Below are 112885 nucleotides of genomic sequence, written 5' to 3'. Positions count from 1 at the left end.
CCCCATCGAGCCCGAGCGCGTCGATCAGATGATTTCCGGCGTGGTGCGCAGGCTTGAGAGCCTTGGCGAGACCGACATCCAGTCGAAACAGATCGGCGAGATCGTCATGGAGACGCTCGCGCGGATCGACACGGTGGCCTATGTGCGCTTTGCGAGCGTCTATAAGAATTTCCAAGCTGCCGACGATTTCGACAAGTTCGTCAGCGAACTGCGCCCCGGGGCCATTCCGGAGAAATGAGCGACCGAGTGAGCCCCTGGACGTGATCATCGACAAGGTGAGGCAACCGACGTGAGCGACGACCTGCGCCACATGGCCCATGCCCTGCGCCTCGGGCGCCGGGGGATGGGCAAATGCTGGCCCAATCCCGCGGTTGGTTGCGTTCTCGTGAAGGATGGCCGCATCGTTGGCCGCGGCTGGACACAGCCCGGCGGGCGCCCGCATGCCGAGGTCGTGGCGCTGGCCGATGCCGGCCCCCTCGCCCGCGGTGCCACGGCCTATGTCACGCTTGAGCCCTGCGCGCATCATGGCAAAACCCCGCCTTGCGCCTCGGCGTTGATCGCCGCAGGCGTGGCGCGTGTCGTCGCGCCGCTGGCCGATAGCGACCCGCGCGTTGCCGGCGAAGGCTTCGAGATGCTGCGCCGTGCCGGGATCGAGGTGACCTCCGGCACCATGGCCGCCGAGGCCGCGCATGACCACGCCGGGTTCTTTCTGAAGACCGAACAGGGACGGCCATGGGTCACGTTGAAGCTGGCCAACAGCTTTGACGGGCGCATTGCCACCGCCACTGGCGAGAGCCGCTGGATCACCGGCCCGGAGGCGCGCCGCGCGGTGCACGGGCTGCGCGCCAGCCATGATGCTGTGATGGTCGGTGCAGGCACCGCCCGGGCCGATGATCCGGACCTGACGGTGCGCGGCTGGGGCGATGTGCAGCAGCCGGTGCGGGTGATCGCCTCGCGGCTGATCGACGTGCCGCTGATGAGCCGCCTTGCTTCGACCGCGCGCGACGTGCCTGTTTGGATCGTGCATGGCTCGGAGGCCGCGACGGAGACCCGCCGCGCTTGGGAAAGCTGCGGCGCGACGATGTTGCAAAGCCGTGTCGCCGCCGGGCGGCTGGAGCCCGGCGCGCTGCTGTCTGCGCTTGGCAACAAGGGGCTGACCCGGGTATTTTGCGAAGGCGGCGGACAGCTCGCCGCCTCGCTTCTGGCCGCCGATTTGGTGGACGAGCTTGTCGGTTTCACCGCGGGCCTCGCATTGGGGGCCGAGGGTCGCCCGGGCATCGGCGCGATGGGCGTCGACACGCTGGCCGAGGCGCCGCGCTTCCGCTTGGTGGAAACGCGGCCGCTGGGGCAGGATGTGATGCACCGCTGGCTGAGATAGCAAACCGGGGGCGCTGCCCCCCGGACCCCCGGCGTATTTTGAGAACAATGAAAGCAGGGCGCGGCGGGGCCGCCTGCGGTGTTCAGAGTCCCTTTGCCCGGTAGCTTTTCGCGACGCGGTCGATGGCGACGATGAACCCCGCGGTGCGCAGGTCCGTGACATCGTCGCGTCCGTGCCAGATCTCGCGCATCGACTGGTACGCCGTGCGCATCGTGTCGTCGAGGCCCGAGCGCACCAGTTCCAACTCGTCCGCGCCGCGCAGGTAGCGCGCCTTGAAGGCGGGGTCGAGGTTCCACGTATCGCCAAGCGCTGTGTCGAGCCTTTCCAGTTCGTCAACCACAAGCTGGTGCCGCGCCTCTTCCTGACGGCGCTGCATCCGGCCAAAGCGGATGTGGCTGAGGTTCTTCACCCACTCGAAATAAGAGACGGTGACACCGCCGGCATTGGCGAAAAGATCGGGAATGATCACCGTGCCCCGCGCCCGCAGGATGTCATCGGCGCCGGCGGTGATCGGGCCGTTGGCGGCCTCGATGATCAGCCGTGCCTTGATGTCATGGGCGTTGCCAAGGTTGATGACCCCTTCCAGCGCTGCGGGGATGAGGATGTCACAATCCTCGGTCAGCACAGCGGCCCCGTCGCGCGTATGAGTGGCGTCGGGAAAACCGGTCAGCCCGCCGTGGCGTTGCATCCAGTCCTTGACCGCGTCGACATCGATGCCGGCCTCGTTATAGAGCGCGCCGTCGCGCTCGATGATGCCGGTGACGATGGCGCCGTCTTCCTGCGACAGGAAGCGCGCCGCGTGCGAGCCGACGTTGCCCAGCCCCTGCACGATCACCCGCTTGCCCGACAGCCCGCCCGACAGGCCCGCCGCCGCCACATCCTCGGGGTGGCGGAAGAACTCGCGCAGGGCATATTGAACGCCGCGCCCGGTGGCCTCGACCCGCCCTGCGATGCCGCCTGCGTTGAGCGGCTTGCCGGTGACGCAGGCGCGGGAGTTGATATCGGTCGTGTTCATCCGCGCGTATTGGTCGGCGATCCACGCCATCTCGCGCTCGCCGGTGCCCATATCGGGCGCGGGCACATTCTGACTGGGGTGGATCAGATCGCGCTTGCACAGCTCGTAGGCGAAGCGGCGCGTGATGAGTTCCAACTCATGTTCTTCATACTGCGTCGGGTCGATGCACAGACCGCCCTTGGAGCCGCCGAAGGGCGCCTCGACCAGCGCGCATTTGTAGGTCATCAGCGCCGCCAGCGCCTCGACCTCGTCCTGATCGACCGCGATGGCGTAGCGGATGCCACCCTTGACCGGCTCCATATGTTCGGAGTGCACCGAGCGGTATCCGGTGAAGGTCTCGATCTTGCCACGCAGGCGGACCCCGAAGCGCACCGTATAGGTGGCGTTGCAAACGCGGATTTTTTCTTCCAGCCCCGGCGGCAGGTCCATCAGGGCCACGGCGCGGTTGAACATCAAATCCACGCTCTGGCGGAATGTCGGCTCGTTGGATGGTACGACGCTCATCGGTTCTCCTCCTGACCAAGGTCACCCGGCCGGACCGCGCCGCGGCGCGCGCCCTGCTATCTGGCGTGAGAACGGCCCCGCGGGACCGACACGCCTACTTCTATTTCTGACCTATTTCGCGGCGCCGCGAAACCAAACGTTTTTCCCCGGAAAAGCAATTGTTCCCAAGTGGGAACTGGATTGGCATGCATTTTCGCTTTGTCGATCAACCTATGGAATAGGTCTAATTTTTGCCTCAAGACTTGCCCCATTTTAGCCATCATGCAGGAGGAAATACGCTTCGAATGTGTGTGTGTACGAGTAAGGGGCTCTGTTCCAGCAGGGCCGACAAGAAGGTTATTACGCATGGAAAAGCAGATTGCTTTCCGCCGGGTGCGTACCGGGCGGTGCGGGACGTCCGTTGCCGCGCTGACGCGCAGCGCCGCAGGATTCCTCCGCGATGAACATGGAAGCATGGCCTATTTCGCGCTGGCCGTTTCCATGGTGATGATGGTCTTCGGCGGCATTGGCGTCGATATGGTCTACACCGAGCTCAACCGAACCAAAGTCCAGAACACCCTTGACCGCGCCGTGCTCGCCGCGGCTGACCTCGACCAGACGCTCGAGGCTGAGGACGTGGTGTCCGATTACATGACCAAGATGGGCCTCGGCGACGCGCTGGTGTCTTCGGACGTCGACGAGGGGCTGAACTACAAGACCGTCACCGCCGACGGCCATATGGAAATGCCTTCGAAGTTCCTCAGGCTTCTGGGCGTCTCGACGGTTCAGGCCTCGGGCCACGCACAGGCCACCGAGCGGTACAACAAGGTCGAAGTGTCGCTTGTCGTCGATATCTCGGGATCGATGGCAGACAACAACAAGATGGACAACCTGAAGGACGCGGCGGGCGATTTTGTCGACACGCTGCTCTCCGACGGCAGCGAGGACCTCGTGTCGATCTCGCTGATCCCCTACTCCGAACAGGTCAACGCGGGCCCCGATATCCTGAGACAGTTGCCGGTCAACTGGAAGCACGGCTATTCGCATTGCCTTGAGTTTCCAAATGAGGCGTTCAACAGCACCGGGATTGATCGCAGCATCTCCTACGACCAGATGCAGCACTTCCAGTGGAACTACCCGGGCTACAACGCGCTGAGCGACACCGTCTGCCCGCGCTACGACTACGAGCGGATCACCCCGTTCAGCCAAGACGCAACCGCGCTGAAGCGGCAGATCAACCAGCTGTCTCCGCGCGCTGGCACCTCTATTTTCCTTGGGATGAAATGGGGCGCTGCGCTGCTCGACCCGTCAAGCCGGGATCTCACCGCCGGCCTGATCGACGAGCGCGCTGTTGACCCGATCTTCTCGGACCGGCCCGTCGCCTATGACGACGAAGACGTGCTGAAGACCGTCGTGCTGATGACCGACGGCCAGCACGACCGGTCCTTCCGCATCCGAGACCGCTACTACAACTCGGAATCCGAATATGTACACTGGAACGAACACAACCTCTGGCACTACCTGTACCGGAACGTAAACTCCTATTATCGCGGCAACTACTACTATCAGAAATACAACGCATCCACCGGCGACCGGCTGCTTGAAAACATCTGTGACGCCGCCAAGGAACAGGGTGTGATCATCTGGTCCATCGGCTTTGAAGTGCAAGATCACGGTGCCGATGTGATGGAAAGCTGCGCCTCCTCGCCGTCGCATTTCTTCCGCGTGGAAGGGGTCGAGATCGCAGAGGCCTTCTCGACCATCGCCAGCACGCTCAACCAGTTGAGGCTGACCCAATGATCGGCTTCATGAAAAACGCGCTGCGGCGCTTTGGTGGGGATGAGACCGGCTCGATGGTCGTTCCCTTCGCGCTCTGGACCCCTTTCTTCGTCGGCCTTGCGATCGCCAGCATCGAACTGGGCACCGCGACGATGCGCCAGACCACGCTCGACCGGGCGCTGGACCAGGCCGTGCGGGAAGTGAGGATCGGCACCGGCGAGGTCTATTCCTCGGACGAGATCAAGCAGATGCTCTGCGCCCGCGCGCCGATCCTGCCCAACTGCATGAACACCGTGCAACTGGAAATGATCGGACTGGACATGCGCGACTGGGAAACCCCCTCGATGACGGCCGACTGTGTCGACACCACGCTGTCGGTGACGCCCATGCGCAACTTCGTAAACGGCATCCAGCACGAGACCATGCTGCTGCGCGCCTGCTATAAATACCGCCCGATCAGCCCCGCCGGCATGCTGGCCGGGCATATGAGCAAAGACGACGAAGGCTACACCGCACTGGTGGCCACCTCGGCCTTTGTTCACGAGCCGATGTGAGGAGACGCGCCATGATGCTCAAGCACCTGACATTCGCGCGGCTGTCGCGGCCGCTTGCTCGGTTTTCCCGTCGCGACGAAGGTTATGTGACGCTCGAGGCGATGATCATGCTGCCCGTGCTGCTGCTGATCTTTACCGGCTGCTGGGTGTTCTTCGATGCCTTTCGCCAGCAGGGCGTAAGCCAAAAGGCAAACTACGTGATAGGCGATATGTTCTCGCGTGAGACCGAGGAAATCGACAGCACCTACGTCGACAACAGCTACAACCTGCTCAAGGTTCTGACCCGCACCGGCGATGGCACCTACAGCGAAGAGGTCGTCTCGCAGGTCACGAGCGGGGACAGTTACCCCACCGACCTGCGGGTCTCCGTGGTGAGCTACAAATCGGCCAACGACCGGTACTCGGTCGAATGGTCCGAGGTGCGGGGCGATCCTCAGCCGCTCACCGATTCCGACGTGCGGAACTACAGCGCGCAATTGCCGGAGTTGGCCGACGGCGATCAGGTGATCGTGGTAGAGACGTGGGACGACTACTACCCGCTATTCCGCGTTGGCCTTGATGCGTTCACCATCCGCTCGTTCAGCTTCACGCAGCCGCGCTATGCGCCGCAGCTTCTGTTCGCCAGCGACCGGAACGGCAACAACGGGTGGGGCAACGGCGATCAAAGCGCGCCGGGCAACTCGGAGTGCAACAACAACGCCGAGAACGCCACCGATTGCGACAACTCGGATGGCCGGTACAACAACGAGCCGGGTTCCGGCTACGGCAGAGGGAATGGCCAAGGGAACGGCGCAGGAAATGGGCGAGGGAACGGCCCGGGCCGAGGCTGACCCCCGTCACGGAACGACAAAGGCCGCGGCACCCGCCGCGGCCTTTTTGCGTGTCTGATGTCGCGTTCGGCTTACGCCTCAGGCGGCAACTCACCTTCGCGGCGCATAATCAGAACCGCCAGAATATCAGCCATAGGTTTGGTGTCGCGCGCGGCCGTCACGCCGCCCACGGCAACCCGCTTGCCGGTGCGCCACCAAAGGCCCGGCAGCCATGCCCGCGGGCCCGGCTCCTTGAGGGTCAGCGCAAAGCCGTTCGACGGCTTCATGGCAAAGGCGCCGCGGTCGACCTTGGCGACATTCTCGATCCGCGCGATCACCGCGCCGGAACTGTCGGTAAGCGCTTCTTCGGTCAGCACCAGCTCGCGCGAGGTGGCGCGCCACATGATCTGCGCGACCCACAGCGCCCCGACGCCCAGCACGATCAGGAACACCAGCCAGATCACGGCGGCGGGCGGCTGCGTCACCGCGAGATAAAGCAAAAGCAGGCCAAGCCCGCCCAGCGTGCCAACCCCGATCACCCGCCGCGGCATGGTGGCCGAGGCGCGCGCAAGAATTTTGCCGTCTTGATTGTCTTCCATGGGGCCTCCCTGCCCGATTGCCTGTCCGACCCTGATCGCCGGCCTGTTCACCGAAGGTCCGCGCCCCCGGACGCGGACGCCCACGGGCGTCCTAGTCGCGCTGCGGATCGCGCGGGTAGACCCCGAGGATCTCGATGTTCTCGGTGAAGTAGTCCAATTCATCCAGCGCCCGCCGCACCGCCGGATCGTCGGGATGGCCCTCGATGTCGGCATAGAACTGGGTTGCGGTGAACGAGCCGCCGACCATGTAGCTTTCGAGCTTGGTCATGTTGACACCGTTGGTGGCGAAACCGCCCATCGCCTTGTAGAGCGCGGCGGGGATGTTGCGCACCTGAAAAACGAAGGTGGTGATCATCCCATGATCGCCCCGACGCTGATGATTCGCCTCCGGCGACATCACCAGAAAGCGCGTGGTGTTGTTGCTCTGGTCCTCGATGTGGCGGGCCAGAACGTCGAGCCCGTAGATCTCGCCCGCCAGTTCCGAGGCCAATGCGGCGATCTCCGGCTTACCCATCTCGGCCACCTGCCGCGCCGAACCCGCGGTGTCGGCGCCGGTCAGGCGCTTGATCCCGTGTTTGCTCAGAAACTCGCGGCATTGGCCGAGCAGCACCGTGTGGCTCATCGCCTTCTCGACCTTGTCGAGCGGCGTGCCGGGCATGGCCAGAAGATTGATATGCACCCGCACGAAGGCTTCGTCGATGATGTGCAACCCCGAATGCGGCAGCAGCTGGTGGATGTCCGCGACGCGGCCATAGGTCGAATTTTCCACCGGCAGCATCGCCAGCGACGCCTCACCGCTACGCACCGCCTCGATCGCATCCTCGAAGGTGCGGCACGGCACTGCCTCCATGTCCGGACGGGCGTCGCGGCAGGCCTGATGCGAATAGGCGCCAAGCTCTCCCTGGAAGGCAATGCGGTGGGTCATGTCAGTCTCGCGTCGTTTTAGAAACACTTGAGCCTTGTGGGCATTTGGTCGCGGCTACTATACCTTGCCAGAGGCCAAGGGAAGCCGTAGACCACTTTGCGACGGTTATCTTTCGACGCCCAGACTTGGGGAGGACACGCGAGACATGTTTGATACCATGACCTTGACGAAAGTAGTGGGCGGCGTCTGCGGCGCTTTCCTGATCTTTCTGCTGGGCGGCTGGGTTGGCGAAGGCCTGTACCACGTCGGCGGCAGTCACGGGGAGGAGGTCGCCTCCTATGTGATCGAGGTGGAAGAGAGCGGCGGCGGCGAGCCGGAAGAAGAAGTCGACTTCGAAACGCTGATGGCGTCTGCCGATGCAGGCCGGGGTGAGCGCGTCTTCGGCAAGTGCCGCGCCTGCCACAAGATCGACGGCAGCGACGCGACCGGCCCGCACCTCGACGGCGTGGTGGGCCGCGATATCGCCGCGGTGGATGGTTTCAGCTACTCCGGCGCGCTTGAGCAGGTGGGCGACGTCTGGAGCCCCGAGAACCTCTTTGCCTTCCTGGAGGACCCGCGCGGCGTGGCCTCGGGCACCACGATGTCCTTTGCCGGCCTGAACAGCGCCGAGGACCGGGTGAACCTGATCGCCTATCTGGACTCGCTGGGCGGCTGAGTTTGCGCCCACACAACGGATTGCAAAGGCCACGGCAACGCGCCGTGGCCTTTTTCTTTGCGTCGCAGGCTTCGTGATGGTTGGACATGTGCGCGTTTGGGGGCGCTGCCCCCGGCCGCGGCGCGGCCTCCCCCGGGATATTTTCGTCTAGACGAAGACGCGGTCGGCCCGGCAGCAAGCAGGCGCGCTCGCGACGAAATCGCGGGCGCTCACGCAATCTCCAGCAAGTTCGGCTTGAATGTGGTCACACCAGACCCTTAGCTTAGATCAAGTGGCAGATCGCATGCCGCACAGCACAGGGGAAACCACATGATCCGGACGACGCGCCCTGCCGCGGCCGCCACCCGCAGCCTCGATTCGACCGCCTTCCGCCCCCTTCTCGGCGCGCTCACCGCGCTGGGGATCGCGCTTGCCTCTCATTCGGGCTGGGCGCAGGAGGCCAGCCCTGAGCCGACCGAGGCCACCGCCAGCAGCGCCGCCGCCGAGCAGCAGATCATCACCTCCCACGGCTATTCCTATTTCGGCAATCTCGATTACCCGGCCGATTTCGACCATTTCGAGTTTGCCAACCCAGACGCCCCCAAGGGCGGCGAGATCGTGCTGGGGGCCTCGGGCACGTTCGACAGCATGAACCCCTATTCGCGCAAGGGCCGCGCCGGCGCGCTGACCACGCTGCAGTACGACAGCCTGATCGAGAGCGCCGAGGATTCGGTGGGCCAGTACTATGGCGTCTTGGCCGAAAGCCTCGAGTATCCTGAGGACAAATCTTGGGTGATCTTCCACATTCGTCCCGAGGCGACCTTCTGGGACGGCACGCCGGTCACTGGCGAGGACGTGGTCTATTCGCACAAACTCTTCATCACTCAGGGCCTGCCGTCCTACGCGCAGGCCGTTGGCGAGATGGTCACCGGCGCCGAAGCACTCGACGAGCGCACGGTGAAATTCACCTTCAACACCGAACTGACCAAACGTTCGCGGATCGAGACCGTGGGCGCCACTCCGGTGTTCAAGAAGGCGTGGTTCGAGGAAGACCCCGAGACCCGGCGCCTCGACGAGCCGCGCATGGAAGTGGCGGTCGGCTCGGGCCCCTACCAGCTCGACAGCTACGAGGTGAACCGCCGCATCGTCTACAAGCTGCGCGACGACTACTGGGGCAAGGATATTCCGTTCAACCGCGGGCGGCACAACTACGGCACCATCCGCGTTGAGTATTTCGCTGACCAGACCGCCTCTTTCGAAGCGTTCAAGGCCGGGGAATACACCTTCCGCGTGGAAAGCGACCCGCGGCTCTGGGCGACCTCCTACGACTTCCCCCGCATCCAGCAAGGCACGGTGAAGAAAGAGGAAATCGCCGACGGCAGTCCGCCCAACCCCACTGGCTTCGTGTTCAACCTTGGCCAGCCGCAGCTGCAGGACAAGCGCGTGCGTGAGGCCATCGCGCTCGCCTTCAACTTCGAATGGAGCAACGAGAGCCTGCGCTATGGGCTTTACAGCCCGCGCAGCTCTTTCGTCGAAGGCACCCCGGTGGAGGCCAAGGGCACGCCCGAAGGTGCCGAGCTGGAGTTCTTGGAGTCTCTGGGGGACGTGGTGCCCGACGATCTGCTGAGCGCCGACGTCTGGACCATGCACGAAAGCGAGGCCGGAGACCTGATCAGCCGCCGCACCCGCCGCGAAGCCACCCGCCTGCTGCAGGATGCAGGCTGGACCGTGGGCGAGGATGGCATCGCGCGCAACGAGGCCGGCGAGACGCTGGAGCTGGCGATGATCATCCCGTCGAACATCGAAAGTTCGGTTGAGGCGATGCACGAGACCTACGTGCAGAACCTGCGCGCCATCGGCGTCAACGCCAGCTACGAGAAAGTCGACCCGTCGCAGTACACACTGCGCCAGCGCGAGCGCGACTACGACATGATCTACTCGAGCCGCTATGGCGCCTTCCTGTCCACCGGCGGCGGGTTGAGCCAGATGTATGGCTCGCGCGAGGCCGAGTTCTCGCTGTTCAACCCCGCCGGGCTCGCCAGCCCGCTGGTCGACGCGATCATCGCCGCCAGCTTCGAAGCGGACACTCAAGAAGAGACCGACGTGGCGCTGATGGCGCTCGACCGCGCGCTGCGCTACGAGTTTTTCATCGTGCCCGACGGCTACATCGCAGACTACTGGGTCGCCTATTACGACATGTACGAACACCCCGAGACCATCCCGCCCTATGATCTGGGCTACCTCAGCCTGTGGTGGGTCGACCCCGACAAGGAACAGGCCCTTAAAGAGGCCGGCGTGCTGAACTGATATGGGCGCCTACATCCTTCGCAGACTGCTGCTCATCATCCCCACGCTGCTGGGGATCATGATCATCAACTTCGCGCTCGTGCAATTCGTGCCGGGCGGGCCGATCGAACAGATCATCGCCCAGATCGAGGGTCAGGGAGACGTCTTCGGCGGTTTCTCGGGCGGCAATGGCGGCGCGCCAGACACCGGCATGAACGACATGGGCGCCGGCATGGGCGGCGGCGGCTCCGAGAAATATGTCGGCGCGCGCGGCCTGCCGCCGGAATTCATCGAGAGCCTCGAGCGGGAGTTCGGCTTCGACAAGCCGCCGCTGCAGCGGTTCTTCGACATGATGTGGAATTACATGCGGCTCGACTTCGGCGAGAGCTACTTCCGCTCGATCTCGGTGATCGATCTGGTGCTGGAGAAGATGCCGGTGTCGATCTCGCTTGGCCTGTGGTCGACGATCATCGCCTATATCGTCTCGATCCCGCTTGGCATCCGCAAGGCGGTGAAGGATGGCTCGTCGTTCGACACATGGACCTCCGGCGTGATCATCGTCGCCTATGCCATTCCCGGCTTCCTGTTCGCGGTCCTGCTGCTGGTGCTGTTCGCCGGCGGATCGTTCTGGCAGATTTTCCCGCTGCGCGGGCTGACCTCGGACAACTGGGAGACGCTGAGCTGGCCGATGAAGATCGCCGACTACTTCTGGCACATCGCGCTGCCGGTGATCGCTTCGACGATCTCGGCCTTCGCCACGCTGACGCTGCTGACCAAGAACTCCTTCCTCGACGAGATCAAGAAGCATTACGTGATGACCGCCCGCGCCAAGGGTCTGACCGAGGGCCGGGTGCTCTACGGCCACGTCTTCCGCAACGCCATGCTGATCGTCATCGCGGGCTTCCCGGCGGTGTTCATCGGCGTCTTCTTCTCGGGCTCGCTGATCATCGAGACAATCTTCTCGCTCGACGGTCTGGGGCGGCTTGGCTTCGAGGCGGCGGTGGCACGCGACTACCCGGTGATCTTTGGCACCCTGTTCATCTTCGGCCTCATCGGCCTCGTCGTCGGGATCATCTCGGACATGATGTACGTTCTGGTCGATCCGCGTATCGACTTCGAAAAGCGGGAGGGCTGAGATGAGCTTTGAGCCCGATCCCCGCCTGCCTGACGCAAATGGCATCCGCCCGCAGCCGGAACCGGCCGCGCCGGTGGCGCCGCAGCCAAAGCCCGGCCGCTTTGCCCTGTCGCCACTGAACCAGCGGCGCTGGCGCAACTTCAAGCGCAACCGCCGCGCCTTCTGGTCGCTGTGGATCTTCATCGTGCTGTTCGGCTTGTCGCTGTTTGCCGAGTTCATCGCCAACGACAAGCCGATCCTCGTCAGCTACCGCGGCGAGCTTCGGATGCCGATCTTCAACTTCTATCCCGAGACCGCTTTCGGCGGCGACTTCCGTACCGAGGCCGCCTATCGCGACCCCGAGGTGCAGTGCCTCATTCGCACCGGCGGGCTGGAGACCTGTTTCGACGATCCCGAAGGGCTGATCGAGACGGTGGACGCGGGCGGAACGCCCGAGGGGGACTTCGCCAAGGGCTGGAGCATCTGGCCGCCGATCCCCTACACGTTCAACACCCCTGTCGACCGTCCCGGCGCCGCCCCCCTGCCCCCGAACGGGCAGAACCTGCTGGGCACCGACGACACCAAGCGCGACGTGCTGGCGCGGGTGATCTATGGCTTCCGCCTGTCGATCCTGTTCACGCTGGTGGTCACGGTGGTGTCATCAATCATCGGGGTCATCGCAGGGGCGCTGCAGGGCTTCTTTGGCGGCTGGCTCGATCTCATCTTCCAGCGGCTGATCGAGATATGGTCGGCAACGCCATCGCTTTACGTGATCATCATCCTCTTCGCCATTCTGGGCCGAAGTTTCTGGCTGCTGGTGTTCCTTACGGTGCTGTTTGGCTGGACCGCGCTGGTGGGCGTGGTGCGGGCCGAGTTCCTGCGCGCCCGCAACCTTGAGTACGTGCGCGCCGCAAAGGCACTCGGCGTCAGCAACTGGACGATCATGTTCCGCCACATGCTGCCCAACGCGATGGTGGCCACGCTGACCATGCTGCCGTTCATCGTCACTGGCACGATCAGCACGCTCGCCGGCCTCGACTTCCTCGGCTTCGGCCTGCCCTCCTCGGCGCCCTCACTGGGCGAGTTGACGCTGCAGGCCAAGCAGAACCTGCAGGCGCCGTGGCTCGCGTTTACCGCCTTCACCGTGTTTGCCCTGATGCTGTCGCTGCTGGTCTTCATCTTTGAAGGCGTGCGCGACGCGTTCGATCCTAGAAAGACCTTCTCATGAGCGACAACATCCTCGAGGTCCGCGATCTGAAGGTGAGCTTCACGCAGGACGGCAAGCGCAACCTTGCGGTCAAAGGCGTGAGCTTCGACATCCCGCGCGGCGAGACCGTGGCGCTGGTGGGCGAGTCAGGCTCGGGCAAGTCGGTCACCGCTCTCTCGACCGTCTCTCTGCTGGGCGACGCGGCGCAGGTCGAGGGCTCGGTGCGCTATAACGGCGACGAGATGATCGGCGCCGACCCCAAGCGCCTGCTGAGGGTGCGCGGCAACGACATCAGCTTCATCTTCCAAGAGCCGATGACCTCGCTCAACCCGCTGCACACGCTGGAAAAGCAGCTAGGTGAGAGCCTCGCGCTGCATCAGGGGCTGACCGGCGACAAGGCGCGTGCGCGCATTCTCGATCTGCTCAACAAGGTCGGTATCCGCGACCCTGAAAGCCGCCTTTCGGCCTATCCGCACCAGCTTTCGGGCGGGCAGCGGCAGCGCGTGATGATCGCCATGGCGCTGGCCAACGGTCCCGATCTGCTGATCGCCGACGAGCCGACCACGGCGCTTGACGTGACCATTCAGGCGCAGATCCTCGAACTGCTGGCCGACCTCAAGCAAGCCGAGCAGATGAGCCTTTTGTTCATCACCCATGACCTCAACATCGTACGCAAATTCGCCGACCAAGTCTGTGTGATGAAGGATGGCGAGATTGTCGAGCACGGCCGCACCGCCGAGCTTTTTGCCAATCCGCAGCACCCTTATACGCTGAAACTGATTTCCGCCGAAAGCACCGGCACCCCTCGGCCGGTCGAGACTGGTTCCAAAGAGGTGGCGCGGGCCGAGAACCTGAAAATCTGGTTTCCGATCCAGAAGGGTTTCCTGAAAAAGACGGTCGGCCACGTGAAGGCGGTCAACGATGCCTCTTTCGCGGTGCGCGCTGGCGAGACAGTTGGCATCGTCGGCGAGTCGGGGTCGGGCAAGACGACGCTGGCGCTGGCGATCATGCGGCTCATTCAGTCGCAGGGCGGCATCACCTTCGACGGACGCGACGTGCGCGATCTTTCAACCCGCCAACTGCGCAAGCTGCGCTCGGAGATGCAGATCGTCTTTCAGGACCCCTTCGGCTCACTCAGCCCGCGCATGACCTGCGAGCAGATCATCGCCGAAGGCTTGGGCGTGCACGGCTCGCCTGACGGGCGGCCCGCACAAGAGGTGGTGGCGGCGATCATGACCGAAGTGGGGCTCGACCCGGCCACCATGCACCGCTACCCGCATGAGTTCTCGGGCGGCCAGCGCCAGCGCATCGCCATTGCCCGTGCCATGGTGCTGCGACCCAAGCTGGTGGTGCTGGATGAGCCGACCTCGGCGCTGGACATGACGGTGCAGGTGCAGATCGTCGAACTGCTGCGCGAGCTGCAGCGCAAGTATGATCTCGCCTACCTGTTCATTAGCCACGACCTGAAGGTGGTGCGCGCGATGAGCCACAAGGTGATCGTGATGAAGCAGGGCGACGTGGTGGAAATGGGCGACGCGCAAGAGATCTTCACCGCGCCGAAGACCGAGTACACGCAAAAGCTGTTCAACGCCGCCTTCGAACTGGCAGGATAGCGCTACGTGAGCCGGGCGAGCGCCTGCCCATGGGCTGGCGCAGCGACCCAAGAGGTCCACGCTTTATCCCAGCCAAACCCGGACGACCTCATCCCTTTTCGCGATGTTGAAAAGCGCCAGCCCGACGGAACGGCGTCGTCCATCGGGCTTGAACCGATGGCACACTGATGAACGACGGCTCGACCGACGGCTTCGCCTTGATTCCGGGCTCGGCGGCCCTCTGCGCGAACTCAGATCGCCGAACTGTGTCCCGCCTTCGACAGCTCATAGGCATCGAAGCTGCGCGCCACCAAGCGTGTCAGCGGCCGGGCATCGGCGGGGATAAAGAGCCCGTCCTCAGTGATCTCGAGCAGCCCGTCGAAGCGCGCGTTGGCGTCGCGGTACATCTCGTCAAGCATCGCCTCGCTGGCGCCGTAGTTGCGGATCAGCTCCTCCGAGCGGATGCGGAACTCGCACATAAGCATCTCGATCATCCGCGAGCGCAGCTTGTCCTCACCCCGGAAGGTATGCCCGCGCGCGGTCGAGAACCGCCCCTCGCGGATCGCCGAGACATGTGTCGACGTGGCGGGCGCATTCTGCGCAAAGCCCTGCGGAAAGCGCGAGATCGACGAGGCCCCGACCCCGATCAGCACCTCGGAGGTGTCGTCGGTATAGCCTTGGAAATTGCGCCGCAGCTTGCCGGTCTTTCGCGCGATGGCGAGCCCGTCGTCGGGCACGGCGAAATGATCGATGCCGATCTCGTCGTAGCCATCCCAGGCAAAAAGCTGGCGCGCCGTTTCGAAAAGGTCCAGCCGCTCGCCCGGGGTCGGCAGCGCATCCGAGGGGATCATCTGCTGGCGCTTGGCCATCCACGGCACATGCGCATAGCCATAAAGCGCCACCCGGTCGGGGCCGAGCGACAGAAGCTTCTGCACCGACTCGGTGATCCGCGCCTTCGACTGGTGCGGCAGACCGTACAGGATGTCGGCGTTCAGGCTGGCGATCCCACGCGCGCGGATCATCTCGATCGCCTTGCGCGTCACGTCATAACCCTGCTCACGCCCGATGGTCTTCTGGATCTCTGCATCGAAATCCTGCACGCCGATCGACGCGCGGTTCATCCCGCCCGCCGCCAGAACATCGAGCCGCGCGCCATCGATCTCATTGGGGTCGATCTCGACCGAGAACTCGGCATTGGGCGCGAAGTCGGCCACGTCGGCGACCTTGTCGATCAGCGCCTTCATCAAGTCCGGGGTCAGCAGCGTCGGCGTTCCTCCGCCCCAGTGCAGGCGCGAAAGTTTCACGCCCCGCGGCAGCTGCCGTTTGAGCAGGTCGAGCTCCGCCTTCAGCGTTTCAACGTAGCTTTCCACTGGGCCGAGCGTGGCCGTGCCCTGCGTGCGGCAGGCGCAGAACCAACAGAGCCTGCGACAGAAAGGCACGTGCAGGTAGAGCGAGATCGTGCCATTTTCCGGCACGCTTCCGATCCACTCGGCAAATCGGTCCGGCGTCACATCCCCCGAAAAATGCGGGGCCGTCGGATAGCTGGTGTAACGGGGCACCTTGGCGTCGAAGAGGCCGAGTCGGGAGAGTTGTGTTCGCGTAATCATACGCGTACGCTTACAAAAAATTTCCGCGACAAGACTTTGACGCAGATCAAGATTTGGAAGTGCAATGCTGAACGAAAAGAGCCTCTCGGTTTCTCCGGACTGCAACGACTGTCCGATTCGCCATCGCGCGGTCTGCGCGCGATGCGAGACGGACGAGCTCGAACGGCTGGAAGAGATCAAATACTACCGGAAGTTCGAGGCCGGGCAGACGGTGATCTGGTCCGGCGACCGGATGGAATTTGTCGGCTCGGTTGTGTCGGGCATCGCCACGCTCACCCAGACCATGGAAGATGGGCGCACGCAGATGGTCGGCCTTTTGCTGCCGTCGGACTTTGTCGGACGTCCGGGGCGCGGCAGCGCTGCCTATGATGTGGTTGCCACCACCGATCTGGTGATGTGCTGCTTCCGCAAGACCCCGTTCGAAGAGATGATGACCCGCACGCCGCACATCGCACAGCGCCTGTTGGAGATGACGCTCGACGAGCTTGACGCCGCGCGTGAGTGGATGCTGGTGCTGGGCCGCAAAACCGCGCGCGAGAAGATCGCCTCGCTGCTATCGATCATCGCCCGCCGTGACGCCTCGATCAACATGCGTGACGTGGGCGACCGGCTGACCTTCGATCTGCCGCTCACCCGCGAGGCGATGGCCGACTACCTTGGCCTGACACTGGAAACGGTGAGCCGCCAGATCTCGGCTCTGAAGAAGGAAGGCGTGATCGAACTGCAGGGCAAGCGCCACGTAACGATCCCTGATATGGGGCGCCTGCTGGAAGAGGCCGGAGACGACGCGGACGGCGGCGTCTTCGCCTGACCGCCACAACCTTAGGTCCCTTCGAAAACCGGCGTGAAACCGCCCCACATCATCCGCTTGCCATCGAACGCCATGGACATCATCTCCTGCCAGCGCTCATCCGTCTCGAAGGATGCAAAGCAACGGTCGGCGGTGTCCTTGTCGGGCCAGAGCATCCAGCTGAACACCACCGCCTCGCCCGCCTCGCGCTTTACCGCCATTGGAAACGACGTGTGCTCGCCGTCCGGCACATCATCCTCCCAGCACTCACGCATTTCGGTGGCACCATACTCCTTGAAAAGCGTCCATGCCTTGCGGGCACTTTCCACATAGGCCGCCTTGTTTCCCTGCGGCACAGGCGTGAGAAAGCCGGAAACATACGTCATAAGACACCTCTTTGTTGCGTCTTTTGATCGTAGGCGCATAATTGAGTTGATATCAACATGAACGAAACGATGAGCCACAAGCTGCCGATCTCCGAGACGCTGGAGGTGCGTGACCGCTGCCTGTGCTTCCGCACGCAACGCGCGGCGCGTGCACTGGGGCGGCGGTTCGACGCGGCCCTGAAGCCGGTCGGGCTGACCAACGGGCAATTCTCGATCCTGATGTCGCTGAACCGGCCCGAGCCGCCCCGTATTTCCGACCTCGCCCCTTTCCTCGCCATGGACCGCACCACCCTCACCGCGGCACTGAAGGTGCTGGAGCGGCGCGGACTGGTGGTGTTCGACGTGGCGACCGGCGACAAGCGCAATAAGCTGCTGCGGCTGAGCGATGGGGGCCATGCGCTGCTCGCCCGCGCGTTGCCGCTCTGGCGGCAGGAGCATAACGCCATCGACGCCGCGCTTGGCGATCTCGATCTCGACGCACTCAAGGCGGCCCTGATGACTCTCGGCGAGGTCTGAGCCCGCGCCGGCCACGTGGCGGCACCGAAAAAAAGAAGAGCGGGCCCTCCCAGACCCGCTCTCCGGCGGCAGAGCCGCCCTTCCGATCCCTTACGCAGAAGCCTCTTCTCCTTGGCCTCAATGCGCGAGGAAGACCGGGACCTCAGCCAGTTCCAGCATGTTGCGTGTGGCGCCTCCGAGGATCGCCTCGCGGAAGCGGGAATGGCCATAAGCGCCCATCACCACCATATCGGCATCCACGTCCTGCACGTGGCGGTTCAGGATGTCCGAGATGCGCGGCATGGTCTTGGTCAGCACATCGATCTCGGCGGTCACGCCGTGGCGCGACAGATATTGCGACAGCATGCCGCCCGGGTCCGACCGGTTCGGACCATGTTGCGGCGGATCGATGACCACCACATGCACGGTGTCCGCCGACTGCAGGATCGGCATCGCCGCCCGCACCGAGCGCAGCGCCTCGGCGCTTTCGTTCCAGCCCAGCACGACGCGCTTGGGCTTGCTCGACGGATCGGCAGCCTGCGGCACCACCAGAACCGGTGCCTGCCCTTCAAAAAGCCCGCCTTCGACGATCGGCTCGAGTTCCACCCCGCGTTCCTTGCCGTAGGGTTTCGGCAGCACCACCATATCGGCAAAGCGCGCGCGTCCGGCCACATGGCGTCCGATATCGGCCAGTTGCGCCACGCCCTCTTCGATCGACCAGCGGATATCGAATTGGCTCATTCGTTTGCGTGCCGCTTTGGCAAGGTTTGCCGCGTCCTTCGAGGCCCGGTCCAGCGTTTCTTGCAGGATGATCGCATCGGCCCCGGCGTAGTAATACCCGGTCTGCGTGCGATCCACGCCAAAGGCCAGAACTTCGAGATGGGCGTCCCAGCACGACGCGACCGCGGCCGCGTGGTCGATCGTCGAATTCAGCAGCGCCTCATCCGTTACAACCGTAAGTATCGTTTTGTAGCCCATGTTCGTCTCCTTGGTATTGTCCGGAGAGCCGGATGGCGGCACTCTAAACCTGAGAGGCAATTCTCAGAATGACTTAAGGCAAGACTTCGCAGCCAAAGCCTTGATGCAGATCAAGGTTGGGCGGGGCCATTCACTTCACAACCCCGTCAGTCAAACCGCTCGCGCGGCCAACGAATCGTGCGAGCAGACGAAGGGACGAACGATGCTGAATTATATCAAGCTCATCGTGCTGGGGGTCGTCGCAGTATTTGCGCTGGTGGCCGCCAACTACGCACGAGACGTGGCTTACATGGTCAATGCGCTGACCATCTTCCTCATCGCGGCTGGTCTGTTCCTGTGGACCCTCCGCAATACCGACGAGCCGGTGCCCGCCAAGGTGCGGGAACTGAGCTATATGGATGATGTGGTGCGCGCTGGCGTGATTGCAACCGCCTTCTGGGGCGTAATCGGCTTTGCGGCAGGTGTCTTCATCGCCGCACAGCTGGCCTTTCCGGCGCTCAACTTCGAATGGGCGCAGGGCCATATGAACTTCGGGCGGCTGCGGCCGCTGCACACCTCGGCGGTGATTTTCGCCTTTGGCGGCAACGCGCTGATCTGCACATCGTTCTACGTCGTCCAGCGCACCTCGGCAGCCCGCCTCTGGGGCGGCAACCTCGCGTGGTGGGTGTTCTGGGGCTACCAGCTGTTCATCGTGCTCGCGGCCACCGGTTACATCCTCGGCGCCACCCAGTCGAAGGAATACGCCGAACCCGAATGGTACGTCGACTGGCTGCTGACCCTTGTCTGGGTCGCCTATCTGCTGGTTTTTGTCGGCACGATCATCAAGCGCAAAGAACCGCACATCTACGTGGCGAACTGGTTCTACCTGAGCTTCATCATCACCGTCGCCATGCTGCACATCGTCAACAACCTGAGCATCCCCGTGTCGATCTGGGGCTCCAAATCGGTGCAGGTGTTCTCGGGCGTGCAGGACGCGATGACGCAATGGTGGTACGGCCACAACGCCGTGGGCTTTTTCCTGACCGCCGGCTTCCTGGGGATGATGTACTACTTCGTGCCCAAGCAGGCCGAGCGCCCGGTGTTCAGCTATAAGCTGTCGATCGTGCACTTCTGGGCGCTGATCTTCATCTACATCTGGGCCGGGCCGCACCACCTGCATTACACCGCCCTGCCCGACTGGGCCTCGACCCTCGGCATGGTGTTCTCGATCATCCTGTGGATGCCCAGCTGGGGCGGCATGATCAACGGCCTGATGACGCTCTCGGGGGCTTGGGACAAGCTGCGCACCGACCCGATCATGCGCATGCTGGTGATCTCCATCGGCTTTTACGGCATGTCGACCTTCGAGGGCCCGATGATGTCGATCCGTGCGGTGAACTCGCTGTCGCACTACACCGACTGGACCATCGGCCACGTGCACTCCGGCGCTCTGGGCTGGAACGGCATGATCACCTTCGGCGCGCTCTATTTCCTGACGCCGAAACTGTGGAACCGTGAACGTCTCTACAGCCTCAGCCTTGTCAGCTGGCACTTCTGGCTCGCCACCATCGGCATCGTGCTCTACGCCGCGTCGATGTGGGTCACGGGCATCATGGAAGGCCTGATGTGGCGCGAGGTGGATGCCAATGGCTTCCTCGTCAACAGCTTCGCCGACACCGTGTCTGCCAAGTTCCCGATGTACGTGGTGCGTGCCCTTGGCGGCCTGCTCTACATCTCCGGCGCAATCATCATGTGCTACAACCTGTGGATGACCGTGAAACGGGCTCCGGCTGTCGAAGCCGAGACCGCCACGGCGCATGCCACTCCGGCCGAATAAGGAGGGCCGAAGATGAGCATTCTCGACAAACACGGGATCCTTGAGAAGAACGTAACCCTGCTGGCCATCTTCGCCTTTCTGGTGGTGACCATCGGCGGGCTGGTGCAGATCGTGCCGCTGTTCTATCTGGAAAACACCATCGAGGACGTAGAGGGCATGCGCCCCTACACCCCGCTGGAACTGGCCGGGCGCGACATCTACATCCGCGAGGGCTGCTATGTCTGCCACAGCCAGATGATCCGCCCGATGCGCGATGAGGTCGAACGCTATGGCCACTACAGCCTCGCCGCGGAATCGCAGTACGACCACCCGTTCCAATGGGGCTCGAAGCGGACTGGGCCCGACCTTGCCCGCGTCGGTGGTCGCTACTCTGATGAATGGCACGTGGATCACCTGACCGACCCGCAATCGGTGGTGCCGGAATCGGTGATGCCCAAGTACGGCTTCCTGTCGCACCGGCTGGTCGAGGGCGAGCACATGGGTGAGCTGATGGCGACCCACCGCATGGTCGGCGTGCCCTACTCCGACGAGATGATCGCCAGCGCCTCCGCCGACTTCCGCGTACAGCATGACCCATTCGGCGATATCGACGGGCTGATGGAGCGCTATGGCGAGACGGTGAACATCCGCAACTTTGACGGCGAACCGGGCATCTCGGAAATGGATGCGCTGGTGGCCTATCTGCAAATGCTCGGCACGCTGGTCGATTTCTCGACCTTCACGCCCGACGCAAGCCGGTAAGGGGGACACAATGGACACCTATTCCGCCCTGCGCCATTTCGCCGACAGCTGGGGCCTTCTGGCGATGTTCGTCTTCTTCGTTGGCATGCTGATCTGGCTCTTCCGGCCCGGCAGCAAGCACGCGCACGACAACGCCGCCAGCATCCCGCTGCGCAATGACGACGCTCCGGCCGCCGCGCGCGCGCACGAAGCACCCGCCCATAAGTGAGGAGGCGAGGATCATGAGCGACAAGAAAGACACCAACAGAGACGATCTCGACTACGAGACGACCGGCCATTCCTGGGACGGCATCGAAGAGTACAACAAGCCCCTGCCCAAGTGGTGGCTGATGATCTTCTACGCCACCATCGTCTGGGGCGTCGGCTATACCATCGCCTACCCGGCATGGCCCGGCGTCCGCTCGGCCACCGCTGGCCTGCTGGGCTACTCGACCCGCGGCGCCGTCGCCGAAGAGATCGAGGCGCAGGAAGCCAAGCTCGCGCCGATCAACGAGGAGCTTGCCTCGGTCGAGCTGACGGCGATCGCCGACGACCCGGAGCTTAGCAGCTATGCGCAGAACGCCGGGGCCGCCGTGTTCCGCACGTGGTGCGCGCAGTGCCACGGCTCGGGCGCGGCAGGCGCGGTGGGCTATCCCAACCTGCTTGACGACAACTGGCTCTGGGGCGGCTCCATCGAGGACATCCACTACACGGTGACCCACGGCATCCGGAACGAGGACGACCCCGACGCGCGCTACTCGGAAATGCCTGCCTTCGGGCGTGACGGGCTGCTTGATCGCGAACAGGTCTCGGCTGTGAGCAACTACGTCATGACCCTGTCGGGCGAAGAACCACAGAACGCCGAGCTTGTCTCCGAGGGCGAGACGTTGTTCCTCGACAATTGCGCGGCCTGTCATGGCGATGACGGCACTGGCGACCGCTTCCAAGGCGCGCCGAACCTGACCGACGCGATCTGGCTCTATGGCGGCGATTACGAAACCATCTACGAGACGGTCTACAACGCCCGCTTCGGCGTCATGCCGAACTGGAACGCGCGCCTGTCGGAAGCCGAAATCCGCGCGGTGTCCAGCTATGTTCACGGTCTCGGCGGCGGCGAAGCCTCCGAGTAATAACCCTCTACAAGAATACCTCCGGACCCGCAGGCCCGGAGGTTGAGCGCCGCACCCCGTCCTGTTCGCGCGTTTCCGGGGGGCGGCGCTTTATTTGTGCGATTTCTGCCGATTAGGCGTCGACGAGCGCGGATTAGCCTTCGCAATGTGTGACAACGCCCATTCCGCTCTTGGCACGCCGAAATTTTGCACCGATCATCCGCAGCAGACCAACACGAGCCTTTTTAGACTGCCGAGGCGCAATTTCCGTCTCGGGCAATACATCCTGCGCCATGCGCGACAATTCCGAAGACGGCGCCAAATTTTCCATGCGCGTCGCTATCATGAAAGTTTTTGAGTAAGTTCCTAGCATTTCATTTCTCCTGATCACCGTGCTCTTGCCCCTCTCATATTGACCAAAGGGCATTTTCAGGCGAGTCAGGAACAATTCAGACATGTAAGATTGATTGACATATGGATTGGACTGCCCTGCCCCCCTTGCCCGCCCTGCGGGCCTTTGCCGCCTACGCGGAAACCGGCTCTGTTCAGAAAGCCGGAGCCGCTCTCAACGTCAGCCATGCGGCGATCAGCCAGCAGATCCGCAATCTCGAATCGCATCTTGGGCTTGGGCTTCTTGATCGTTCGCGGCGCTCGATGACACTGACCGAGGAAGGTGCCCGACTGGCACAGGCGCTGAGCGATGGCTTTGGCCGCATCGCGCAGGAGCTTTCGTCGCTGACCGGCGCCGAGGCCGAGCGCCCGCTGATGATCACCACAACCCCGAGCTTTGCCGCCTCTTGGCTGATGCCGCGGCTGGCGCGTTTCCGCGAGGCGCACCCGGACATTAGCCTGATGATCGACCCTTCGGCCAAGGTCGCGCCGCTCGAGCCGGGCGGCGTCGATCTCGCGCTGCGCTACGGGTCGGGGCAATGGCCGGGGCTCGAGAGCGAACTCTTGGTGGAATCGCCCATCGCTCTGGTCGGCTCGCCACGGCTGGTCGGTGCCTGCGAGATCTCCGATCCGTCCGACCTTACCGAATATCACTGGTTGCAGGAACTGGGCACCAACGAAGCCAGCGAATGGTTCGCGCAATTCGGCATCGACCGTGACACCCGACGGGGGATCAGCTCGCTGCCCGGCAACCTGATGCTGGAAGCGGCGCGGCAGGGTCACGGCATCGCCATCACCGCCCGGGTTTTCGCGGACGACGACATCGCCGCCGGGCGGCTGCGGCTTTTGTTCGAGGACACCCGCAAGAAAGGCTATTATCTGGTGGTGCGCCCCGGAGTTCTTCGCCCCCCGCTGCGCCTCTTCGTCACTTGGCTGCGACGAGAAGCCGCGAAAGCTAAGTGAAAGATATGCATATTGATGCACATCAAGGTTCGGCAGCGGGCGCGGCGTCAGAACGGGCGGCACAGGCAGATTCGAACCGGAGTATGCACGGTGTCCGATACCCAACCAGGCGCGCCCTCTCTCTATGCGGCGCGCGAGCCGATCTTCCCCCGCCGCGTGCGCGGCCACTTCCGCAACCTCAAGTGGGTGCTGATGATCGTGCTGCTGGGCATCTACTACATCACGCCTTGGATCCGCTGGGACCGCGGGCCAGAGCTGCCGGATCAGGCGGTTCTGGTCGATATGGCCGGCCGCCGGTTCTTCTTCTTCTTCATCGAGATCTGGCCGCACGAGTTCTATTTCGTCGCGGGCCTGCTGATTATGGCCGGACTCGGCCTCTTTCTGTTCACTTCGGCCCTCGGTCGTGTCTGGTGCGGCTATGCCTGCCCGCAGACCGTCTGGACCGACCTCTTCATCCTCGTTGAGCGCTGGATCGAAGGCGACCGCAACGCCCGCCTGCGCCTGCACCGGCAAAAGAAATGGGACGTCCGCAAGGTTCGCCTGCGCGTGACCAAATGGGTGGCTTGGTTCCTCATCGCGCTGGCCACCGGCGGTGCCTGGGTGTTCTATTTCACCGACGCGCCGACGCTTCTGGTCGATCTGGTGACCGGAAACGCGCACCCGGTAGCCTACACCACCATGCTGCTGCTCACCGCCACCACCTTCGCTTTCGGCGGCTTCGCGCGCGAGCAGATCTGCATCTACGCCTGCCCGTGGCCGCGCATTCAGGCGGCGATGATGGACGAAGACACGCTCACCGTCGGCTACCGCGACTGGCGCGGCGAGCCGCGCGGCAAGCACCGCAAGGCCGAGGGCGCCGAAAACCTCGGCGATTGCATCGACTGCAACGCCTGCGTCAACGTCTGTCCCATGGGCATCGACATCCGCGATGGCCAGCAGCTCGCCTGCATAACGTGCGCGCTGTGCATTGATGCCTGCGACGACGTGATGGAAAAGATCGGCAAACCACGCGGTCTGATCGACTATCTCGCGCTCTCTGACGAAACCCGCGAGCGCGAGGGCAACACCCCGCGCCCGGTCTGGAAGCACATCTTCCGCCCGCGGGTCCTGCTCTATACCGCGCTGTGGTCGCTGGTCGGGGTCGGGCTGCTCATCGCGCTGGTGATGCGCCCTGAGATCGAACTCACCGTCGCGCCGGTGCGCAACCCCACCTTCGTGGTGCTCTCCGACGGGTCGATCCGCAACACCTACGACGTGCGGCTGCTCAACAAGCACGGCGAGGACCGGCCCTTCGAGGTCACGCTCAGCGACGATGCCAACCTCGTGCTCAGCCTTGAGGGCGAGGACGACGGCACCGTTGACGTGCCTGCCAATGAAACGCACCTTCAAAGGGTCTATGTGACCGCGCCCGCGGACACGCCCGAAGCACAGGCCGAGCGGACCCCGTTCCATATCTGGGTCGAGGACCTCACCACCGGCGACCGCGCCGGCAAGGAAACCATCTTCAACGGACGGGACAACTGATGACCGAAGCACAAGATAGCGGGCGCAAGCTCACCGGCTGGCACGTGCTGGCGATTTTCGGCGGCGCCTTTGGCGTGATCATCGCGGTGAACATCGCGCTGGCATGGAACGCCGTGGCCACCTTCCCCGGCCTCGAGGTGAAAAACTCCTACGTCGCCAGCCAGACCTTCGACGAACGCCGCGCCGAGCAAGAGGCGCTGGGATGGACCGCCGCCGCGCGCCACGGCGAGAACAACGTCACCGTGCAGTTCACCGGCGCGGATGGGCGCCCGGTGAAGCCCGCCGAGCTATCGGTGAAGATCGGACGCTCGACCCATGTGAAGGATGACCACAGCCCAGAGTTCTTCTTTGACGGGCGCCAGTTCGTTGCCGCCGACACGCTGGCCGAGGGCCATTGGAACCTCTGGGTCGAGGCCCGCGCCGAGGATGGCACGCTCTTCGAGCAGCGTTTGGAATTCTTCGTCAAGGACTGAGCCGATGACCGCCGCCCTGCGCCCGCAGGCCCCCGCCCCTGCCCCTGTCTCTGTCTCTGCGCCGGTCTCGGCCTGCCCCGCCTGCGCCGCGGCCCCCGCCGCCGAGACGCTGGCCGAGCGGGCGGCGCCCACGGAGGCGCGGCTGGCCCTGTCGCTGCCCACAATCCACTGCGCCGCATGCATGACAGCGGTGGAAGCGGCGCTCGAAGCCGTGCCCGGCGTACGCAGCGCCCGCGTCAACCTCAGCCAGAAGCGCGTGCGCATCGAGGCAGGCCCGGACCTCACCGCCGCCGACCTGATCCCGGTGGTCGTGGCAGCGGGCTACGAGGCGCATGAGCTGGACGCCGGTACGCTGGCAGCCACCGCCACAGACAAAGCCGGGCGCGATCTGCTGATGCGCCTCGCCGTGGCGGGCTTTGCCGCGATGAACGTGATGTTGCTGTCGATCGCCGTCTGGTCGGGCGCAGGGGGGCCGACGCGCGATCTCTTCCACTGGGTCTCGGCGGCCATCGTGCTGCCGACCATTGCCTTCTCGGCGCAGCCCTTCTTCCGCAACGCTTGGACCGCGCTGCGCGCCGGCCATCTGAACATGGACGTGCCGATCTCGTTGGCGATCCTGCTGGCCATCGCCACCTCGCTCTGGGAGACCATGCTCTCGGGCGAGCACGCCTATTTCGACGCCGCGATCGCGCTGACCTTCTTCCTGCTTACGGGCCGCTATCTCGATCACCGCACCCGCGCCATCGCCCGCTCCGCCGCCGAGGAGCTTTCGGCGCTGGAAGTGCCGCGCGCATGGCGCGTGACCGAGACCGGAGAGGAACAGGTCGCCGCCTCCGAACTGCATGTCGGCGACCTGATCCGCGTGCGCCCCGGCGGCCGCATGCCGGTAGACGGCGAGATCACCGAAGGCACCTCCGAACTCGACCGCGCTTTGCTCACCGGCGAGACGCGGCCGATCTACGCCGAACCCGGGCAGAGCGTCAGCGCCGGCGAGATCAACCTCACCGGGCCGCTGCTGATCCGCGCCAGCGCCGTGGGCCGCGATACCTCGCTGCACCGCATGGCCGATCTGGTGGCCGTGGCCGAGTCTGGCCGCGAGAACTACACCCCGCTTGCCGACAAGGCCGCGAAGCTCTACGCCCCCGGCGTGCATATCCTCTCGGCTCTCGCGTTCCTCGGCTGGCTGGCATGGTCGGGCGATCTGCGCGTGGCGCTCAACATCGCGGCGGCGGTGCTGATCATCACCTGCCCCTGCGCGCTTGGCCTCGCGGTGCCGGCGGTGACCACCGCGGCGTCGGGGCGCCTGTTCAAGCAGGGCCTGCTGATCAAGGACGGCACCGCTTTGGAGCGGCTGGCGGATGTGGACACGGTGGTTTTCGACAAAACCGGCACGCTGACCACCGGCACGCCGACGGTGAGCAATCTTGACGCGTTCACCCGCCACGACCTGTCGCTGGCCCGCGCCCTCGCCGAAGGCTCGGCGCATCCGCTGGCAATGGCGCTGACCACGTCATTGCATGCCGCCAACATCCCCGCCGCCGAGGTGACCGGGATCACCGAGGTCCCCGGTCATGGCACGCAAGGCACATGGCAGGGCCGCGCGATCCGTCTCGGCCGCGCCGCTTGGGCCGGCGGCGGCCAGAACGCCCTGACCGCCACATGGCTGCGCGTCGGCGACGGTCCGGCGCAGGCCTTCACCTTCGAAGACAGCCTGCGCGCCGGGGCCGAAGCGGCAGTGACCGAACTCAAGGCCAGCGGCAAGCAGGTGATCCTGATCTCCGGCGATGGCCCGGCGGCGGTGGAAGCGCTCGCCCGCCGGCTCGGCATCCCGCAGTGGATCGCCGAGGCGCTGCCGCAGGACAAGGCGGCGCGGATCAAGGCGCTGTCAAAGGCGGGCCAACACGTGCTGATGGTCGGCGACGGGCTCAACGACACAGCGGCGCTGGCCAGCGCGCATGTCTCGATCTCTCCGGCCTCGGCTCTGGATGCCGCGCGGGTCGCTTCGGACATCGTTCTGCTGGGCTCCACACTCGCGCCGATCCCCGGCGCGCTGGAGGTGGCAGGCAAGGCAACGCGGCGGATCCGCCAGAACTTCGCGATCGCCACGTGGTACAATGTCATCGCTGTGCCGCTGGCCATCGCCGGGCTCTGCTCGCCGCTGATCGCGGCACTGGCGATGTCGGCCTCCTCGATCACCGTGTCGCTCAATGCGCTGAGACTGAAAGCTTCCAGATGAACATTCTTGCCTACCTCATCCCGATCTCACTGATCCTTGGCGGGCTCGGTCTCGCCTTCTTCATCTTCACGGTGAAGACCCGGCAGTACGATGATCCCGAGGGAGACGCGCAGCGCATCCTGTCGGGCCAGTACGACGATCGGCCGAAGCAGGACTAGACCCTGCGCTTGGCGCGACACACCCGGTGTTTCGAGGGCCGCTGGCATTGGAATGCGTATTTTTTGAAGAGAAGAAGGCACGGGCGCATGTCCCTTCTTCTCTTCAAAAATACGCCCGGGGGTGAGGCGCGCAGCGCCGAGGGGGCGGCGCCCCCTCGATGCGCGAAAGATCAGCCGCGGACACTTTCATGCAGCAAACCTGCCGGGCCGCCGGTGCCAAGATCGCCGTAAGCGCGCATCTCGGTGCGGGTCAGTTCCCAGTCGGCGTTCGCATCAAACGCCATGATCGCATCGAACGCCCCATCGCCAAAAGCGGCGACGATTTCTGAGCGGGTCAACACGCCGTTGCCGTCCAGATCCATCTGGCTGAAATACAGCGCGCCGTCGGGATCGCGGTTCTCGGGCAGGACGTCTTCATAGACCTCGTAGTCGCCAGCGAAGGCGGGCGCTGCAAGGCTGAGCAGAAGCGCGGGGACGGTGAGAGCAGGCAAAAGTTTCATCAGATGTCTCCAATTGCATAGGGCATGCGCGACCAAAGGGCTTGAGTCTCAAACACCTCAAAGCATAGCACGGTTCCGCCCTAGCCGTGCAGCATCATCTCCGCGGCTTTCTCGGCGATCATGATCGTCGGCGCATTGGTGTTGCCCGACACGATCCGCGGCATCACGCTGGCATCCACTACCCGCAGCCCGGAAAGCCCACGGAAGCGCAGTTCCGCATCCAGCGGGGCGCTGTCTTCGGCGCCCATCCGCACCGTACCCACCGGGTGGAAGATCGTCGTGCCGACCTCTCCCGCCGCGCGCTGCAGTTCTTCTTCGGTCTGCAACTGCAGACCGGGCTTCAACTCCTCGGGGCGGTAGCGCGCCATGGGCTGCTGCGCCATGATCCGGCGCACCTGCCGGATGGCGTCTGCCGCGACGCGCCGGTCGCCTTCGGTCGACAGGTAGTTGGGCGCAATCACCGGCGCCTCCCGCGCCTCCCCCGAAGCCAACCGCACCGAACCGCGGCTCTCGGGCCGCAGGTTGCAGACGCTGGCAGTCATCGCCGGGAAATCGTGCAGCGGCTGCCCGAAGGCCTCGAGCGAGAGCGGTTGCACATGGTATTCGAGATCAGCCGATGCGAGGCCCTCGCGCGAGCGCGAAAATGCCCCGAGTTGCGAGGGCGCCATCGACATAGGGCCGCGCCGCCGCAGCACGTAATCGAGCCCGATCTTGCCCTTGCCGAAAAGCGTGCTGGCCAGCGTGTTCAGCGTCTTGGCACCGCTGAGCCGCCACGCACAGCGCAGTTGCAGGTGGTCCTGCAGATTGCTGCCCACCTCGGGCGCATCCAGCGCCACGTCGATCCCGTGCGCGCGCAGATGCTGCGCCGGTCCCACCCCCGAGACTTGCAGTAGATGCGGCGAATTCACCGCGCCCGCTGAAAGGATTACCTCGCCTTCGGGGCGCACCTGATGGGTCTGACCATCGCGCTGGTATTCCACACCGACAACCCGCGCGTCCTCGATGAGCAGCCGGGTGACATGGGCCTGCGTCTCGACCTTCAGGCGGTCGGTGCGGGTGGTACGCAGGAACGCCTTGGCGGTGTTCATCCGCCAGCCATTGCGCTGGTTCACCCGGAAATAGCCAACCCCTTCGTTGTCGCCGGTGTTGAAATCATCGGTCCGCGGAATGCCCTCGGCCTCGGCGGCCCGCATCCAATCGTCGAGAATGTCCCAATGCAGGCGCTGGTTCTCCACCCGCCACTCGCCGCCAGCGCCATGTGTCTCGCTGGCGCCGCCGACGTAATCCTCGGACTTGCGGAAATAGGGCAGCACATCGTCCCAGCCCCAGCCCATCAGCCCCATCTGCCGCCAGCCGTCGTAATCCGCCGCCTGTCCGCGCAGGTAGAGCATGCCGTTGATCGACGAGCAGCCGCCCAGCACCTTGCCGCGCGGGTAGAGCAGCGCGCGTCCGTTGAGGCCCTTCTCCTCGGCGGTGCGGTAGCACCAGTCGGTGCGGGGGTTGCCGATGCAGTAGAGATACCCCATCGGAATGTGGATCCAGTGATACGTGTCGCGCCCGCCGGCCTCCAGCAGCAGCACCCGGCGCCCGCCCTCGGCCAGCCGCTTGGCCAGCACGCATCCGGCGCTGCCCGCCCCGACAATCACATGATCGAACGCCATATTCCTCTCCTCCCCGCCTGCCTGCAGGACGGTAGGACAAGGAAGCAGGCGCCGGCAAGCGTCACGCCGACGCAGGCAGATGCCACCCGAGTGCGGCGCCCGCCGCGCGCGATCAGACCGGCAGCGCAGTGGTCTTGAACACGGTCCGCAAGGCAAAGCTCGACTGCATCTGCGCCACCCCCGGCAACCGGGTGAGGTACTGGCGGTGGATGCGGGCGAAATCCTCGGTGTCCTCGGCGACGACCTTGAGGATGTAGTCCGCCGTCCCCGCCATCAGGTGACATTCAAGCACCGCAGGCACCCGCGCCACCGCCTTCTCGAACGCTTCAAGCACTTCGTCGGCCTGCGCGCTGAGCCGGATCTCGACGAAGACCGTGCTCGCCAGCCCCATCTTGCGGGCGTTGAGCAGCGCGACGTAGTCCTTCACATAGCCCTCGGTTTCCAGCCGCTGCACCCGGCGGTGGCAGGCGGAGGCCGAAAGATTCACCTTCTCCGACAGTTCCGCATTGGACATGCGCCCCTGCTTTTGCAGAGCGCGCAGGATACGGCGGTCGATATCGTCGAGGGTCATGCTCGGGTCTTTCGAAAAAATCGCGGTCTGGTCGAAGATTCTCCCCCCAATAGCGATTTGGCCGCGGCAAATCAGCAAGGAAATTGCACCACAGGAGGCGCATGCTGACCGCAGGAGAGACCAATCGAATAGTCCAGGAGGAGGCGCTATCATGAAAATCGGTTGCCCGACAGAGATCAAACCGCAGGAATTCCGTGTCGGCCTCACGCCCAACGCCGCCCGCGAGGCCGTGGCGCATGGCCATGCGGTCATCATGCAGCAGGGCGCCGGGCTTGGCGCTGGCTTCACCGACGCGGATTATACCGCCGCCGGCGCCCGCATCGCCGCCACCGCCGAGGAGATCTGGTCCGAGGCCGAGATGATCGTGAAGGTGAAAGAGCCGCAGGCAGCGGAGCGCAAACAGCTGAGCCGCGGGCAGCTTCTGTTCACCTACCTGCACCTCGCGCCCGACCCTGAACAAACCCAGGATCTGCTGGCCTCGGGCGCCACCTGTATCGCCTACGAGACGGTGACCGACGCCCGCGGCGGGCTGCCGCTGCTGGCGCCGATGTCCGAAGTGGCCGGGCGCCTCGCGCCGCAGATGGGGGCATGGTCGCTGCAGAAGGCCAATGGCGGGCGCGGCGTGTTGATGGGCGGCGTTCCCGGCGTCGGCCCGGCCAATGTGCTGGTGCTGGGCGGCGGTGTGGTCGGCACCCATGCGGCGCGCATCGCCGCGGGCATGGGCGCGGATGTCACCGTGCTCGACCGCTCGCTGCCGCGCCTGCGCCAGCTCGACGAGACCTTCGGGGGCCTTTTCAAGAACCGCTACTCGACCGAGGGCGCAGTGGCCGACCTGCTGGCCGAGGCCGATATGGTGATCGGCGCGGTGCTGATCCCCGGCGCCGCGGCACCGAAGCTGGTGAGCCGCGCGCAACTGGGCATCATGAAACCCGGCGCGGTGCTGGTCGACGTGGCGATCGACCAAGGCGGCTGCTTCGAGACTTCGAAGGCCACCACCCACCAAGACCCGGTCTACACGGTGGATGGCATCCAGCATTACTGCGTCGCCAACATGCCCGGCGCGGTGCCGCGCAGTTCGACGCTGGCGCTCGGCAACGCCACGCTGCCCTTCATGCTGGCGCTGGCCGGCAAGGGCTGGCGCGTGGCCTGCGCCGAGGACCCGCATCTGGGCAACGGCCTCAACGTGCACGACGGCCAGATCACCAATGCCGCAGTGGCGCGCGCGCTGAACCTGCCGCTGCAAAGCCCGGAAAAGGCCATCGCCGCCTGATCGGGCAGATCTGAAAAAGCCAAGGGCGGGCCCATTGCGGTGCCCGCCCTTCTTCTCTTCGAAAATACGCCGGGGTGAATTGGCCGCCTGCGGCCAAGAGGGGCAGCGCCCCTGCCCCTTAAGCGCCCCTGCCCCCAGGCGTCCCGACCGTTTGCTCTTCAGAGCACCACAATCCCCGAATGCTTGGCCTTGTGCTCGGGCTCCACATGGATGGTCACCCGGCAGCCTTCGATGGCATCCTGCAGCGCATGTTCGATCCGGTCGCAGATGTCATGTGCTTCGACCACGCTCATCTCGCCCGGCACCACGAGGTGGAACTCTAGAAACATCGCCTGCCCGGCCCGGCGCGAGCGCAGGTCATGCGCCTCCACCGCGCCTTCGGCATTGGCCGAGATGATCGCGCGCATTTCCGACAGATCCTCTTCGGGCACCGCCTCGTCCATCAACCCGCCGACCGAGGCGCGGATCACCTGCCAGCCAGACCACAGGATGTTCACCGCCACCAGCGCCGCCAGCAGCGCGTCGAGCCACAGCCAGCCGGTCAGCGCCGCCGCCCCCACGCCAAGCGCCACGCCTGCCGAGGAAAAGACATCGGTCAGCAGGTGCTTTCCGTCGGCCACCAGCGCCGGTGATTTCAGCTTGCGCCCCTCACGCAGCAGCACCCAGCACCAGACCGCGTTGAACATGCCCGCCGACAGGTTGATCGCGAGGCCGAGCCCGACCTGCTGGATCGGCTCCGGCGCGAGCCACGCCCCCCATGCCTCGCGCAGGATCAGCACCGCGGCGACGACGATCAACACCCCCTCCAGCACGGCACTGAAATATTCCGCCTTGTGGTGCCCGAAAGGGTGATCGGCATCGGCGGGCTGCGCGGCGATATGCACTGCCATCAGCGCGGCCAGCGCGGTGGCGACGTTGACGATGCTCTCCAGCGCGTCCGAAAGCAGCGCCACGGACCCGGTGAGCCACCACGCAAAGGTCTTGATCGCCAGCACGAGAATACCGACGAATACGCTGCCAACGGCGATTTTCACGCTTCGGGTCATAACGAGTCTCCGGGGAAGGTCCGGGCGATGTACAAAGCCGGTCCAAGGCCCGCAACCCGGATATGGCGCCCGGCACCCGGATGCAGGGCGCGATGCATCCGGTGCCGTGGCTGCCGCCGGCCAATCCCGGATCAGTTCTTCAGCGCGTCGCGGATCTCGATGAGAATATCCAGCTCCGACGGCCCGGTCTTGACCTCTGGCGCAACCTCGTCGGGCTTCTCGGCAGCCGATTTAATGCGGTTGACCATCTTCACCAGCATGAAGACCACGAAGGCGATGATGAAGAAGTTGATGACCGCCATCAGGAAGCTGCCGATGGCAAAGACCGGCGCCCCGGCCTCCTGCGCCGCCGCGAGCGAGGCGTAGTCGCCGCCATCGAGCGCGTAGAACCAGCCAGTGAAATCGATACCGCCGGTGAACAACGCAATGATCGGGTTGAAGATATCGCCCACCAGCGACTTCACGATCGCGGTGAAGGCGGCACCGACGATAATGCCCACCGCCATGTCCATGACGTTGCCCTTGGCGATGAAGTCCTTGAATTCCTGAATCATGTACCGTGTCCCTCTGCCCCGTTCCATGCGGGTGATTTGAGCGTTCCGAAGCCAGAGGTTGCACAGATGTAGAAATGACGCCACGGAAAACGCGCCACCTGATGGGGGCGCGACGCACCGAAGCGCCCCTTGCTCTTCTTCTCTTTAAAAATACGCCGGGGGTGAGCCGCGCAGCGGCGAGGGGGCAGCGCCCCCTGCGCTCCTCAACGCTTGGCGATCCAGCAGCCCTGCGCCGCGAGCGGATCGCCTGCGTCCGGCTCCCGAATGGGGAACACTGCAGAATCTGGGGAGATCGCCCCCCAAGCCACTTACTCCGGCAGGGCGCCGGTCAGTACGTAGCGCAGGATCGACACCACTTCGACGGGCGTCCGCGCCACGGCCAGCGCTGCCGCGTCCACCTTCTTCAGCGCATGGTCATGCTCGGGCTGCTGCAGGATGATCAGCGACTTGCCCATCGCAGCGGCGTAGCCCGCGTCGAACGCCGCGTTCCACTGCTTGTATTTCTCGCCGAAGCGCACGACCACCACATCGGCGTCGGCAATCGCCTTGCGGGTGCGGATCGCGTTCACCTGCGCGCCCTTGCGGTCATGCCAGAACTTGCTGTCCTCGCCTCCAAGAATGGCCACGCCGCAGTCATCGCTGGCGGCGTGATCGGTGACCGGCGCGCTGAAGGTGAGGTCGAGCCCCTGCGCCCCCTCGATGATCTGCTCGCGCCAGTCGGTGTGGATTTCTCCCGAGAGATAGACGTTCAGGCCCATGCCGCTTTCCTTCCGTGTCCTTGGTTGCCGCGCAACCTATGCACTGCAGGACCTGAGACAACCGCAAAGCCGCCGCGGCGGGCTCAGAATTCGTGCCGGTAGGAGACGCCGAGCTTCTGCTCCTCGCCGAAGTCGTTGTCGATGTAAGAGCCGAAGAGCGCGACGGTGTCGTTCTCTCCAAGGTGGTAAGACAGGCCACCGCCCAGCGAGATGCCCTGAAAATCATCCGACCCGCGCGTGTAGATGCCCCCCGACAGGAAGGTCAGACGCTCGTTGAGCGGGCGCAGGGCAAAGAGGCCGAGGTAGCCGCTGTTGTTGCTGACTTCGACATTGAAGGTCTCCTGCAAGGCAACATCGGTCACCGCCACCTCGCCCTCGCTGTAGGTGTAGCCGAAGGGCGAGAACAGTTGCCACTTGCCGGTCTTCAGGCCCATGGCGGTCAGCGGCACGAAGCCCCCCAGCGAGTAGCGGGTCTGAACCGAACCATTGTCGAATTCGTTCTCTGCCGCCGAAAAGGTGAGGATGGCGAAGGAGAACAGATAGGAGGCCCCGATCGACCATTGGCCGCTTTCCGAGATGCGCGCGTTGATCTTGGTGACCGGGCCGAAAGCCAGCGAGCCAGAGACCGACAGTTCGTCAGAATAGGAGAGTCCCGCTTTGGTGGCGATCTTCGTGGGGTCCTCGGGGTTCTTTTCCTGCTGCGCCACGACCGGCGCCGCACAGATCAACGGGAGGAGGCAGGCGCAAAGCCCCGCGCGATATCGGCTGGTCGAAATATTCAAGGCACCATCCTTTTGAAATAGCTTCAAAAATATAGCGCCGACGGGGTCCGGCCGGCGGTCCGCGGCGACGCTCACAGGTCATAGTATACGCGCGAGATCCTGCGGCAAGCACCAGTTTGACGAGAGTTACTCCTAGCGCCGCGCCGCGTTTAGGTCCTGTGCATTGGGCCCTGTGCAAAAGCGAAACCGGCCGACGCAGAGGCGCCGGCCGGTCCAGCCGTGTTGTGATGAGGCGATGCCTCAGCCGTCGATGCGGATCTTGGCGTTGGTGGGATCGTAGGGGCTGTCCTCGGTCACCTCCGCATCCCAGAGCTTACCCTGCATCTTCACCTTCAGCTTGGTTCCGGCCACCGCCTGCTCGGGCTTCACGTAGCCCATGCCAATCGACTTGCCGAAGGCCACCGAATAGCCGCCCGAGGTCAGACGCCCGACGCGGGTTTCGCCGTCGAACAGCGCCTCGCGCCCCCACGGATCGGCATCTTCCGGCCCGTCGATGAGCACCGTGACGCATTTCGAGCGCACGCCGGTCGCTTCCATCGCGGCCTTGCCGGCGAAGTCTTTCGACAGGTCGATGAAGCGCGGCAGGTCTGCCTCCATCGGCGTCGCGTCGCGGCCCAGCTCGTGACCGTAGGCGCGGTAGCTCTTCTCCTGACGCAGCCAGTTCTGCGCGCGGGTGCCGACCGGCTTCAGGCCATGCTTCTCGCCTGCGGCCATCAGCTGATCCCACAGGTAGAGACCCATCTCCACCGGAACGTGCAGCTCCCAGCCCAGCTCGCCGGTGTAGGCGACGCGGATGGCGCGGACCGGGCACATGCCAAGCTCGATGTTGCGCATCGACAGCCACGGGAAGCGCTTGTTGCTGAGCACGGTTTCCGGCTCGGCATCGCGCACCAGTTCGTTCAGCAGATCGCGCGACTTGGGGCCGGCGACGGCATAGACCGCCCATTGCGTGGTCACGTCCTGAATGTGGAAGTAGCCCTGATCGAAGCCAAAGTCCTCGGCCGCCTTGAGCAGGAAGTCCTCATCGTAGGCGTGCAGCGCGCCGGCGCTGACGAGGTAGTATTCATCCTCGGCCAGACGCACGATGGTGTACTCGGTGCGGGTCGTGCCCTTGATCGACAGCGCGTAGGTCAGGTTGATCCGCCCCACCTTGGGCAGCTTGTTGCAGGTCAGGTGATCGAGGAAGGCGGTGGCGCCGGGTCCCTTGACCACGTGCTTGGCAAAGGCGCTGGCGTCGATGATGCCGACACCCTCGCGGATCGCCTTGGCCTCTTCCATCGCGTATTGCCACCAGCCGCCGCGGCGGAAGCTGCGGGCGTCATGGTCGAAACTGTCGTCGGCATCGAGCGGGCCGTAGTAGTTCGGACGCTCCCAGCCGTTGACGCAGCCGAACTGCGCGCCAAGCGCCTTCTGCCGCTCGTAAGCGGGTGCGGTGCGCAGCGGACGGGCGCGCGCGCGCTCCTCGTCGGGGTGGTGCAGGACGTAGACGTGCTCGTAGGCTTCCTCGTTCTTCGCCACGGCGTAATCGGTGGTCATCCAGTCCTGACCGTAACGCTTGGGATCGAGGCTGCCCATGTCGATCTCGGCCTCGCCCTCGGTCATCAGCTGGGCAAGGTAATAGCCCGCGCCGCCGGCGGCGGTGATGCCGAACGAGAAGCCTTCTGCCAGCCACATGTTGCGCAGGCCGGGCGCCGGGCCGATCAGCGGGTTGCCGTCGGGCGTGTAGCAGATCGGGCCGTTGAAATCGTCCTTCAGGCCCACCGTCTCGGAGGTCGGGATGCGGTGGATCATCGACATATACTCTTCCTCGATGCGCTCGAGGTCGAGCGGGAAGAGATCGGCACGGAAGCTGTCGGGCACGCCGTATTTGAAGCACGCCGGAGCGCCAAGTTCATACGGGCCGAGGATCCAGCCGCCGCGCTCTTCGCGCACGTACCACTTGGCATCGGCATCGCGCAGCACCGGGTGCTCGGGGTTGCCGGCGTTGCGATACTCCAGCAGCGCGGGGTCGGGCTCGGTGACGATGAACTGGTGCTCGACCGGGATCGCCGGGGTCTTGATGCCCAGCAGCTTGGCGGTGCGCTGCGCGTGGTTGCCGGTGGCGGTGACCACATGCTCGGCCTTGATCACCACGGTCTCGTCGGTGGAGATCAGGTTGCCGCCCTTCTCTGCGGTCTTGGTGACGGTCACCTCCCAGTGATCGCCCTTCCACTCGTAGCCGTCGACCTGCCACTTACGCTCGATCATCACGCCGCGCTGACGCGCGCCCTTGGCCATCGCCATGGTGACGTCGGCGGGGTTAATGTAGCCGTCGGTCGGGTGGTAGAGCGCGCCGAGCAGGTCGTCGGTGTTGACCAGCGGCCAGCGCTCCTTGATCTGCGCCGGGGTCATGAACTCATAGGGCACGCCGCAGGTGTCGGCGGTGGTGGCATAGAGCTCGTACTCGTCCATCCGCTCTTGGGTTTGGGCCATGCGCAGGTTGCCGACCACCGAGAAGCCGGCGTTCAGCCCGGTCTCTTCCTCGAGCGTCTTATAGAACTTGATCGAGTAGTCATGGATATGCGTGGTCGCATAGCTCATGTTGAAATAGGGCAGCAGGCCAGCGGCGTGCCAGGTCGAGCCCGAGGTCAGCTCGTCGCGCTCGAGCAGCATCACGTCGGACCAGCCCGCCTTGGCGAGATGGTAGGCAATCGAGGTTCCGACGGCACCGCCGCCAACCACAAGGGCTTTCACGTCTGTCTTCATTTATCCGCATCTCCCGCAGGCATTTGCCCGATCCATAGCGGGCGATGCTGCGGCGCCGAAGGATCGCCCCGACTTTCCATGGCTGGAAAGCGACATGCGACGTGCACTGTGACGTCGCCACCGGACCCGACGTTTCAGCGGCGGGGATATTTTCGTCAGAACCGCGGAACTTTTGCGTCATCCCCTCGGTTTAGGCCCTCGATACCCAGACCACCCGCGCGCCGTAGCGCCGTTCACAAATCGCCCGATTCCCGCGCACCTTGCGGGGACACGCGATTTCACGCGCATTTGCGTAAGGGGGGGGCTTTTTTGCTCGCCCGTCCGGCCTTATAAGACCCCGGCCTTCGCTCGTTGGGAGTCGAGGGCCAAAATGCGTATTTCTGGGGCGGGAACTTAATGTTTGGACTGGACAGACTCATGGGCGCCTTCTCGGCGGACATGGCCATCGACCTCGGCACGGCGAACACGCTGGTCTACGTGAAAGGTCGCGGGATCATTCTGTCCGAGCCGTCGGTTGTGGCCTATCACGTCAAGGACGGCGTCAAAAAGGTGCTGGCTGTCGGCGAGGATGCAAAGCTGATGCTGGGGCGTACCCCCGGCTCGATCGAAGCGATCCGGCCGATGCGCGAAGGCGTCATCGCTGACTTCGACACCGCCGAGGAGATGATCAAGCACTTCATTCGCAAGGTGCACAAGCGCTCGACCTTCTCGAAGCCAAAGATCATCGTCTGCGTGCCGCATGGCGCCACGCCGGTGGAAAAACGGGCGATCCGCCAGTCGGTGCTGAGCGCCGGCGCGCGCAAGGCAGGGCTGATCGCCGAGCCGATTGCCGCGGCCATCGGCGCCGGCATGCCGATCACCGATCCGACCGGCAACATGGTCGTCGATATCGGCGGCGGCACCACCGAGGTGGCCGTGCTGTCGCTGGGTGACATCGTTTACGCGCGCTCGATCCGCGTCGGCGGCGACCGCATGGACGAGGCGATCGTCAACTACCTGCGCCGCCAGCAGAACCTGCTTGTGGGGGACGCCACGGCCGAGCGTATCAAGACCTCGATCGGCACTGCGCGCATGCCCGATGACGGGCGCGGCAGCTCGATGCAGATCCGTGGCCGCGACCTGCTGAACGGCGTGCCGAAGGAGACCGAGATTTCTCAGGCTCAGGTGGCCGAGGCGCTGGCCGAGCCGGTGCAAGCGATCTGCGAGGCGGTGATGTCCGCGCTCGAAGCGACCCCGCCGGATCTGGCCGCCGACATCGTCGACCGCGGCGTCATGCTGACCGGCGGCGGCGCGCTGCTGGGCGATCTCGACCTCGCATTGCGCGAGCAGACCGGCCTTGCCGTCTCCATCGCCGAGGAAAGCCTCAACTGCGTGGCGCTCGGCACCGGAAAAGCGCTCGAGTACGAAAAACAGCTGCAGCACGCGATCGATTACGACAGCTGATCCCTTTCGGGATGGCCGCGACTGCGGCATAGTTCGGGGCGGGCGCAACTCAGCAGTGCGCCCGCCCCCACTGCCTATGAGGCACAGGTCCCCAAAACAGGTTCAGGGCACCCCCCGGCGCGGAAATCATGGCGAAGAACGGCAGCAATGGCGAAGACTACTCCGGCCCGCTGAAGCGGCTGCTTCTGGCGGTGCTCATCCTGGGCCTTGCCGGGCTGTTCATCCTGTGGCGGATCGACAGCCCGCGCGTGGAACGCTTTCGCGCGCAGGTGATCGACACGGTGATGCCGGGCTTTGACTGGGCGATGGCGCCGGTGACCGGCGCGGTGAAGATCCTCCGCGACTTTCAGTCCTACCAACGCATCCACGAACAGAACCAAGAGCTGCGCCGCGAGTTGCGCCAGATGACCGCGTGGAAAGAAGCCGCGCTGCAACTGGAGCAGGAGAACGCCAAGCTGCGCGATCTCAACAACGTGCAGCTTGATCCGCGGCTGACCTATATCACCGGTGTGGTGCTGGCCGACAGCGGCTCGCCGTTCCGCCAATCGGTGCTGATCAACGTCGGCAGCCGTGATGGTATCGTCGACGGCTGGGCAACGATGGATGGTATCGGGCTGGTCGGGCGGATCTCGGGGGTTGGCAACAACACCGCGCGGGTGATCCTGCTCACCGATGCCACCAGCCGCATCCCGGCGACCATCCAGCCCTCGGGCCAGCGCGCCATGGTGGTGGGTGACAACAGCGCCAACCCGCCAATCGACTTTCTGGAAAACCCCGATCTGGTGAAGCCCGGCGACCGCATCGTCACCTCGGGCGACGGCGAGGTCTTCCCGCCCGGCATCCTGATCGGACAGGTGGCACAGGACCCCGGTGGGCGGCTGCGCGTGCGCCTTGCCGCCGACTACGAGCGGCTGGAATTCCTGCGAGTGCTGCGCGATCACGGCGCGCGCCGGGTCAATGCCCCTTCGGGGCTGATCCTGCCGGAACACCCGCCGGAAAGCCGCGCCCCCGAGGCCGAAACCGACCCCACGGTGCCACCGCTGAGCAACGCTGATCCCGGCGAGGCGGAGGCCGGCAATGGCTGAGAGCAGCCGCCCCGCCAAAGTGTGGATGATGCGCGCCACCTTCGTGGCACTGGCCTTTGCGCTGATCTTCTACCACCTGCTGCCGCTTGATCTGATGCCCGCCAGCTACGCCGGGCCCGACGTTATGACCGCCCTGTGCTTTGCCTGGGCGCTGCGGCGGCCCGACTACGTGCCGGCGCTGCTGGTGGCAGCGGTGATGCTGCTGGCCGACCTGCTGTTCCAGCGCCCGCCGGGGCTCTGGGCGCTGCTGGTCCTGATGGCCACCGAGGTGCTGAAATCCCGCGACAGGCCGCGCCGCGAAACCACCTTCGTGCAGGAGTGGATCGCTGTGGCGGTGATCCTCGCGGTAATCACAATCCTCTACCGGCTGGCGCTCACCCTCTTGATCGTGCCCGAGGGAACGTCTTTTCTTGCGCTTATGCGCTACGCGACCACGGTGATCTGTTATCCTGTCGTCGCTCTGCTGTCGCAGGGGCTGTTCGGTGTCCGCCGTATGGCGCCGGGCGATTTCGACCACGCCGGGAGGCCAATGTGAAACGCACCCAGAAGGACAGCGCCGACAGCTGGCGCAAGATCTCGCGCCGCGCGCTGCTGCTGGGCGGCGCGCAGCTTGGCTTTGCCGGCATGCTTGGCCTGCGAATGCACCACATGCAGGTCGATCAGGCCGACGAGTTTCGCCTGCTGGCCGAAGAGAACCGGATCAACGTTCGCCTGATCCCCCCCAGCCGCGGGCGCATCTTCGACCGCACCGGCAAGGTGGTGGCCGAGAACACACCGACCTACCGCATCACCATCGTGCGCGAGGATGCCGGCGACGTCGACGACGTTATCGCCAAACTCTCGGCGCTGGTCGAACTGGACGAGGACGAACTCAACCGCGCACTGGCCGAGATGCGCCGCTCCCCGCCCTTCCTGCCGGTCACCGTCGCCGACCGGGTGAGCTGGGAGTCGATCAGCCGCGTCGCGGTCAACGCCCCCGCCCTGCCCGGCGTCACCCCCGAGGTCGGCCTGTCTCGGTTCTATCCCCAGCACGGCAACTTCGCGCATGTGGTCGGCTACGTCGGGCCGGTGTCCGAACGCGACCTCGCGCAATACGAGGACCCCGAACCGGTGCTGCACATCCCGCGGTTCCAGATCGGCAAAGTGGGCGTCGAGGCCAAATACGAAGAGCAGCTGCGCGGCAAGGCCGGCGCCAAGCGCGTCGAGGTCAACGCCGTGGGCCGGGTCATGCGCGAGCTTGACCGCCGCGAGGGCGACAGCGGCGCCGATATCCAGCTGACCATCGACGCCGACCTGCAGGACTATGTGCAGGCGCGGCTGGGGCATGAATCGGCCTCCTGCGTGATCATGGACGTGGAAAAGGGCGACCTGCTGGCCATCGCCTCCGCCCCCTCTTACGATCCCAACAAATTCGTCCGCGGCATCTCGGTCGGCGACTATGCGATCCTGCGCGAGAACGATCACCGCCCACTGGCGTCGAAGACCGTGCAGGACGCCTATCCGCCCGGTTCGACCTTCAAGATGATCACCGCGCTGGCGGCGCTGGAAGCCGGTGTGCTGTCGCCCGACGACACGGTCTGGTGCCCCGGCCACATGGAGGTCGGCTCGCGGCGCTTTCACTGCTGGAAACGCCGCGGCCACGGGCACCTGAACCTCGAACAGTCACTCCAGCAAAGCTGTGACGTGTTCTTCTACGACGTGGCGCTGAAGGTCGGCATCGACCGCATCGCCGACGTCGGGCGGCGGCTCGGCCTTGGCGCGTCGCCGGATGTGCCGATGTCGGCGGTGACCTCCGGGATCATGCCCGACAAGGACTGGAAACAACGCGAGCGCGGCAAGAGCTGGCTGATCGGTGACACGGTGAACGCCTCGATCGGACAGGGCTTCGTACTGACCTCGCCGCTGCAGCAGGCGATCATGACCGCCCGCATTGCCACCGGCCGCGAAATCCACCCGCGGCTGATCAAGACCATCGACGGTGTCGAGACCGAGCTGATCGGCGGGCAGGATCTGGATATCAATCCCAACCACCTGCGCTACGTGCGCAAGGGCATGTCGTCGGTGATGAACACCACCCGCGGCACCGGCTATCGCTCGCGCGTGGTTTCGGCGGGCTACGAGCTTGCGGGGAAATCCGGGACCAGTCAGGTGCGCAACCATGTGGTCAGCAACGACGAGGTGCCGTGGGAGCAGCGCGACCACGCGCTGTTTGTCGGCTACGGCCCGCTCGAGAGCCCGCGTATCGCGGTCTCCGTGGTCGTCGAGCATGGCGGCGGCGGGTCCTCGGCGGCGGCGCCCATCGTGCGCGACGTGGCGCTGCAGGCGCTCTATGGCGGCACCCCGCCGCTCGACGCCTACCCCTCCTCCGACCATGAAAAGATCAAAGAGTTGCAAGAGCGGCTCGACCGCGAGCGCCGCGAACGCGCCGAACAGGTCCGGGGGCGCGCGTGAGCTATCTCGAATACAACGTCAAGACCACGCCCAGCGGCTGGCGCAAGGTGCTCTACATCAACTGGCCGCTGGTGATCTTGCTGACCGCCGTGGCCTGCGTCGGCTTCCTGATGCTCTACTCGGTGGCCGGCGGACGGCTCGACACATGGGCCGAGCCGCAGATGAAGCGGTTTGGCCTCGGGCTGGCGGCGATGTTCGTCGTCGCGATGGTGCCGATCTGGCTGTGGCGCAACCTTTCGGTGCTGGCCTATCTTGGATCACTGGGCCTGCTGGTGGCGGTCGAGCTGTTCGGCACCGTGGGCATGGGGGCGCAGCGCTGGATCGACATCGGCTTCATGCGGCTGCAGCCCTCCGAGTTGATGAAGATCGCCATGGTGATGGTTCTGGCAGCGTATTACGACTGGCTGCCGCTGAAAAAGACCTCGCGCCCGCTCTGGGTGCTGATGCCGATCATCCTGATCCTGATCCCCACCGGGCTGACACTGATCCAGCCCGACCTCGGCACCGCGCTGCTGCTGATGATCGGCGGCGGGCTGATCATGTTCCTCGCGGGCGTGCACTGGGCCTATTTCGCCGTGGTGATCGCCGCAGGCGTCGGCGCGATCTACACCGTCTTCGAGTCGCGCGGCACCGAGTGGCAGCTGCTCAAGGACTACCAGTTCCGCCGCATCGACACCTTCCTCGATCCATCCACCGATCCGCTCGGGGCCGGCTATCACATTACGCAGGCCAAGATCGCCATGGGCTCTGGCGGCTGGACCGGGCGCGGCTTCATGCAGGGCACGCAATCGCGGCTGAACTTCCTGCCCGAAAAGCACACAGACTTCATCTTCAACACGCTGGCCGAGGAATTCGGCTTCGTCGGCGGCGTGTCGCTGCTGATCCTCTACGTGCTGATCTTGCTGTTCTGCATCTTCGCCGCGCTGCGCAACCGCGACCGGTTTTCCTCGCTGCTGACGCTGGGCATCGGGCTGACCTTCTTCCTTTACTTCGCGGTCAACATGTCGATGGTCATGGGCCTTGCCCCGGTGGTCGGCGTGCCGCTGCCAATGGTTAGCTACGGCGGTTCGGCCATGCTGGTGTTGATGATTGCCTTCGGACTGGTACAAAGCGCCTTCATCCACCGGCCCCGCTAAGAATTTTCAAGGACGTCCATGACCACCAACATCCTCTTCGCCGCCCCGGAAGACGCCTGGGACGCCTACCGCGTGCCGCTGACCGAGGCGCTGGACACCACCGGTGTCGAGTACCGCCTGTCGCGCGACATCCCCGCAGAAGAGGTCGAATACGTGGTCTATGCGCCTTCCTCGGGGCTGACCGACTTCACCCCCTTTCCGCGCCTCAAGGCCGTGCTCAGCCTCTGGGCCGGGGTCGAGAAGATCGTCGGCAACCCCAAGCTCACCGTGCCGCTGGCGCGTATGGTCGATGACGAGGGGCTGACGCAGGGCATGGTGGAATACGTCACCGGCCACGTGCTGCGTCACCACCTCGGGATGGACGCGCATATCGTGAACCCGGCGCATGATTGGGTGAACAAGGCGCCGCCGCTGGCGCGCGAACGGCCGGTTACCGTGCTCGGCCTTGGCATGCTGGGCCGCGCCTGTGCCGCGCAGCTGGCGCAGATCGGCTTTCCCGTCACCGGCTGGAGCCGCACCCCGCGCGAGATCGAAGGCATCCGCTGCCTGTCGGGCAGCGACGGGCTGAGCGCAGCGCTGGCGGATGCGCAGATCGTCGTCACGCTGCTGCCCTTCACGCCGCAGACCGAGAACACGCTGGGCGCCGCCGAGCTGGCGCAGCTGCCCAAGGGCGCCTGCATCGTCAACCCGGGCCGCGGTCAGCTGATCGACGACGCGGCGTTGATCGCCGCGCTGGACAGCGGGCAGGTCGGCCATGCCACGCTCGACGTCTTCCGCGTCGAGCCGTTGCCGCAGGACCACCCGTTCTGGGCCCACCCGAAGGTCACGGTCACGCCGCATATCGCCGCCGAAACCCGCGCCGACTCGGCGTCGCGGGTCATCGCCGAGAACGTGCGGCGCGGCGTCACGGGCGAGCCACTGCTGCATCTTGTGGACCGGAACGCGGGATACTGATAAGGCGCGGCGCATCTGAACTGGAGATGCTGCCGTCATGCCCCTGCCCGAGACCTTCGATCGCGCGCTGAAGATCGCCCCGTCCATCCTGTCCGCCGATTTCGCCAACTTCGGCGCCGAGATCCGCGCCGTCGAGGCGCAGGGCGCCGACTGGATCCACGTCGACGTGATGGACGGGCACTTCGTGCCCAACCTCACCTTTGGCCCGCCGCTGGTGAAAGCGATCCGCCCGCATATTTCGACCGTCATGGACGTGCACCTGATGATCGCCCCGGTCGATCCCTATATCGAGGCGTTCGCCGACGCCGGCGCCGACATCATCACCGCGCACCTCGAAGCGGGCGCGCACACCCACCGCACGCTGCAGGCGATCCGCGCCACCGGCGCCAAGGCCGGCCTCGCGCTGAACCCCGGCACCCCGGTCGAGGCCGCCGCGCCGCTGCTGGACATGTGCGATTTGGTCTGCCTGATGACCGTGAACCCCGGCTTCGGCGGGCAGAAGTTCATCCACAGCCAGGTTGCGCAGGTGCGCAAACTGCGCGAGATGATCGGTGATCGCGAGATCCACATCGAGATCGACGGCGGCGTCGATCCCACCACCGCGCCTCTGGTCGCCGAGGCGGGTGCCGACGTGCTGGTGGCGGGCTCCGCCGTCTTCCGCGGCGGATCGGTCGAAAACCCCGCGCCCTACGGCGAAAATATCCGCGCGATCAAAGCCAGCGTCACCGGCTGAGCCAGCTTCTGAAGCGCCCCGCGGGCGGCAGGCTACGGCCTGCCTCCGGCGGGGATATTTTCATCTAGACGAAGCAGGCACGCCGCATCTTCGTCTAGAGGCAAATATCCCGGGGGAGAGGCGCGCAGCGCATCGGGGGCAGAGCCCCCTCCCAAACGGCCAAACAAAAAGGGCGCCGCGATCCTGTCGCGGCGCCCTTCTTTATGACATGGCTCCGCGCTTCAGTGGCCGCCGAGGACGCCCGTGCGCACGTGGTAGTCCGCCGCCAGCGCGTAATCGGGATCGTCATCGCTGTCGACCACGAGGTGACCTGCCTTGGTCAGCAGACGGTGGCAGTCGCGCGAGAGGTGGCGCAACTGGATGCGCTTGCCCGCCGCTTCGTATTTGCCCGCAATCGCCTCGATCGCCTGCAGCGCCGATTGGTCGACGACGCGGCTGTCGGCGAAATCGATGATTACCGACTTGGGATCATCCTCGATTTCAAAGATCTCGGCAAAGCCGTCGGTCGACCCGAAGAACAGCGGGCCTTGGATCTGATAGACCTTTGCGCCCTCGGGTGTTGTGTAGCTCTTGGCGTGGATGCGGCGTGCGTTGTTCCACGCGTAGGCCAGCGCCGAGACGATGACACCGACGACCACCGCCACGGCGAGGTCTTCGAGCACCGTCACGACGGTCACCAGCACGATCACGAAGGCGTCCATCAGCGGCACCCGGAAGAGGATGCGCAGCGAGTTCCAGGCGAAGGTGCCGATCACCACCATGAACATCACCCCGACCAGCGCGGCCAGAGGAATGAGCTCAATCAGCGATGAGGCGAAGAGAATGAACGACAGCAGGAAAAGCGCCGCGACAATGCCGGCAATGCGGGTGCGCCCGCCGGAGTTCACGTTGATCATCGACTGGCCGATCATCGCGCAGCCGCCCATGCCGCCGAAAAAGCCGGTGACGAAGTTGGCGCAGCCCTGAGCGATGCACTCTTGACTGGCTCCGCCGCGCTGGCCGGTCATCTCGCCCACGAGGTTGAGCGTCAGCAGGCTCTCGATCAGGCCGATGGCGGCGAGGATCACCGCATAGGGCAGGATGATCTCCAGCGTCTCCCACGTGAGCGGCACCATCGGCAAGTGGAAGGCAGGCAACCCACCCTCGATCGAGGCCATGTCGCCGACCCGCGGCACGTCGAGGCCGAAGAAGATGACGATGGCAGCGGTCACAGCAATACCGGCCAGCGGCGCGGGGATGATCTTGGTCACCTTCGGCAGCAGCCAGATGATCGCCATGGTCAGCGCCACGAGACCGAGCATCGTCCAAAGCTGCACCCCCGAGAGCCATTCGCCGCCACCCGGGCCGTGGCCCGAAAGCTCGGCGCTGCCCGGCACCTTGAACTGGGTCAGCTGCGCCATGAAGATCACGATGGCCAGTCCGTTGACGAATCCCAGCATCACCGGGTGCGGCACGAGCCGGATGAACTTGCCCCAATGCATGGTGCCCGCGAAGATCTGCAGGATGCCCATCAGGACCACTGTGGCAAAGAGGTACTCGACGCCATGATCGGCCACCAGCGCGACCATGACCACCGCCAGCGCGCCCGTGGCGCCCGAGATCATCCCCGGACGGCCGCCGATCAGCGCGGTGATCAGACCGACGAGGAAGGCGGCGTAGAGGCCGACCAGCGGGTGCACACCGGCGACAAAAGCAAAGGCCACCGCCTCGGGCACCAGCGCCAGCGCCACGGTCAGGCCAGACAGGATGTCGGTGCGGATTTGTGCAGGGGTGAGCCGCGTCGTCGGCGAGAGGCTCAGGTCCGGTTTCTGAATGCGGCTGGCGTATCGCGCCAGGAGGGCTTTGGCCATGGGGAGCTATCCGTTCTAACTGTTGCGCGCGGCCTTGCGCATAAGCCACCTTGACGCTTTTCGCCACCCGCAGGCGCGGTTTTTCACAAGATCAAGGGCGCGTGATGCAGCCGCGCCAGCCGATCGCGTCCCGGCGCGCCTGCCAAACGAGCACTCGCGGCCCCGCTTGAGACCTTTCCCGCTCTTGGCCGCCCTTACCGGTTCACCACGCCTGCAACTCCCTCTCCCAAGCCCTCTTTTCTTCCGGCCCGGACCGGGGCAGGCTGCGCGCGAAAGGAGATCGCGCATGATGCAGACGATGATCGGAGTGATCGGCGGCTCGGGGGTGTATGACCTCGACGCGTTGCAAGACCGCGCGTGGGTCACCGTCGAGACGCCTTGGGGCGCGCCGTCGGATCGGGTGCTCACTGGCACTCTGGACGGCGTGAAGATGGCCTTTCTGCCCCGGCACGGGCGCGGCCACCGGCTGGCTCCCTCCACCGTGCCCTACCGCGCCAACATCGATGCGCTGAAGCGGCTGGGGGTCACCGATGTGATCTCGGTCTCCGCTTGCGGGTCATTCCGCGAAGAGATGGCGCCGGGCGATTTCGTCATCATCGACCAGTTCATCGACCGCACCTTCGCGCGCGAGAAGAGCTTCTTTGGAAGCGGCTGTGTGGCGCATGTGTCGCTGGCCCATCCGACCTGCGCGCGGCTCGGCGCCCATGCGCTCGCCGCGGCCATCGACGCGGGGATCACCGTGCACGACGGTGGCACCTATCTGGCGATGGAAGGCCCGCAGTTCTCGACGCTGGCGGAATCGCGCATGTACCGCGAACACTGGGGTGCCGACGTCATCGGCATGACCAATATGCCCGAGGCAAAGCTCGCCCGCGAGGCCGAGCTTTGCTACGCCTCCGTGGCGATGGTCACCGATTATGATTGCTGGCACGAAGAGCATGGCGCGGTGGAAGTCTCCGACATCGTCAAGGTTCTGCACGGCAACGCCGAGAAGGCGCGCGCGCTGGTCTCGCGCCTGCCCGCGCTGCTCGGGGCGACCCGAGCGCCCTGCCCGCATGGCTGCGACCGGGCGCTCGAACATGCGCTGATCACCGCGCCCGCCGCGCGCGACCCGCAGGTGCTGGCCAAGCTCGACGCGGTCGCCGGGAGAGTGCTGTGAGCCTCGATCTGTGGCTGACCTTCGTCGCGGCCTCCACCGCGCTGCTGCTCATCCCCGGCCCGACGGTGCTGCTGGTGCTGAGCTACGCGCTGTCGAAGGGCCGCTCGGTGGCGCTGGCCTCGGCGGCGGGCGTGGCGTTGGGAGACTTTACCGCCATGTCGCTGTCGCTGGTGGGACTGGGCGCATTGGTGCTGGCCTCGGCCACGCTGTTCACCGCGCTCAAATGGGTGGGCGCGCTGTACCTCATATGGCTCGGGGTGAAACTGCTGCGTTCGGCGCCGGGCACCGGGCTCACCCTGCCACGGACCAAGATCACTGCCCGTGGCGTTTTCCGCCACACCGCCGCGGTGACCGCGCTCAACCCCAAAAGCATCGCTTTTTTCATCGCCTTCGTGCCGCAGTTCGTCGACCCCGCCGCAGCGCTGCTGCCGCAGTTCGCGCTGCTGATCGGCACCTTTGTCACGCTTGCCGCGCTGAACGTGCTGGCCTATGCCCTCGCCGCGGACCGGCTGCGCCGGATGATCGACCGCCCCGCCGTGCTTGCATGGATCACCCGCGCCGGGGGCGCGGCGCTGATCGCCATGGGAGTGCTCACCGCAACGCTGCGCCGCGCCGCCTGAGCGCCCCGGCCCGACAGGACTCCACCGACCGATGAAACCACCCAAGAGCATCGCCGACTATATCCGCACCATCCCCGACTACCCGCATGAGGGCATCATGTTCCGCGACGTGACGCCGCTCTGCGCTGATCCGCAGGGGTTTCGTTTGGCGGTGGACCAGCTCGCGCTGCCGTTTACCGGCCAGAAATACGACAAGGTTCTAGGTCCCGAGGCGCGCGGCTTCCTGCTTGGCGGCGCGGTGGCGCACCAGCTCTCGGTCGGCTTCGCAGCGCTGCGCAAGGCGGGCAAGTTGCCGCCTCCCGTGATCGCACAGAGCTATGCGCTGGAATACGGCGAGGCGACGGTGGAGCTTTCCGAGCACGCGATCACGCCGGGCGAGCAGGTGCTTTTGGTGGATGATCTGATTGCCTCCGGCGGCACGGCCGAGGCGGCGGTGTCGCTGGTCGAGCGGCTTGGCGGCAATGTCACCGCCGCCGCCTTCATCGTCGATCTTCCCGACCTTGGCGGCCGCAAGCGGCTCGAGGCGATGGGCGTGACGGTGCACACGCTCTGCGCCTACGAAGGTCTCTGACCCGTCGCTGCACGCGTCCGGGGCCTTCTTCTCTTTCGAAATACGCCGGGGGTGAGCCGCGCAGCGGCGAGGGGGCAGCGCCCCCTCCCCTACGTGATCACGCCGCGTTGGAGTTCGCGGCCTTGCGCGGCGCATCCGAATTGCGATCGATGAAATCGAGCACCAGCGGGCGGATGTTGTTGCGCCAGCTGCGCCCGGCAAAGATGCCGTAGTGGCCCGCCCCCGCCTCGAGGTGCTGGCCCTTCTTCTCATCCGGCAGACCGGTGCACAGATCGAGCGCCGCAACGCATTGGCCCGGCGCCGAGATGTCATCGTTGGAGCCTTCGACGGTCATCACCGCCACGTCGGTGATCTTGCCCATGTCGACCTTATGGCCGTCTACGATGAAATTGTTCGACGCGATCTCGCCGTTCTTGAAGATGCGCTCGACGGTCGAGAGATAGAACTCGGCGGTCATGTCCATCACCGCCAGATACTCGTCGTAGAAGCGGTTGTGCGCGTCGTGGTCGGAAGCCTCGCCCCGGCTGACCTTCATGATCTGCTCGGTGAAGGCCTTGGAGTGGCGCTCGGCGTTCATCGACATGAAGGACGCCAGCTGCAGCAGCCCCGGATAGACCATCCGCCCGACGCCCGCGTATTTGTAGCCGACGCGCTGGATCATCGTCTCTTCGAGCTGGCCCATGGTGACCCGGTGGCCGAAATCCGTCACGTCGGTCGGGGTGGCGTTGGGATCGATCGGCCCGCCGATCAGCGTCAGCGTGCGCGGCTGCGCGGCAGGCTCGAGCTCGGCCAGATAGGCCGTGGCCGCCAGCGTCAGCGGTGCCGGCTGGCAGACCGCAATGACGTTGGTCTCGGGGCCCAGCTCGCGCATGAACTCCATCAGATAGAGCGTGTAGTCCTCGATATCGAACTTGCCCTCGCTGACCGGAATGTCGCGCGCGTTGTGCCAGTCGGTGACGTAGAGCTCGCAATCGGGCAGCAGCGAAACGGCGGTCGAGCGCAGCAGCGTCGCATAGTGGCCAGACATCGGCGCCACAAGCAGCACTTTGCGCTCTTTGGTCGGCCGGCCCTGCACTTCGAAATGCACCAGATTACCGAACGCGCGTTCGACCACCGTGCGCGGCTCGACCACGTGGTCGCGGCCGTCGGCGCAGGTCACCGTGCGAATGCCCCAGTCGGGTTTGACCACCATCCGCTCAAAGGTGCGCTCGGTCACTTCCCCCCAGGCCGCCATCCACCCGATCATCGGGTTCGGCAAGGCGGCGAACGCGGGGTAGGACGCCATCGTCCGTGCCGTCGCCCCGAGCCACTGGTTGGTGTTCCGGAAGGTCTCCATCAGATCGTAAGTCGCCATTTGACGCATAGTGCGTGTCTCCTGATGTGCGGTTCTGCCCGGCGCCCGGTCCCTGCGTGCCTCCCGTCACGCAGTTTCCGCTGATCCGATCTCGGATCAATTCGCCGCTTTGCCCCTCGCCGTACCGCCGTTATTCTGCAACAGGCCGAAAGTAGGGGGGATTCGACCTTATGACAACTACTCCGGGCACGGACATCACGTCAGACCGCGCACGACTCGAAGCCAATATTGAGAAGATCGAAGCCCTTTCTCAACGACTTCTGGAAGCAATTTCGCGACGTAAGCCGATCAATCCTGCGTTAAACGCGCCTGATCCGCTGCTCTATGGCAAGGCCGCACAGGCCTATTGGCAAGAGTGGATGCAGAACCCCGCGAAGGTTTTCGAGCAGCAGGTGGCCTACTGGGGCAAGGCCCTGTCACACTACCTCGAAGCGCACACAGCGCTGGCCGGCGGCCAGCTTACGCCACCCGAGGACACCGGGCCGAAGGACAAGCGGTTCTCGAATCCGCTGTGGGACAGCCACCCATATTTCAACTTCATCAAACAGCAGTATCTGATCAGCGCCGAAGCGATCCACCGCTCTGTAGATGAGATCGAGGATCTGGACCTCAAGGAAAAGCGGCGGTTGCGCTACTTCGCTCGGCAGATCGTCGACATGATGGCGCCAACCAACTTCTTCGCCACCAACCCCGACGCGCTGCAGAAGGCGCTGGAGACCGAGGGCGAAAGCCTTGTGCAGGGGATGGAGAACCTCGTCGCCGACCTCGAGGCGAACAACGGCGAGCTGGTGGTGCGCCTTGCGGATGAGAACGCCTTCAAACTGGGCGAGAACATCGCCACCGCCGAGGGCGAAGTGGTCTATCGCAACCGCATGATGGAGCTCATCCAGTACAAGCCCACCACCGAGAAGGTGCGCGAGACACCGATCGTGCTGTTCCCGCCGTGGATCAACAAATACTACATCCTCGACCTCAAACCGAAGAACAGCCTGATCCGCTACATCGTCGATCAGGGTTACACGCTCTACGTGGTCAGCTGGGTCAACGCCGATGAAAGCTACAGCGACATCGGCCTCGAGGATTACATCGAGGACGGCTATCTGACCGCGATCAACCTCGTGCGCGAGATGTGCGGCGTCGAGCAGGTCAACGCCGTGGGATATTGCATCGCCGGGACCACGCTGGCGCTGACCCTGTCGCTGCTCAAACAACGCGGTGAGAAGCCGGTGAAGTCCGCAACCTTCTTTACCACGCTCACCGATTTTTCCGATCAGGGCGAGTTCACCCCGTTCCTGCAGGATGATTTCGTCGACGGGATCGAGGCCGAGATCAACGCCAGCGGCATCTTGAAAAGCTTTATCATGTCGCGCACCTTCTCGTTCCTGCGCTCGACGGATCTCATCTACACGCCAGCCATCCGCAGCTACATGATGGGTGAGACGCCGCCGGCCTTCGATCTGCTCTACTGGAACGGTGACGGCGCGAACCTGCCGGGCAAGATGACCATCCAGTACCTGCGCGGCCTGTGTCAGCAGAACCTTTTCTCGAGGGGCGAGTTCGAGATGCTGGGCCATACGCTCGACATCAAGGACGTCGACGTGCCGCTGATGTCGATCGCCGCCGAGGGTGACCACATCGCCGCGTGGAAGGATTGCTATCGCGGCGTGCAGAAGATGGGCTCGCGCTCGAAAAGTTTCGTGCTGTCGCAGTCGGGCCATATCGCCGGCATCGTCAATCCGCCGGACAAGCAGAAGTACGGCCACTACCTGAACGCCGACCTGAAGCTCTCTGCCGAGGACTGGCAGGCCAGCGCCGACTTCCACCCCAAGGAGTCTTGGTGGCCGGTCTGGGAGGCGTGGCTGCGCAAGAGATCGGGGAAAATGGTGCCAGCGCGGACACCCGGCGATTCGTCCCACGCGCCGATTTGTCCGGCTCCGGGCACCTATGTCCGGGTGAAGGCTGCTTAACGAAGCGTCAAAACAGACACTTGCATGTTTTTTCTGCAGCGCGGCAAAAAATCTTGAAATGCTGCGCTGCAGCATTCATATTGTTTGCAGCCGATAGTTAAGCGCGGGGTGGGCCCGCTAGGCTGAATACGGGAATTGAAAGAATGGCTAAGACTCAAGACTTCACCGCCATGATGAAGGACATGATGGGCGCGTTCCCCGTGGACACCAAAGCCATGGACGAAGCGTTCAAAACCTCTGCCACGCTGAACGAGAAGCTCTCGGGAGTTGCTCTCGAAGCGGCAGAGAAATCCACCGAGATCTCCGCCAAGTGGACCAAGGACACTCTGGCGAAGCTGACCGACATGTCGAAGGTCAAGAAAGAGCCGGCCGACTACGCCAAGGCGATGACCGACTTCGCCTCCGCACAGGCCGAAGTTGCCGCCGAAAACATGGCCGCCTTCGCCGAGATCGCGAAGAAGGTGCAGATGGACACGGTCGAGCTGATGATGGCTGCTGGTAAGGACTTCACCGAAGATGCTTCCGCCGCGGTCAAGAAAGCCACCGACGACATGACCGCTGCCACCAAGAAGGCAAGCACCACGGCGACCGCCGGAGCCAAGTAAGTCGGTTTTCGCCCCCTCTCCTTCCGGGGGCGACCGGCGATTGCGCCACTCCTCTCCTCCCAAGTATTTTTTGGCGCAATGCGTAGGGCGGGCCTTCCCAGGGCCCGCCCTTTTTCGTGCCTTCGGCGACCTTCCGTGCCGCCGGCGGCCGATCAGATGCCGAACACCGGCCCCGCCAGCAGACGCATGGCAAGGAACACCGCGCCGACGCTGAGGATGTTGATAGTGATCCCCGCGCGCACCATGTCGCCCAGCGTCATCCGCTCGTAAGAGAAGACGATCGCGTTGGGCGGCGTCGCCACCGGCATCATGAACGCCATCGAGGCTCCCAGCGCCACCGGCACCATCAGCCACTGCGGCTCGACCCCAAGGCCAAGCGCCACCGCGCCGAGGATCGGCAGGAAGGTGGCGGTCGAGGCGGTGTTCGAAGTGATCTCGGTCAGGAAGATGATCGCCACCGCAACCACGAGGATCAGCAGCCACAGATCAATCCCCTGCAGCGCCGCCACACGTCCGCCGATCCATTCTGCCAGACCCGTCGCATCGAAGGCGCCGGCCAGCGCGAGCCCGCCACCGAACAGCATCAGCACCCCCCATGGCAGCGTGCGCGCCACGTTCCAGTCGATGACGAAGCCGTCCTTGCGGCTCACCGGGATGGCGAACAGCAGCAGCGCCGCGGCCATCGCGATGCCGGAATCGTTGATCGGCAGGTTCAGCGCGCCGCGGAACACCCATGCCAGCGCCGCCAGCCCGAAGACCGCCGCAACGATCATCTCGCCGCGCTCCATGCGACCCAACGCCGTGTATTCCTCGTCAATCACCGAGCGCACGTCGCCCAGTTCAAGATCCTTCATCGGGAACACCAGACGGGTCAGCACGAAGAAGGTCAGCGGCAGCATCACCAGCACCACCGGCACACCGATCATCATCCACTGCAAGAAACCGATCTCAACGCCAAAGCTGTCACCCATCAACCCCGCCAGAAGCGCGTTGGGCGGCGTGCCGATCAGCGTGCCGACGCCGCCGATAGAGGCCGCGTAAGCCACCGCCAGCATCAGGCCGACGCCGAAGTTATGCACCAGTTTCTTGTCCTCGACACGGCTGTCGATGAACTCGATCACCGAGACGCCCACCGCGTACATCATCACCGCCGTGGCGGTGTTGGAAATCCACATCGACAGAAAAGCCGTGGCCAGCATAAAGCCCAGCACGATGCGTTGCGGGGTGCTGCCAATCAGCCGCACGATGAACAGCGCGATGCGCCGGTGCAGCCCCCAGCGCTGCATGCCCCCCGCAAGGATGAACCCGCCGAGGAAGAGGAAGATCAGGTGGTTGCCATAGCGCGCAGTCACCGCGCCGATCGGCTGGATGTCCATGAGCGGCAGCATGACAATCGGCAGCAGCGCAGTGGCGGGCAGCGGCACCGCCTCGCTCAGCCACCAGATCACCATCCACAGCGTCAGCGCCACGAGGTGCCACGCCGCCAGCGGCATCTCGGGCGGCGCTGGCAGCAGATAGATCAGCAAAGCCGCCAGCGGCCCCGCGATCAGTGCCAGAAGCCGGAGCATAGAGATCTCTTCGATGGTGCCGTCCTGCGGCGGGTGGTTGGGGTTGGTCTGTGCCTGCAACTCGCGTTCGCTGGGATCTGTCCGCATTCTCGGCTCCGCCATGAGGGTATGGTCGCGTGGTATGGTAGTTGCAAAGGCTGCATCAGTTTTCGCGGCGAATGACAAGCGCGCAGGCCGTCAAAACCGCGCGAGGCTTGGCAAATTCGCGGGTTATGCGGCAAAGCGCTCGCAATGCAGAGCGGAAAACGCAAAAGGCGCGGCCCCTTAGGACCGCGCCTTACGACCGACCCAGCGGGCGGTATCAGTTCACGATGGTCGCCTCCGTGGCGGCGCGCAGCTCGTCCTCTGTCACGCCCTCGGCGGTCTCGACGATCATCAGACCACCCTCCACCACGTCCAGCACACCGAGGTTGGTGATGATCCGGTCGACCACACCCTTACCGGTCAGCGGCAGAGTGCATTCCTTCAGCAGCTTGCTGTCGCCGTGCTTGTTGGTGTGATCCATGACGACGATGACGCGGCCGACGCCCGCCACCAGATCCATCGCACCGCCCATGCCCTTGACCAGCTTGCCCGGGATCATCCAGTTCGCCAGATCGCCGTTCTCGGCCACTTCCATGGCCCCGAGGATCGCTGCCGCGATCTTGCCGCCGCGGATCATCGCAAACGACATGGAACTGTCGAAATAGGAGGTCTTGGGCAGCTCGGTGATCGTCTGCTTGCCGGCGTTGATGAGATCGGGGTCCTCTTCCCCCTCATAAGGGAAGGGCCCCATGCCCAGCATGCCGTTCTCGGACTGCAGCGTGATCTCCTTGTCGCCGACGTAGTTGGCCACAAGCGTCGGGATGCCGATCCCGAGGTTCACATACATGCCGTCTTCGAGTTCTTCGGCCGCGCGCGCGGCCATCTGGTTGCGGTCCCAGCCCTTGCTTTCCCCGGCCATTACACGTCCTCCCGGCTGCGCGTGGTGACTTTCTCGATCCGCTTCTCGTGCGCGCCCTGGATGATGCGATGCACGAAGATGCCCGGCAGGTGGATGTGATCCGGGTCAAGCTCACCCGGCTGCACGATCTCCTCCACTTCCATGACGCAGACCTTGCCGCACATGGCCGCCGGCGGGTTGAAGTTGCGCGCGGTCTTGCGGAACACGCAGTTGCCCGAAGTGTCGGCCTTCCACGCCTTGACGATCGAAAGATCAGCAAAGATGCCCTCTTCAAGCACGTATTCCTCGCCGCCAAAGAGCTTGGTCTCCTTGCCCTCGGCCACCACGGTGCCGACGCCGGTCTTGGTGTAGAAGCCGGGGATGCCGGCGCCGGCGGCGCGCATGCGCTCGGCCAACGTGCCCTGCGGGTTGAACTCAAGCTCAAGCTCGCCCGACAGATACTGGCGCATGAACTCGGCGTTCTCGCCGACGTAAGAGCTCATCATCTTCTTGATCTGCTTGGTGTCGAGCAGCTTGCCGAGGCCAAAGCCGTCGACGCCGCAGTTGTTCGACGCGATGGTCAGGTCCTTGACGCCGTCCTCGACCATGGCATCGATCAGCAGCTCGGGGATGCCGCACAGGCCAAAGCCGCCCGCCGCGATGGTCATCCCGTCAAACAGCAGCCCGTCCAGCGCCTCGGCGGCGGAGCCGTATACTTTCTTCATTCCGTCCTCCCGAAAGAAAGAGTCTGCCAGACTTGTCACCCGCGAAACATCCAGAGTCAACGAAGCCCCCCGCCCCGGACAGCGCCTTCGCGCCAAGTCACCCTCGCACGCGCAGCAAAAAGGCGCCGCATCGCAGCATAAGACCCTTCGTCTAGACAAAAATATCCCCGCCGGAGGCGCACGAGCGCAGTGCCCGGAGAAAGATCGGCCCGCGTCACAAGCGACGCGGGCCGATCTGTTTCAACATTTCGCGAGGCGCTCAGTCGTCGTCTGAGGACTTGGCGCTCTTGGCCGGAGCCTTTTTCGCTGTCGACTTCTTCGCGGGCGCCTTCTTCGCGGTGGTCTTCTTGGCCGTGGTCTTCTTGGCGGCCGTCTTCTTTGGCGCTGCCTTCTTCTTTGTGCCCTTCTTGGCCGCCTTTTCGGCAATCAGCTCAAGCGCCTGCTCCATGGTCACGCTGTCAGGCTCGGTGTCCTTCGGCAGCGTCGCATTGACCTTTTCCCATTTCACATACGGCCCGTAGCGCCCGTCGAAGATGGCGATCTTGCCGCCGTCCGGGTGTTCGCCGAGTTCCTTCAGCGCCTTGGCCGCGGCACGCCCGCGCCCGCCGGGGTTCGCGCGCTTCTCGGCCAGCATCTCGACGGCGCGGTTCATCCCGATCTCGAAGACGTCCGCCGGATCCTTGAGGTTGACGTAGGTCGGCTTCGCGTCGTCGGGCAGCTGGTGCATGATGTAGGGGCCGAACCGCCCGAAGTTGGATTTGACCGTGCCGCCCTCGGGGTGTTCACCCACCTCGCGCGGCAGCGACAGCAAGACAAGCGCCTTCTCCAGCGTCATCTCGTCCTTCGACCAGCCGCGCGGCAGCGAGGCGCGCGGCGGCTTCTTGTTCTCCGGCGTCGGCTCGCCGCGCTGCACGTAGGGGCCGAAGCGCCCGGCCTTGAGCCAGATCTCGTCGCCCTGATCCTCGCCCAGCAGGCGCTCTTCGCCATCAGCCCCCTCGCCCGCGATCGGGCGGGTGTAGGTGCATTCGGGGTAGTTGCCGCAGCCAACAAAGCCGCCGGTGCGCGAGGTCTTCAGGTGCAGCTGCCCGGTGCCGCATTTGGGGCAGATGCGCGGATCGGTGCCATCCTCGCGCGGCGGGTACAGCTGCGGTGCCAGCGCCTCGTCGAGCACATCGAGCACCTCGGAGATGCGCAACTCGGACGTCTCGGCGATCGCCGCAGAGAAATCGCGCCAGAATTTGCCGAGCAGCGACTTCCAATCCATGTCGCCCGCCGACACTTCGTCGAGCTCGTTCTCCAGCTCGGCGGTGAACTCATAGCCCACGTATTTGCGGAAGAAGTTGAGCAGGAAGATCGTGACGATCCGGCCCTTATCCTCGGGGATCAGGCGGTTCTGCTCTTTCTTGACGTACTCGCGATCCTGAATGGTGGTGATCACCGACGCATAGGTCGACGGGCGCCCGATGCCCAGCTCTTCCATCCGCTTGACCAGCGTCGCCTCGGTGTAGCGCGGCGGCGGCTGGGTGAAGCTCTGCGTGCCAAGTACGGCGCTGTTGTCGGACAGCAGCGCCGACGGACCCGAGGCACTGCCCGGGCGGTCCGCTGCGCGCTCGGCCGCCTTGTCGTACTGCGCTTTCAGCCCCGCCTTGGCAAAGGCCGCCGGCTCGCCCTGCATGATCTGCGGCAGGCGCTTGTCGTCGTCATCGGCAACATCGTCGCGGCCCTCTTCGTAGACTTTCAGAAAGCCGTCGAAGGTGATCACCTGACCGGTTGCCCGCAGACCGACCTGCTGGTCGTCAGAACCGATCTCGACCGTGGTGCGCTCGAGCTTCGCCGCTTCCATCTGGCACGCCAGCGTGCGCTTCCAGATCAGGTCGTAGAGCTTGCGCTGATCGTCCTCGCGAAGCTTCAGGTCCGAGGCATCCTTGGTCATGTCGGTGGGACGGATACACTCGTGCGCTTCCTGCGCGTTCTTCGCCTTGTTCTTGTAGATGCGCGGGCTGCCCGGCACGTAGTCCTTGCCGAAACGGCCCTCGATCGCCTCGCGGCAGGCAGTGACCGCCTCGGGGGCCATATCGATGCCGTCGGTCCGCATGTAAGTGATGTGGCCCGCCTCATAGAGCCGCTGCGCCGCGTTCATGCAGGCCCGCGCGCCCATGCCGAACTTGCGACTGGCCTCCTGCTGCAGCGTCGAGGTCATGAACGGCGCCGAGGGGTTGCGGGTGGAGGGCTTGGCCTCGACCGAGAGCACCTTCAGCGCCCGGCCAGCCACTGCCTGCACCGCCATCTCGGCCTGTGTGGCGTTTTCCAGATCGTAGCGGTCGAGCTTCTTGCCGGCGAGCGTGGTCAGCCGCGCCTCGAAGTCCTGACCGCGCGGCGTCGAGAGCAGCGCCCGCACCTGCCAATATTCGCGCGGATTGAACGCTTCGATCTCGGTCTCGCGCTCGACGATGAGCCGCAGGCACACAGACTGAACGCGGCCTGCCGACCGGGCGCCCGGAAGCTTGCGCCACAGCACCGGCGACAGGTTAAAACCGACGAGGTAGTCCAGCGCGCGGCGGGCAAGGTACGCTTCGACCAGCGGCGCGTCGATCTCGCGCGGGTTCTGCATCGCCTCTGTGACCGCGGCCTTGGTGATGGCGTTGAAAGTGACCCGGCGGACCTCGGTGTCCTTCTTGATCGAGCGGCGCTTGGTCAGCGCCTCCTTCAGGTGCCACGAAATCGCTTCGCCCTCGCGATCGGGGTCGGTCGCGAGAATGAGAGAATTGTCGCTTTTCAGCGCTTCGGCGATCGCGGAGACGTGCTTGCGCGAGTCGTTGGCGATCTCCCATTTCATCTCAAAATCATGCTCGGTATCCACCGAGCCATCCTTCGGCGGCAGGTCACGGACGTGACCGTAAGAGGCAAGCACCGTGTAGTCGGATCCCAGATACTTGTTGATTGTCTTGGCCTTGGCCGGGGATTCGACGACGACGACGGGCATTAATAAGACCTCATTGCAACGCTGTGCTCAAAACGGCTTGCCTGCCGCTATGGCGGCGCAAGATGTGGGACGCAAGGGGGAAATGTCAATGAGCTGCCCGGCGGCAGCTTCTAGGAAACATGCAATTTGCACTGCTTCGGCGCAGAACCGTAGGTCAGGACCGGCGGCTGAGCAGCCCCCCGGGACGCCGCTCGAGGTGCCCGTCAAGCTCGAGATCGGTGAGCGCCGGGGCGATCTGCCCCACCGCACCGCCAAGATCGCGGATCACCTGATCCTCGGGCACAGGCACCGGCCCGAGGCGGTCGAGGATGCGCTGGTGCAGCGCCCGTGTCTCGGCGCGGCTGTAGCGCTCCGGCGGCGGGGATGGAATGCACGGCCGGGCCTCGGTGGCGGCCTGCCTTGCAGGCTGGTCCTCCGCGACAGGCACCGTCAGCGCCTCGAGCACGTCCTCCGCATGCCGCACCAGCCGCGCGCCGTCGCGCAGCAGAAGGTTGCAGCCCCCTGCCCGCCCGTCGAGCGGATGTCCGGGGACGGCCATCACCTCGCGCCCCTGATCGAGCGCGCAGCGCGCGGTGATCAGCGAGCCCGATTTCACCGCCGCCTCGACCACCACCACCCCGTGCGCCATACCCGAGACGATGCGGTTGCGGGTGGGAAAATGCCGCGCCTGCGGCTGCACGCCCGGCGGCTGCTCTGAGACGAGCACGCCCTGCGCACGGATCGCAGCGGCCAGCCGCGCATTTTCCTGCGGGTAAATCACATCGACGCCACCGGCCATCACCGCGGCGGTCCCGCCATCGAGTGCGCCGCCATGCGCCTCGGCGTCTATGCCCCGGGCCAGCCCCGAGACCACCAGCCAGCCCGCTTCGGCCAGCCCGCGCGCCAGCAGCCGCGCCGTGCGCGCGCCCAGCGACGAGGCGTTGCGCGCCCCCACAAGTGCCACTGCGGGCCGCGCCAAATTCTCGGCTTGCCCAGTCACCCACAGAAACGGCGGCGCATCTTCCAACCCGGCCAGCAGCTGCGGATACTGCGGCGCACCGTGAAAGACCAGTTCCGCCCCCGCCTGCCGCCCAGCGGCAAGTTCGGCAAGTGCAACACCTTCTGGGCAGGTCCGGTAATTCGACACCCCAGCCGCCACAGCCACTTCGGGCAGCGCCGCAAGGCCAGCGGCTGCGGACCCATGCTCGGCCAGCAGGCGCCAGAAGGTCGTCGGCCCGACCCGGCGCGAGCGCAAGAGACGGAGCCAATCCAACCGCTCAGCTTCCGTGGTGGGTGGGAGTGGGGGGTGGTTGGAAGTCTGTGCTTGTCCGGTCATCCTGACCCCGTCGCTTGCGGGAGTCTCTTTAGCAGATCACTGGTTAATCAAGCGTGAAGCGCGGCCCCGAGCCCCCCGGTCCGCGCTTCTTCTCTTCCCAAATACGCATGGCCCGACGCCGCCGCCGCGCCGCCACCGGGCCCCGGGCGCTCAGCTGCCCGAGCCACCCACGGTCAGCCCACCGATCATCACCGTCGGCTGACCCACGCCCACCGGCACCCATTGCCCCTGCTTGCCGCAGTTGCCCATGCCCGGGTCGAGCGCCATGTCGTTGCCAAGCGCCCGCACGTGCTGCAGCGCCGTGGCTCCGTCGCCGATCAGCGTCGCGCCCTTCACCGGCGCCCCGACTTTGCCGTCCTTCACCCGATAGGCCTCGGTGCAGGAGAACACAAACTTGCCGTTGGTGATATCCACCTGCCCGCCGCCGAAGCCGGTGGCCCAGATGCCGTCCTTGAGATCGGCCACGATGTCTTGCGGATCGGCGTCACCGCCCTCCATGATGGTGTTGGTCATCCGCGGCATGGGCGCGTGGGCATAGCTCTCGCGGCGCCCGTTGCCGGTGGCCTCGACCCCCATCAGCCGGGCGTTCTGGCGGTCCTGCATGTAGCCCACGAGGACACCGTCCTCGATCAGCACGTTGCGCGCCGAGGGCGTGCCCTCGTCGTCCACCGAGATCGAGCCGCGCCGGTCCGGCATGGTACCGTCATCGACCACCGTGACCCCGGGCGCGGCGACGCGCTGGCCCATGAGCCCGGCAAAGGCCGAGCTGCCCTTGCGGTTAAAATCGCCTTCAAGGCCGTGGCCGACCGCCTCATGCAGCAAGATGCCCGGCCAGCCCGGCCCAAGCACGATGTCCATCACCCCCGCCGGCGCATCCTCGGCCCGCAGGTTGACCAGCGCCACGCGCAGCGCTTCGCGCGCCTGCGCCTGCCACGCAGCCGGCTCCAGCAGCCCGTCGAGCAGGAATCGCCCGCCGCCCGAGGCGCTGCCCTGCTCGCGGCGGCCATTCTCCTCGACGATCACGCTGACGGTGACGCGGGTCATCGGGCGGGTGTCGCTGACGAGCCCGCCTTCGGGGCGCAGAATCGACACCTCCTGACACGAGGCGGCGATGGTCGCGGTGACCTGCACCACCCGGCTGTCGAGATCGCGGGTGAAGGCGTCGATCTCGCGCAGCGTGTCGAGTTTCACCGCAAAGCTGTGCCCGGCGATCGGGTCGGCATCGGTATAGAGTTTGTGATTGGTGCCGGCGGGTGGCGGGGCCAGCACGCCGCCGCCATCGCCCACCGCCAGCCGCGCGGTTTCCACCGCCCGCGAGATGGCCTTCTCGGAAATCTCCGTGGCATGGGCGTAGCCCGCCACCTCGCCGCGCACCGCGCGCAGGCCGAAGCCCTCCGAGGCGTCGTAGCTGGCGGTTCTGATTCGCCCATCATCAAGCACCAGCGCCTCGGCACGGCGGCGTTCGAGGAAGAGTTCGCCATCATCCGCCCCTGCGACAGCATTACGCAGCTGCGCAAGGGTGCGATCCAGGTCGAGGGCGGTTTCGAAGGGCCGGAACGGGCTTTCGCTCATGTGTATCTTCCTCTGGTATTTTGATCTGGATCAAAAAAGTGCGCTTTTGCCGCAAGCGTTCATCTTTATTTGAGGCACGCAATGTGCTTTTTAAAGAGCATATCTAGGGGAGGACTCTCTTCGGGCTGAGGTCCGGGGCTCATTCCTCCTGTCCGCAAGAGAAGAATGACAACCGGATCAGGTGACACATGCGTAAACTTTCTATGCTGGCAGGACTCTTTTTCGGCGGTATCGCCGCGCCCGCGATGGCGCAGGATTCGCTGGAACTGGTCGGCCAACCGCAGGCAGGCGGAACAGGCTTTCAGCCTGCCTCGACAGAGCTCGCCCGCGACCTTCAGTGGCTCGACGGGATGCTGCTGGTCATCATCACCGCGATCTGCATCTTCGTCGTGGCGCTGCTGGCCTACGCCGTGGTGCGCTTCAACGAAAAGAAGAACCCCACCCCGAAAAGCTTTACCCACAACTCGCCGCTGGAAATCGCATGGACGCTCGGCCCCATCGTGATCCTCGTGGTGATCGGCGCCTTCTCGCTGCCGGTTCTGTTCAAGCAGCAGGAAATCCCCGAGGGCGACGTGGTGATCAAGGTCACCGGCTACCAGTGGTACTGGGGCTATGAGTATGTCGGCACCGATCTGTCCTACGACAGCTACATGATCGGCGCCCCCGCCACCGGCGGCGACAACCGTTTCAACGCCGATGTCTCGGCGCAGCTGCAGGAAGCGGGCTACAGCGACAGCGAGTTCCTGCTGGCCACCGACAGCGCCGTTGTGGTGCCGGTCGGCAAGACCGTGGTGATGCAGGTCACCGGCGCCGACGTGATCCATTCGTGGACCATTCCGGCCTTCGGTGTGAAACAGGACGCTGTGCCCGGCCGCATTGCCGAGCTGTGGTTCAAGCCCGAGCGCGAAGGCGTGTTCTTCGGTCAGTGCTCGGAACTCTGTGGCATCAGCCACGCCTACATGCCGATCACCGTCAAGGTGGTCAGCCAGGAAGCCTATGACGCCTGGCTCGCCGCATCCGAAGAAGATGGCGGCTACATGGATGTCCGCGAGTTCCTCGCCGCATCCTGATCCGATGAAACATGGCGACGCGCCCCGAGGAGGGGGGCGCGCCGCCACAAGCTGAAAGACCGGAAATGAGCGACCTCACCACCAACACGGCAGCCACCACAGCAGGCGCATCCGACTACGATGCGCAATTCGGCGACTACTTCGCCCTGCTCAAGCCGCGTGTCATGACGCTTGTTGTGTTCACCGCCTTCGTCGGCCTTCTGGCCGCGCCGGTTCCGGTGCACCCGTTCATCGGCTTCTGCGCCGTGCTGTTCATCGCCGTCGGCGGCGGTGCGTCCGGCGCGCTCAACATGTGGTGGGACGCCGATATCGACGCGGTGATGAGACGCACCGTCAAGCGGCCGATCCCCTCGGGGCGGGTTCAACCCGGCGAAGCGCTGGCCATCGGCCTCGCGCTCTCGGCCTTTTCCTGCGTGTTCCTCGCGCTGGCGACCAATGTGCTCGCCGGGGGGCTGCTGGCCTTCACCATCTTCTTCTACGTGGTGATCTACACCATGTGGCTGAAGCGCTCGACGCCGCAGAACATCGTCATCGGCGGTGCCGCCGGGGCCTTCCCCCCGATGATCGGCTGGGCCGCGGCGACAGGCTCGGTCAGTGTCGAGGCCGTGCTGATGTTCTGCCTGACCTTCATGTGGACGCCGCCGCATTTCTGGGCCCTCGCGCTCTTCATGCGCTCGGACTACGACGATGCCAATGTGCCGATGCTGACGGTCACCCACGGCCGCCGCGCGACCCGCGTTCACATCCTCGTCTACACCATCCTGCTGGCAGCGCTGGCCATCGGCACCGGCTTCACCTCGGTCGGCGGGCCGGTTTATCTGGCGGTCGCCGTGGTGCTGAACGCGCTTTTCCTGAAGGGCGCCTGGGACATCTTCCGCCGCGACGAGACCATCTCCGAAGGCGACAACTTCAAAACCGAGAAGAGCTTCTTCAAGCTCTCGCTACTCTATCTCTTCGCCCATTTCGGCGCGATCCTTGTCGAAGCCGGGCTCGACCGCTTCGGCATCGATCTGGCGCTCGGCGGCTGGACCATCGGAGGCTAAGCATGGGCATCGCGCACGAACACGAACTGCACCAGCGGCGCCGGGGCCGCAACATCGGCGTCGGGCTGGTGCTGGTGGGCTTTATTGCCATTGTCTTCGGCATGACCGTGGTGAAGATCGGCAGCGGGCAATACGCCTCGTCCCCCACCCCCCAAGCCAGCGAGGCTGCCGATGGCAACTAAGGGCACCACCAAGACGCTGTGGACGCTGATCGGCGTTGTCGTCTTCATGGGCGCCATGGCCTGGGCGGCGGTGCCTTTCTACAACTGGTTCTGCCGTGTCACCGGCTATGGCGGCACCACCAATGTCGCCACCGGCGCCTCCTCGGGCGTGCTGGAGCAGACCATCAAGGTCCGTTTCGATGCCTCGAAAGAGCGCGGCATGCCGTGGGACTTCAAGCCCATGCAGACCGAGATGACCCTGCGCATCGGTGAAGATGGGCTGGCCTTCTATGAGGCCCACAACCCCACCGACCGCCCGATCGCCGGGCAGGCAAGCTACAATGTCGCGCCCTTCGATGCCGGCGCCTATTTCAACAAGATCGAGTGCTTTTGCTTTACCGAGCAGGTGCTGATGCCTGGCGAGCGGGTGGAAATGCCGGTGAGCTTTTACGTCGACCCCGAGATCGTCAACGATCCGGACGCGAAGTTCGCCAAGCACATCACGCTCAGCTACACTTTCTACGAGATCGACCTGCCAGAGGAGACTTTGGAGGAGACACAGGCCGCTCTCGACACGAAAACGGACGAAAGTTCCGTGAACTGACCGCCTGACCAACGAGGGATACAGAGATGGCGCATGCTAAGAACCACGACTACCACATCCTGCCCCCATCCGCCTGGCCGCTGATCGGCTCGGTTGCCTGCTTCGTCATGCTGTTCGGAGCGGTGCTCTGGATGCACGACAGCGGCCCGTGGATTTTCCTCGCCGGCTTCGTCGGCGTGCTCTACACCATGTTCGGCTGGTGGTCCGAAGTGGTGGCCGAAAGCCGCGTCGGCGATCACACCCCGGTGGTGCAGATCGGCCTGAAGTACGGCTTCATCCTGTTCATCATGTCCGAGGTGATGTTCTTCCTCGCGTGGTTCTGGTCGTTCTTCAAACACGCGCTCTACCCGATGGGCCCGAACAGCCCGGCAGTCGACGGCGTCTGGCCGCCCGCGGGCATCGAGACCTTCGATCCCTGGCACCTGCCGCTGATCAACACGCTGATCCTGCTCTGCTCGGGCGCCGCGGTAACTTGGGCGCACCACGCGCTGGTGCACGAAAACAACCGCGAGGACATGAAGTGGGGGCTGACCATCGGCATCGTGCTCGGCGTGATCTTCACGGTGTTCCAGGCCTATGAATACAGCCACGCCGCCTTCGGCTTCTCGGGCAACATCTACGGCGCCAACTTCTTCATGGCGACGGGCTTTCACGGCGCGCATGTGATCATCGGCACGATCTTTCTCTTCGTGTGTCTGCTGCGCCTGCTGCGCGGCGATTTCACCCCAGACAAGCACGTCGGCTTCGAAGCCGCCGCCTGGTACTGGCACTTCGTCGACGTCGTCTGGCTGTTCCTCTTCGCCTCGATCTACATCTGGGGCGGCTGAGCCCGACATTAGACCTCGTTGCGACACGCACCGCAAACGCCCGCCGCTTGGTGGGCGTTTCGCGTTTGGCCACGCCGCTGCCCTTGGCCAGCGCGCCGCCATGCGTATTTGGAAAGAGAAGAAGCGCGGCGGTGGGACCTTCTTCTCTTTCCCAATACGCCGGGGTGAATGCGGCAAAGCCGCAGAGGGGCAGCGCCCCTGAACTGCTGCCGCCGCCGCATTGCGCCTTGCAACGCAGCGACAATCGCGCCTTGATGTGCCCCGCGCTGAGGCGCTAAAGCAGGCGGGACGCGCCAGCGCCCTGAACCCGGACCCGGACTTACTTGACCCGTTACCTCGCCCCCCTCCTGTTTGGCCTGATCGGCGCCGCGATCCTGATATCGCTTGGCAGCTGGCAGTTGCGGCGGCTGGATTGGAAAGAGACGGTTTTGGCCGAGATCGACGCGCGCATCTCGGGCCCGGCGCAGCCGCTACCGACGCTGGTGTCGCCGACCGAGCAACGCTATCAGCCAGTTGCGCTGAGCGGCGAGATCCTGCCCGGCGAGGTCCGCGTTCTGGTGAGCCAGAAACAGGCGGGCGCCGGCTATCGTATCATCTCGCCCTTCCGAAGCGACACCGGCCGGTTGATCCTCCTGGACCGCGGTTTCACCGCCACCGCGCACAAGAACGCCGTGCGCTACACCGGCCCCACCGAGGTGACCGGCAATCTCCACTGGCCCGACGACCGCAACAGTTCGACACCCAAGAACGACATCGACGGCAACACCTGGTTTGCCCGAGACATCGCCGACATGGCCGAAACCCTGCAGACCGAGCCGCTGCTCGTGGTTGCACGGTCGGTCAGCCCCGGCGATCCCGACATTCAGCCGCTGCCGGTCAGCAGCAGCGGCATTCCCAACGATCACCTGCAATATGCCCTCACATGGTTCTCGCTGGCCGTGGTGTGGCTGATCATGACCGGCTATTACATGCGCCGGCAGCACAAGACAGGAAAGGCCTGAGCCCCATGCGCTATATCTCGACCCGCGGCAAAGCCCCGGCGCTCAGCTTCGAAGAGGCCATGCTTTCGGGCCTCGCCCGTGACGGCGGCCTCTACGTGCCCGAGACCGTGCCGGTGATGACCCCCGGAGACATCCGCGCGCTCAACGGTCTGTCCTACGAGGAAGTCGCGTTCCGCATCATGCGCCCCTTCGTCGGCGACAGCTTCAGCGACGAGACCTTCGGTGACCTGATCTCCAAGGCCTATGCCGGGTTCGGCCACAACGCCCGTGCGCCGCTGGTGCAACTGGCACCCAACCACTTCCTGCTGGAGCTGTTCCACGGGCCGACGCTGGCGTTCAAGGACTTCGCCATGCAGCTCATCGGCCAGCTCTTCGAAGAAGCGCTGACCCGCCGCGGCGAGCGCGTCACCATCGTCGGCGCCACCTCGGGCGACACCGGCTCGGCGGCGATCGAGGCCTTCAAGGGGCTTGATGCGGTCGACGTGTTCATTCTCTTCCCGCACGGCCGCGTCTCGGAAGTGCAGCGCCGCCAGATGACCACGCCGTCGGAGGCCAACGTGCACGCGCTGGCGCTCGACGGGCATTTCGACGACTGCCAGGCGAAGCTCAAGGACATGTTCAACGACTTCACCTTCCGCGACGAGGTGCGGCTGGCGGGCGTGAACTCGATCAACTGGGCACGTGTGCTGGCGCAGGTGGTCTACTACTTCTCGTCGGCGGTCTCGCTCGGCGCGCCGGACCGCAAGGTCAGCTTCACCGTGCCCACCGGCAACTTCGGCGACATCTTCGCCGGCTACATCGCCAAGAAGATGGGCCTGCCGATCGACCGGCTTGTGGTGGCGACCAACCAGAACGACATTCTGCACCGCTGCCTGTCGACCGGCGATTACAAGACGTCGGACGTGCACCCGTCGATCAGCCCGTCGATGGACATTCAGGTCAGTTCCAACTTCGAGCGCGCGCTGTTTGACGCCTATGGCCGCGATGGCGCCGCCGTGGCGCAGCTGATGGACGAGCTGAAGGCGGGCGGCTTCCACGTCAGCCAAGGCGCGCTGCAGGCGCTGCGTGAGCACTTTGAAAGCGGCCGCGCCTCGGAAGAGGAAACGCTGGCCACCATCGCGCAGGCCAACAAGACCATGGGCGAGCTGCTTTGCCCGCACTCGGCCATCGGCGTGAAAGTGGCCGAAGAGCACCGCACCGCGTCGGTGCCGATGATCACCCTTGCCACCGCGCATCCGGCCAAGTTCCCCGACGCCGTCGAAAAGGCCAGCGGCCTCCGCCCGCCCCTGCCCGCGCGCATGGGCGACCTTTTCGACCGCGAGGAGCGCGTCACCCGCGTGCCCAATGATCTTGCCGCCCTCGAAACCCTCATCCGGGAGCGTATCGCCAAGTGACTGTACAACTGACCACCCTCAAGAACGGCTTCCGCATCGTGACCGAGCGGATGCCGGGCCTGCAATCCTCGACACTTGGCATCTGGGTCACCGCCGGCGGCCGCAACGAGCGGCTGGAACAGAACGGCATCGCGCATTTTCTTGAGCATATGGCGTTCAAGGGCACCAAGACCCGCACAGCGCTGCAGATCGCCGAGGCAATCGAGGATGTGGGCGGCTATATCAATGCCTACACCTCGCGCGAGGTGACGGCCTATTACGCCCGCGTTTTGGAACAGGACAGCAAGCTGGCGCTGGACGTCATCGGAGATATCCTGCTCAATCCGATCTTCGAGCCGAAAGAGATCGAAACCGAGCGCCACGTGATCCTGCAGGAGATCGGTCAGGCGCTGGACACGCCCGACGACGTGATCTTTGACTGGCTGCAGGAACGCGCCTACAGCGATCAGGCGCTTGGCCGCACGATCCTTGGCGAAGAGGCCAATGTCCGCGGTTTCGGGCGCGACGATCTCGCCACCTTTGTCGCCGAGCAATACGGTCCCGGCCAGATGATCCTGTCGGCCGCGGGCGCGGTGGATCACGAGGCGCTGGTGGCGCAGGCCGAAGCGCTGTTCGGCGGCATGGTCGGACGCTCGGCCCCTGGGCTCGAGCAGGCCAAGTTCACCGGCGGCGAGATTCGCCGCGAGAAGACGCTCGAACAGGCGCATATGGCGCTGGCCTTCGAGGGGCCGGGCTATCGCGATCCGAACTTCTACACCGCGCAGATCTACTCGATCGCGCTGGGGGGCGGCATGTCCTCGCGCCTCTTCCAGGAAATCCGCGAGAAGCGGGGCCTGTGCTACACCATCTTTTCGCAGACCGGCGCTTATTCCGAGACCGGGCTGAACACCATATACGCCGGGACCTCGGGCGAGGAGGTTGGCGCGCTGGCGCGACTGACCATCGACGAGATGAAGCGCGCCGCCGATGACATGTCCCCCGAGGAAGTCGCCCGTGCCCGTGCGCAGATGAAGGCCGGGCTGCTGATGGGGCTGGAAAGCTCGTCGAGCCGCGCCGAGCGCATGGCCCGCATGGTGCAGATCTGGGGCAAGGTCCCACCGATCGAAGAAACGGTCGAGAAGATCGACAATGTTACCACCGGCGATGTGCGCGATTTTGCCGAACTGGTCGCCTCCGACGCGCCGGCGGCGCTGGCGCTCTATGGTCCGGTGGCCGGCGCGCCCGGGCTGGACGAAATCCAGGCACAGCGGGCGGCCTGATGCTGGGGCGGCGGCGGAAGTTCAGGCTCGACAGCGAGCGCCTGATCCTGCGGCCGCCGATGCATGGCGATTTCAACGCCTGGGTGGCGCTGCGGCTGGAGAGCAAAGAGTACCTTACTCCCTGGGAGCCGTCTTGGGCCGAGGATCACCTGTCGCGGCGCGCCTTCACCAACCGCGTGTACTGGGCCAACCGCTCGATCAATGCCGCCACGGCGGTGCCGCTGTTCCTCGTGCGGCGCGAGGATTCGGCGCTGATCGGGGCGATTACCCTCGACAACATCCGCCGCGGCCCGGCGCAATCGGGCACGCTGGGCTATTGGACGGGCCTGCCTTTCGCCCGTCATGGCTATATGCGGGAAGCGATCGCCGCGCTGGTGCACTACGCGTTTACCGACATGGACCTCAGCCGCATCGAAGCGGCCTGCCTGCCCGAGAACGTTGCTTCGCGCGGGCTGCTGGAAAGCTCGGGCTTCAAGTACGAAGGCGTGGCGCAAAGCTATCTGCAGATCAACGGGCGCTGGCGCACCCATGTGCTCTACAGTGCGCTGCGCCTCGATCGGCGCGGCCGCACGCAGGTGGGCTGAGCCGGTTTTCAGGCTGCCCAATGCTTACCCCACGTAAATTTTAGCCCCGTCGTGGCGGATCCGCGCTTAGGCTGACTCCTGAAAGGAGCCCCGCCATGCCCCGCCGCGCCTACGCTTTCGGTCTCGCCCTGCTCAGCCTTTTGATCCCCGCCCTGCCCGTGCAGGCGCAGGAGACCCGCCGCCCGTCTCATTGTATCGCCATCGCCGACGCTGCGCCGGGACTACAATACCTGCACAAGGCGGCATGGACCGACCCGGTGCCGGAGTATTCGGTGCGGCTGCGCTACCTTGGCCACGCCGCCTTCCTGATCCAGACGCGCGGCGGCCTGAACGCGGTGACCGACTTCACCGGCTACGTCGGCAACGTGCCGATGATCCCCGATATCGTCACCATGAACCACGCCCATTCCAGCCACTGGACGGCCAACCCCGATCCTGCAATCCCGCATGTTCTGGAAGGCTGGGGCGAATTCGGTCAGGGCATCGAGCACTATCTCGACCTTGGCGAGATGCTGGTGCGCAACGTCTCGACAGACATCCGCTCGGCCTACGGCGGCACCGAAGAGCGCGGCAATTCGATCTTCGTTTTCGAGGTCGAAGGCCTCTGCATCGGTCATCTGGGCCATCTGCACCACGAACCGAACGACGAGCAATACGCCGCGCTCGGACGGCTCGACGTGCTGATGGTGCCGGTGGACGGCGGGTATACGATGGCACTGGACGGCATGGTGCGTGTGGTGGAACGGTTGCGCAGCTCGATCATCATCCCGATGCATTGGTTCTCAGGCAGTTCGCTCGAACGGTTCGTCGCCGATGTCTCCGACACCTTCCCGGTCGAGCGCCGCGACGGCCCGGAACTGGAGGTCAGCCTGCGTGATCTGCCGCCACAGCCGACCGTGGTTGTGCTGCAGCCGCAATGGCTCAGCGAGGCAGAGTAAAGCCGCGCACCGCTGGACCTCCCGCAGGCTTGGCATCAGTATGCGCGCAGCACCGCCCGACGCGGTGCGCCAGTAAGGAGCCCGCGCCATGCCTTTCCCCGGCCCCCCTGTTCATCGACCTGCCGCAAGGGCGCAGTGACATGAGGAAACCTGTTGTCTTCGACCTCGACGGCACGCTGATCGACAGCGCGCCCGATCTGCACCGTGCCGCCAATGTGGTGCTGCGCGACGAGGGCTTGCCCGAGATCACCTTCGCGCAGGCGCGCAGTTTCATCGGCCACGGCGCCCCGGCGCTGATCGCCCGCGTGGTCGAAGCGGTTGGCCTCGGCGATGATGAAGAGGCGCATGACCGGTTGCTGGGCAAGTTCATGACCGAATATAATCACGCTCCGCAGCTGACCGTGCTCTACCCCGGCGTGATCGACGCGCTGGCGCAGCTGCAAATGCTCGGCTGCGCCATGGGCCTGTGCACCAACAAGCCGGAGGCGCCCACCCATATCGCCCTGTCGCACTTCGGGCTGACGGGCTACATGCGCTCGGTCGCCAGCGGCGACAGCCTTCCGGTGCGCAAACCCGATCCCGCGCCGCTGATCGAGGTGATGCAGGCGCTTGGCGCCGGTCCCGGCCTCTACGTCGGCGACAGCGAGGTGGATGCGGAGACCGCCGCACGCGCGGGCATCCCCTTCGCGCTCTACACCGAAGGGTACCGCAAGGCCGCGCTCGACGAACTGCCCCACACCTACACCTTCGATCACTGGGACAAGCTGCCGGGCATCGTCGCGCAGCATTTCGGCGGCCTCGAAGCCTGAGGCCGCCCACGCCGCACCGCTAGCGTTTGACCGCCACCAGATCGATCAGCGCCGAACGGCCGACGTGGCCGCTGCCTTCGTTGATATAAAGCTCGTAGTCCTCGAGTACCTGAATGCGCAGGTCCGCGAAAAGCCGGCGCAGCAATCCGGCGGTGTAGAGGTTCTCGCGCTGCTTGGGGCCGCCGGTGCCGTGCTCCAACTGCCGTCGCGTGTAGCCGTGCAGCATCAGCACGCCGCCCGGCTTCAGCGCCGCCGCCATCTTGGCAAACAGCTGATCGCGCCCCTCGGGCGGCAGGAACTGGATGAAAATGCCGGCCACCAGATCATAGGCCGCCTCGGGCCAATCCCACTCGAAGACGTCCTGTACCGAGTAGTCGACCTCGACCCCGCGTGCCTTGGCCAGCTTGCGCGCCTTGGCCACGGCCGCCGGGGAACCGTCCCACGCGGTGACCTGCATCCCCTGCTCGGCAAGAAAGACCGAGTTGCGCCCCTCGCCATCGGCCACGCACAGCGCCCGCATGCCCGGTCTCAACCAGTGATCGCGGCGCGTCAAAAAGCCCGAAGGCTCGGTTCCGAATACGTAATCCTCGACGGAATATCTTTCGTCCCACATCGGCGGCGCTCCTGGAAAATTCATAGGCTTCAGATAGAAAGCTGCACGAAGGCAGCAAGCACGCTGTACCCTATCGCACCCTTTTGTCAGTTGACCGAAGGGCGGCGCGCTTGCGACAACATGAGACCATATAGCACGAAAGCGCCGCAGGTCGCGGCACAACAAGAAAGTCCCGCGCAATGATCCGCCGCTTTATGCGCCAGAGCCTGCCGCTCTCCCTTGCCACCAGCCTTGCCGCCCCCTTGATCGGCGCGGGCCTTGCCCACGCCGAGGTCGATCCCGCCGACTGGCCCGCCGTGCTGGCCGAGGCCGAGGGCCAGACCGTCTATTGGAATGCTTGGGGTGGCGCAGAGAACGTCAATGCCTTCATCGACTGGATCGGCGATCTGGCGCAGGAGGATTACGGCGTGACGCTGGAGCACGTGAAGCTGTCGGACACCGCCGAGGCAGTAAGCCGCGTGCTGGCCGAGAAGAGCGCGGGCAAGGACACGGGAGGCGCTATCGACCTTATCTGGATCAATGGCGAGAACTTCGCGGCGATGAAGCGTCAGGACCTGCTCTTTGGCCCGTGGTCGGAAGACCTGCCCAATTGGCAGTTGACCGACCCCGAGGCCAACGCCGCGCTGACCGCCGATTTCACCGTGCCGACCGAGGGGCTGGAAAGCCCGTGGAGCATGGCGCAACTGGTGTTCTATCACGACACCGCCCGTCTGCCCGAGCCTCCGCGCAGCATGCAGGCGCTGGCCGACTGGGTCGCCGCGAACCCCGGACGGTTCACCTACCCGCAGCCGCCGGATTTCCTTGGCTCGACCTTTCTCAAACAGGCGCTGATTGAACTGACGCCCGATCCCGAGGCGCTGCAAGCGCCGGTCGGCGACGCCGACTACGCGGCCGCGACAGCGCCGCTCTGGGACTGGCTCGACGCGCTGACGCCCAACCTCTGGCGGCAGGGCCAAGCCTATCCGCAGAACGCGCAGCGGATGATCCAGTTGATGGCCGACAACGAGATCGACATCGGCTTCGAGTTCAACCCCAACGCCGCCTCCAACGCCATCGCCAACTTCCAACTTCCCGACAGCGTGCGCAGCTTCGTGCTCGAAGGCGGCTCGCTGGGCAACGCCAGCTTCGTCGCCATTCCCTACAACGCGAACGCCAAGGCCGGTGCCATGGTGATCGCCAACCTGCTGCTCTCGCCGCAGGCACAGGCGCGCATGGCCAGCCCCGACGAGTTGGGCCTGGGCACGGTGCTGGCGATGGACAGGCTGAGCGCCGACGAAGTGCGCCTTTTTGACGAGAACCCGGTGGGCATTGCCACGCTGACGCCCGAAGAACTGGGCCCAACCCTGCCCGAGCCGCATCCCTCGTGGATGGAGACGCTCGAAGAGGATTGGACCGCGCGCTACGGCGTCGCGCCCTGACCGCGCGCCAAGAATGCGCCTTTCGCTGACCCGTGCGGCACCTGTGCTGACGCTGCTTGCGCTGCTCGGCCCGGTGGCCGCCGGGCTGGCCGGCACCGTGGCACCTGCCTTTGGCTTGCTGCCCGCGCTTGGAGCCGATGCGCTTAGTCTCGATCCCATCCGCGCGCTGCTGGACTGGCCCGGCTTGGCGCGTGCCGCGTTTCTCAGCCTGTTCACCGGGCTGGCGGCCACCGCCCTGTCGCTGGCGCTGACGCTGCTGATCTGCGCCGGCTGGCAGGGTACGCGGCCCTTCAGGGCGCTCGAGCGGGCGCTGTCACCGCTGCTGTCGGTGCCACACGCCGCCGCCGCCTTCGGCCTCGCCTTCCTGATCGCGCCCTCCGGCTGGATCGCCCGGCTGATCGCGCAGCCGCTTGGCTGGGACCGTCCGCCCGACGTGCTGATCCTGCAGGACCCATGGGGGCTGGCGCTGATCGCGGGGCTGGTGGTGAAGGAGATGCCCTTCCTGCTGCTGATGAGCCTCGCCGCTCTGCCAGCGCTGCGCCCTTCGCAGAGCCTCGCCACCGCGCAAGCGTTGGGGTACGGGCGGGTGTCCGGCTGGGCCAAGACGGTCTTGCCCCGCCTCTATCCGCAGATCCGGCTGCCGGTCTACGCGGTGCTCGCCTACTCGCTGTCCGCCGTCGACGTGGCGATGATCCTTGGGCCGGGCACGCCGCCGCCGCTTGCCGTGCAGGTGCTGAAGTGGATGAACGATCCCGATCTGGCGCTGCGCCTTCAGGCCGCCGCAGGCGCCTTGCTGCTGCTCGCCCTGACACTGGCGGCCCTGCTGCTTTGGCGCATCGGCGAAACCGCCCTCGCCCGCCTCGCGGCGGGCTGGCTGGTGGCCGGGGGCCGCGGCCGTGCCGAGCGGTTCTGGCGCGGGCTCGGGCTGGGGCTGGGCGCGCTCTGCGCAGCGCTGGTGCTGCTGGGACTGGCGGGGCTCGCGGTCTGGTCCTTTGCCGGGTTCTGGCGCTTCCCCGACCTACTGCCGCAGGGCTGGAGCCTGCGCAGCTGGATGCGCCATGGTCCCGGGCTGCTGTCGCTCTTCGGACGGACGATGCTGATCGCTGCGGCGGCTTCGGCCACCGCAATCATCCTCACGACCGCCTGTCTTGAGGCCGAGCAACGGCACGGGCTCCGCCCCGGCACCCGCGCGCTCTGGCTGCTCTACCTGCCGCTGCTGGTGCCGCAGATCGCCTTTCTGCCGGGATTGCAGGTCGCCGGGCTGCTGACAGGGCTCGACGGCACGCTGGCGGCGGTAATCGCGGCGCATGTGGTCTTTGTGCTGCCCTACACCTTCTTGTCGCTGTCCGATCCCTATCGCGCGCTCGATCCGCGCTACGCCGCCGTGGCGCAGGCCCTTGGCAAAGGCGCCACGGCCACCTTCTGGCGGCTGCGCCTGCCGCTGCTGCTGCGCCCGCTGCTCACCGCCGCCGCCGTGAGCGCCGCCGTCAGCGTCGGTCAGTATCTGCCGACCCTGCTGATCGGCGCCGGACGAAGCCCGACGCTGACCACCGAGGCGGTGGCGCTGGCCTCCGGCGGCGACCGACGGGTGATCGGAGTGACAGCGCTTGGCCAGACGGCGGCGGCCTTCCTGCCCTTCGCGCTGGCCTTGCTGATCCCGGCTCTGGTCTGGCGCAACAGGCGGGGGATGCGCCATGGTGCCTGACATGACCACCGGGCTGATCTTCGAAAACCTGCGCATCTCGCATCACGAGACACCGCTGCTGGCCCTCGACGCCCGCGTCGCGCCCGGTGAGGTGCTCACCGTCATGGGCCCCTCCGGCTCTGGCAAATCCACGCTGCTTTCGGCGATCATCGGCACCGTCGCACCCGGCTTCGCGCTTACGGGGCGGATCGCGCTCGACGGCCACGACATCACCGCGCTGCCGCCCGAACGCCGGCACGTCGGCATCCTGTTTCAGGACGAGTTGCTATTCCCGCATCTGTCGGTCGGCGGCAACCTCGGCTTTGGCCTGCCGCCGCGGCTGCGCGGCACGGCGCGGCGGGCCCGGATCGCGGAGGCGCTGGACGACATTGGCCTCAACGGCTACGCCAAGCGCGATCCGGCGACGCTTTCTGGCGGGCAAAAGGCGCGGGTGGCGCTGATGCGCATGCTGCTGTCCGAGCCCCGCGCGCTGCTGCTCGACGAACCTTTCTCGAAGCTCGACGCGGCGCTGCGCGGGCAGATTCGCGGCCTCGTCTTCGAGCGTGCCCGCGCACAGCGACTGCCGGTGCTGCTGGTCACCCATGATCCGGCAGACGCCGAGGCCGCAGCAGGACAGGTGATCGAGTTGGGATGAGCCCCCTTGCGGCAGCCACCGATCCGCGAAATGGTCAGCCCGATATCTGACAGGGGTCTTGGGAGGAGAACTGTCTTGGAGATTGGACTGGACCTCGGCACCAGCTCGGTGATCGCGGTGCTCTGCGATGCCGGTGTGCCGCGCGCCGAGGCGCGGCGCCCGCTGCAGAGCAGATCGCCCATGCCGTACGCCTCCGAGCAAGACCCAGAGGCATGGTGGCAGGCGGCGCGCGCGGTTCTGGCGGATCTGTTGGCGCCGCTGTCCGAGGCCGAGCGCCGTGCCATTCGCGCCATCGGCCTGTCCGGCCAAATGCACGGCGCAGTCCTGCTCGACAAGGCTGGCCGGGTGCTGCGCCCGGCGATGCTGTGGAACGACGGCCGGGCGCATGCCGAATGCGCCGCGCTGCGCGCCGCCGTGCCGGATATCGGCATGCGCGCCGGCGTTCCGCCGCTGCCCGGGTTCACCGCGCCGAAACTGCTGTGGCTGGCCCGGCAAGAGCCGCAGCTACATGCGCGCATCGCCCATGTGCTGCTGCCGAAGGACTATCTGGGCTTCCGCCTGCATGGCCAGCATGTCACCGACCCATCGGACGCCGCCGGCACCCTGTGGTTCGACCAGATGGCGCGGCGCTGGTCAGATCGGCTCTGCGCGGCCTCCGAGACCGATCCGGCTTGGTTGCCGTGCGTGCTGGATGGGCACGAGATCGCCGGGAGAATCCGCCCGGAGGTCGCTGCCGATCTGGGGCTGCCACCATCGGTGCAGATCGTCACCGGCGGCGGGGACGCGGCCACCGGTGCCGTGGCGGTCGGCGCGGTCGAGGATGGCACCGGGCAGATCTCGCTGGGCACCTCGGGGCAACTGTTGCTGGCCGGCACACGCTATCGCCCCAACCCGGAGGCCTATGTGCACGCCTTCGCCCACACCTTGCCCGGCCGCTGGTATCAGATGGCCGCGATGCTCAACGGCGCCCGCCCGCTGGCGTGGTTCGCCGAGGTCGCAGGCACCGATATCGGCGCGCTGCTGGCCGAGGCAGCGCAGGTGCCCGAAGCGCGGGTGCCGCTCTTCCTGCCCTATCTCACCGGCGAGCGCAGCCCGCACGGCGATCCGCACATTCGCGGCGGCTTCTTCGGTCTGGAAGACAGCACCACCCGTGCCGCGATGATGCGCGCGGTGCTCGAGGCTGTGGCCTTCTGCTTTGCCGATGCGGCGCAGAGCTTTGGCCCCGCCGCAGAAGGGCTGGCCCCGCTGCCCGCGCTTGGCGGCGGCGCGCAGAGCGACACGCTGCTGCAGGCGGTGAGCGACGCCAGCGGGCTGAAGCTTTTCCGCCCGGACGGCGCCACCTTCGGCCCATCGCTGGGTGCGGCGAAACTGGCGGCGCTGGCCACGGGCACGCTGGCGCGCAGCGACCTCACGCAGCGCCCCGAGGCGCGGCAGGTCTTCGTGCCCGCCGCCTCGGGCGCGCTGCTGGACAGGTTGCAGAGCTGGCGCGCGCTCTACCGGGCGCTCAAGCCGCTCGCCACACCCGACTGAGGCACCCCAAAGGCGCAGGCAGGGCGGTCATGCCTGCTTGAGCCGGGTTTCGACGCTCTCGGCGTATTCGGCCATGCGCACACGAAACTTCTTCTCGATGCTGGAACGGGCAAGCTTCAGCGATTGCACCATCAGCCGCGCCGACAGCGTCTTCGGCAGCAGGGTGATCTGCATCGCCACGCGGGTCCGGCTGCGCGACAGCGCCACAAACTCGATACGGGTCAGCACTTCTAGCCCGTCCGACAAGCTGCGATAGACCAGAAGGTTCGGCGCATCGTGCTGCACAAGCGCGACCGAAGCCTTGCGGGTCTTGCCGCGGAAGGCGAACTCCGCCTCCCAAGCCAAATCCGGCCCTGCGGTGCCATCGCCGCCGGGCACAACCCGGCGAAGCTCGATCCCGCGCCGCATGATCTGCCGCTCGAGGTGATCGAAATTCGTCGCTTCGGCGAAGACCCGTTCGACCGGAACCTCGATGTCTTCCTTCGTGGCTATTTCCATCAACTGCCTCGATAAACCGTTTCTTATGCGTTACGGGCGCATTTTGTCTTAATCGAGGCGGTCCGCAAGCCAGTTGCGCAGCAAGAAATTGGCGATCGACCCGCGCCGCGCCGGCTGCAGCCCGGGCACATTGCCAGCGAAGGCTTCGGCCAGTTGCTCGCGGCTGACCCATTGCGCGTGCTCGATTTCCTCGGGATCGATGATGATCTCGTCACTCAGCGCCGCACCGTGGCAGCCCAGCATCAGCGAGGCCGGGAATGGCCAGGGCTGGCTCGACAGGTAGGCCACCTCGCCCACCTCGACCCCGGTCTCCTCCATCACCTCGCGGCGCACCGCCGCCTCGATCGCCTCGCCCGGCTCGATGAAGCCGGCAAGGCAGGAATACATGCCCTCCGGCCAGCCCGGCGAGCGCCCGAGCAGACACGAATTGCCGCGCGTGATCAGCATGATGACCACCGGGTCTGTGCGCGGGAAATGCGATGTGCCGCACGCGGGGCAGACCCGTTGCCACCCGGCCTGCGTCACCTCCGAGGCAGCACCGCAGCGGGCGCAGAACCCATGCGAGTCGTGCCATCCGAGGATCGCCTTGGCCGTCGCCGCCAGTTCCGCATCCCGCGCGCTCAGCGTCATCAACTGCGTGCGCAGTTCGACAAAACGGCTGGCTTCGGGCGCGGCGGGGTGGGTCTGCACGCTGTGATCGACAAAGCCCTCGCCCTGCGGCGCGTCGGGCTCCCAGCCGGAAATGTCATAAGCCAGAACCGCCTCGCCACCCTCGCGCCCGAGCAGGACCGGGCGGGCGCTGGCCGCGCCAAGCAGCGGATGGTCGAGCGGCAACCGCAGCAACTCGGCGCGCTCTTCACCACGCAGCAGCGGCTTCCCGCGCCAGAGCACCACAGCGCGTGCACCGGGCCGCTGCATCGCCGCCGCCAGTGCCGGGATGTCGCCACGCATCTCCGCCGCGCGGTCGAGACCCGATCCGCCGAATGTCACCTGTTCCGCCTGCCGCATCTGCTGCCTCCTGCTGGGTGGGCAAGCCATGGCATGCGCGGCGGGGGCTGGCAACCGATGCACCCAGCCCCCGCGCGCGCGGATCTACGAGGGGCCAGCCCCTCGCGCACCCCGGCGTATTTGAAAAGAGAAGAAGCAGGGCGCGGCATGGTCCTTCTTCTCTTTGCCAAATACGCACGGCACGGCAGCAACCGCCGGCGCACAGCGGTGCAGCGCTTGGCGCGACGTCAGCGGCCCGGCGGCGAAGCGACGGAGCGACGGAGCGGCAGCGTTGCAAGAACGTCTTGAAGCTGCACTATTCCGGCAGAGACTAACCCCGAAGGAGATCTCGATGCGCCGTTTTCCCCAATCCCCGATCAGCCGCCGCGGCTTTCTCGCCGGCAGCGCCGCCACCGGCGCGCTGATCGCGCTGCACCCCTATTCGGCCCGCGCCGCGGCCAATCAGGCGCATCTGCGCATCATGGAAACCACCGACCTGCATGTGCATGTCTTTCCCTACGACTATTACGCCGACAAGCCGATCGATACCGTCGGCCTGTCGCGCACCGCCTCGATCATCGAGGGCATCCGCGCCGAGGCCAGCAACACGCTGTTGGTGGACAATGGCGATTTCCTGCAGGGCAACCCGATGGGCGACTACATTGCCTACGAGCGTGGCATGAAAGAGGGCGACATGCATCCGGTCATCACCGCGATGAACACCCTCGGATATGACGCGGGCACCATCGGCAACCACGAGTTCAACTACGGTCTCGGATTCCTCGAAAAATCCGCCGCGGGCGCAAATTTCCCCATCGTGCTGGCCAATATCGCCAAGACGCAGGGCGCCACCCCGCGCGACGACGAGACGCTGTTCAAGCCCTACGTGATCCTCGACCGCGAGATCACCGACGGCGCCGGCACCACCCATCCGATCCGCGTCGGCATCATCGGCTTCACCCCGCCGCAGGTGATGAACTGGGACCGCAAGCACCTCGAGGGCAACGTGCAGGCGCGCGACATCGTCAGCACCGCCGAAGCGTGGGTGCCTCAGATGAAGGAGGAAGGCGCCGACATCATCATCGCGCTGTCGCATTCCGGCATCGGCGCAGCGCAGCACGAGGACGGGATGGAGAACGCCTCGGTGCCGCTCGCCGCCGTGGATGGCATTGACGCGCTGATGACCGGCCACAGCCACCTCGTCTTTCCGTCGGCCGATTACGATGGGCAGGGCGCCATCGATCTTTCCGCCGGCACCATCCACGGCAAGCCCGCGGTCATGGGCGGCTTCTGGGGCTCGCACATGGGGCTCATCGACCTGTTGCTCGAGCGCGACGGCAATGCGTGGAAGGTGGTCTCCACTGCTTCCGAAGCGCGGCCGATCTACGAGCGCGGTGAGGACCGCAAGGTCACCGCGCTGGTCGAGGACGACGCCGAGGTGCTTGCCTCGGTCCGCCCCGAGCACGAGGCGACACTGGACTACGTGCGCCGCGCCGTGGGCGAGACCTCGGCACCGCTGCACTCCTACTTCGCGCTGGTGGCCGACGACCCCTCGGTGCAGATCGTCTCGATCGCGCAGAGCTGGTACATCGAGCAAATGATGCAGGGCACCGAGTACGAGGGGCTGCCGATCCTCTCGGCGGCGGCACCGTTCAAGGCCGGCGGCCGCGGCGGGCCGGAGTATTATACCGATGTGCCCGCGGGCCCGGTGGCGATCAAGAACGTCGCCGACCTCTACCTCTATCCCAACACGGTGCGTGCGGTGAAGGTGACCGGCGCGCAAGTGAAGGGTTGGCTGGAGCGCTCGGCGGGCATGTTTAACCAGATCGAGCCCGGCGCCACCGATGCCCCCCTGCTCAACCCCGACTTCCCAAGCTACAACTTCGACGTGATCGACGGGGTGAGCTATCAGATCGATCTGTCGCAGCCGGCGATGTTCGACCGCGAGGGCAATGTCGTGAATGCGGACACGAACCGGATCGTAAACCTGAGCTACAACGGCGCCCCCATTGATCCGGAGGCCGAGTTCATCATCGCCACCAACAACTACCGCGCCTCGGGCGGCGGCAGCTTCCCCGGCGCCAAGGGCGACACCATCGTCTTTGAGGCGCCGGACACCAACCGCGACGTCATCGTGCGCTACATCGTCGAGCAGGGCACCATCAACCCGAGCGCCGACGACAACTGGAGTTTCGCGCCGATGGAAGACACCACGGTCCTCTTCGAAACCGGCCCCAAGGCGCGCGACTACATGGATGGCGTGGCGCTCGACATTGAGGACGCGGGCGACAATGCGGATGGCTATGCGCAGTTCCGCGTCACGCTCTGACCGTTGATCGGGGGCGCGTCCGGCGCCCCCTTTTCCATTCACATGCGCTGCCTCTATTTCACCCATCCGCGGACCGTCGTCGACCCGGCACCGGAGGTGCCGCGCGGCGCTGTCGGGATGGCAGCCAATGGAGCGGCTCAGCGCCTGATCACCCCGTCCTCGACCAGTTCGTAGTGGCGGATGAGGCGGCTCTCGACAAGGTCTTCCTCCGCCGGGTCCACATGCGGGCGGGTGTAATCCTCATCGGTGAACGCCTTGAGAGAGGCAAGATCGCGCCACACCATGACCACCGAGAACTCGCGCGGGCTCTCCGGGCGTGCCGCGCCGGGCAGCACCTCGACGATGCCCTCGGTGCGGCGCAGCATCGGGATCGCAACCTTATGGAAGAACTCAGAAAACTCCTCTTCCTTGCCCGGCCGGGTCACGACCTGGAAAACACGCATGATCATCGAACAACCCTCCATGTAACGCGCGAAAGCGGGGGGCCTGTCTGCCTCAAGCTGCGCCAGCATAACACGAAATCGCGCTCTCGACATTCCCCGCCACGCCGGGCCACATTGGCACAGCCCGAATTTGAAAGGCCCGATATGACCGCCCCGCTTCCCTTCGCCGCCGTGATCTTTGACCTCGATGGCACGCTCGTCGACAGCGAGCGCGTGGCGCTCGAGGCCGGCAGGCGGGCGTTCCTGCGTTTCGGCGTCACCGTCGAACCGGGCTTTCTGGAAGCGCTGATCGGGCGCGACCGCAATGCCGTGGCCAAGGCCATGCTGCAGCGCTACGGCCATCTCGATCAGGCGCATCTGCTGCAGGCGATCCGCGACGAGAGCGTCACCCTGCGCGAAACCGGCGGCGTGCCGCTGAAGTCCGGCGCGGTGCTGCTGATCGAAGAAATCGCCGCTCTTGGCTTGCCGATGGCGGTGGCCACCAGTTCCGGTGCCGAGGAGGCGGAGCGCAAGCTCGCCCTTGCCGGACTGCGGGCGAATTTTGCCGCGGTCATCGCCTTCGACCACGTCAAGAGCCCCAAGCCAGCGCCCGATCCCTACCTGATGGCGGCCGAAGCGCTCGGCCACGCGCCCGAGCTCTGCCTCGCCTTCGAAGACAGCGACACCGGCGCCGCCAGTGCCCGCGCGGCCGGCATGCGCGTAGTGCAGGTGCCCGACATGCTGCCCAGCGACGGGGTCCACGCGCACCACCTCGCGGCATCGTTGATCGAGGGCGCACGCGCCGCCGGCCTGCCGTTGACGCACACTGCAGGCGCATCACCCGCCTAAATTTTGATCATTCGGTCAAAAAGCAGTAGACAAATTGCGGTACGCACTCGGATGACGCCTTCCCTTTGCCGCATTTCTCGGCAAACTCACCGCAAGACGTGAAAAACACGCCGGAAAACAAGGCGGCCCCGCCGCCCCAACACGGAGGAAGACCACCATGTACCCCCGCGCCTTCGCGCTGGCCGCCACCCTCATGGCCGCCGCCACGGCCGCCTCGGCCCAGACCGCCCTGCCCTTCGCGCTCGACTGGAAATTCGAAGGCCCCTCGGCCCCCTATTTCGTCGCCATCGACAAGGGCTATTTCTCCGATGCGGGGCTTGAGGTGGAAATCTCTGCCGGGTCCGGCTCGCTCGATGCCATTCCGAAGGTCGCCACCGGCGCCTTCCCGGTTGGCTTTGCCGACATCAACTCGCTGATCAAGTTCCTCGACCAGAACCCCGGCGCGCCGGTCACCGGCGTGATGATGATCTACGACAAGCCGCCTTTCGCCATCATTGGCCGCAAGTCGCTGGGCGTCGAGACGCCGAAAGACCTCGAAGGCAAGGTACTGGGCGCGCCGCCGCCCGATGGCGCATGGGCGCAGTTCCCGATCTTCGCCGCCGAGAACGACCTCGACACCGATGCGATCACCATCGAGCCGGTGGGTTTCCCGACCCGCGAGCCGATGCTGGCCGAGGGCGAAGTGGCCGCCGTCACCGGCTTTTCCTTCACCTCCTACCTCAACACCGCACGCCTCGGCGTGGATGAGTCCGACATCTCGACCATCCTGATGGCCGACTACGGCGTCGACCTCTATGGCAACGCGATCATCGTCAACACCGACTGGGCCGCCGAGAACGGCGAACTCCTCGAAGGGTTCCTTGGCGCCGTCGCCGCGGGCTGGAAGGACGCCGTGGCCGATCCCGCCGCCGCGGTGGAAAGCCTCGTGTCGCGCAACCCCGCCTCGGATGCCGAACTGGAAACCCGCCGCCTCGAACTGGCTCTTGACGCCAATGTGGTGACCGACTGGACCAAAACCAATGGCTTCGGCCCGATCGACGCGGCGCGCATGGACAGCGCGCTCGAGCAGATCACGCTGACCTACGAGTTCCAGAACGACCCTGACGCATCGCTCTATTTCACCGGCGAGTATCTGCCCGAGGGCGGTTTCCCGCTCGAGTGATCGCCCCGGAAACACCCGCGCGGGGGCGGCCCGCCCGCCCCCGCGCGCATGCAAGGCAAGACATGACCAACCTCATCGAGATCAAGGGCGTGCGCCACGCCTACAAGACCGCCAACGGCCCGCTGCCGGTGCTGGACGGGCTGGAACTGGCAGTGTCCGAGGGCGGCTTCACCGCCGTCGTCGGCCCGTCGGGCTGCGGCAAGTCAACGCTGACCAAGCTGGTCGCCGGGCTGCTGAAGCCTGACGAGGGCGAGGTCTGGCTGCACGGCGAGAAGGTGAAAAGCCCGCGCTCCACCGTTGGCATGGCCTTCCAGAACCCGGTGATGCTGGAATGGCGCTCGATCCTCAAGAACGTCATGCTGCCGCTGGAGATCGTGCCCACCAAGCTGAACAAAAAGCAGCAGGAAGAGCGCGCCCGCTATCTGCTCGCCCTCGTTGGCCTCGAAGGGTTCGAAGACAAGCGCCCCTCCGAGCTTTCGGGCGGCATGCGCCAGCGCGCCTCGCTGTGCCGCGCGCTCGTGCACAGCCCCGAGGTGCTGATCCTCGACGAGCCCTTCGGCGCGCTCGACGCGTTCACCCGCGAGGACCTGTGGCAGATCATGCATCAGGTGAAAGAGAAAGAACCGTTCACCGGCGTTCTGATCACGCACGATCTGCGCGAGTCGATCTACCTTGCCGATCAGGTGGTGGTGCTGTCGGGCCGCCCCGCCCGCACCCAGTTCACCCTCGACGTCGGGATCAGCGGCGCGCGCGACATCGAGCATCTCTATACGCCGCAGGCCGCGGATATGCTCGCCACCCTGCGCCGCCAGATCGAGATCGCGCAGGGCCGCGCCCCCGCCGAGGCGGCCACCGCCTGATGCCTCTCCCCGCTTCTTCTCTTCCCAAATACGCACATCCCGCCGCCGACACCCGCGTCCCCGCGGGGCAGGCTGCGCAGCGGAGCCGCACATGACTTTCCGCCAAATCGCCGTCCCCACCCTCGCCATCGTGATCTTCCTCCTGCTCTGGGAGGCTCTGGTCTGGGTCATGGGCTGGCCGAACTACCGGATGGCCTCCCCCTCCGACCTGATCCCCGCCTATGAGCGCTACTGGAGCCTGTTTCTGACCATGGGCTGGCAGACGCTGTGGCGCACGGTGGTGGGCCTGCTGCTGGCGGTGATCTTCGGCACAGCGCTTGGCATGGTCATGGGCTTCTCCCGCACCATGCGCGACGCGCTCTACCCGTTGCTCGTGGGGTTCAACGCCATCCCCAAGGCGACGGTGGTGCCGATCGTGGCGCTGATGTTCGTCGGCATGCACGACTTCAACACCGTGCTCATCGCCTTCATGATCTCCTTCTTCCCGATCGCGGTCTCGGTCTCGATCGGCCTGTCGACGCTGGAGCCGGAGTACCGCGACATCCTGCGCTCGCTCGGTGCCAGCCAGTCGACGATCTTCTGGAAGATCGCCCTCCCCAAGACCCTGCCAGAGTTCTTCGGCGCGCTGAAGGTGGCGGTGACGCTGGCCTTCATCGGCACCAACCTCATGGAGATTGTCAGCCCGCACGGGCGCGGCCTCGGAGCGCTGTTCGACAGCGGCAAGACCAACTCCGACTACCCGCTGATGTTCGCGGTGCTGATCGCCTTGGCCTTCCTCGGCATCGTACTCTACTACGTCGTCGTCGCTCTGGAGAAGATCTTTGCCGGCTGGGCCGAACGCCCGCAGACTTGAGGCCTCCGCAGACTTGAGACCTCCGCAGGCTCAGCGACGCTCTTGCATGCGTGCCAGCAGCCAGCCCTTCATGTCCGGGTCTTCCAGCGCATAGCGCCCTCGGCCCGGACGCCACACCAGCTGTTTCTCGCGCAGCGCGTCCAGCGCCTTCTGGATCGCCTGCGCCGTGGTCTTGCCGCCGATGATGTCCCCCACTCGATGCACCGTACGCTCGTGGAAAGGCGCAAACTCCGCACCGTCGCGGATCAGCACCTCCAGCACCGCCCGCTGCAGCTCCGACAGCGCATCGAAGTCCGAGCCGTATTGATCCCAGACCCGCGCCCTGAGGTCATCCGCCCGCTCTTCCAGCGTGCGCTTCAGCCCGGCGCTGCCCGGCAGCCATGCGGCGTGTTGCTGCACCACCTCGACCAGTTTCTCGGGGCGATGGCCCAACAGATCGAAGGCCCGCGCCACGTCCTCGGGGTCGAGCTTGTTGTCCTCGGCCAGCCGCGGGTTGATCGCCGCGACAAGCGCCTCGACATAGGGCCGCCCGAGCGTGGGGAAATCCTCGACCCGCGCGCCGTAGAACGGCTGCTGGTTGGTCGACACCAACCCCGCCAGCCCATCCCGGTTCGAGCCGGTGCAGAGCACGAACAGCCGCGCGCCCTCGGCCCGCTGGTTCATCGCGTCGCGCGCCGCCTTGAGCGCGAACATCGCGTCGAGCCCAGCCTCCGAAGTGACCGCCTGCTGCGCCTCGTCGATGACGAAGACCACATCGGCCTTCGCCCGATTGCCAATCTCCACCAGTGCCTCGGTAAGCGTGAGATTGCGGCCCTCGGCGACGCCGCCGATCTCGGCGCGCAGCCCGCCGATGCTGATCGCCTTGACCGGCAGCGACCGCAGCGCCTTCTCGGCGGGCGTGGGCAAGGCGGCGATCTCGGCGGCGAGCGCATCGGCGATAAGCTGGCCGGGATCGGCCTTGCGGTCGGCCCAGAGGTCGACAAGCACTGGATGATCGCCCCGCGCCTTTAGCACCGGCAGCAGATCGCGGCGCAGGAAGGTGCTCTTGCCAGTACGCCGCGGCGCCGCCAGCAACAGGCCGGACGGGCTGCCCAACAGCGGGTCGAGCGACAGCCGCTGCGCAATCGCCTCGGCCAAATCCCCACGGGGGACGTAGAACTCCCGACCGTTGCTGCCCTTCGTCATGGATGCCTGCCATTTTATAGTGAACTGGATAAAGAAGGCTAATGCCCAGCGCGCGCTCAGGCAAGCCTCCATCTCCAAGAAACTTTATAGCACAATAGATAAAATGGCCTAAACGCCGCCCGGCCATTCAGCCGAAAATCTCTTTCCGCGCCCCCTTGCGGACCCCCCACCCCACACTCTATATGCGGCCTTGAGAGGTTGGCGCGGGCAAGCGCCTCGCCAACCCGGTCAGGTCCGGAAGGAAGCAGCCGTAACGAGCCCCGCTTGGGTCGTTGTCCAGCCTCTCACCCCCACCTCCCCCAGCACTTTGAAAAGAAACGAAACCCTTACTTTTCAAGGGCGTTCGCTACAAAGTCTGCTACAAATCCTGCTACAAAACAGGTTGCCGAGGTGGGCATGAAACACGTCCAGCACGTCCGAAATAAATGGATCGTTCGCGTCACGATACCCGAAGAACTGCGCCCGATTATGCGCAAACGCGAACTTGTCGAATCTGACCTGCCTACAGACGCAAGAGCGCGCGAGCGCAAAGCTGTCGGCATCATCAATGCCTTCTACGCGCAGATCGACGAAGCACGTGAGAGATACGAGCTTCAGCAACGCCATCCAGAAGCGGAACTCGCGCTCGCCGCCAAGGCGCACTATGCGAGCGCACTCGAAACCGACGAAGCGACCCGAGCCGCGATGCCGAGTTTCGGTGACATGGAGGTCGAACGCACCAGGCTTCTCGACCGGATGGCAGTCGGAGAAATCGGTATCAGCCACGGGCATGAGGCCCTCATCAACTCAACCACAGACTACGAGTTGATGCTCGGCGCGCGGGACTTCTATCGCAACAATCGCACCCGACGCCTTGCTGCACTTCGCTCTAGCTTCGCAAGTGGCGAGACACGCTGGATCGAGCCAGTCGTCGAGCAGTATGTTCACGACAGGAAACTTGGGATCGCGCGAGGAACTCGCGACTGGACGAACCTGGCTAACGCGTTGATGCGCGCCGAGATCGAAGCGCTTGAGCGCACCATCGAGCGCGACCGTGGCGACCACGGAGGTAAGCCCCGTGACCCCCTTCTCACCGCACCAGACCCGTTCGCAAACATCGGCCCCAGCAAGGCCCCCGAAGGCTCAGGCATGACGCTGAGCGAGGCGCTGAGCGCGTTTCACAAGGAGCGGACAGCTGGCAGAAGCTCTCTGGCACCCAAGACGATGGACGAGCACAAGAACGCTGTGCGGATGTTCAACGAGTTCGCCGGAGGCGAAATCGCGGTTCGCCTCATCACCAAGCGCCAAGTCATCGACTATAAGCAGGCGCTTCTTGAAACGCCGAACCGATACACGATCCGCTTCCCGGGTCTGTCCCTGCCCCAGGCGATCAAAGCCAACAAAAAGCGCGCCGAACCATTCTCGACGCTCGCTCCGAAGACCATCAACATGAAGTGGCTTTCGCACCTATCGACTGTGCTGCAGTGGGCCTCAAACAACGGGCATATCGAGGCCAACCCGGCTCAAGGCGTCCGCGTAGACACCGGCAGCGCCGTGCATAAAGAACCCTCCTATCTTCCATTCGACCGTGATGAGCTGAGCCTGATCTTCGGGCACGAGATGTTTGCCGACCCTCAAACCTACGGGCTCCGCCAATGGGCAACCCTGGTGATGCTCTACACCGGTGTTCGCAACTCCTCTGAAATGTCGCGGATGCAGATCGACAATATTTACGAAGAACAAGGCGTGCCGGTCTTCTACCTCGCCGAGGCGTCGAAGAACCAACGCAGCAAGCGCTTCGTCCCGATCCATCAAGACCTGATCAAACTCGGCCTCTTCGACTATATCGCCGACCTCCGCGCCAAGGGTGAGACCCGCTTGTTTCCCGAGTGGGAGCCGACCGACAAAGTGAACAACTGGTTCAACGTCACCTATCTTCGGAGAACGTTGGGGATCACGAGCCGCCAGAAGGTGTTCTACTCCTTCAGGCATACCCTCTCGACCGAACTCGCGCGGTCCGGTTGTCCGCGCGAGCTATCAAAGATGATCACCGGGCACGCTATCCAAGAGGTTGCATCTGTCTACATCCATGCGTCGCCGATCACGTTGATGGCGGAAGCCCTTGGGCGGGTGAGCTTCGATCTGCCAATCAAGCGCCTCAGGGAGGCCGCAAGCGCGGCACAGCCTATCCGACCTCCACTCGACGGAAAATAGAACAAAGAAGAAACGTTTTAGGATTCACACGCAGCGCCAGAAATGTTAATACCATTAACATAGTGAGTGCTTGAGTGTGTGGCGATGCTACAGAAAGTCCTGTCAGCGTTTCAGAAAAAGACGGTGGGCGTATCTACGCCCGCCGCGTTCCCCATCTTCGGTATCGTCCCAACCGTCACCGGAAAGGCCGTGTCCGCATCGAGCGCGATGCGCGTCCCTGCCGTCGCCTGCGCCGTCTCGCTGATCGCCGAGACCGTGGGAAGCCTGCCGGTCAAGCTCTATGAACAGGAGGACCGCGCTGCCGTTAAGGATCACTCCGCCTACAAACTGATCCATGACGAGGCGAATCCCTGGACCTCGGCGCAGTCCCTTCGCGAAGAACTGACAACCGATGCCCTCCTCCATGGGCACGGCTTCGCGCTGGTAGTCCGCAACGGCGCGGGCGATCCGGTCGAGCTGCACCGGCTCGCACCTGAGACAGTCCAGTTCGAAACCGACGACTTCGGCGAACCGACCTATGCCGTGCGGTTCTCGGACGGTCGCCGCACTTACCCCTTCCAGGACATTCTTCACGTCCAAGCCTTCGGCGGTGCCTCCCCGATCACCCTCGGGCGTGAGGCAATCGGGCTCGCGCTGGCCTTCGAAGAGCACATCGCCAGGCTCTTCGCCAACGGCACCCGTCCCGGCGGCGTCATTACCTCACCGAAGACGATGCACGACGAATCCAAAACCAAAATGAAGCGGTCTTGGACGGATCGGTTTGGAGGCCCCGAGTCCGGCGGTATCGCCATCCTCGATGAGGGGATGCAATATCAGCAGATCACTATGACGCTCACCGATGCCCAGTTCGCCGAGAACCGGCTTGAGCAAATCCGCGAGATCGCTCGCATCTTCCGGGTGCCCCCGACCATGCTCTTCGAGCTGACGCGCGGCACATGGTCGAACACCGAAGAGATGGCCCGGCAGTTCCTTCAAGTCACGCTGAAGCCTTGGCTGACCGAATGGGCATGGGCTTATGCGCGTTGCCTCCTGACAGCAGATGAGCGCCGCGACTTCTACGTCGAGTTCGTCACCGACGACCTCACGACCACCGACACCGCAGCCCGCGCCGCTGCTTACGGCCAATATCGCAGCATGGGCGTGATGACCGCTAACGAGGTTCGCTCTGGCCTGAACCTCACGCCGCGTGGTGACGGTGACACGCTGCAGAACCCCTACACGACGACCGGCGCTGCTCCCGCGCCCTCCCCCAAGGAAATCCCCAATGAGTGATCAGATCACCATCCGCGCCTTCTTCGGCGACCGCACCCGCACCTTTGCCCTCACCGACCCGATGCTCGCTGAGCTGGAACGGCTGACAGACCTCGGCGCGGGTGCTCTCTTCTTCCAGATGGCAAACCTCGGCTATCCCGCCCACTACCTGCGCGAGATCATTCGCTTGGGCCTCATTGGTGGCGGCGAGACTTCCCCCGAGGAGGCCGCTCTTCTCTGCATGGCCTACGCCACCAACCGCCCCGTCATGGAACTCCTGACGCTCGCAGGCGCGATCATGGCGGCGCGTTGGTATGGGGCTGAAGACGCGACCGAAGAAGCCGCCGCGACTGGCGACCTCGGCGCGAGCCTGAAGGAAGCAGCATGACCGACCGGCTCGAAATCAAGGCCGCGCTCTCGGTCACCGATACCGGCGAGATCACTGGCCTCGCTTGGCCTTTCGGCTCGGCAGACCGCGTGGGCGACCTCATCGAGAAAGGGGCCTTCACCGGCCCCGCCACCCTGCCGATGCTCTTTGCCCACGACCAAGCCCAAGTCATCGGCGTCTGGGAAGAGATCGCCGAGACCGACACCGGCCTGACCGTCAAGGGCCGCTTGCTTGTCGAAGACGTCGAGCGCGCCCGCGAGGTCCGCGCGATGGTCAAGGCGGGCGCGATCTCGGGCCTGTCTATCGGCTTCATCACCAAGGACGCGAAGCGCGAGGGCAAAGGCCGTCGCATCAGCGCCCTTGAGCTTCACGAAATCAGCATTGTTGCCGTCCCGGCTCATCCGGGCGCGCAGATCACCTCGCTTAAGTCTGTAACCAGTATGGAATCCGAAATGGAAAACGCAGAACTGGCCCCCGAGGCCAAACCGCAGACCCCGGCCAACGTCGCGCCGGGCATCGACACCAAAGCCTTCGACCGCATCAACGCGCGGCTCGATGCAATCGAAGCCAAGGCGAACCGCCCGACCGTGACCGGCTTGTCGAGCCCGCTCATGGGCACGCAGGAGGTCAAGGCGTTCACGCACTACCTCTCGACCGGCGAAGCCAAGTCGCTTACCACGGCCAGCGACACCGCGAACCACATCCTTGTGCCTGAGGAGGTGAGCGGCGAGTTCATCCGCAATCTCGTGGAATACAGCCCTGTCCGCGCCATCGCGGATGTGCGCAGCACCGCAGGCGCAACGATCATCCTGCCGAAGCGCACGAGCGTGACCAACGCAGTTTGGGTCGGCGAGACTGGTGCCCGCACCGGCAGCGAACCTGCCTTCGCTCAGACCGAAGTCGCGGTGAAGGAAATCTCCACCTACGTCGATATGTCGATCCAGCTTGCCGAAGACAGCGCCAACGTGCTCAGCGAAGTGAACCTCGCCCTCGCGGAAGACTTCGGCCAGAAGGAAAGCCTGTCGTTCGTCAACGGCAGCACCGCCCTTGAGCCTTCCGGCTTCATGACCGACGCCAACGTCGTAGTCACCGCAGCCGCGAGCGGCATCTCCATCTCGCCGGATGAGCTGATCGCCCTCATGTATGCCCTCCCCGGCACCTACCGGAACGCGGGCACCTGGGTGATGAATGGCACGACCCTCGCCGCCCTGCGCACCCTGAAGGACGGTCACGGCAACTACCTCTGGCAGCCGTCCTATCAGGCAGGCCAACCCGAGACGATCCTCGGTCGCCCGGTCATCGAGGCCGTGGACATGCCCGACATTGGCGAAGGCGCAGAGCCGATCATCTTCGGCGATTTCAAGCGGGGCTATCGCATCTATGACCGTATCTCGCTCGCGGTGCTGGCTGACCCCTTCACTCAGCGCGCCAATGGCCTGATGCGCTACCATGCCCGCCGCCGTGTCGGTGCTGGCGTCATCCGGCCCGATGCCCTGCGCAAACTTAAGATGGCGGCATAAGCCCTTATGCACCCGCTCGCCCGCATTGAAGAGGTTACAGTGCACCACGGCCCGCATGTCGTGGTCCTGCGCCCCTCGCTGCGGGCAGCGGTGACGCTTGAGCGCCTGCATGGGGGATGGGAGGGGTTGCTCCTAAGGCTCTCTCAGTTCCACATGACGACCATGTGGGCGCTCATCCGAGCCTCAGCGGTTAGCCAGAAGGCCGCTGAGGCTCTTCTTATCTCTTTAGCAGCCCTTCCCTTCGCAAAGATCGAAGCAGCCCTCACAGCGCCGCTCCGCGAGCTGTGCGAGCTGTTCCTTGGCACTTCCTCGACCGGAAGCAGCGACATCAGCGCTCAGGCGATCTCGTGGCCCGAGGCTTACGCCCAACTCTACTCCATCGGCACTGGCTGGCTCGGCTGGACGCCCGCCAATACCTGGGCTGCAACTCCGAACGAAATCACCCAAGCCTTCGAAGGCAAGGTCGCTCAGCTCAAGGCGATCCACGGCGTTTCCGATGAGACGGACGCGGCTTCCAGCCGTAATAACCCAGAAGGCCCTTACACCCCGGACAGGTTGCGCCAGATTGAAGAACTCGGCCACGATCCCGCGTTTGATCGCGATGCTCTTCGCGCGCTGAAGGCCCGGCACAATGCCTAGACCACCCCGTGCCTGCTCCTGCGGTCGGTCGGTCCCAAGTGGCGAGCGCTGCGCCTGCCAGATCGCGAGCACACGCGCCCGTAACCGTCGCCACGATGCTCAACGCCCGACTGCAGCCGAGCGCGGCTATAACCACGCTTGGCGCAAGGCACGCGCCGAGTTCTTAGCCTGCCACCCGATCTGTGCGATGTGCCACGCACCTGCGGAAGTGGTGGATCACATCAAGGCGCACCGAGGCGAAAATGAGCTCTTCTGGGATCCCACGAACTGGCAACCGCTCTGTGCGTTCTGTCACAACAGTCATAAGCAGCGACTAGATCGAAGTAAGATATAGAGCTCGCGCGCTAGACCATTGCCTGCACGAAGTGTCGCAACTAGCATCAGTCTCCGAAAATTTGAAGATATATAGTTGCAGTCCGACGAAAGGACATCCAGTTTGCAACAAGAGATGTATCTTCGAAGGGTTTAGCTATGGCGTGCTCAAGAGGGAAAGCTCATCCAGACGCTGGGACGCGACTGCGGCTTTTCACGGATTCAGCAGGGTTTTGCCAAAACCCTTCCTGCAACGGCCGACTATTCCCTGACGATGACGCCAAGCATATACATATCGCAGAGATGGCGCATATTTTTGCCGCATCGAATGATGGCCCGCGCCCCAACGAAGAATTAACTGAAGACGAAAGAGGGCAGTATGAAAACATTATCCTCCTTTGCGCGAACTGCCACAAAACCATTGACAAACTCCCAGACAAATATCCAGACGGAACCATTCGCGTCTGGAAGATCGATCACGTCAATAGGATCAATGCAGCTTTTGGTGTCAGAAAATTTGGGAGCAGGGAGGAACTTCGCGCCGAAATTGATAAACTCCTGACAGAAAACAAAGAGATACACGAAGCAACTGGACCCGACCTAGATTACAGGTTCAACCCTGAAGCTGCGGAAGCCGGCATGTGGAAGGCAAGGGTTCGCTCAACAATAATACCAAACAGCAATCTTATGATAAGAATGCTTGATGCGAACACAAAACTACTCACAAACGAAGAGAAAAGGGTGGTGGCGCGGTTTAAGATGCATGTTAGGGGATTAATCATAAGACACATCGAGGGCGTCGAGGGAATAAACATCAGATTCCCATTTGAAATGGAAAAAATCGGTATTTAACGCCATGTCGAAAAAATTTATTAAGAAGATACTGCTTGAAGGTGACTACCCCGCCGCCACCAGCCTCACTTGGATCAGCGACGATCTATGTCAGGTAGAACGAAATGAATCGGGCTTAACCCCGTTTCTCCTGGGCGTTGTATGGCAGCATCATGTCACCCATGAGGACGTCATCCCGTTCCTAGATAGCGAGGTGGATTTTATCGTCTCCATACCCTCCGGGGCATTCTGGGATGGCTCTGCAATCGGTGCTTGCGAGCGCAACCACGCTGGGTGGGGTGGCGTTGGCACGCTAAGGTCAGGTTGCCGCGAGCCCGATATAGGAAGCATAACCGCCAAAGAAACAAGTTTCGCGTTACGCGCCCTTCGGCAGCATAGCAGAGTGGCGAAAGTAGATTACCTGAACAGCTTAATGTTCGAAGTCACATTATACAATGAACGCGTATTTCGTATTGCACTTATTGACGAATACGACGTAACAAGCGAGCATGTAAGAACCGCATGGGATAGAATGGGTCCGTTTGACTTTATACTCAAGAACAACCCAAATGGAGGCATTAGCCCAGATGCAAGAGAGTCCGCGGACTCCCTCAACGTTCAGGTTACCAAAATCCGCGATTTAATGAAAATTCTCGGTCGCGCATAAAATGAACGCGCCAACTGAAGTCCTCAACGCCATCGGTTTAGAGAATTTAAAATCCCTGTGTCGCGACGCTGAGATTACTTGCGCATGGTTTTTGTTTGGCTCTTTAAGCCGAGGAAACCTCCACCCGAACGATATCGACATACTGCTAATCACGGAACACCCCAACGAGGCTTACAGGGTTCGCCAGATACTCTCGGATATTCTACGGCACAACCCAATACATCTGACAATTATGACCGCGAAGGAAGAGAAAGATTTGTCTTTCATCGCCTCAGTCAAGGCCTACCCTATTTGACGAAATAGCTTCAACTTGCCCCTTGCACGAAAGGGGGACGGCCTGGGACTTCGTTCATACTCGTCAGACCGGCGGGGGGAGGTCCGTGCAAGACACGCGCTAAATAACTTTTTGATGTTCCGCTTACGTTCTCGCTATGGTATTGAGGTATTATTATACCTCTTTGTGTGAGTTCCCGTAGTGAGTGCCGTGTCTGTTGAAGAGCTGAAGGCCCAGCTTAACCTTGATCACGATCTGGACGACGCACTTCTGTCGACCAAGATCGACGCCGCCGAAGCCTACGCAGCGGGCTTCACTGGCGCGCCCATCCCGACCCCCTGCCCCGCCGCGATCAAGCAAGCCGTGCTGATGCTCGCCTCGTATTGGTATGAGGTGCGCGAGGCTGCGCTTGTCGGCGGCAACCCATACGCGGTGCCCTACGGCGCGCACGACCTCTTGCAGCCGCACCGGACTTGGGTGGTTTGAAATGCCCAAGACTGACCTGACCGCGCAGGCTGCGCGCCTCGCCAAACGGCTCGAAGCCATCCCCTCTGCAATCCTCGCTGAGGTGCGCCCCGCACTCCTGCAAAGCGCTGAAGACCTTGCTCAGACGGCCCGCGCCCTCGCGCCGGAGGACGAGGGCGACCTAAAGGCGTCCATTGTCGTCACTGGCCCCGGCCAAATGACCCCGGCTTATGCCGAAGGTGGCGGCAAGCGCACCGCTGGCGAGAACCAAGCCCTCGTGACCGTGGGCAACCCGGCGCAACGGCACGGGCACCTCGTCGAGTTCGGCACCGAGCCACACGAGAACAAGGGGCTCTTCGAAGGCACGCAGCACCCCGGCACCGAGGCACAGCCGTTCCTTCTGCCCGCAACCCGCCTGACGCAGGACCGCATAAAGCGCCGCATCGGTCGTGCCATCAACCGCGCCGTGCGCAAAGCAGCCAAGGAGCGCAGCGATGCTTGACCCCGTGCTCGCCTTCCAGAACGCGGTCCGCGAGACGCTGATCGGCTCGACCGAACTTCTGGCCCTCATGCCCGCCGCGCACATCCGGGCCGCCCCGGTGCGCCCTGATCGCTTGCCCTCGGTGCTGTTCGGCGGGCAACGCTGCGAGTTCCTTGGCGCAGCCTCTGGCTCTCAACGCCTCGCCCGCATTCTCTTGACTCTCCACATCTGGGCTCAAGAGGACGGGCAAGACACCGCGAGCCAAATCGGTGCGGCGGTCTATCGTGCGCTTGAGTTCGGCCCCGCCGACACTCCCGAGCTATCGGTGGACGAATGGCACCGGCCCAGCGTCGTTTGGCTGCGCGATCCGAAGCCCGAGCTGGCGCTCACCCACGGCGCGATGGCGCTCGAAGCCGTCGTCCGGTGGAGGGTCTGACAATGATCAAGGCCGGAAGTCTTCAGCACCGCATCGAGCTACAGCACGCGACCGAGACGGTGCATCCGACCGGCTCGGTTTCGACCGAGTGGACCACATACGCGACCGGACGCGCCGAGCTGCGCCAGGCGGGCATCTCCGAGTTTCTGACCACCTACGGCGAGGGCACCGAGAACAACGCGGTCTTCATTCTGCGCTGGCTGCCCGGCGTCACAGTCGCAGACCGGATCGTTCACGCGGGCAAGGTCTGGAACATCGTCGCGCTCGCCGAGATCGGACGCAGGCGCGGCCTCGAGCTGCGCGCGGTGGCGGCATGAGTATGCACCTTCGCGGCATCAAGCCGAGCCTGACGCCGGACGGTGAGGCGCTGACCAAAGCTCCGACTGCGCCGAAATACTTGGGCCAGCACGCCAAGGCCGAGTGGAAGCGCATCATGCCTCAGCTCATCGCACGCCGGATCATCACCCAAGGCGATCTCGCAGGCGTAGAAGCCTACTGCGTCGCCGCCGGTGCTGCGCGCCAGATCGCTGAAGCTATGGCCGCGAGCGGTGGCCTGCCCGACCTGAAACTCGGCGGCCTGCAAATCCGCTACATGCAGACGGCCCGGCAGCTCGCAGCCGAATACGGCCTCACGCCGACCTCCCGCGCCCGCATCGGGTCGAACGCGCCCGAGGAAGACGAAGACGATCCGCTGGCAGTTTGACACATGACCAAGAAAAGCACCTACCCGGCATGGGTCTTCGACAACTCGGCAATCGCTGACCCCCTTGGACACGGCGAACGCGCCGTCCAATTCCTGCGCCGTCTCCGGCACCCGGCAAGCACCGCGACCAAGCGGGCCTTCCAGCTCGCCCCCTGGCAGGAGCGCATCGTTCGGCGCATCTATGGGCCGCGCAACGCTGATGGCTCGCGGATCGTGAAGACGGTGTTCCTGATGATCCCGCGCGGCAACCGGAAGACCTCGCTCGCCGCAGCCCTCGCGCTTCTCCACCTGCTCGGCCCCGAGAAACTTCCCGCCGGCCAGATCATCTTCGCGGCTTCAGACCGTGAACAGGCAGGCATCGGCTTCCGCGAGGCCGCTGAGATCGTCCGGCAGGACAAGCGCCTTGAGGCCGTGACCCGCATCTATGACGCGCACAACGCCCCCAAGACGATCAAGAGCATCCTCGACGGCTCGACGCTCAAGGCGGTTTCCTCGGATGGGCGGGCGCAGCACGGCACCACGCCGACCTTCCTTCTTGCCGACGAGATTCACGTCTGGAAGGGGCGCGACCTCTGGGAGGCGCTGCAATCCGGCATGGCGAAACGCTCCGGCGGTCTAACGGTCATCGCCACGACTGCCGGACGCGGGAACGAAGGACTCGCTGCCGAGACTTATGCCTATGCGCGCGGCGTCGCGCTTAAACAGATCGACAACCCCGAGTTTCTGCCAATCCTCTTCGAGCCCGCGCCCGGCGATGACTGGAACGACGAAGCCGTCTGGCACCGCGTGAACCCCGGCCTCGCGCATGGCTTCCCCGATCTCGAAGGGCTGCGCAGCCTCGCGCGGAAGGCGAAGGACAGCCCGACCGAGCGCTATGCCTTCGAGCAGTTCAACTTGAATCGCTGGCTCGGAAACTCGCGCGACCCGCTCTTTGACTTCGGCACCTATGACGCGCGTCAGCTCCATGACGACGACGAAGACCTCGAACAGCTCCCGTGCTGGCTCGGCGTGGACCTGTCGCGCTCTGGCGACCTGACAGCCATTGTGGCGGCCTTCCAGCACCCGGACGGGCAAGTCACCCTGCGCCCGACCTTCTTCGTGCCCGGCGAAGAGCTGAAGGCTCGCGCCGACCGCGACCGCGTGCCCTATCTGCGCTGGCGCGATGAAGGGCTGATCCGCATCTGTCCCGGTCCCATCATTGATGAGGAAATGGTCGAAGACGAAATCCGCGACCTCTGCGCCCGCTTTGACGTGCGCGAGGTTGCCTTCGACCCGCACCTTGCAACTCGCATGATGCAACGCCTCTATGATGACGGGTTGCCCGCCGTGGCGGTCCGGCAAGCGCCGCTCACCATGGGCGCAGCCGGTGCCGATCTTGAACGGATCGTGAACGGCAAGCTGGTGCGCCACGATGGGCACCCGATCCTTCGCCATCACCTCGCCTCTGTCGTCGCGGTGCGCACCGACACCGGGCTGGTGAAAATGCACAAGGGCGCGAAGACCGACCGCATCGACGGTGCTGTCGCGGCTGCAATGGCTGTCTACCGGCTCAGCCTCGGGCAGTCGAACCTCAGCGCCTACAACGACCCCGACATGTCTCTGTTTACTTTTTGACGAGTTCCCCGATGACCGACGTTACCCTCCCCGGCCTGATCGTTCCTGTAGAAGCCCGGATCGACCGCCTCGAAAAGGCGCTGAAGCGCGCCAGCCAAACGCAAACCCGCTTCGCGAAAGACATGGAACGGCGCGCGAAGCAGAACGCCGAGCGCGTTGCCAAGCAGTATGACGGACTCGGCACCAAGATCACGCAGAGCCTCGCCAACATCCAACTGCCTGGCCTCGGGATCGGTGCTGCCGGTCTCGCTGGGGCAGCGGGCCTCGGCATTGTCGCCGGGCAGGTTCGCGAGGGCGTGCGCGCCATCGCGGAACTCGGTAACGAAGCCCGCCGTGCTGGCGTAGCTGCCGAAGACTTCCAACGCTGGCAATACGTAGCGGATCAGAACCGGATCAGCCTTGACGCCCTGACGGACGGCTTCAAAGAGCTGTCGCTGCGTGCGGATGAATGGATCGTCACCGGCCAAGGCCCCGGCGCTGAAGCCTTCACTCGCCTTGGCTTCACCGCCGACGATCTCGCGAAGCGGCTGAAGAACCCCTCCGACCTGATGCTGGAAATCATTGGCAGGCTCGGCCAGTTCAACAAGGCCGCACAGATCAGGGTTGCCGACGAGGTGTTCGGCGGAACGGGTGGGGAGCGCTTCGTCGAGATGCTGGGCCGGGGCGAGAAAGAAATCCGCGCGATGATGGGCAGCGCGTCGGTGCTGACCGAAAAGCAGATTGCGAAGGCCGACGAACTCGACCGGCGCTATACCGCGCTGACCTCGGCCATCAACAAGGGCTGGAAGTTCGCAGCGCTCGGCGCTGCCGACTTTGTGCGCCAGATCCTCAACATCCGTCTTGAGACCGACAAGCTCGCCGCCTCGTCGCTCTTCCGCAATCCCGCCCAGGCACCGCAGCTCCTTGGCCCCGAAGTTGCGGCGACCCTCGAAGCGAATAGCGACGCGGCCACGGCCAACGCGACCGAGATCGCCAACCTGCTGATCATGTATGAGCAGTTCGGTGCGGAGGCCGACTTGCTCGCTCCGCTCCTTCAACGTTTCTCCGGCGAACTGCGCCGGATGGGCGAGAACGACGCATCCGAGGCGCTGTTTCAGGCCGCGCAAGGTATGCAGCGCCTCACTGGCGAGATGGACGCGGGCAACATCAGCGCCTCGGACTTCGAAGGCCAGATGGGTGAGCTGATCACCAAAGCGCGCGAAGCGTTCGCCTCCCTCGGCGATATTGACGACGCCCGCTTCGGTCGCGTGATCGAACGGCTCGGCGGGCTTTGGGACGCGCTCGAAAGCCTGCGTAAGAAAGCCAATGAAACCCGCGCAGCCCTGCCCGGCAGTGGCGATGCCGATGTCCAAGCCCTCCGCGAGCGCCACGAGATCGAAGCCGCGAGCATGGGCAACTGGGAGGCCATGCGCGCCGCCAACGAGCGCTTCACAGCCTCTGAGCAGGCCCGCAACGCCGCCACCTCGGAAGCCCTGCGCCTTGAGCGTGAGCGTCAGGCTGTCCGCAAGCGCGCTGCCGAGGCCGGGGCAACACTGACCGAAGCCCAAGTCACCGACCTCGCCAAGGCGTCTATCGCGGGCGATGCGGCCCGGTCAGCAACTAACCGGACGAGCACCAGCGCTGGGCAGCGGACGCAATCCGAGTTTGAGCGCGCCGTTGCCGACCTTCAGCGCGAGAAGGCTGCGCTCGATGCTGAAGCGGCGAGCCTGCTTGTCTCTGCCTCTGCGGGCCGGGACTACGGCGATGCTGTCGAGTATGCTCGCACCCGCGCCGAGCTTCTGATCGCAGCCCAGCGCGACGGGCGCGCGGTCACCCCCGCCCTCACCGCAGAAATTGACCGGCTTGCGCAAGCACACCTCGCAGCCGGGAACGCCGCCAAGAAGGCCGCTGCTGACATGAAGACGGTAGAGGAACGCGGGAAGCGCGGGGCCGAAGCCCTGAGCGACGTGTTTATGTCGGTGCTGGACGGCAGTAAGAGCGCCGAGGAAGCGCTTGTTGACCTTCTGATGCAGATCGCCAAGGCACAGATGCAGAAGGCGCTGATGGGCTTCTTTGAGGGGCCTCTGGGCGGCGTCTCCTCGGCGGTTGGCGGTCTTCTCGGCTTCGCGTCCGGTGGCTACACCGGGCACGGCGGCAAGTATGAGCCCGCCGGTATCGTGCATCGGGGGGAGTATGTGCTCAGCAAGGCCGCGACGGCCCGGCTTGGCGTGGGCAACCTGGACGCGCTGCATAGCGCTGCGCTGCGCGGTTACGCGAGCGGCGGCCTTGTCGGCAGCTCGAACGCGCCGCGTGTGCAGGGCCTCGCGGCCTTGGAAAAGACACCCGCGCCGTCGGTCAGCATCAATAGCCCGATCACAGTCAACGCCAGCGGCGGAACGCCCGAGCAGAACGCGGACCTCGCCCGGCAGGTCGCGCATGAGTCCGAAGCCATGTTCCGGGCACTGGTGCAGGGTGAGATGGTGCGCCAGATGCGCCCCGGTGGCTTGATAGCCCGCTAGGCTCAATAGGAGGGCCGCTGAGCGCCTTAGTCGGACCGGGGAAGGGTTGGGAATAGGCAGGAAGAGATCGCGCTGTAAGTGCCCTCTCCGCGAGTCTTCTTTTCGGACCGGGGAAGGCTCATCCCGATCCTTCGTTCCTAATAATAGTATATACTAAACTCTTCTATACTAAGTGCATATACTACTGGAACGAAGGATCGGGATGAGCCCTCCTCGGGTCCGGTGTTTATACCAGCTGTAGTAGGACGGGTAATCCAGCAACAGTCGGCTGTATCTCCGCGCGACGACCTGTTTTTCAAGCTTCCTTACCTAGCCTATGCGGATAAAGAATCCAGGTTCAACTTGGAGACTACCGCTTTGAAAAGTAGCGCCTTTACTCTTGTCCTGACGTTGTCCCTGGCTGCCTGCAGCACCCCGCACTCCGGTGCGGGGCTCACGCAAGACGGCACCCCCATCACCGGTGACCGCAAGGTCTATGTCGGCCACCGTGAGGACGTCACCTTCACCTCGCTCGACGGCTGGTCCTGCAAGGGCACCGTGGACCTCTACCAGATGTTCTACGACGGCAAGACCAGCACCACCTTCCCGGTCCAGTGCAGCGACGGGCGCACCGGCACCGTGATGATCGCCTTCGCGCACTACAACCGCGCCAACCTCCGGCCGGGCGACGTCTCCTACTCCTTCAAGCTCTCTGACGGCACCGCAGGTCAGTTCCGCGTCTGACCTCTGATATTGCTTGCTTCTCCCGGCTTCGCAGGTCATGACTTGCGAAGCCGATATTTGGCAGCCCAAAGCACCAAGCAGTCAGGTTTGAGCCGACACCCTAGCGGAAAGACGCTCACCGACGCACATACCAGCCCCACAATCAACGCCAGCACCGGGAACATGACCGGGCAGCGAGACACCTAGCTGGAAGGTGCAGGAAGGATCGGCGAAAGCCCTTGGTCTGGTTCCGCTCCCCGATGGAGATCATCGGACGCCCCAGATGGTCGCCGCCGGACCTCGGTCGAAATGGCACAAGAAAGACGGTTGCTCTGTGCGGGGAGTTTCGGCTCCGGGCCACAACAACCGATCACGCTGCGGTTGGAGGTAAGCCGGGCGTGATGCGCAGTCGAAAGACTGCAACCGCTTGATCGAAAGATCGGAGTCGGGGCGCTGCTAGGTCAATGGAAGCCACCTAGTGCATGAGCCCTTCACCACCTGTTGCACGCAGAGATTCCCCCGAGGACACCGCGACGACTCTGTTGCGATGCCCTCGGGGGGAAAGACCTATTCCCGCAGGTGATCATCTCAAACTTTCTGTGCACCCCATCAGACGATCACTTTCTGCAACGTAAAGACATGACAGGGCGCGAAGCGCCCGCAAGCGAGCGCAGCGAGTGCGCAGTGAACCGCCAAGGACGGCGAGTGCGAAAGGCAGAACGATGACGACCGATACCGACCACATGCGCCTCTTTAGGATCAAGAAGACGGCTCTGTCCGACTATGCGAAGCCGCCCAGCGACTTCGTTGAGACAGCGTTGCGGCGCGACGAGGCTCAGCGCGAGCTTCACCACCTGCTCCGGCCCGAAACCTCTCGGAACGAAGAAGGTGCGCCCCTGCCTGAGGCTGCGACGTCTCTGAACACCCTGGCAACAACGTGCATTACGATTAAGGACACATACTACCCCGACCCGATTTGGGAAAAGCTCGCCCATGATCTCGCTGAAGCCGCGCTGCACCCGGTGGACCCAGTTAGCGCAATCAAAGAGGTGATGGCGACCGCAGGCATCATGCCGGAGGGCTGTCGCAAAGACTGCGAGTCGTGAGCAGTAAACGAGGCATTCCCGGTCCGAAAACCTCGAGAATTTCTGCAAATCTGCAAAGTTCACGAACTTTTATATTATCATACAGACACTTACCGGCAAAAAAAGCCGCCACTTTGCCGGGGGCACGCGACACAAGGCCCGGAGTATCTAAGTGAAGCCATCCAAGAAAACGGAAGGCGGGCGTCGAGATCGGTAGACGCGGAAAGCAACCCGTCTCGACGCACAGATACAACGCTAGAGGTTAGTAAATGACTGAAACTAAAGAACCCCGCCCTCATCAGGGTGCAGGAGACCTGCTCGCTCCTCGCCAGTTCGTGATCTCTACCATCAACACCTTGGTAGAAGAAGGCAAAGCGGGAGCTGAGGTTCTCGACGCCATCGAGACACACGTTCTTGGCTACGCTCCCGAAGAACGCCGGTTGATTTTCTTCAGGAACCTGCCTTTTGAAGCGGAGGTCCTGTAGATGTATATGGATCCGAAGCCAAACTATATGGCCGGCGAGAGCTACCTGAAATCCCGGATCAGGCGGGAAATGGAGGCCGAGCGCGCTAGGAGTTCAAAGGCGCGCTTTGACGCGACTAAGGCTTTGTATCTGCCTCGGACAAGCGTCCTGGCACGTATGAAGTCGCTGGATCGGAACGCAGTGCTGGCGCATTTCTATGCCCGGGAGTTCGAACTCATCGCAGTGTGCGCCGAAGAAGGGCTCAAGTTAGACGAACGGGCAGCGCGCAAGCGTCTGGCTCACGTCGAGAGGGTGATACGCTTCTTCAAAGAGGTCGAAGAGGAGGCCGATCGCCGGAATACAGAACGCACCAGCACCGGCGGAACCAACTGGCATGAGCTCCTGCAGGAGCTCTTGCAGATCGCATGATCTCGAACACCCGGCACGGGTCGGCACCGCCAGTATGTGAATGCCAGGGTCCTGATAGCTATACTGGTGGGCACTATTCGTGCCCACCTATCCAAGCCAAAGCCTGTTAAATCCAACTTAACCTTCGGGCTCACACATTGGCCGGATGAGAATATTTGTATTCTTCATCGCCACCGATGCTTCGGCCCCGTCTGGTCCGTGCGGCTTCGTGCGAGCTTGCGACATCAGTCAAGCTTTCGAACTCGTTGACCACCCAGACACAAACTTGTGCGAGCTGTCCCCAGATGTAGAGTGGCCCGGGGCGGACCGCTCGTCGATATGGTGGGAGACTAAACGAGATGGCGACCGAGGAAGCCGCTAAGAAGCGCAACCCAGCATGGACGCGCGACGAACTGCTCGTCGCTCTGGACTACTACTTCCGCCACCCCGAAGAGTCGCACGACCCCGGCAAAGCCAGCGTTCAAGACCTCACACTCCAAATTGGCCAGGTCGCAAAATCCCTCGGGATCACTGGTAGCGACACGCTCCGCAACGCCAATGGCGTCTCGATGAAGCTACTGAATTTTCGCGCTCATGATCCCGACTACCAAGCGCGCGGACGCGTCGGTCTAAATCGCGGCAACAAGCTGGAAGTCGCGGTCTGGCGCGAGTTCGAGAATGCGCGCGAGCAGCTCCGCAAGGTGGTGCAAGCAATCCTAGCCAACACATCGAGCGCGGAGGCCAGTCCCTCGGTAGACGAGGAGGACGACTTTGAGGCTTCGGAGGGCCGCCTCCTTGTTCGCGTTCACCGGCGGCGCGAGCGAAATCGAGACCTAGTGAAGCGGAAGAAGAGCGCCGTCCTGCGTGACACCGGGAAGCTCTGCTGTGAAGTCTGCGGCTTCGACTTCTTCGAGAGGTATGGTGAACGCGGGCGAGGCTTCATTGAGTGCCATCACACCGTTCCGGTCTCCTCTCTCGGCGAAGGCGCGAAGACCAGCGTCAAAGACCTCGCGCTTGTCTGCGCCAACTGCCATCGCATGATCCACGCGGGCCGACCATGGTGGTCGATTGAAGAAGCACGGGCCGCTCTTCTCGGCTAGACGTGGCCAAATTGCTACAAGCCGCCCTCCAAGATCTGCTACAAAACGCGCAGCGAGCGCCCCGTAAGCCATTGCAATTAAAGGGCGCTGGTGAGAGAAGGAGAAGTCCAGCCTCTCACCTTATCCCGCACATTCCCCGTAGCGCCTGAACGCGCGGGGCCGGGCCTCGGCCCAGCCCATCGATGCGAACGGCAACCGCGTCATGATCCGCGGCACAGGGCACCGGCAGGCCCAGTGCTGACACGCGGATCACTGCGCGGACTCCTGTGCTGTTTACTGCGCTGGTTCGGTCGCGGCCTGTAGCCGCTTGTCCATCCGGCGGCCGCTCTGCGCATCGAACAGGTGCAGCTTGTGCGGATCGATCGCAAGATGCATCACATCGGCCAGCGGCGCGTCATGCGTATCGGTCACCGCAAGTGCCTGCTCTCCGACCCTGCCATGAACGATGCGCTGTGCGCCAAGTTCTTCAACGTAATCAACGCGCATCGGCACACCCGCGGAGGCAAAGCGGATGTCTTCGGCCCGCAGCCCCAGCGTGACCGCTCCGGCGGCATTGCCCAGTGCGGCAAGCCTATGCCCTTCGAACATCAACTGCCCGCCGGCGATCTGCGCATCGACCAAGCTCATCGCCGGTGCGCCGATAAAGGACGCGACAAAGGTGGACGCGGGCTTGCGGTAAACCTCGAGCGGCGCGCCGATCTGTTCGACCCGCCCGCCGTTCAGCACCACCAGCCGGTCGGCCAGCGTCATCGCTTCGAGCTGATCGTGCGTGACGTAGAGCGACGTGGTCCCCAGCCGCTTTTGCAGCTTGCGGATTTCCATGCGCATCGACACCCGCAGCTTGGCGTCGAGGTTCGACAGCGGCTCGTCAAAAAGGAACGCGGCGGGCTGGCGTACAATGGCGCGTCCCATGGCGACCCGCTGGCGCTGGCCGCCTGAAAGCGCACGCGGCTTGCGGTCGAGGTACGGGCCAAGCTCGAGCATTCGCGCGGCTTCAGCGACGCGCTGCTCGATCACCGTCTTGCTCTCGCCGCGGTTCTTCAGCCCATAGGCCATGTTGTCGCGCACCGACATATGCGGGTAGAGCGCGTAGTTCTGAAACACCATCGCAATGTCGCGCGCGGCCGGGTCCAACTCGTTCACCCGGCGACCGCCGATGTGCACGTCGCCCTGCGTCACCGTCTCCAGCCCGGCCACCATGCGCAGCAGCGTGGACTTGCCGCAGCCCGACGGGCCGACCAGCACGATGAACTCGCCGTCCTTGATGTCGATGTTCACGTCGGCGACCGCGGGTTGCGCGCTGCCGCCATAGGTCTTTCCGACCGACTTGAGGGTAAGCTCAGCCATTATTTGTCACTTTCCGTCAGGCCCTTGATGAACATGCGCTGGAAGATGACCACCACGGCAACCGGGGGCACCATTGCCAGCACAGCGAGGGCAAAGGCTTCGTTGTAATCGGGGATCTGGCTGCCGACCCAGACCTGCAGGATCGACTTGATGCCGCGCATGAGCGTGTAGAAGCTCTCGTCCGTGGTCATCAGCAGCGGCCAGAGGTACTGGTTCCAGCCGTAGATGAACATGATGATGAAGATCGCCGCCATCATGGTCTTGCTCAGCGGCACCAACACGTCGATGAAGAACTTCACCGGGCCGGCGCCGTCGATCCGCGCCGCTTCCAGCAACTCGTCGGGCACCGAGCGGAAGAACTGCCGGAAAAAGAAGGTGCCCGTGGCCGAGGCCAGCAGCGGCACGATCAGGCCGGTGTAGGTGTTCAGCAGGTGCAGCTCGGACATCACCTGATAGGACGGCACGATGCGCACCTCCAGCGGCAGCAGCAGCGTTGCGAAGATCGCCCAGAACATCAGCGTGGCAAAGCGGAAGCGGAAGTAGACCAGCGCGTAGGCGGCCATCATCGACAACACGATCTTCCCGATCGCAAAGCCAAGGCCCATGATCATCGAATTGCCCAGCATCAACAGGCCGGTGACATCGCCGGTAAAGCCGCCGCGGTGGGTCAGCACCTTGCCGTAGGTCTCGGCGCCGTGGGTGCCGGGGGGGAGGTAGAGACCGTTGGAATGGATGTCGATCGCCGCATGGGTCGAGGACATCAGCGCCATCACCACCGGCGTACACAGGAACAGCGCGCCGAGGATCAGGATCAGGTGGTCGAGGGGTTTGATTTTCTGCATGGCGTCACCCGTAATGCACGCGGCGTTCGAGGAAGCGGAACTGCAGCACCGTCAGCAGCGCCACGACGATCATCAAGATCACCGACTGCGCCGAACTGCCGCCGATGTCATTGCCTTTGAACCCGTCGAGATAGACCTTGTAGACCAGCGTCATCGGGTTGTTGGCGGGCTTGTCCTTCACGATGACGTCGATGATCGGGAAGGTGTCGAACATCGTGTAGGTGATGTTGATCACCAGCAGAAAAAAGGCGGTCGGGGCGAGCAGCGGCAGGGTGATGTCCTTGAACCGGCGCCAGCCGGATTGCGCGTCGATCAGCGCCGCCTCGCGCACCGAGACGGGCACCGACTGCAGCCCAGACAGAAAGAAGATGAAGTTGTAGGGAATCTGCTTCCACACGGCGATCACGATGAGCGCTGTGGCGGTGTCCCAGTAGTTGATGCCGACGCGCAGGTCGTAGCCGAAGAATGCGGCGAGGTCCTTCAGCGGTCCCATGTGCATGTCGAAGAACATCATGCCGATCAGCCCGGCCACCGGCGGCGCGATGGCGTAGACCGAGATCAGCAGTGTCTTGTAGGTTTCGGCGCCGCGGATCACCTTGTCGGCCTTGACCGCCAGCAGCAGCCCGATGCCGAGCGCCAGCGCGGTCACCACGACGCAGAAGAAGGCGGTGAAGGCGGCGGTCGAGAGGTAGCCCGAACTGCTCAGCGCATCGGTGTAGTTTTCCATCCCGACGAAGGTCGCGCCAAAGCCGAACGGGTCCTCGATGTAGAACGAGGAGGTCACGGCCTGCACCGAGGGCCAGTAAAAGAAGATCACCACCACAGCGAGCTGCGGCAGAAGAAAGAGCCACGGGGTCAACGGGCGGTCGAACTGCACGCGCTTGACGGGGGTGGCGGCGTCGCCGCTCCACCACGCGCGCAAGCGGTCCAGGGCGGTGCGCTCGGCCCTTGGCAAGGTCATGGGAGTATCGGTCACGGGCTGTGTCCTGATCGGGCTGTGCGCCTGCATGGCGCGTCAACGGCAGCGGGGCCCCGGACATCCGCCCGGGGCCCCTGAACGCGGCAGGGCCGGTCTTAGTTGGCGGTCTTGGCGAAGCGCTCGAGCAGCGCGTTGCCCTCTTCTTGGATGGTGTCGAACGCGGCTTTCACGTCGGTCTCACCCGAGAAGATGTTGTTGAACTCGCGCTCCATCACTGTGCGGATCTGCGGGTAGAAGCCCAGACGGTAGCCTTTGGACCACTCGCCGCCCTCCAGCATCAGCTGCTGAATGCCGACTTCGGCCACCGGCTGCTCGTCGTAATAGCCTTCGCCCTTAGCCATCTCGTAGGCGGCCTCGGTGATCGGCACGTAGCCGGTGTTCTTGTGCCAGTAGACCTGCGTCTCGGGCGAGGTCAGGAAGGTGAAGAACTGCGCGGTGCAGTTGTTCTGCTCTTCGGATTTGCCGGCCATGGCGAACAGCGCGGCTCCGCCGATGAAGCTCTGGGTGCCGGCGCCCTCGATGCTGTCCCAATAGGGCATGTAGACGGCGTCGAAGTCGAAGTCGGCCGATTGCTGCAGGCCGCCGAAGCTGCCCGACGAGCCGATCCACATGGCGGCCTCACCCTCTTCGAAGGGCTTGAGATTGTCAGCCCAGCCCGCGCCGTAGAAGCCGAAGAGACCGTCGTCGGCCCATGCCTTCAGCTTCTCGAACATCATCACCTGGTTCTCGTCGTTGACGATGATCTCGGTGCCGTCGGTGCCGTCGTAGCCGTTGTTGTTGGTGGCGAACTGCTGGTTGTTCCGCGACTTGAAGTTCTCGACCATCATCCAGGTCAGCTGCGAGGCGGTCATCGGCAGGTAGCCGGCGTCGCGCAGGGCCGGGGCGACCTCTTCAAACTCTTCCCAGGTTTTCGGCGGCTCGACACCGGCTTCTTCGAATGCGGCGGTGTTGTAATAGAGGATCGGCGCCGAAGAGTTGAACGGCATGCCGATGAACTTGCCGTCGCTGTCGGCATAGAAATTGCGCACGCCGGCGATGAAGTCGTCACGGTTGAACTCTTCGCCCGCGCCGGTGATCAGGTCTTCGGCGGGGATCGTCGCGCCTTTGGCGGCGATGATGGTGGCGGCCCCAGCGTCGAACACCTGCAGGATGTTCGGCTGCTCGCCCGAACGGAAGGCGGCGATGCCCGACGACAGCGCCTCTTCGTAGGTGCCGCGCGAGATCGGCGTCAGGTTGCAGGTGTCCTGCGCGTCATTGAACTGCTGCGAAATCTCGTTGATCACTTCACCGTTGCGGCCGCCCATGCCGTGCCACCAGCTGATGTCGGTGGCCGCGAGCGCGGTGGAGGCGGTGAGTGCGAAGACGGTCGTCCCTGCTGCAAGCTTGATCATTGTGTCCCTCATTGGTCAGGCGTTGTCTGACCGCAGCCCCTAAGCCGCGTCTGTGACACTTCGCATTACGCTGCATGACGTTTTGATTTACCCTGCATGACGTTTCGATGACGCAGGCGGCGGGCTGCCGACCACACCGGCCCACGTCAGGGTGCCTGCAGCCTGCCGCAGAAAAGCAAACGCGCCGGACAATGCCGGCGCGTCGAACTTGCTCAGAAGGTCGGGTGGGGCGTCAGAACAGCCCTGCTTCCTTGGCCAGCATGGCGGCCTGCGTCCGGTTCGAGGCGCCGATCTTGCGATACAGCGTTTTCACGTGCAGCTTCACCGTCGGCTCGCGGATGTCGAGATCGCGGGCAATCTCCTTGTTGGATTTACCCTGCGTCAGCCCTTCGAGCACTTCCAGCTCGCGCGGTGACAGGCGGTCGGCCATCGGGTGGCTCTGCGCGGCCTCTTCCTGACGCATGAAATCAAGCGGCGCATATTGCTCACCCATCGCCATGAAGCGCACGGCGTTGACCAGCGACTTGGCCGACAGTGTCTTGGGCAGGAACCCGGCGGCGCCGGATTCAAGAACCTTTTCGGCGACGTCGCGGCTGGCGGTGCCCGAGATGATCGCCACGCGGTGCGCCCCGTCCAGCGCGCTCATCTTATGGAACCCGTCGAGGGCGTTCATGCCCGGCATCGAATAATCGAGCAGAACAAGGTCGAACTGCTCGCCGGCCTTCACCAGCGCCTCGGCCTCGGAATAGCTGGCAACGCAGACCGTCTCGAAGGTGCCCTCGCCCTCCAGAAAGATCTGCAGCGTGTCGCGCAGCAGGTCATGGTCGTCGGCGATCAATACCCGCAGCACATTGGCCGGTCTGGTTAACGTCTGGGCCGCCTGCTGAGCCATCATGTCCCGTCTCCCGAAATACTCCGACGAATCGCCGGTCATCATTCTCTAAACAAATAGCAAATCTGTCGCCGGATTACGGTTAAATTAAGGACAAAACGCGGCGTGTGGCCTCCGTGCCATGTTCTACCTTGACGTGTTTTGGGCTAATTTCCGCTAACACTCTGTATCGAGTGGCCAATGTCGGCCAGCAAGATTCGAGCCGCCGCTACGGCATGGGCTGCGCCCGATGAAAAAGCGGGCTATGGGCGCTTTCTAGACGCCCTACCCGGACGGATAGCGAACCCTACCATTGCCCCGATACCGCTTCGGCGCCGCGTATGACAGTATTCGACGACGCACCAAGGAGTCGCCCCATGTCTCTTCTCTCGCCTCTGCGCGCCGTGATAGCTTTTGCCGTCCTCGCCACGCCCGTGGTCGCGGAAGATCTGCCCATGCCCGAGGGCGAGCCACTGCTGGTTGTCAGCGGTGCGATCACCAATACCAACGTTGATGAGACCGCGACCTTCGATTTCGAGATGCTCGAAGGCCTCGACACCCGCACCTTCACCACGAAGACGATCTGGACCGACGGCGATCAGACGTTCACCGGTGTGCAACTCAGTGACCTGATGGAACTGGTCGGTGCCGAGGGCGACGTGATGAAGGCCACGGCAATCAACGATTACGCGGTCGAGATCCCGCGCGAGGACTGGGTCGACGATGGCCCGATGATTGCTTTCCTCAACAACGGCGAGACGATGCCGGTGCGTCAGAAGGGCCCGCTTTGGATCGTCTACCCGTTCGACCAGAACCCCGAATATCAGACCGAGCAGATCTACTCGCGCGCAATCTGGCAGTTGGACCGCATCATCGTGCTTGACTAGGGCGCGCGGTTCATGCCCTTGGAGGCATGATTAAGTTGACCTTGTCCGATGACACTTCAACCCAAAGTCGTGCAACGCTTGTCCAGACCGGCGGCGCGGTATCCGCCCTCGTGCTCTGCGTCGGGCTCGTGGTCTGGCTTGGGTGGCTTGTCCTGCGAGAGATCGACGATTTCTCGGTCGCCAACTCCGACAACCTGCAGTGGAGCCTCGCGCAAGCGGATGTCGAGTTCCTGCAGTTTCGCCTCGCGCTGAAAGAGGCGCAGGACGACCCCGAGGCGCTTCAGGACGTGCGGCGCCGGTTCGACATCTTCTATAGTCGCATGGTCACCATGAGCAGCGGGCGGGTGTTCCACTCGCTCCGCGAGTCGCTTCAGTCTTCGGCGCCGCGGATGCGGGTGCTGGATTTCCTCGAAAACACCGTGCCGCTGATCGACGGCCCGGACGAGGCGCTGATGGCCGAGGTGCCCGAGGTCCTTGCGCAGTCTGAAAGCGTTTCCGCCGACGTCCGTGCCTTCTCGCTCGCCGCGCTCTCGGCCTTTGCCGAAGTGTCGGATGCGCGCCGCGAGGGTATTACCGAACTGATGATCTACATCGCGGCGGTGCTGCTGGCGTTGTTCGTCGGGCTGACGCTGCTGGCCTACGCCATGTTCCGGCTGTTCCGGCTCGCGCAAAAGCGCGCCGACGCGCTGCAGTTCGCCAGCACACGGATGAAGACCATCGTGCAGACCTCGCCCAACGCCATCGTCGTGACCGATGAGGTGGGCGTGATCCGCGAGTTCAACACCGCCGCCGAGATGCTGTTCGGCTACACCCGCGCGGAGGCCGTCGGGCGTCTTGCCGTCGAACTGATGGTGCCGCTCGAAAACCTTGCCAAGCACCAGC

The 112885-nt window shown here is 64.5% G+C and carries 109 protein-coding genes and 1 other RNA gene (2 of these 110 only partly in view); 77 read left to right on the top strand and 33 right to left on the bottom strand.

Going from position 1 to position 112885, the window contains the following annotated elements:
• Window positions 1-238 carry the 3' portion of a transcriptional regulator NrdR gene (nrdR, locus tag ACXAJT_RS09575; protein ID WP_475234768.1) on the top strand. 230 nt of this gene lie to the left of the window's left edge, so only the last 238 of its 468 coding nucleotides appear in the window; its start codon lies off the left edge, out of view; the stop codon is at window positions 236-238.
• Between the two features lie 72 nt (window positions 239-310).
• On the top strand, window positions 311-1378 hold the full coding sequence (gene ribD, locus ACXAJT_RS09570; protein WP_475234885.1) for a bifunctional diaminohydroxyphosphoribosylaminopyrimidine deaminase/5-amino-6-(5-phosphoribosylamino)uracil reductase RibD: 1068 nt from the start codon (window positions 311-313) through the stop codon (window positions 1376-1378).
• A gap of 82 nt (window positions 1379-1460) precedes the next feature.
• On the opposite strand, the gene ACXAJT_RS09565 is transcribed toward ribD, so the two are convergent.
• Window positions 1461-2897 carry a Glu/Leu/Phe/Val family dehydrogenase gene (locus tag ACXAJT_RS09565; RefSeq protein ID WP_475234766.1) on the bottom strand — a complete coding sequence of 479 codons (1437 nt, stop codon included), beginning with the start codon at window positions 2895-2897 and terminating at the stop codon, window positions 1461-1463.
• A 345-nt stretch (window positions 2898-3242) separates the two neighbouring features.
• Between ACXAJT_RS09565 and ACXAJT_RS09560 the strand changes: the two genes are divergently transcribed.
• From ACXAJT_RS09560 to ACXAJT_RS09550, 3 genes are read left to right on the top strand one after another with little or no spacing between them, the layout of a single operon-like run.
• Window positions 3243-4676: a TadE/TadG family type IV pilus assembly protein gene (locus ACXAJT_RS09560; RefSeq protein ID WP_475234765.1), complete on the top strand. Its 1434-nt coding sequence runs from the start codon at window positions 3243-3245 to the stop codon at window positions 4674-4676.
• A gap of 8 nt (window positions 4677-4684) precedes the next feature.
• Window positions 4685-5209 carry a TadE/TadG family type IV pilus assembly protein gene (locus ACXAJT_RS09555; protein ID WP_475234764.1) on the top strand — a complete coding sequence of 175 codons (525 nt, stop codon included), beginning with the start codon at window positions 4685-4687 and terminating at the stop codon, window positions 5207-5209.
• Window positions 5210-5220: 11 nt separating this feature from the next.
• Window positions 5221-6039 (top strand): TadE/TadG family type IV pilus assembly protein, encoded by an 819-nt coding sequence (locus ACXAJT_RS09550; protein ID WP_475234763.1) that lies wholly within the window; start codon window positions 5221-5223, stop codon window positions 6037-6039.
• Window positions 6040-6110: 71 nt separating this feature from the next.
• On the opposite strand, the gene ACXAJT_RS09545 is transcribed toward ACXAJT_RS09550, so the two are convergent.
• Together ACXAJT_RS09545 and ACXAJT_RS09540 are read right to left on the bottom strand one after the other, a co-directional pair.
• Window positions 6111-6617, bottom strand: a complete 507-nt coding sequence (locus ACXAJT_RS09545; protein WP_475234761.1) for a hypothetical protein — start codon at window positions 6615-6617, stop codon at window positions 6111-6113.
• A gap of 91 nt (window positions 6618-6708) precedes the next feature.
• The gene (locus ACXAJT_RS09540) at window positions 6709-7542 is read right to left on the bottom strand and encodes a prephenate dehydratase (RefSeq protein WP_475234759.1); all 834 of its coding nucleotides are present in this window, start codon (window positions 7540-7542) and stop codon (window positions 6709-6711) included.
• 145 nt (window positions 7543-7687) lie between these two features.
• Between ACXAJT_RS09540 and ACXAJT_RS09535 the strand changes: the two genes are divergently transcribed.
• The 5 genes from ACXAJT_RS09535 (at window position 7688) to ACXAJT_RS09515 (ending at window position 14396) form a co-directional block, all read left to right on the top strand.
• The gene (locus ACXAJT_RS09535; protein ID WP_475234758.1) at window positions 7688-8197 is read left to right on the top strand and encodes a c-type cytochrome; all 510 of its coding nucleotides are present in this window, start codon (window positions 7688-7690) and stop codon (window positions 8195-8197) included.
• Window positions 8198-8506: 309 nt separating this feature from the next.
• Window positions 8507-10483, top strand: a complete 1977-nt coding sequence (locus tag ACXAJT_RS09530) for an extracellular solute-binding protein (RefSeq protein ID WP_475234757.1) — start codon at window positions 8507-8509, stop codon at window positions 10481-10483.
• A 1-nt stretch (window position 10484) separates the two neighbouring features.
• Window positions 10485-11597 (top strand): microcin C ABC transporter permease YejB, encoded by a 1113-nt coding sequence (locus tag ACXAJT_RS09525; protein ID WP_475234756.1) that lies wholly within the window; start codon window positions 10485-10487, stop codon window positions 11595-11597.
• A 1-nt stretch (window position 11598) separates the two neighbouring features.
• The gene (locus ACXAJT_RS09520) at window positions 11599-12804 is read left to right on the top strand and encodes an ABC transporter permease (protein WP_475234755.1); all 1206 of its coding nucleotides are present in this window, start codon (window positions 11599-11601) and stop codon (window positions 12802-12804) included.
• On the top strand, window positions 12801-14396 hold the full coding sequence (locus tag ACXAJT_RS09515; RefSeq protein ID WP_475234754.1) for an ABC transporter ATP-binding protein: 1596 nt from the start codon (window positions 12801-12803) through the stop codon (window positions 14394-14396). The genes ACXAJT_RS09520 and ACXAJT_RS09515 overlap by 4 nt, the downstream gene beginning before the upstream one ends.
• A 230-nt stretch (window positions 14397-14626) precedes the next feature.
• On the opposite strand, the gene hemN is transcribed toward ACXAJT_RS09515, so the two are convergent.
• Window positions 14627-15982, bottom strand: coding sequence for an oxygen-independent coproporphyrinogen III oxidase (gene hemN / locus ACXAJT_RS09510; protein WP_475234753.1), 1356 nt, complete (start codon window positions 15980-15982; stop codon window positions 14627-14629).
• A 64-nt stretch (window positions 15983-16046) separates the two neighbouring features.
• Here hemN and fnrL point away from each other — a divergent pair, with 64 nt between their 5' ends.
• Complete coding sequence (fnrL, locus tag ACXAJT_RS09505; protein ID WP_475234752.1) at window positions 16047-16793, top strand: transcriptional regulator FnrL; 747 nt, start codon at window positions 16047-16049, stop codon at window positions 16791-16793.
• A gap of 11 nt (window positions 16794-16804) precedes the next feature.
• On the opposite strand, the gene ACXAJT_RS09500 is transcribed toward fnrL, so the two are convergent.
• Window positions 16805-17158 carry a DUF1428 domain-containing protein gene (locus ACXAJT_RS09500; protein WP_475234750.1) on the bottom strand — a complete coding sequence of 118 codons (354 nt, stop codon included), beginning with the start codon at window positions 17156-17158 and terminating at the stop codon, window positions 16805-16807.
• A gap of 57 nt (window positions 17159-17215) precedes the next feature.
• Between ACXAJT_RS09500 and ACXAJT_RS09495 the strand changes: the two genes are divergently transcribed.
• The gene (locus ACXAJT_RS09495) at window positions 17216-17674 is read left to right on the top strand and encodes a MarR family winged helix-turn-helix transcriptional regulator (protein ID WP_475234749.1); all 459 of its coding nucleotides are present in this window, start codon (window positions 17216-17218) and stop codon (window positions 17672-17674) included.
• A 117-nt stretch (window positions 17675-17791) separates the two neighbouring features.
• On the opposite strand, the gene ACXAJT_RS09490 is transcribed toward ACXAJT_RS09495, so the two are convergent.
• Window positions 17792-18631, bottom strand: coding sequence for a universal stress protein (locus ACXAJT_RS09490; RefSeq protein WP_475234748.1), 840 nt, complete (start codon window positions 18629-18631; stop codon window positions 17792-17794).
• Window positions 18632-18833: 202 nt separating this feature from the next.
• Between ACXAJT_RS09490 and ccoN the strand changes: the two genes are divergently transcribed.
• From ccoN to ccoP, 4 genes are read left to right on the top strand one after another with little or no spacing between them, the layout of a single operon-like run.
• A complete protein-coding gene (ccoN, locus tag ACXAJT_RS09485) occupies window positions 18834-20447 on the top strand; it encodes a cytochrome-c oxidase, cbb3-type subunit I (protein WP_475234747.1) in 1614 nt (537 codons plus the stop codon).
• Between the two features lie 12 nt (window positions 20448-20459).
• On the top strand, window positions 20460-21188 hold the full coding sequence (ccoO, locus tag ACXAJT_RS09480) for a cytochrome-c oxidase, cbb3-type subunit II (RefSeq protein ID WP_475234745.1): 729 nt from the start codon (window positions 20460-20462) through the stop codon (window positions 21186-21188).
• A 10-nt stretch (window positions 21189-21198) separates the two neighbouring features.
• Window positions 21199-21396 (top strand): cbb3-type cytochrome c oxidase subunit 3, encoded by a 198-nt coding sequence (locus ACXAJT_RS09475; RefSeq protein ID WP_475234744.1) that lies wholly within the window; start codon window positions 21199-21201, stop codon window positions 21394-21396.
• Between the two features lie 13 nt (window positions 21397-21409).
• On the top strand, window positions 21410-22297 hold the full coding sequence (gene ccoP, locus ACXAJT_RS09470) for a cytochrome-c oxidase, cbb3-type subunit III (RefSeq protein WP_475234742.1): 888 nt from the start codon (window positions 21410-21412) through the stop codon (window positions 22295-22297).
• A 133-nt stretch (window positions 22298-22430) separates the two neighbouring features.
• On the opposite strand, the gene ACXAJT_RS09465 is transcribed toward ccoP, so the two are convergent.
• A complete protein-coding gene (locus ACXAJT_RS09465) occupies window positions 22431-22733 on the bottom strand; it encodes a hypothetical protein (RefSeq protein ID WP_475234740.1) in 303 nt (100 codons plus the stop codon).
• Between the two features lie 17 nt (window positions 22734-22750).
• On the opposite strand from ACXAJT_RS09465, the gene ACXAJT_RS09460 reads away from it, so the two are divergent.
• The 5 genes from ACXAJT_RS09460 to ccoS all read left to right on the top strand — a co-directional run bounded on the left by ACXAJT_RS09460 (window position 22751) and on the right by ccoS (window position 28020).
• Window positions 22751-23629 carry a LysR substrate-binding domain-containing protein gene (locus ACXAJT_RS09460; RefSeq protein ID WP_475234738.1) on the top strand — a complete coding sequence of 293 codons (879 nt, stop codon included), beginning with the start codon at window positions 22751-22753 and terminating at the stop codon, window positions 23627-23629.
• Window positions 23630-23719: 90 nt separating this feature from the next.
• Complete coding sequence (gene ccoG / locus ACXAJT_RS09455; RefSeq protein WP_475234737.1) at window positions 23720-25153, top strand: cytochrome c oxidase accessory protein CcoG; 1434 nt, start codon at window positions 23720-23722, stop codon at window positions 25151-25153.
• A complete protein-coding gene (locus tag ACXAJT_RS09450) occupies window positions 25153-25626 on the top strand; it encodes a FixH family protein (protein ID WP_475234736.1) in 474 nt (157 codons plus the stop codon). The genes ccoG and ACXAJT_RS09450 overlap by 1 nt, the downstream gene beginning before the upstream one ends.
• A 4-nt stretch (window positions 25627-25630) precedes the next feature.
• Window positions 25631-27862, top strand: coding sequence for a heavy metal translocating P-type ATPase (locus tag ACXAJT_RS09445; RefSeq protein ID WP_475234735.1), 2232 nt, complete (start codon window positions 25631-25633; stop codon window positions 27860-27862).
• Entirely contained in the window at window positions 27859-28020 is a 162-nt protein-coding gene (gene ccoS, locus ACXAJT_RS09440; RefSeq protein ID WP_475234733.1) for a cbb3-type cytochrome oxidase assembly protein CcoS, read from the top strand. Before ACXAJT_RS09445 ends, ccoS begins: the two co-directional genes overlap by 4 nt.
• Before the next feature lie 170 nt (window positions 28021-28190).
• Here the strand turns inward: ccoS and ACXAJT_RS09435 are convergent, their stop codons facing one another.
• From ACXAJT_RS09435 to ACXAJT_RS09425, 3 genes are all read right to left on the bottom strand, one after another.
• Window positions 28191-28520, bottom strand: coding sequence for an EF-hand domain-containing protein (locus ACXAJT_RS09435; RefSeq protein WP_475234731.1), 330 nt, complete (start codon window positions 28518-28520; stop codon window positions 28191-28193).
• An 80-nt stretch (window positions 28521-28600) separates the two neighbouring features.
• A complete protein-coding gene (locus tag ACXAJT_RS09430; RefSeq protein ID WP_475234729.1) occupies window positions 28601-30181 on the bottom strand; it encodes a GMC family oxidoreductase in 1581 nt (526 codons plus the stop codon).
• A gap of 112 nt (window positions 30182-30293) precedes the next feature.
• Entirely contained in the window at window positions 30294-30752 is a 459-nt protein-coding gene (locus ACXAJT_RS09425; protein ID WP_475234728.1) for an Lrp/AsnC family transcriptional regulator, read from the bottom strand.
• Between the two features lie 151 nt (window positions 30753-30903).
• On the opposite strand from ACXAJT_RS09425, the gene ald reads away from it, so the two are divergent.
• On the top strand, window positions 30904-32022 hold the full coding sequence (ald, locus tag ACXAJT_RS09420; RefSeq protein WP_475234726.1) for an alanine dehydrogenase: 1119 nt from the start codon (window positions 30904-30906) through the stop codon (window positions 32020-32022).
• A 158-nt stretch (window positions 32023-32180) separates the two neighbouring features.
• Here ald and ACXAJT_RS09415 read toward each other — a convergent pair whose 3' ends face one another.
• The 5 genes from ACXAJT_RS09415 to ACXAJT_RS09395 all read right to left on the bottom strand — a co-directional run bounded on the left by ACXAJT_RS09415 (window position 32181) and on the right by ACXAJT_RS09395 (window position 37907).
• Complete coding sequence (locus ACXAJT_RS09415; protein ID WP_475234725.1) at window positions 32181-33068, bottom strand: cation diffusion facilitator family transporter; 888 nt, start codon at window positions 33066-33068, stop codon at window positions 32181-32183.
• A gap of 131 nt (window positions 33069-33199) precedes the next feature.
• On the bottom strand, window positions 33200-33622 hold the full coding sequence (mscL, locus tag ACXAJT_RS09410) for a large conductance mechanosensitive channel protein MscL (RefSeq protein WP_475234722.1): 423 nt from the start codon (window positions 33620-33622) through the stop codon (window positions 33200-33202).
• Window positions 33623-33930: 308 nt separating this feature from the next.
• The gene (locus ACXAJT_RS09405) at window positions 33931-34380 is read right to left on the bottom strand and encodes a YtoQ family protein (RefSeq protein ID WP_475234720.1); all 450 of its coding nucleotides are present in this window, start codon (window positions 34378-34380) and stop codon (window positions 33931-33933) included.
• Window positions 34381-34463: 83 nt separating this feature from the next.
• Complete coding sequence (locus tag ACXAJT_RS09400) at window positions 34464-35162, bottom strand: hypothetical protein (RefSeq protein ID WP_475234718.1); 699 nt, start codon at window positions 35160-35162, stop codon at window positions 34464-34466.
• Between the two features lie 240 nt (window positions 35163-35402).
• Window positions 35403-37907 (bottom strand): GcvT family protein, encoded by a 2505-nt coding sequence (locus ACXAJT_RS09395; protein ID WP_475234717.1) that lies wholly within the window; start codon window positions 37905-37907, stop codon window positions 35403-35405.
• A gap of 396 nt (window positions 37908-38303) precedes the next feature.
• Here ACXAJT_RS09395 and ACXAJT_RS09390 point away from each other — a divergent pair, with 396 nt between their 5' ends.
• The 7 genes from ACXAJT_RS09390 (at window position 38304) to rpe (ending at window position 45709) form a co-directional block, all read left to right on the top strand.
• Window positions 38304-39350, top strand: coding sequence for a rod shape-determining protein (locus ACXAJT_RS09390; protein ID WP_092425222.1), 1047 nt, complete (start codon window positions 38304-38306; stop codon window positions 39348-39350).
• Window positions 39351-39478: 128 nt separating this feature from the next.
• Complete coding sequence (gene mreC, locus ACXAJT_RS09385) at window positions 39479-40435, top strand: rod shape-determining protein MreC (protein ID WP_475234714.1); 957 nt, start codon at window positions 39479-39481, stop codon at window positions 40433-40435.
• Window positions 40428-40970 (top strand): rod shape-determining protein MreD, encoded by a 543-nt coding sequence (locus ACXAJT_RS09380; RefSeq protein ID WP_475234713.1) that lies wholly within the window; start codon window positions 40428-40430, stop codon window positions 40968-40970. Before mreC ends, ACXAJT_RS09380 begins: the two co-directional genes overlap by 8 nt.
• Entirely contained in the window at window positions 40967-42886 is a 1920-nt protein-coding gene (gene mrdA, locus ACXAJT_RS09375) for a penicillin-binding protein 2 (protein WP_475234711.1), read from the top strand. The genes ACXAJT_RS09380 and mrdA overlap by 4 nt, the downstream gene beginning before the upstream one ends.
• Window positions 42883-44022, top strand: coding sequence for a rod shape-determining protein RodA (gene rodA, locus ACXAJT_RS09370; protein WP_475234710.1), 1140 nt, complete (start codon window positions 42883-42885; stop codon window positions 44020-44022). The genes mrdA and rodA overlap by 4 nt, the downstream gene beginning before the upstream one ends.
• Window positions 44023-44040: 18 nt before the next feature.
• A complete protein-coding gene (locus tag ACXAJT_RS09365) occupies window positions 44041-44976 on the top strand; it encodes a 2-hydroxyacid dehydrogenase (protein ID WP_475234709.1) in 936 nt (311 codons plus the stop codon).
• A gap of 37 nt (window positions 44977-45013) precedes the next feature.
• On the top strand, window positions 45014-45709 hold the full coding sequence (gene rpe / locus ACXAJT_RS09360) for a ribulose-phosphate 3-epimerase (protein WP_475234708.1): 696 nt from the start codon (window positions 45014-45016) through the stop codon (window positions 45707-45709).
• A gap of 221 nt (window positions 45710-45930) precedes the next feature.
• Here rpe and ACXAJT_RS09355 read toward each other — a convergent pair whose 3' ends face one another.
• Window positions 45931-47559, bottom strand: coding sequence for a SulP family inorganic anion transporter (locus ACXAJT_RS09355; protein ID WP_475234706.1), 1629 nt, complete (start codon window positions 47557-47559; stop codon window positions 45931-45933).
• Window positions 47560-47845: 286 nt separating this feature from the next.
• Between ACXAJT_RS09355 and ACXAJT_RS09350 the strand changes: the two genes are divergently transcribed.
• From ACXAJT_RS09350 to ACXAJT_RS09340, 3 genes are read left to right on the top strand one after another with little or no spacing between them, the layout of a single operon-like run.
• The gene (locus tag ACXAJT_RS09350; protein WP_475234705.1) at window positions 47846-48718 is read left to right on the top strand and encodes an S-methyl-5'-thioadenosine phosphorylase; all 873 of its coding nucleotides are present in this window, start codon (window positions 47846-47848) and stop codon (window positions 48716-48718) included.
• Window positions 48715-49338 carry a LysE family translocator gene (locus ACXAJT_RS09345; RefSeq protein ID WP_475234704.1) on the top strand — a complete coding sequence of 208 codons (624 nt, stop codon included), beginning with the start codon at window positions 48715-48717 and terminating at the stop codon, window positions 49336-49338. The genes ACXAJT_RS09350 and ACXAJT_RS09345 overlap by 4 nt, the downstream gene beginning before the upstream one ends.
• Window positions 49339-49369: 31 nt before the next feature.
• On the top strand, window positions 49370-49909 hold the full coding sequence (locus tag ACXAJT_RS09340; RefSeq protein ID WP_475234703.1) for an adenine phosphoribosyltransferase: 540 nt from the start codon (window positions 49370-49372) through the stop codon (window positions 49907-49909).
• 97 nt (window positions 49910-50006) lie between these two features.
• Here the strand turns inward: ACXAJT_RS09340 and phaZ are convergent, their stop codons facing one another.
• Window positions 50007-51272 (bottom strand): polyhydroxyalkanoate depolymerase, encoded by a 1266-nt coding sequence (phaZ, locus tag ACXAJT_RS09335; protein ID WP_475234702.1) that lies wholly within the window; start codon window positions 51270-51272, stop codon window positions 50007-50009.
• Window positions 51273-51433: 161 nt separating this feature from the next.
• Between phaZ and ACXAJT_RS09330 the strand changes: the two genes are divergently transcribed.
• Window positions 51434-53230 carry a PHA/PHB synthase family protein gene (locus ACXAJT_RS09330; protein ID WP_475234701.1) on the top strand — a complete coding sequence of 599 codons (1797 nt, stop codon included), beginning with the start codon at window positions 51434-51436 and terminating at the stop codon, window positions 53228-53230.
• Between the two features lie 143 nt (window positions 53231-53373).
• Complete coding sequence (locus ACXAJT_RS09325; protein ID WP_475234700.1) at window positions 53374-53835, top strand: phasin family protein; 462 nt, start codon at window positions 53374-53376, stop codon at window positions 53833-53835.
• A 152-nt stretch (window positions 53836-53987) separates the two neighbouring features.
• Here the strand turns inward: ACXAJT_RS09325 and ACXAJT_RS09320 are convergent, their stop codons facing one another.
• The 6 genes from ACXAJT_RS09320 to tldD form a co-directional block, all read right to left on the bottom strand.
• Window positions 53988-55490 (bottom strand): SLC13 family permease, encoded by a 1503-nt coding sequence (locus tag ACXAJT_RS09320; RefSeq protein WP_475234699.1) that lies wholly within the window; start codon window positions 55488-55490, stop codon window positions 53988-53990.
• Between the two features lie 214 nt (window positions 55491-55704).
• Window positions 55705-56346 carry a CoA transferase subunit B gene (locus ACXAJT_RS09315; protein ID WP_475234697.1) on the bottom strand — a complete coding sequence of 214 codons (642 nt, stop codon included), beginning with the start codon at window positions 56344-56346 and terminating at the stop codon, window positions 55705-55707.
• Entirely contained in the window at window positions 56346-57050 is a 705-nt protein-coding gene (locus ACXAJT_RS09310) for a CoA transferase subunit A (RefSeq protein WP_475234696.1), read from the bottom strand. The genes ACXAJT_RS09315 and ACXAJT_RS09310 overlap by 1 nt, the downstream gene beginning before the upstream one ends.
• Before the next feature lie 259 nt (window positions 57051-57309).
• Window positions 57310-60033 (bottom strand): type I DNA topoisomerase, encoded by a 2724-nt coding sequence (topA, locus tag ACXAJT_RS09305; RefSeq protein WP_475234695.1) that lies wholly within the window; start codon window positions 60031-60033, stop codon window positions 57310-57312.
• Window positions 60034-60187: 154 nt separating this feature from the next.
• The gene (dprA, locus tag ACXAJT_RS09300) at window positions 60188-61348 is read right to left on the bottom strand and encodes a DNA-processing protein DprA (protein ID WP_475234694.1); all 1161 of its coding nucleotides are present in this window, start codon (window positions 61346-61348) and stop codon (window positions 60188-60190) included.
• A gap of 150 nt (window positions 61349-61498) precedes the next feature.
• Entirely contained in the window at window positions 61499-62920 is a 1422-nt protein-coding gene (gene tldD / locus ACXAJT_RS09295; RefSeq protein WP_475234693.1) for a metalloprotease TldD, read from the bottom strand.
• 188 nt (window positions 62921-63108) lie between these two features.
• Between tldD and coxB the strand changes: the two genes are divergently transcribed.
• From coxB to gph, 11 genes are all read left to right on the top strand, one after another.
• A complete protein-coding gene (coxB, locus tag ACXAJT_RS09290) occupies window positions 63109-63990 on the top strand; it encodes a cytochrome c oxidase subunit II (RefSeq protein WP_475234692.1) in 882 nt (293 codons plus the stop codon).
• 65 nt (window positions 63991-64055) lie between these two features.
• Entirely contained in the window at window positions 64056-65033 is a 978-nt protein-coding gene (gene cyoE / locus ACXAJT_RS09285) for a heme o synthase (RefSeq protein ID WP_475234691.1), read from the top strand.
• A 2-nt stretch (window positions 65034-65035) separates the two neighbouring features.
• Window positions 65036-65215, top strand: a complete 180-nt coding sequence (locus ACXAJT_RS09280; RefSeq protein ID WP_475234689.1) for a hypothetical protein — start codon at window positions 65036-65038, stop codon at window positions 65213-65215.
• Window positions 65205-65798 carry a cytochrome c oxidase assembly protein gene (locus tag ACXAJT_RS09275; protein WP_475234688.1) on the top strand — a complete coding sequence of 198 codons (594 nt, stop codon included), beginning with the start codon at window positions 65205-65207 and terminating at the stop codon, window positions 65796-65798. The genes ACXAJT_RS09280 and ACXAJT_RS09275 overlap by 11 nt, the downstream gene beginning before the upstream one ends.
• A 26-nt stretch (window positions 65799-65824) precedes the next feature.
• The gene (locus ACXAJT_RS09270; protein ID WP_475234687.1) at window positions 65825-66625 is read left to right on the top strand and encodes a cytochrome c oxidase subunit 3; all 801 of its coding nucleotides are present in this window, start codon (window positions 65825-65827) and stop codon (window positions 66623-66625) included.
• Between the two features lie 323 nt (window positions 66626-66948).
• Window positions 66949-67626, top strand: a complete 678-nt coding sequence (locus tag ACXAJT_RS09265) for an SURF1 family protein (protein ID WP_475234686.1) — start codon at window positions 66949-66951, stop codon at window positions 67624-67626.
• A 5-nt stretch (window positions 67627-67631) separates the two neighbouring features.
• Window positions 67632-69020 carry a threonine synthase gene (gene thrC, locus ACXAJT_RS09260; protein ID WP_475234685.1) on the top strand — a complete coding sequence of 463 codons (1389 nt, stop codon included), beginning with the start codon at window positions 67632-67634 and terminating at the stop codon, window positions 69018-69020.
• Window positions 69017-70279 (top strand): M16 family metallopeptidase, encoded by a 1263-nt coding sequence (locus ACXAJT_RS09255; protein WP_475234684.1) that lies wholly within the window; start codon window positions 69017-69019, stop codon window positions 70277-70279. Before thrC ends, ACXAJT_RS09255 begins: the two co-directional genes overlap by 4 nt.
• Window positions 70279-70863: a GNAT family N-acetyltransferase gene (locus tag ACXAJT_RS09250; RefSeq protein WP_475234682.1), complete on the top strand. Its 585-nt coding sequence runs from the start codon at window positions 70279-70281 to the stop codon at window positions 70861-70863. Before ACXAJT_RS09255 ends, ACXAJT_RS09250 begins: the two co-directional genes overlap by 1 nt.
• Window positions 70864-70958: 95 nt before the next feature.
• Window positions 70959-71801 (top strand): MBL fold metallo-hydrolase, encoded by an 843-nt coding sequence (locus ACXAJT_RS09245; RefSeq protein ID WP_475234680.1) that lies wholly within the window; start codon window positions 70959-70961, stop codon window positions 71799-71801.
• A gap of 140 nt (window positions 71802-71941) precedes the next feature.
• On the top strand, window positions 71942-72610 hold the full coding sequence (gph, locus tag ACXAJT_RS09240; protein ID WP_475234679.1) for a phosphoglycolate phosphatase: 669 nt from the start codon (window positions 71942-71944) through the stop codon (window positions 72608-72610).
• 19 nt (window positions 72611-72629) lie between these two features.
• Here the strand turns inward: gph and ACXAJT_RS09235 are convergent, their stop codons facing one another.
• A complete protein-coding gene (locus tag ACXAJT_RS09235) occupies window positions 72630-73223 on the bottom strand; it encodes an SAM-dependent methyltransferase (protein WP_475234678.1) in 594 nt (197 codons plus the stop codon).
• A 179-nt stretch (window positions 73224-73402) separates the two neighbouring features.
• Between ACXAJT_RS09235 and ACXAJT_RS09230 the strand changes: the two genes are divergently transcribed.
• The 4 genes from ACXAJT_RS09230 to xylB all read left to right on the top strand — a co-directional run bounded on the left by ACXAJT_RS09230 (window position 73403) and on the right by xylB (window position 78510).
• Window positions 73403-74641, top strand: a complete 1239-nt coding sequence (locus tag ACXAJT_RS09230) for an ABC transporter substrate-binding protein (protein ID WP_475234677.1) — start codon at window positions 73403-73405, stop codon at window positions 74639-74641.
• Window positions 74642-74654: 13 nt separating this feature from the next.
• Window positions 74655-76346 (top strand): ABC transporter permease, encoded by a 1692-nt coding sequence (locus tag ACXAJT_RS09225; RefSeq protein WP_475234675.1) that lies wholly within the window; start codon window positions 74655-74657, stop codon window positions 76344-76346.
• 1 nt (window position 76347) lies between these two features.
• Complete coding sequence (locus tag ACXAJT_RS09220) at window positions 76348-76980, top strand: ATP-binding cassette domain-containing protein (RefSeq protein WP_475234883.1); 633 nt, start codon at window positions 76348-76350, stop codon at window positions 76978-76980.
• A gap of 75 nt (window positions 76981-77055) precedes the next feature.
• The gene (xylB, locus tag ACXAJT_RS09215; RefSeq protein WP_475234673.1) at window positions 77056-78510 is read left to right on the top strand and encodes a xylulokinase; all 1455 of its coding nucleotides are present in this window, start codon (window positions 77056-77058) and stop codon (window positions 78508-78510) included.
• Window positions 78511-78537: 27 nt separating this feature from the next.
• Here xylB and ACXAJT_RS09210 read toward each other — a convergent pair whose 3' ends face one another.
• Together ACXAJT_RS09210 and nudC are read right to left on the bottom strand one after the other, a co-directional pair.
• On the bottom strand, window positions 78538-79008 hold the full coding sequence (locus tag ACXAJT_RS09210) for an SRPBCC family protein (protein WP_475234672.1): 471 nt from the start codon (window positions 79006-79008) through the stop codon (window positions 78538-78540).
• 48 nt (window positions 79009-79056) lie between these two features.
• Entirely contained in the window at window positions 79057-80016 is a 960-nt protein-coding gene (gene nudC, locus ACXAJT_RS09205; protein ID WP_475234671.1) for an NAD(+) diphosphatase, read from the bottom strand.
• 331 nt (window positions 80017-80347) lie between these two features.
• Between nudC and ACXAJT_RS09200 the strand changes: the two genes are divergently transcribed.
• Complete coding sequence (locus ACXAJT_RS09200) at window positions 80348-82324, top strand: bifunctional 2',3'-cyclic-nucleotide 2'-phosphodiesterase/3'-nucleotidase (RefSeq protein ID WP_475234669.1); 1977 nt, start codon at window positions 80348-80350, stop codon at window positions 82322-82324.
• Between the two features lie 137 nt (window positions 82325-82461).
• On the opposite strand, the gene ACXAJT_RS09195 is transcribed toward ACXAJT_RS09200, so the two are convergent.
• Complete coding sequence (locus ACXAJT_RS09195) at window positions 82462-82773, bottom strand: antibiotic biosynthesis monooxygenase family protein (RefSeq protein ID WP_475234668.1); 312 nt, start codon at window positions 82771-82773, stop codon at window positions 82462-82464.
• A 138-nt stretch (window positions 82774-82911) separates the two neighbouring features.
• Between ACXAJT_RS09195 and ACXAJT_RS09190 the strand changes: the two genes are divergently transcribed.
• The 4 genes from ACXAJT_RS09190 (at window position 82912) to ACXAJT_RS09175 (ending at window position 86470) form a co-directional block, all read left to right on the top strand.
• Window positions 82912-83595, top strand: a complete 684-nt coding sequence (locus tag ACXAJT_RS09190; protein WP_475234667.1) for an HAD family hydrolase — start codon at window positions 82912-82914, stop codon at window positions 83593-83595.
• A gap of 157 nt (window positions 83596-83752) precedes the next feature.
• On the top strand, window positions 83753-84757 hold the full coding sequence (locus ACXAJT_RS09185; RefSeq protein WP_475234666.1) for an ABC transporter substrate-binding protein: 1005 nt from the start codon (window positions 83753-83755) through the stop codon (window positions 84755-84757).
• Between the two features lie 62 nt (window positions 84758-84819).
• Window positions 84820-85617, top strand: a complete 798-nt coding sequence (locus ACXAJT_RS09180; protein ID WP_475234665.1) for an ABC transporter ATP-binding protein — start codon at window positions 84820-84822, stop codon at window positions 85615-85617.
• Between the two features lie 91 nt (window positions 85618-85708).
• Window positions 85709-86470 (top strand): ABC transporter permease, encoded by a 762-nt coding sequence (locus ACXAJT_RS09175; protein WP_475234664.1) that lies wholly within the window; start codon window positions 85709-85711, stop codon window positions 86468-86470.
• Window positions 86471-86500: 30 nt separating this feature from the next.
• On the opposite strand, the gene ACXAJT_RS09170 is transcribed toward ACXAJT_RS09175, so the two are convergent.
• Entirely contained in the window at window positions 86501-87655 is a 1155-nt protein-coding gene (locus tag ACXAJT_RS09170; protein WP_475234663.1) for an ATP-binding protein, read from the bottom strand.
• A 192-nt stretch (window positions 87656-87847) separates the two neighbouring features.
• Here ACXAJT_RS09170 and ffs point away from each other — a divergent pair.
• From ffs to ACXAJT_RS09065, 21 genes are all read left to right on the top strand, one after another.
• Window positions 87848-87944, top strand: an RNA gene (gene ffs / locus ACXAJT_RS09165) — signal recognition particle sRNA small type.
• Between the two features lie 107 nt (window positions 87945-88051).
• Window positions 88052-89848: a tyrosine-type recombinase/integrase gene (locus ACXAJT_RS09160; protein ID WP_475234662.1), complete on the top strand. Its 1797-nt coding sequence runs from the start codon at window positions 88052-88054 to the stop codon at window positions 89846-89848.
• An 84-nt stretch (window positions 89849-89932) separates the two neighbouring features.
• On the top strand, window positions 89933-91120 hold the full coding sequence (locus tag ACXAJT_RS09155; protein ID WP_475234661.1) for a phage portal protein: 1188 nt from the start codon (window positions 89933-89935) through the stop codon (window positions 91118-91120).
• Window positions 91113-91487: a gene transfer agent family protein gene (locus tag ACXAJT_RS09150; RefSeq protein ID WP_475234660.1), complete on the top strand. Its 375-nt coding sequence runs from the start codon at window positions 91113-91115 to the stop codon at window positions 91485-91487. The genes ACXAJT_RS09155 and ACXAJT_RS09150 overlap by 8 nt, the downstream gene beginning before the upstream one ends.
• Entirely contained in the window at window positions 91484-93007 is a 1524-nt protein-coding gene (locus ACXAJT_RS09145) for a phage major capsid protein (protein ID WP_475234659.1), read from the top strand. The genes ACXAJT_RS09150 and ACXAJT_RS09145 overlap by 4 nt, the downstream gene beginning before the upstream one ends.
• A gap of 153 nt (window positions 93008-93160) precedes the next feature.
• The gene (locus tag ACXAJT_RS09140) at window positions 93161-93646 is read left to right on the top strand and encodes a hypothetical protein (protein ID WP_475234657.1); all 486 of its coding nucleotides are present in this window, start codon (window positions 93161-93163) and stop codon (window positions 93644-93646) included.
• A 615-nt stretch (window positions 93647-94261) separates the two neighbouring features.
• Window positions 94262-94810: a hypothetical protein gene (locus tag ACXAJT_RS09135; RefSeq protein ID WP_475234655.1), complete on the top strand. Its 549-nt coding sequence runs from the start codon at window positions 94262-94264 to the stop codon at window positions 94808-94810.
• Window positions 94785-95456, top strand: a complete 672-nt coding sequence (locus tag ACXAJT_RS09130; RefSeq protein ID WP_475234654.1) for a hypothetical protein — start codon at window positions 94785-94787, stop codon at window positions 95454-95456. The genes ACXAJT_RS09135 and ACXAJT_RS09130 overlap by 26 nt, the downstream gene beginning before the upstream one ends.
• 1 nt (window position 95457) lies before the next feature.
• The gene (locus ACXAJT_RS09125) at window positions 95458-95751 is read left to right on the top strand and encodes a nucleotidyltransferase domain-containing protein (RefSeq protein WP_475234653.1); all 294 of its coding nucleotides are present in this window, start codon (window positions 95458-95460) and stop codon (window positions 95749-95751) included.
• A 180-nt stretch (window positions 95752-95931) separates the two neighbouring features.
• Window positions 95932-96216 (top strand): head-tail connector protein, encoded by a 285-nt coding sequence (locus ACXAJT_RS09120; RefSeq protein ID WP_475234652.1) that lies wholly within the window; start codon window positions 95932-95934, stop codon window positions 96214-96216.
• Between the two features lies 1 nt (window position 96217).
• Window positions 96218-96697: an HK97-gp10 family putative phage morphogenesis protein gene (locus ACXAJT_RS09115; RefSeq protein ID WP_475234651.1), complete on the top strand. Its 480-nt coding sequence runs from the start codon at window positions 96218-96220 to the stop codon at window positions 96695-96697.
• A complete protein-coding gene (locus tag ACXAJT_RS09110) occupies window positions 96690-97112 on the top strand; it encodes a DUF3168 domain-containing protein (RefSeq protein WP_475234650.1) in 423 nt (140 codons plus the stop codon). Before ACXAJT_RS09115 ends, ACXAJT_RS09110 begins: the two co-directional genes overlap by 8 nt.
• Window positions 97113-97114: 2 nt before the next feature.
• Window positions 97115-97429 (top strand): phage head closure protein, encoded by a 315-nt coding sequence (locus tag ACXAJT_RS09105; RefSeq protein WP_475234649.1) that lies wholly within the window; start codon window positions 97115-97117, stop codon window positions 97427-97429.
• Window positions 97426-97815: a phage terminase small subunit P27 family gene (locus tag ACXAJT_RS09100; protein WP_475234648.1), complete on the top strand. Its 390-nt coding sequence runs from the start codon at window positions 97426-97428 to the stop codon at window positions 97813-97815. The genes ACXAJT_RS09105 and ACXAJT_RS09100 overlap by 4 nt, the downstream gene beginning before the upstream one ends.
• Window positions 97816-97818: 3 nt before the next feature.
• The gene (locus ACXAJT_RS09095) at window positions 97819-99429 is read left to right on the top strand and encodes a terminase large subunit (RefSeq protein ID WP_475234647.1); all 1611 of its coding nucleotides are present in this window, start codon (window positions 97819-97821) and stop codon (window positions 99427-99429) included.
• 11 nt (window positions 99430-99440) lie between these two features.
• Window positions 99441-101927: a phage tail tape measure protein gene (locus ACXAJT_RS09090; RefSeq protein WP_475234645.1), complete on the top strand. Its 2487-nt coding sequence runs from the start codon at window positions 99441-99443 to the stop codon at window positions 101925-101927.
• 357 nt (window positions 101928-102284) lie between these two features.
• Entirely contained in the window at window positions 102285-102650 is a 366-nt protein-coding gene (locus tag ACXAJT_RS09085) for a hypothetical protein (RefSeq protein WP_475234644.1), read from the top strand.
• Between the two features lie 701 nt (window positions 102651-103351).
• On the top strand, window positions 103352-103735 hold the full coding sequence (locus tag ACXAJT_RS09080) for a hypothetical protein (RefSeq protein WP_475234643.1): 384 nt from the start codon (window positions 103352-103354) through the stop codon (window positions 103733-103735).
• A 248-nt stretch (window positions 103736-103983) separates the two neighbouring features.
• A complete protein-coding gene (locus ACXAJT_RS09075) occupies window positions 103984-104199 on the top strand; it encodes a hypothetical protein (protein ID WP_475234642.1) in 216 nt (71 codons plus the stop codon).
• Window positions 104200-104607 (top strand): hypothetical protein, encoded by a 408-nt coding sequence (locus tag ACXAJT_RS09070; protein ID WP_475234641.1) that lies wholly within the window; start codon window positions 104200-104202, stop codon window positions 104605-104607.
• 338 nt (window positions 104608-104945) lie between these two features.
• Window positions 104946-105686, top strand: a complete 741-nt coding sequence (locus ACXAJT_RS09065) for an HNH endonuclease (protein WP_475234640.1) — start codon at window positions 104946-104948, stop codon at window positions 105684-105686.
• Window positions 105687-105959: 273 nt separating this feature from the next.
• Here ACXAJT_RS09065 and ACXAJT_RS09060 read toward each other — a convergent pair whose 3' ends face one another.
• The 5 genes from ACXAJT_RS09060 to ACXAJT_RS09040 all read right to left on the bottom strand — a co-directional run bounded on the left by ACXAJT_RS09060 (window position 105960) and on the right by ACXAJT_RS09040 (window position 111140).
• Window positions 105960-107033, bottom strand: a complete 1074-nt coding sequence (locus tag ACXAJT_RS09060) for a sn-glycerol-3-phosphate import ATP-binding protein UgpC (RefSeq protein ID WP_475234639.1) — start codon at window positions 107031-107033, stop codon at window positions 105960-105962.
• On the bottom strand, window positions 107033-107875 hold the full coding sequence (ugpE, locus tag ACXAJT_RS09055; protein WP_475234637.1) for a sn-glycerol-3-phosphate ABC transporter permease UgpE: 843 nt from the start codon (window positions 107873-107875) through the stop codon (window positions 107033-107035). The genes ACXAJT_RS09060 and ugpE overlap by 1 nt, the downstream gene beginning before the upstream one ends.
• 4 nt (window positions 107876-107879) lie before the next feature.
• Window positions 107880-108851, bottom strand: coding sequence for an ABC transporter permease subunit (locus ACXAJT_RS09050; RefSeq protein WP_475234636.1), 972 nt, complete (start codon window positions 108849-108851; stop codon window positions 107880-107882).
• Window positions 108852-108949: 98 nt separating this feature from the next.
• Window positions 108950-110245: an extracellular solute-binding protein gene (locus tag ACXAJT_RS09045; protein ID WP_475234634.1), complete on the bottom strand. Its 1296-nt coding sequence runs from the start codon at window positions 110243-110245 to the stop codon at window positions 108950-108952.
• A 232-nt stretch (window positions 110246-110477) separates the two neighbouring features.
• On the bottom strand, window positions 110478-111140 hold the full coding sequence (locus ACXAJT_RS09040; RefSeq protein ID WP_475234632.1) for a LuxR C-terminal-related transcriptional regulator: 663 nt from the start codon (window positions 111138-111140) through the stop codon (window positions 110478-110480).
• Window positions 111141-111493: 353 nt separating this feature from the next.
• Here ACXAJT_RS09040 and ACXAJT_RS09035 point away from each other — a divergent pair, with 353 nt between their 5' ends.
• The gene (locus ACXAJT_RS09035; RefSeq protein WP_475234631.1) at window positions 111494-112003 is read left to right on the top strand and encodes a putative pterin-binding protein; all 510 of its coding nucleotides are present in this window, start codon (window positions 111494-111496) and stop codon (window positions 112001-112003) included.
• A gap of 26 nt (window positions 112004-112029) precedes the next feature.
• Window positions 112030-112885, top strand: partial view of an ATP-binding protein gene (locus ACXAJT_RS09030; RefSeq protein WP_475234629.1) — the beginning only. Its footprint extends 1799 nt past the window's final position; the window shows 856 of its 2655 coding nt (coding positions 1-856); it begins with the start codon at window positions 112030-112032; its stop codon lies off the right edge, out of view.

The organism is Salipiger sp. ABF4_146, assembly GCF_056161345.1.
The sequence above is the reverse complement of the archived record's forward strand: the minus strand, read 5'-3'. Positions and strand labels throughout refer to the sequence as shown.

Coding starts and splice junctions, on each gene's coding strand:
- ribD (WP_475234885.1), top strand. CDS start 311: ATGGCCCATGCCCTGCGCCTCGGGCGCCGGGGGATGGGCAAATGCTGG.
- ACXAJT_RS09565 (WP_475234766.1), bottom strand. CDS start 2,897: ATGAGCGTCGTACCATCCAACGAGCCGACATTCCGCCAGAGCGTGGAT.
- ACXAJT_RS09560 (WP_475234765.1), top strand. CDS start 3,243: ATGGAAAAGCAGATTGCTTTCCGCCGGGTGCGTACCGGGCGGTGCGGG.
- ACXAJT_RS09555 (WP_475234764.1), top strand. CDS start 4,685: ATGAAAAACGCGCTGCGGCGCTTTGGTGGGGATGAGACCGGCTCGATG.
- ACXAJT_RS09550 (WP_475234763.1), top strand. CDS start 5,221: ATGATGCTCAAGCACCTGACATTCGCGCGGCTGTCGCGGCCGCTTGCT.
- ACXAJT_RS09545 (WP_475234761.1), bottom strand. CDS start 6,617: ATGGAAGACAATCAAGACGGCAAAATTCTTGCGCGCGCCTCGGCCACC.
- ACXAJT_RS09540 (WP_475234759.1), bottom strand. CDS start 7,542: ATGACCCACCGCATTGCCTTCCAGGGAGAGCTTGGCGCCTATTCGCAT.
- ACXAJT_RS09535 (WP_475234758.1), top strand. CDS start 7,688: ATGTTTGATACCATGACCTTGACGAAAGTAGTGGGCGGCGTCTGCGGC.
- ACXAJT_RS09530 (WP_475234757.1), top strand. CDS start 8,507: ATGATCCGGACGACGCGCCCTGCCGCGGCCGCCACCCGCAGCCTCGAT.
- ACXAJT_RS09525 (WP_475234756.1), top strand. CDS start 10,485: ATGGGCGCCTACATCCTTCGCAGACTGCTGCTCATCATCCCCACGCTG.
- ACXAJT_RS09520 (WP_475234755.1), top strand. CDS start 11,599: ATGAGCTTTGAGCCCGATCCCCGCCTGCCTGACGCAAATGGCATCCGC.
- ACXAJT_RS09515 (WP_475234754.1), top strand. CDS start 12,801: ATGAGCGACAACATCCTCGAGGTCCGCGATCTGAAGGTGAGCTTCACG.
- hemN (WP_475234753.1), bottom strand. CDS start 15,982: ATGATTACGCGAACACAACTCTCCCGACTCGGCCTCTTCGACGCCAAG.
- fnrL (WP_475234752.1), top strand. CDS start 16,047: ATGCTGAACGAAAAGAGCCTCTCGGTTTCTCCGGACTGCAACGACTGT.
- ACXAJT_RS09500 (WP_475234750.1), bottom strand. CDS start 17,158: ATGACGTATGTTTCCGGCTTTCTCACGCCTGTGCCGCAGGGAAACAAG.
- ACXAJT_RS09495 (WP_475234749.1), top strand. CDS start 17,216: ATGAACGAAACGATGAGCCACAAGCTGCCGATCTCCGAGACGCTGGAG.
- ACXAJT_RS09490 (WP_475234748.1), bottom strand. CDS start 18,631: ATGGGCTACAAAACGATACTTACGGTTGTAACGGATGAGGCGCTGCTG.
- ccoN (WP_475234747.1), top strand. CDS start 18,834: ATGCTGAATTATATCAAGCTCATCGTGCTGGGGGTCGTCGCAGTATTT.
- ccoO (WP_475234745.1), top strand. CDS start 20,460: ATGAGCATTCTCGACAAACACGGGATCCTTGAGAAGAACGTAACCCTG.
- ACXAJT_RS09475 (WP_475234744.1), top strand. CDS start 21,199: ATGGACACCTATTCCGCCCTGCGCCATTTCGCCGACAGCTGGGGCCTT.
- ccoP (WP_475234742.1), top strand. CDS start 21,410: ATGAGCGACAAGAAAGACACCAACAGAGACGATCTCGACTACGAGACG.
- ACXAJT_RS09465 (WP_475234740.1), bottom strand. CDS start 22,733: ATGTCTGAATTGTTCCTGACTCGCCTGAAAATGCCCTTTGGTCAATAT.
- ACXAJT_RS09460 (WP_475234738.1), top strand. CDS start 22,751: ATGGATTGGACTGCCCTGCCCCCCTTGCCCGCCCTGCGGGCCTTTGCC.
- ACXAJT_RS09450 (WP_475234736.1), top strand. CDS start 25,153: ATGACCGAAGCACAAGATAGCGGGCGCAAGCTCACCGGCTGGCACGTG.
- ACXAJT_RS09445 (WP_475234735.1), top strand. CDS start 25,631: ATGACCGCCGCCCTGCGCCCGCAGGCCCCCGCCCCTGCCCCTGTCTCT.
- ccoS (WP_475234733.1), top strand. CDS start 27,859: ATGAACATTCTTGCCTACCTCATCCCGATCTCACTGATCCTTGGCGGG.
- ACXAJT_RS09435 (WP_475234731.1), bottom strand. CDS start 28,520: ATGAAACTTTTGCCTGCTCTCACCGTCCCCGCGCTTCTGCTCAGCCTT.
- ACXAJT_RS09430 (WP_475234729.1), bottom strand. CDS start 30,181: ATGGCGTTCGATCATGTGATTGTCGGGGCGGGCAGCGCCGGATGCGTG.
- ACXAJT_RS09425 (WP_475234728.1), bottom strand. CDS start 30,752: ATGACCCTCGACGATATCGACCGCCGTATCCTGCGCGCTCTGCAAAAG.
- ald (WP_475234726.1), top strand. CDS start 30,904: ATGAAAATCGGTTGCCCGACAGAGATCAAACCGCAGGAATTCCGTGTC.
- ACXAJT_RS09415 (WP_475234725.1), bottom strand. CDS start 33,068: ATGACCCGAAGCGTGAAAATCGCCGTTGGCAGCGTATTCGTCGGTATT.
- mscL (WP_475234722.1), bottom strand. CDS start 33,622: ATGATTCAGGAATTCAAGGACTTCATCGCCAAGGGCAACGTCATGGAC.
- ACXAJT_RS09405 (WP_475234720.1), bottom strand. CDS start 34,380: ATGGGCCTGAACGTCTATCTCTCGGGAGAAATCCACACCGACTGGCGC.
- ACXAJT_RS09395 (WP_475234717.1), bottom strand. CDS start 37,907: ATGAAGACAGACGTGAAAGCCCTTGTGGTTGGCGGCGGTGCCGTCGGA.
- ACXAJT_RS09390 (WP_092425222.1), top strand. CDS start 38,304: ATGTTTGGACTGGACAGACTCATGGGCGCCTTCTCGGCGGACATGGCC.
- mreC (WP_475234714.1), top strand. CDS start 39,479: ATGGCGAAGAACGGCAGCAATGGCGAAGACTACTCCGGCCCGCTGAAG.
- ACXAJT_RS09380 (WP_475234713.1), top strand. CDS start 40,428: ATGGCTGAGAGCAGCCGCCCCGCCAAAGTGTGGATGATGCGCGCCACC.
- ACXAJT_RS09365 (WP_475234709.1), top strand. CDS start 44,041: ATGACCACCAACATCCTCTTCGCCGCCCCGGAAGACGCCTGGGACGCC.
- rpe (WP_475234708.1), top strand. CDS start 45,014: ATGCCCCTGCCCGAGACCTTCGATCGCGCGCTGAAGATCGCCCCGTCC.
- ACXAJT_RS09355 (WP_475234706.1), bottom strand. CDS start 47,559: ATGGCCAAAGCCCTCCTGGCGCGATACGCCAGCCGCATTCAGAAACCG.
- ACXAJT_RS09350 (WP_475234705.1), top strand. CDS start 47,846: ATGATGCAGACGATGATCGGAGTGATCGGCGGCTCGGGGGTGTATGAC.
- ACXAJT_RS09340 (WP_475234703.1), top strand. CDS start 49,370: ATGAAACCACCCAAGAGCATCGCCGACTATATCCGCACCATCCCCGAC.
- phaZ (WP_475234702.1), bottom strand. CDS start 51,272: ATGCGTCAAATGGCGACTTACGATCTGATGGAGACCTTCCGGAACACC.
- ACXAJT_RS09330 (WP_475234701.1), top strand. CDS start 51,434: ATGACAACTACTCCGGGCACGGACATCACGTCAGACCGCGCACGACTC.
- ACXAJT_RS09325 (WP_475234700.1), top strand. CDS start 53,374: ATGGCTAAGACTCAAGACTTCACCGCCATGATGAAGGACATGATGGGC.
- ACXAJT_RS09320 (WP_475234699.1), bottom strand. CDS start 55,490: ATGCGGACAGATCCCAGCGAACGCGAGTTGCAGGCACAGACCAACCCC.
- ACXAJT_RS09315 (WP_475234697.1), bottom strand. CDS start 56,346: ATGGCCGGGGAAAGCAAGGGCTGGGACCGCAACCAGATGGCCGCGCGC.
- ACXAJT_RS09310 (WP_475234696.1), bottom strand. CDS start 57,050: ATGAAGAAAGTATACGGCTCCGCCGCCGAGGCGCTGGACGGGCTGCTG.
- topA (WP_475234695.1), bottom strand. CDS start 60,033: ATGCCCGTCGTCGTCGTCGAATCCCCGGCCAAGGCCAAGACAATCAAC.
- dprA (WP_475234694.1), bottom strand. CDS start 61,348: ATGACCGGACAAGCACAGACTTCCAACCACCCCCCACTCCCACCCACC.
- tldD (WP_475234693.1), bottom strand. CDS start 62,920: ATGAGCGAAAGCCCGTTCCGGCCCTTCGAAACCGCCCTCGACCTGGAT.
- coxB (WP_475234692.1), top strand. CDS start 63,109: ATGCGTAAACTTTCTATGCTGGCAGGACTCTTTTTCGGCGGTATCGCC.
- cyoE (WP_475234691.1), top strand. CDS start 64,056: ATGAGCGACCTCACCACCAACACGGCAGCCACCACAGCAGGCGCATCC.
- ACXAJT_RS09280 (WP_475234689.1), top strand. CDS start 65,036: ATGGGCATCGCGCACGAACACGAACTGCACCAGCGGCGCCGGGGCCGC.
- ACXAJT_RS09275 (WP_475234688.1), top strand. CDS start 65,205: ATGGCAACTAAGGGCACCACCAAGACGCTGTGGACGCTGATCGGCGTT.
- ACXAJT_RS09270 (WP_475234687.1), top strand. CDS start 65,825: ATGGCGCATGCTAAGAACCACGACTACCACATCCTGCCCCCATCCGCC.
- thrC (WP_475234685.1), top strand. CDS start 67,632: ATGCGCTATATCTCGACCCGCGGCAAAGCCCCGGCGCTCAGCTTCGAA.
- ACXAJT_RS09250 (WP_475234682.1), top strand. CDS start 70,279: ATGCTGGGGCGGCGGCGGAAGTTCAGGCTCGACAGCGAGCGCCTGATC.
- ACXAJT_RS09245 (WP_475234680.1), top strand. CDS start 70,959: ATGCCCCGCCGCGCCTACGCTTTCGGTCTCGCCCTGCTCAGCCTTTTG.
- gph (WP_475234679.1), top strand. CDS start 71,942: ATGAGGAAACCTGTTGTCTTCGACCTCGACGGCACGCTGATCGACAGC.
- ACXAJT_RS09235 (WP_475234678.1), bottom strand. CDS start 73,223: ATGTGGGACGAAAGATATTCCGTCGAGGATTACGTATTCGGAACCGAG.
- ACXAJT_RS09230 (WP_475234677.1), top strand. CDS start 73,403: ATGATCCGCCGCTTTATGCGCCAGAGCCTGCCGCTCTCCCTTGCCACC.
- ACXAJT_RS09225 (WP_475234675.1), top strand. CDS start 74,655: ATGCGCCTTTCGCTGACCCGTGCGGCACCTGTGCTGACGCTGCTTGCG.
- ACXAJT_RS09220 (WP_475234883.1), top strand. CDS start 76,348: ATGACCACCGGGCTGATCTTCGAAAACCTGCGCATCTCGCATCACGAG.
- ACXAJT_RS09210 (WP_475234672.1), bottom strand. CDS start 79,008: ATGGAAATAGCCACGAAGGAAGACATCGAGGTTCCGGTCGAACGGGTC.
- nudC (WP_475234671.1), bottom strand. CDS start 80,016: ATGCGGCAGGCGGAACAGGTGACATTCGGCGGATCGGGTCTCGACCGC.
- ACXAJT_RS09200 (WP_475234669.1), top strand. CDS start 80,348: ATGCGCCGTTTTCCCCAATCCCCGATCAGCCGCCGCGGCTTTCTCGCC.
- ACXAJT_RS09195 (WP_475234668.1), bottom strand. CDS start 82,773: ATGATCATGCGTGTTTTCCAGGTCGTGACCCGGCCGGGCAAGGAAGAG.
- ACXAJT_RS09190 (WP_475234667.1), top strand. CDS start 82,912: ATGACCGCCCCGCTTCCCTTCGCCGCCGTGATCTTTGACCTCGATGGC.
- ACXAJT_RS09185 (WP_475234666.1), top strand. CDS start 83,753: ATGTACCCCCGCGCCTTCGCGCTGGCCGCCACCCTCATGGCCGCCGCC.
- ACXAJT_RS09180 (WP_475234665.1), top strand. CDS start 84,820: ATGACCAACCTCATCGAGATCAAGGGCGTGCGCCACGCCTACAAGACC.
- ACXAJT_RS09175 (WP_475234664.1), top strand. CDS start 85,709: ATGACTTTCCGCCAAATCGCCGTCCCCACCCTCGCCATCGTGATCTTC.
- ACXAJT_RS09170 (WP_475234663.1), bottom strand. CDS start 87,655: ATGACGAAGGGCAGCAACGGTCGGGAGTTCTACGTCCCCCGTGGGGAT.
- ACXAJT_RS09160 (WP_475234662.1), top strand. CDS start 88,052: ATGAAACACGTCCAGCACGTCCGAAATAAATGGATCGTTCGCGTCACG.
- ACXAJT_RS09155 (WP_475234661.1), top strand. CDS start 89,933: ATGCTACAGAAAGTCCTGTCAGCGTTTCAGAAAAAGACGGTGGGCGTA.
- ACXAJT_RS09150 (WP_475234660.1), top strand. CDS start 91,113: ATGAGTGATCAGATCACCATCCGCGCCTTCTTCGGCGACCGCACCCGC.
- ACXAJT_RS09145 (WP_475234659.1), top strand. CDS start 91,484: ATGACCGACCGGCTCGAAATCAAGGCCGCGCTCTCGGTCACCGATACC.
- ACXAJT_RS09140 (WP_475234657.1), top strand. CDS start 93,161: ATGACGACCATGTGGGCGCTCATCCGAGCCTCAGCGGTTAGCCAGAAG.
- ACXAJT_RS09135 (WP_475234655.1), top strand. CDS start 94,262: ATGGCGCATATTTTTGCCGCATCGAATGATGGCCCGCGCCCCAACGAA.
- ACXAJT_RS09125 (WP_475234653.1), top strand. CDS start 95,458: ATGAACGCGCCAACTGAAGTCCTCAACGCCATCGGTTTAGAGAATTTA.
- ACXAJT_RS09115 (WP_475234651.1), top strand. CDS start 96,218: ATGCCCAAGACTGACCTGACCGCGCAGGCTGCGCGCCTCGCCAAACGG.
- ACXAJT_RS09110 (WP_475234650.1), top strand. CDS start 96,690: ATGCTTGACCCCGTGCTCGCCTTCCAGAACGCGGTCCGCGAGACGCTG.
- ACXAJT_RS09105 (WP_475234649.1), top strand. CDS start 97,115: ATGATCAAGGCCGGAAGTCTTCAGCACCGCATCGAGCTACAGCACGCG.
- ACXAJT_RS09100 (WP_475234648.1), top strand. CDS start 97,426: ATGAGTATGCACCTTCGCGGCATCAAGCCGAGCCTGACGCCGGACGGT.
- ACXAJT_RS09095 (WP_475234647.1), top strand. CDS start 97,819: ATGACCAAGAAAAGCACCTACCCGGCATGGGTCTTCGACAACTCGGCA.
- ACXAJT_RS09090 (WP_475234645.1), top strand. CDS start 99,441: ATGACCGACGTTACCCTCCCCGGCCTGATCGTTCCTGTAGAAGCCCGG.
- ACXAJT_RS09080 (WP_475234643.1), top strand. CDS start 103,352: ATGACGACCGATACCGACCACATGCGCCTCTTTAGGATCAAGAAGACG.
- ACXAJT_RS09075 (WP_475234642.1), top strand. CDS start 103,984: ATGACTGAAACTAAAGAACCCCGCCCTCATCAGGGTGCAGGAGACCTG.
- ACXAJT_RS09070 (WP_475234641.1), top strand. CDS start 104,200: ATGTATATGGATCCGAAGCCAAACTATATGGCCGGCGAGAGCTACCTG.
- ACXAJT_RS09065 (WP_475234640.1), top strand. CDS start 104,946: ATGGCGACCGAGGAAGCCGCTAAGAAGCGCAACCCAGCATGGACGCGC.
- ACXAJT_RS09060 (WP_475234639.1), bottom strand. CDS start 107,033: ATGGCTGAGCTTACCCTCAAGTCGGTCGGAAAGACCTATGGCGGCAGC.
- ugpE (WP_475234637.1), bottom strand. CDS start 107,875: ATGCAGAAAATCAAACCCCTCGACCACCTGATCCTGATCCTCGGCGCG.
- ACXAJT_RS09045 (WP_475234634.1), bottom strand. CDS start 110,245: ATGATCAAGCTTGCAGCAGGGACGACCGTCTTCGCACTCACCGCCTCC.
- ACXAJT_RS09040 (WP_475234632.1), bottom strand. CDS start 111,140: ATGATGGCTCAGCAGGCGGCCCAGACGTTAACCAGACCGGCCAATGTG.
- ACXAJT_RS09035 (WP_475234631.1), top strand. CDS start 111,494: ATGTCTCTTCTCTCGCCTCTGCGCGCCGTGATAGCTTTTGCCGTCCTC.